At 67.2% G+C, this 110,760-nt stretch carries 116 protein-coding genes and 1 tRNA gene (2 of these 117 only partly in view); 55 read left to right on the plus strand and 62 right to left on the minus strand.

From position 1 onward, the window contains the following. The 3 genes from ASF20_RS04800 to ASF20_RS04810 all read right to left on the minus strand — a co-directional run. Positions 1 to 423, minus strand: the 5' portion of a protein-coding gene (locus ASF20_RS04800) for a hypothetical protein (protein ID WP_244476328.1). Its footprint begins 12 nt before the window's first position; 423 of the gene's 435 nt are visible here — the first part of the coding sequence; it begins with the start codon at positions 421 to 423; the stop codon falls past the left edge of the window. A gap of 38 nt (positions 424 to 461) precedes the next feature. Then, positions 462 to 992: a 3TM-type holin gene (locus ASF20_RS04805; protein WP_056271472.1), complete on the minus strand. Its 531-nt coding sequence runs from the start codon at positions 990 to 992 to the stop codon at positions 462 to 464. Between the two features lie 125 nt (positions 993 to 1,117). Beyond that, positions 1,118 to 1,840, minus strand: coding sequence for a glycoside hydrolase family 108 protein (locus ASF20_RS04810; protein WP_082501168.1), 723 nt, complete (start codon positions 1,838 to 1,840; stop codon positions 1,118 to 1,120). Between the two features lie 76 nt (positions 1,841 to 1,916). Here ASF20_RS04810 and ASF20_RS23820 point away from each other — a divergent pair, with 76 nt between their 5' ends. After that, the gene (locus ASF20_RS23820) at positions 1,917 to 2,084 is read left to right on the plus strand and encodes a hypothetical protein (protein ID WP_156647960.1); all 168 of its coding nucleotides are present in this window, start codon (positions 1,917 to 1,919) and stop codon (positions 2,082 to 2,084) included. Positions 2,085 to 2,118: 34 nt separating this feature from the next. Here the strand turns inward: ASF20_RS23820 and ASF20_RS23825 are convergent, their stop codons facing one another. The 29 genes from ASF20_RS23825 to ASF20_RS04940 form a co-directional block, all read right to left on the minus strand. Beyond that, positions 2,119 to 2,262, minus strand: coding sequence for a hypothetical protein (locus ASF20_RS23825; protein WP_156647961.1), 144 nt, complete (start codon positions 2,260 to 2,262; stop codon positions 2,119 to 2,121). Between the two features lie 24 nt (positions 2,263 to 2,286). Continuing rightward, positions 2,287 to 3,096, minus strand: coding sequence for a hypothetical protein (locus ASF20_RS04815; protein ID WP_056271474.1), 810 nt, complete (start codon positions 3,094 to 3,096; stop codon positions 2,287 to 2,289). 26 nt (positions 3,097 to 3,122) lie between these two features. Then, positions 3,123 to 5,342 carry a hypothetical protein gene (locus ASF20_RS04820; protein WP_056271477.1) on the minus strand — a complete coding sequence of 740 codons (2,220 nt, stop codon included), beginning with the start codon at positions 5,340 to 5,342 and terminating at the stop codon, positions 3,123 to 3,125. A 79-nt stretch (positions 5,343 to 5,421) separates the two neighbouring features. Next, on the minus strand, positions 5,422 to 8,361 hold the full coding sequence (locus ASF20_RS04825; protein ID WP_056271480.1) for a hypothetical protein: 2,940 nt from the start codon (positions 8,359 to 8,361) through the stop codon (positions 5,422 to 5,424). After that, a complete protein-coding gene (locus tag ASF20_RS04830) occupies positions 8,351 to 8,782 on the minus strand; it encodes an NlpC/P60 family protein (RefSeq protein WP_056271483.1) in 432 nt (143 codons plus the stop codon). Before ASF20_RS04830 ends, ASF20_RS04825 begins: the two co-directional genes overlap by 11 nt. Positions 8,783 to 8,786: 4 nt before the next feature. Next, a complete protein-coding gene (locus ASF20_RS23830) occupies positions 8,787 to 9,563 on the minus strand; it encodes a hypothetical protein (RefSeq protein WP_156647962.1) in 777 nt (258 codons plus the stop codon). Between the two features lie 128 nt (positions 9,564 to 9,691). Continuing rightward, entirely contained in the window at positions 9,692 to 10,207 is a 516-nt protein-coding gene (locus ASF20_RS04835; RefSeq protein WP_056271486.1) for a DUF1833 family protein, read from the minus strand. Beyond that, a complete protein-coding gene (locus ASF20_RS04840; protein WP_210166843.1) occupies positions 10,207 to 10,635 on the minus strand; it encodes a hypothetical protein in 429 nt (142 codons plus the stop codon). Before ASF20_RS04840 ends, ASF20_RS04835 begins: the two co-directional genes overlap by 1 nt. Continuing rightward, positions 10,632 to 14,129, minus strand: coding sequence for a phage tail length tape measure family protein (locus tag ASF20_RS04845; RefSeq protein WP_056271492.1), 3,498 nt, complete (start codon positions 14,127 to 14,129; stop codon positions 10,632 to 10,634). The genes ASF20_RS04840 and ASF20_RS04845 overlap by 4 nt, the downstream gene beginning before the upstream one ends. Continuing rightward, entirely contained in the window at positions 14,119 to 14,316 is a 198-nt protein-coding gene (locus ASF20_RS04850; protein ID WP_200927187.1) for a hypothetical protein, read from the minus strand. The genes ASF20_RS04845 and ASF20_RS04850 overlap by 11 nt, the downstream gene beginning before the upstream one ends. Before the next feature lie 29 nt (positions 14,317 to 14,345). Then, a complete protein-coding gene (locus ASF20_RS04855) occupies positions 14,346 to 14,786 on the minus strand; it encodes a hypothetical protein (RefSeq protein ID WP_056271496.1) in 441 nt (146 codons plus the stop codon). Positions 14,787 to 14,796: 10 nt separating this feature from the next. Then, positions 14,797 to 15,738: a phage tail tube protein gene (locus ASF20_RS04860; RefSeq protein ID WP_056271499.1), complete on the minus strand. Its 942-nt coding sequence runs from the start codon at positions 15,736 to 15,738 to the stop codon at positions 14,797 to 14,799. Positions 15,739 to 15,759: 21 nt separating this feature from the next. Then, a complete protein-coding gene (locus tag ASF20_RS04865) occupies positions 15,760 to 16,194 on the minus strand; it encodes a hypothetical protein (RefSeq protein WP_056271501.1) in 435 nt (144 codons plus the stop codon). 12 nt (positions 16,195 to 16,206) lie between these two features. Continuing rightward, entirely contained in the window at positions 16,207 to 16,374 is a 168-nt protein-coding gene (locus ASF20_RS23835; protein ID WP_156647963.1) for a hypothetical protein, read from the minus strand. Between the two features lie 29 nt (positions 16,375 to 16,403). After that, positions 16,404 to 17,585: a hypothetical protein gene (locus ASF20_RS04870; protein WP_056271504.1), complete on the minus strand. Its 1,182-nt coding sequence runs from the start codon at positions 17,583 to 17,585 to the stop codon at positions 16,404 to 16,406. An 11-nt stretch (positions 17,586 to 17,596) separates the two neighbouring features. After that, a complete protein-coding gene (locus ASF20_RS04875; RefSeq protein WP_056271507.1) occupies positions 17,597 to 18,532 on the minus strand; it encodes a hypothetical protein in 936 nt (311 codons plus the stop codon). Further along, positions 18,532 to 20,694 (minus strand): hypothetical protein, encoded by a 2,163-nt coding sequence (locus ASF20_RS04880; RefSeq protein WP_056271509.1) that lies wholly within the window; start codon positions 20,692 to 20,694, stop codon positions 18,532 to 18,534. Before ASF20_RS04880 ends, ASF20_RS04875 begins: the two co-directional genes overlap by 1 nt. A gap of 51 nt (positions 20,695 to 20,745) precedes the next feature. Next, positions 20,746 to 21,357, minus strand: a complete 612-nt coding sequence (locus ASF20_RS04885) for a hypothetical protein (RefSeq protein WP_056271512.1) — start codon at positions 21,355 to 21,357, stop codon at positions 20,746 to 20,748. 11 nt (positions 21,358 to 21,368) lie between these two features. After that, positions 21,369 to 22,226 (minus strand): fibronectin type III domain-containing protein, encoded by an 858-nt coding sequence (locus ASF20_RS04890; protein ID WP_056271515.1) that lies wholly within the window; start codon positions 22,224 to 22,226, stop codon positions 21,369 to 21,371. A 97-nt stretch (positions 22,227 to 22,323) separates the two neighbouring features. Beyond that, positions 22,324 to 22,989 (minus strand): DUF6441 family protein, encoded by a 666-nt coding sequence (locus tag ASF20_RS04895; protein WP_056271518.1) that lies wholly within the window; start codon positions 22,987 to 22,989, stop codon positions 22,324 to 22,326. Then, positions 22,986 to 23,342: a hypothetical protein gene (locus ASF20_RS04900; RefSeq protein ID WP_056271521.1), complete on the minus strand. Its 357-nt coding sequence runs from the start codon at positions 23,340 to 23,342 to the stop codon at positions 22,986 to 22,988. Before ASF20_RS04900 ends, ASF20_RS04895 begins: the two co-directional genes overlap by 4 nt. After that, positions 23,339 to 23,623, minus strand: a complete 285-nt coding sequence (locus ASF20_RS04905; protein WP_056271525.1) for a hypothetical protein — start codon at positions 23,621 to 23,623, stop codon at positions 23,339 to 23,341. The genes ASF20_RS04900 and ASF20_RS04905 overlap by 4 nt, the downstream gene beginning before the upstream one ends. Positions 23,624 to 23,634: 11 nt before the next feature. Then, positions 23,635 to 24,690: a major capsid protein gene (locus ASF20_RS04910; protein ID WP_082501170.1), complete on the minus strand. Its 1,056-nt coding sequence runs from the start codon at positions 24,688 to 24,690 to the stop codon at positions 23,635 to 23,637. Positions 24,691 to 24,694: 4 nt separating this feature from the next. Beyond that, positions 24,695 to 25,069 carry a head decoration protein gene (locus tag ASF20_RS04915; RefSeq protein WP_056271529.1) on the minus strand — a complete coding sequence of 125 codons (375 nt, stop codon included), beginning with the start codon at positions 25,067 to 25,069 and terminating at the stop codon, positions 24,695 to 24,697. A gap of 2 nt (positions 25,070 to 25,071) precedes the next feature. Beyond that, on the minus strand, positions 25,072 to 26,289 hold the full coding sequence (locus tag ASF20_RS04920) for a head maturation protease, ClpP-related (protein ID WP_056271531.1): 1,218 nt from the start codon (positions 26,287 to 26,289) through the stop codon (positions 25,072 to 25,074). 30 nt (positions 26,290 to 26,319) lie between these two features. Then, a complete protein-coding gene (locus ASF20_RS04925; protein WP_056271536.1) occupies positions 26,320 to 27,915 on the minus strand; it encodes a phage portal protein in 1,596 nt (531 codons plus the stop codon). Then, positions 27,915 to 28,145 carry a hypothetical protein gene (locus ASF20_RS04930; RefSeq protein ID WP_056271540.1) on the minus strand — a complete coding sequence of 77 codons (231 nt, stop codon included), beginning with the start codon at positions 28,143 to 28,145 and terminating at the stop codon, positions 27,915 to 27,917. Before ASF20_RS04930 ends, ASF20_RS04925 begins: the two co-directional genes overlap by 1 nt. Next, positions 28,145 to 30,232 carry a terminase gpA endonuclease subunit gene (locus ASF20_RS04935; RefSeq protein ID WP_056271543.1) on the minus strand — a complete coding sequence of 696 codons (2,088 nt, stop codon included), beginning with the start codon at positions 30,230 to 30,232 and terminating at the stop codon, positions 28,145 to 28,147. Before ASF20_RS04935 ends, ASF20_RS04930 begins: the two co-directional genes overlap by 1 nt. Then, positions 30,180 to 30,824 carry a hypothetical protein gene (locus ASF20_RS04940; protein WP_056271546.1) on the minus strand — a complete coding sequence of 215 codons (645 nt, stop codon included), beginning with the start codon at positions 30,822 to 30,824 and terminating at the stop codon, positions 30,180 to 30,182. The genes ASF20_RS04935 and ASF20_RS04940 overlap by 53 nt, the downstream gene beginning before the upstream one ends. 227 nt (positions 30,825 to 31,051) lie before the next feature. Here ASF20_RS04940 and ASF20_RS23090 point away from each other — a divergent pair, with 227 nt between their 5' ends. The 3 genes from ASF20_RS23090 to ASF20_RS04955 all read left to right on the plus strand — a co-directional run bounded on the left by ASF20_RS23090 (position 31,052) and on the right by ASF20_RS04955 (position 32,640). Beyond that, the gene (locus tag ASF20_RS23090; protein WP_082501172.1) at positions 31,052 to 31,366 is read left to right on the plus strand and encodes a hypothetical protein; all 315 of its coding nucleotides are present in this window, start codon (positions 31,052 to 31,054) and stop codon (positions 31,364 to 31,366) included. A gap of 435 nt (positions 31,367 to 31,801) precedes the next feature. Further along, a complete protein-coding gene (locus ASF20_RS04950; protein WP_056271551.1) occupies positions 31,802 to 32,044 on the plus strand; it encodes a DUF6522 family protein in 243 nt (80 codons plus the stop codon). Between the two features lie 323 nt (positions 32,045 to 32,367). Beyond that, on the plus strand, positions 32,368 to 32,640 hold the full coding sequence (locus tag ASF20_RS04955; protein WP_056271554.1) for a hypothetical protein: 273 nt from the start codon (positions 32,368 to 32,370) through the stop codon (positions 32,638 to 32,640). Positions 32,641 to 32,990: 350 nt separating this feature from the next. Here ASF20_RS04955 and ASF20_RS23095 read toward each other — a convergent pair whose 3' ends face one another. Beyond that, positions 32,991 to 33,200: a hypothetical protein gene (locus tag ASF20_RS23095; RefSeq protein ID WP_082501187.1), complete on the minus strand. Its 210-nt coding sequence runs from the start codon at positions 33,198 to 33,200 to the stop codon at positions 32,991 to 32,993. 796 nt (positions 33,201 to 33,996) lie between these two features. On the opposite strand from ASF20_RS23095, the gene ASF20_RS04965 reads away from it, so the two are divergent. Then, a complete protein-coding gene (locus ASF20_RS04965; RefSeq protein ID WP_056271557.1) occupies positions 33,997 to 34,224 on the plus strand; it encodes a hypothetical protein in 228 nt (75 codons plus the stop codon). Between the two features lie 84 nt (positions 34,225 to 34,308). Here the strand turns inward: ASF20_RS04965 and ASF20_RS04970 are convergent, their stop codons facing one another. From ASF20_RS04970 to ASF20_RS05005, 10 genes are all read right to left on the minus strand, one after another. Beyond that, entirely contained in the window at positions 34,309 to 35,019 is a 711-nt protein-coding gene (locus tag ASF20_RS04970; protein ID WP_156647964.1) for a transcription termination/antitermination NusG family protein, read from the minus strand. Positions 35,020 to 35,058: 39 nt separating this feature from the next. Next, on the minus strand, positions 35,059 to 35,985 hold the full coding sequence (locus tag ASF20_RS04975; protein WP_056271562.1) for a toprim domain-containing protein: 927 nt from the start codon (positions 35,983 to 35,985) through the stop codon (positions 35,059 to 35,061). After that, positions 35,966 to 37,441 carry a DEAD/DEAH box helicase gene (locus tag ASF20_RS04980; protein ID WP_082501173.1) on the minus strand — a complete coding sequence of 492 codons (1,476 nt, stop codon included), beginning with the start codon at positions 37,439 to 37,441 and terminating at the stop codon, positions 35,966 to 35,968. Before ASF20_RS04980 ends, ASF20_RS04975 begins: the two co-directional genes overlap by 20 nt. After that, the gene (locus ASF20_RS23100; RefSeq protein WP_082501174.1) at positions 37,438 to 38,028 is read right to left on the minus strand and encodes an HNH endonuclease; all 591 of its coding nucleotides are present in this window, start codon (positions 38,026 to 38,028) and stop codon (positions 37,438 to 37,440) included. Before ASF20_RS23100 ends, ASF20_RS04980 begins: the two co-directional genes overlap by 4 nt. Next, entirely contained in the window at positions 38,028 to 38,639 is a 612-nt protein-coding gene (locus tag ASF20_RS04985; protein ID WP_056271568.1) for a helix-turn-helix domain-containing protein, read from the minus strand. The genes ASF20_RS23100 and ASF20_RS04985 overlap by 1 nt, the downstream gene beginning before the upstream one ends. Further along, positions 38,636 to 38,899 carry a hypothetical protein gene (locus ASF20_RS04990; RefSeq protein ID WP_056271570.1) on the minus strand — a complete coding sequence of 88 codons (264 nt, stop codon included), beginning with the start codon at positions 38,897 to 38,899 and terminating at the stop codon, positions 38,636 to 38,638. The genes ASF20_RS04985 and ASF20_RS04990 overlap by 4 nt, the downstream gene beginning before the upstream one ends. Before the next feature lie 84 nt (positions 38,900 to 38,983). Beyond that, positions 38,984 to 39,268 (minus strand): hypothetical protein, encoded by a 285-nt coding sequence (locus ASF20_RS04995; protein WP_056271573.1) that lies wholly within the window; start codon positions 39,266 to 39,268, stop codon positions 38,984 to 38,986. Further along, positions 39,261 to 39,551, minus strand: a complete 291-nt coding sequence (locus ASF20_RS05000) for a hypothetical protein (RefSeq protein WP_056271575.1) — start codon at positions 39,549 to 39,551, stop codon at positions 39,261 to 39,263. Before ASF20_RS05000 ends, ASF20_RS04995 begins: the two co-directional genes overlap by 8 nt. Before the next feature lie 115 nt (positions 39,552 to 39,666). Then, positions 39,667 to 40,029: a hypothetical protein gene (locus tag ASF20_RS23840; RefSeq protein ID WP_156647965.1), complete on the minus strand. Its 363-nt coding sequence runs from the start codon at positions 40,027 to 40,029 to the stop codon at positions 39,667 to 39,669. Between the two features lie 186 nt (positions 40,030 to 40,215). Further along, positions 40,216 to 40,440, minus strand: a complete 225-nt coding sequence (locus tag ASF20_RS05005; RefSeq protein WP_056271578.1) for a hypothetical protein — start codon at positions 40,438 to 40,440, stop codon at positions 40,216 to 40,218. Between ASF20_RS05005 and ASF20_RS05010 the strand changes: the two genes are divergently transcribed. Next, a complete protein-coding gene (locus ASF20_RS05010) occupies positions 40,439 to 40,681 on the plus strand; it encodes a hypothetical protein (RefSeq protein WP_156647966.1) in 243 nt (80 codons plus the stop codon). The genes ASF20_RS05005 and ASF20_RS05010 overlap by 2 nt on opposite strands. Positions 40,682 to 40,735: 54 nt before the next feature. Further along, a complete protein-coding gene (locus tag ASF20_RS05015; protein WP_056271584.1) occupies positions 40,736 to 40,990 on the plus strand; it encodes a hypothetical protein in 255 nt (84 codons plus the stop codon). 23 nt (positions 40,991 to 41,013) lie between these two features. Here ASF20_RS05015 and ASF20_RS23845 read toward each other — a convergent pair whose 3' ends face one another. Then, positions 41,014 to 41,364 carry a hypothetical protein gene (locus ASF20_RS23845; RefSeq protein WP_156647967.1) on the minus strand — a complete coding sequence of 117 codons (351 nt, stop codon included), beginning with the start codon at positions 41,362 to 41,364 and terminating at the stop codon, positions 41,014 to 41,016. 83 nt (positions 41,365 to 41,447) lie between these two features. On the opposite strand from ASF20_RS23845, the gene ASF20_RS23850 reads away from it, so the two are divergent. The 9 genes from ASF20_RS23850 to ASF20_RS05055 all read left to right on the plus strand — a co-directional run bounded on the left by ASF20_RS23850 (position 41,448) and on the right by ASF20_RS05055 (position 48,020). Then, positions 41,448 to 42,212 (plus strand): helix-turn-helix transcriptional regulator, encoded by a 765-nt coding sequence (locus tag ASF20_RS23850; protein WP_156647968.1) that lies wholly within the window; start codon positions 41,448 to 41,450, stop codon positions 42,210 to 42,212. A gap of 328 nt (positions 42,213 to 42,540) precedes the next feature. Beyond that, on the plus strand, positions 42,541 to 42,744 hold the full coding sequence (locus ASF20_RS05020; RefSeq protein WP_056271587.1) for a hypothetical protein: 204 nt from the start codon (positions 42,541 to 42,543) through the stop codon (positions 42,742 to 42,744). Positions 42,745 to 42,842: 98 nt separating this feature from the next. Then, positions 42,843 to 44,084 (plus strand): hypothetical protein, encoded by a 1,242-nt coding sequence (locus ASF20_RS05025; RefSeq protein ID WP_156647970.1) that lies wholly within the window; start codon positions 42,843 to 42,845, stop codon positions 44,082 to 44,084. 4 nt (positions 44,085 to 44,088) lie between these two features. Beyond that, positions 44,089 to 44,562: a hypothetical protein gene (locus tag ASF20_RS05030; protein ID WP_056271592.1), complete on the plus strand. Its 474-nt coding sequence runs from the start codon at positions 44,089 to 44,091 to the stop codon at positions 44,560 to 44,562. Beyond that, positions 44,559 to 44,864, plus strand: a complete 306-nt coding sequence (locus ASF20_RS05035) for a hypothetical protein (protein ID WP_056271595.1) — start codon at positions 44,559 to 44,561, stop codon at positions 44,862 to 44,864. Before ASF20_RS05030 ends, ASF20_RS05035 begins: the two co-directional genes overlap by 4 nt. Beyond that, on the plus strand, positions 44,861 to 45,682 hold the full coding sequence (locus tag ASF20_RS23855; RefSeq protein ID WP_156647971.1) for a hypothetical protein: 822 nt from the start codon (positions 44,861 to 44,863) through the stop codon (positions 45,680 to 45,682). Before ASF20_RS05035 ends, ASF20_RS23855 begins: the two co-directional genes overlap by 4 nt. Positions 45,683 to 45,862: 180 nt before the next feature. After that, positions 45,863 to 47,089 carry a site-specific integrase gene (locus ASF20_RS05050; RefSeq protein ID WP_156647972.1) on the plus strand — a complete coding sequence of 409 codons (1,227 nt, stop codon included), beginning with the start codon at positions 45,863 to 45,865 and terminating at the stop codon, positions 47,087 to 47,089. Positions 47,090 to 47,425: 336 nt separating this feature from the next. Beyond that, a complete protein-coding gene (locus ASF20_RS23860; protein WP_156647973.1) occupies positions 47,426 to 47,575 on the plus strand; it encodes a hypothetical protein in 150 nt (49 codons plus the stop codon). 145 nt (positions 47,576 to 47,720) lie between these two features. After that, positions 47,721 to 48,020, plus strand: coding sequence for a hypothetical protein (locus ASF20_RS05055; protein WP_056271606.1), 300 nt, complete (start codon positions 47,721 to 47,723; stop codon positions 48,018 to 48,020). A gap of 291 nt (positions 48,021 to 48,311) precedes the next feature. Here ASF20_RS05055 and ASF20_RS05060 read toward each other — a convergent pair whose 3' ends face one another. Together ASF20_RS05060 and ASF20_RS05065 are read right to left on the minus strand one after the other, a co-directional pair. Then, positions 48,312 to 48,503 (minus strand): hypothetical protein, encoded by a 192-nt coding sequence (locus tag ASF20_RS05060; protein ID WP_056220990.1) that lies wholly within the window; start codon positions 48,501 to 48,503, stop codon positions 48,312 to 48,314. Positions 48,504 to 48,543: 40 nt separating this feature from the next. Further along, positions 48,544 to 48,777 (minus strand): hypothetical protein, encoded by a 234-nt coding sequence (locus tag ASF20_RS05065; RefSeq protein ID WP_056271609.1) that lies wholly within the window; start codon positions 48,775 to 48,777, stop codon positions 48,544 to 48,546. A 184-nt stretch (positions 48,778 to 48,961) separates the two neighbouring features. On the opposite strand from ASF20_RS05065, the gene ASF20_RS05070 reads away from it, so the two are divergent. Further along, positions 48,962 to 49,666, plus strand: a complete 705-nt coding sequence (locus ASF20_RS05070) for a glutathione binding-like protein (RefSeq protein WP_056271612.1) — start codon at positions 48,962 to 48,964, stop codon at positions 49,664 to 49,666. 77 nt (positions 49,667 to 49,743) lie between these two features. Here the strand turns inward: ASF20_RS05070 and ASF20_RS05075 are convergent, their stop codons facing one another. Next, on the minus strand, positions 49,744 to 50,613 hold the full coding sequence (locus ASF20_RS05075; RefSeq protein ID WP_056271616.1) for an MBL fold metallo-hydrolase: 870 nt from the start codon (positions 50,611 to 50,613) through the stop codon (positions 49,744 to 49,746). Positions 50,614 to 50,731: 118 nt separating this feature from the next. On the opposite strand from ASF20_RS05075, the gene ASF20_RS05080 reads away from it, so the two are divergent. The 14 genes from ASF20_RS05080 to ASF20_RS05145 all read left to right on the plus strand — a co-directional run bounded on the left by ASF20_RS05080 (position 50,732) and on the right by ASF20_RS05145 (position 70,145). After that, a complete protein-coding gene (locus tag ASF20_RS05080) occupies positions 50,732 to 52,036 on the plus strand; it encodes a glycosyltransferase family 1 protein (RefSeq protein WP_056271620.1) in 1,305 nt (434 codons plus the stop codon). 61 nt (positions 52,037 to 52,097) lie between these two features. Further along, positions 52,098 to 52,421, plus strand: a complete 324-nt coding sequence (locus tag ASF20_RS05085; RefSeq protein WP_056271623.1) for a rhodanese-like domain-containing protein — start codon at positions 52,098 to 52,100, stop codon at positions 52,419 to 52,421. Positions 52,422 to 52,507: 86 nt separating this feature from the next. Continuing rightward, a complete protein-coding gene (locus tag ASF20_RS05090; protein ID WP_056221282.1) occupies positions 52,508 to 53,659 on the plus strand; it encodes an efflux RND transporter periplasmic adaptor subunit in 1,152 nt (383 codons plus the stop codon). Positions 53,660 to 53,821: 162 nt separating this feature from the next. Further along, positions 53,822 to 57,034, plus strand: coding sequence for a multidrug efflux RND transporter permease subunit (locus ASF20_RS05095; RefSeq protein ID WP_056221009.1), 3,213 nt, complete (start codon positions 53,822 to 53,824; stop codon positions 57,032 to 57,034). Positions 57,035 to 57,137: 103 nt separating this feature from the next. Next, a tRNA-Pro gene (locus tag ASF20_RS05100) sits at positions 57,138 to 57,215 on the plus strand. A gap of 600 nt (positions 57,216 to 57,815) precedes the next feature. Then, positions 57,816 to 59,099, plus strand: a complete 1,284-nt coding sequence (locus ASF20_RS05105; protein WP_082501176.1) for an efflux RND transporter periplasmic adaptor subunit — start codon at positions 57,816 to 57,818, stop codon at positions 59,097 to 59,099. Positions 59,100 to 59,156: 57 nt separating this feature from the next. Continuing rightward, positions 59,157 to 62,318 (plus strand): CusA/CzcA family heavy metal efflux RND transporter, encoded by a 3,162-nt coding sequence (locus ASF20_RS05110; protein ID WP_056271626.1) that lies wholly within the window; start codon positions 59,157 to 59,159, stop codon positions 62,316 to 62,318. Between the two features lie 101 nt (positions 62,319 to 62,419). After that, positions 62,420 to 63,985: an efflux transporter outer membrane subunit gene (locus ASF20_RS05115; protein WP_082501177.1), complete on the plus strand. Its 1,566-nt coding sequence runs from the start codon at positions 62,420 to 62,422 to the stop codon at positions 63,983 to 63,985. A 225-nt stretch (positions 63,986 to 64,210) separates the two neighbouring features. Continuing rightward, complete coding sequence (gyrA, locus tag ASF20_RS05120) at positions 64,211 to 66,949, plus strand: DNA gyrase subunit A (RefSeq protein WP_056221014.1); 2,739 nt, start codon at positions 64,211 to 64,213, stop codon at positions 66,947 to 66,949. A gap of 127 nt (positions 66,950 to 67,076) precedes the next feature. Next, positions 67,077 to 67,577 (plus strand): pantetheine-phosphate adenylyltransferase, encoded by a 501-nt coding sequence (coaD, locus tag ASF20_RS05125; protein ID WP_056221017.1) that lies wholly within the window; start codon positions 67,077 to 67,079, stop codon positions 67,575 to 67,577. Positions 67,578 to 67,626: 49 nt separating this feature from the next. After that, positions 67,627 to 68,172: a peptidylprolyl isomerase gene (locus ASF20_RS05130; protein ID WP_056271802.1), complete on the plus strand. Its 546-nt coding sequence runs from the start codon at positions 67,627 to 67,629 to the stop codon at positions 68,170 to 68,172. Between the two features lie 103 nt (positions 68,173 to 68,275). After that, positions 68,276 to 68,662, plus strand: a complete 387-nt coding sequence (locus tag ASF20_RS05135; protein WP_244476331.1) for a hypothetical protein — start codon at positions 68,276 to 68,278, stop codon at positions 68,660 to 68,662. Positions 68,663 to 68,666: 4 nt separating this feature from the next. Next, positions 68,667 to 69,125, plus strand: coding sequence for a peptidylprolyl isomerase (locus tag ASF20_RS05140; protein WP_056221020.1), 459 nt, complete (start codon positions 68,667 to 68,669; stop codon positions 69,123 to 69,125). A 117-nt stretch (positions 69,126 to 69,242) separates the two neighbouring features. After that, positions 69,243 to 70,145 (plus strand): EamA family transporter, encoded by a 903-nt coding sequence (locus ASF20_RS05145; protein WP_056271628.1) that lies wholly within the window; start codon positions 69,243 to 69,245, stop codon positions 70,143 to 70,145. Positions 70,146 to 70,149: 4 nt separating this feature from the next. Here the strand turns inward: ASF20_RS05145 and mobA are convergent, their stop codons facing one another. Continuing rightward, entirely contained in the window at positions 70,150 to 70,770 is a 621-nt protein-coding gene (gene mobA / locus ASF20_RS05150; protein ID WP_056221026.1) for a molybdenum cofactor guanylyltransferase MobA, read from the minus strand. A 5-nt stretch (positions 70,771 to 70,775) separates the two neighbouring features. Then, positions 70,776 to 71,924: an Mrp/NBP35 family ATP-binding protein gene (locus ASF20_RS05155; RefSeq protein ID WP_056271630.1), complete on the minus strand. Its 1,149-nt coding sequence runs from the start codon at positions 71,922 to 71,924 to the stop codon at positions 70,776 to 70,778. Between the two features lie 447 nt (positions 71,925 to 72,371). Between ASF20_RS05155 and ASF20_RS05160 the strand changes: the two genes are divergently transcribed. Both ASF20_RS05160 and ASF20_RS05165 read left to right on the plus strand, forming a co-directional pair. Continuing rightward, entirely contained in the window at positions 72,372 to 73,655 is a 1,284-nt protein-coding gene (locus ASF20_RS05160) for a GGDEF domain-containing protein (RefSeq protein WP_056271634.1), read from the plus strand. Positions 73,656 to 73,720: 65 nt separating this feature from the next. Next, positions 73,721 to 74,224, plus strand: a complete 504-nt coding sequence (locus ASF20_RS05165) for a pyridoxamine 5'-phosphate oxidase family protein (RefSeq protein WP_056221034.1) — start codon at positions 73,721 to 73,723, stop codon at positions 74,222 to 74,224. A gap of 291 nt (positions 74,225 to 74,515) precedes the next feature. Here ASF20_RS05165 and ASF20_RS05170 read toward each other — a convergent pair whose 3' ends face one another. Further along, positions 74,516 to 76,678, minus strand: coding sequence for a molybdopterin oxidoreductase family protein (locus tag ASF20_RS05170; RefSeq protein WP_056271638.1), 2,163 nt, complete (start codon positions 76,676 to 76,678; stop codon positions 74,516 to 74,518). A 406-nt stretch (positions 76,679 to 77,084) separates the two neighbouring features. Here ASF20_RS05170 and ASF20_RS05175 point away from each other — a divergent pair, with 406 nt between their 5' ends. Continuing rightward, the gene (locus ASF20_RS05175) at positions 77,085 to 78,377 is read left to right on the plus strand and encodes a nicotinate phosphoribosyltransferase (protein WP_056271641.1); all 1,293 of its coding nucleotides are present in this window, start codon (positions 77,085 to 77,087) and stop codon (positions 78,375 to 78,377) included. 6 nt (positions 78,378 to 78,383) lie between these two features. Here ASF20_RS05175 and ASF20_RS05180 read toward each other — a convergent pair whose 3' ends face one another. Then, positions 78,384 to 79,424, minus strand: a complete 1,041-nt coding sequence (locus ASF20_RS05180) for a methyl-accepting chemotaxis protein (RefSeq protein WP_082501179.1) — start codon at positions 79,422 to 79,424, stop codon at positions 78,384 to 78,386. A 583-nt stretch (positions 79,425 to 80,007) separates the two neighbouring features. On the opposite strand from ASF20_RS05180, the gene ASF20_RS05185 reads away from it, so the two are divergent. Beyond that, positions 80,008 to 81,960 carry an AI-2E family transporter gene (locus ASF20_RS05185; RefSeq protein ID WP_082501188.1) on the plus strand — a complete coding sequence of 651 codons (1,953 nt, stop codon included), beginning with the start codon at positions 80,008 to 80,010 and terminating at the stop codon, positions 81,958 to 81,960. 120 nt (positions 81,961 to 82,080) lie between these two features. Then, on the plus strand, positions 82,081 to 82,869 hold the full coding sequence (gene hisN, locus ASF20_RS05190) for a histidinol-phosphatase (protein ID WP_056271812.1): 789 nt from the start codon (positions 82,081 to 82,083) through the stop codon (positions 82,867 to 82,869). Between the two features lie 171 nt (positions 82,870 to 83,040). Here hisN and ASF20_RS05195 read toward each other — a convergent pair whose 3' ends face one another. Then, positions 83,041 to 83,604, minus strand: coding sequence for a TetR/AcrR family transcriptional regulator (locus ASF20_RS05195; protein WP_056271646.1), 564 nt, complete (start codon positions 83,602 to 83,604; stop codon positions 83,041 to 83,043). A 109-nt stretch (positions 83,605 to 83,713) separates the two neighbouring features. Between ASF20_RS05195 and ASF20_RS05200 the strand changes: the two genes are divergently transcribed. Continuing rightward, complete coding sequence (locus ASF20_RS05200; RefSeq protein WP_056271649.1) at positions 83,714 to 84,424, plus strand: glutathione S-transferase N-terminal domain-containing protein; 711 nt, start codon at positions 83,714 to 83,716, stop codon at positions 84,422 to 84,424. Between the two features lie 59 nt (positions 84,425 to 84,483). On the opposite strand, the gene ASF20_RS05205 is transcribed toward ASF20_RS05200, so the two are convergent. After that, positions 84,484 to 85,467: an alpha/beta hydrolase gene (locus tag ASF20_RS05205; RefSeq protein WP_056271652.1), complete on the minus strand. Its 984-nt coding sequence runs from the start codon at positions 85,465 to 85,467 to the stop codon at positions 84,484 to 84,486. A 179-nt stretch (positions 85,468 to 85,646) separates the two neighbouring features. Between ASF20_RS05205 and ASF20_RS05210 the strand changes: the two genes are divergently transcribed. Beyond that, positions 85,647 to 86,120, plus strand: a complete 474-nt coding sequence (locus ASF20_RS05210; RefSeq protein ID WP_056271655.1) for an Hsp20 family protein — start codon at positions 85,647 to 85,649, stop codon at positions 86,118 to 86,120. Between the two features lie 73 nt (positions 86,121 to 86,193). Here the strand turns inward: ASF20_RS05210 and ASF20_RS05215 are convergent, their stop codons facing one another. Further along, positions 86,194 to 86,499 carry a hypothetical protein gene (locus tag ASF20_RS05215; protein WP_056271659.1) on the minus strand — a complete coding sequence of 102 codons (306 nt, stop codon included), beginning with the start codon at positions 86,497 to 86,499 and terminating at the stop codon, positions 86,194 to 86,196. Positions 86,500 to 86,586: 87 nt separating this feature from the next. Next, the gene (locus tag ASF20_RS05220; protein WP_056271663.1) at positions 86,587 to 87,045 is read right to left on the minus strand and encodes a hypothetical protein; all 459 of its coding nucleotides are present in this window, start codon (positions 87,043 to 87,045) and stop codon (positions 86,587 to 86,589) included. A 279-nt stretch (positions 87,046 to 87,324) separates the two neighbouring features. On the opposite strand from ASF20_RS05220, the gene ASF20_RS05225 reads away from it, so the two are divergent. Both ASF20_RS05225 and ASF20_RS05230 read left to right on the plus strand, forming a co-directional pair. After that, positions 87,325 to 88,191 (plus strand): Kdo hydroxylase family protein, encoded by an 867-nt coding sequence (locus tag ASF20_RS05225; RefSeq protein WP_056221061.1) that lies wholly within the window; start codon positions 87,325 to 87,327, stop codon positions 88,189 to 88,191. 32 nt (positions 88,192 to 88,223) lie between these two features. Beyond that, on the plus strand, positions 88,224 to 88,523 hold the full coding sequence (locus tag ASF20_RS05230; protein ID WP_056271665.1) for an antibiotic biosynthesis monooxygenase family protein: 300 nt from the start codon (positions 88,224 to 88,226) through the stop codon (positions 88,521 to 88,523). Positions 88,524 to 88,530: 7 nt separating this feature from the next. Here the strand turns inward: ASF20_RS05230 and ASF20_RS05235 are convergent, their stop codons facing one another. Both ASF20_RS05235 and ASF20_RS05240 read right to left on the minus strand, forming a co-directional pair. Further along, positions 88,531 to 88,929 (minus strand): hypothetical protein, encoded by a 399-nt coding sequence (locus ASF20_RS05235; RefSeq protein ID WP_056271669.1) that lies wholly within the window; start codon positions 88,927 to 88,929, stop codon positions 88,531 to 88,533. Between the two features lie 68 nt (positions 88,930 to 88,997). Further along, entirely contained in the window at positions 88,998 to 89,345 is a 348-nt protein-coding gene (locus ASF20_RS05240) for a hypothetical protein (RefSeq protein WP_056271672.1), read from the minus strand. 255 nt (positions 89,346 to 89,600) lie between these two features. On the opposite strand from ASF20_RS05240, the gene hemC reads away from it, so the two are divergent. After that, on the plus strand, positions 89,601 to 90,524 hold the full coding sequence (hemC, locus tag ASF20_RS05245; RefSeq protein ID WP_056271675.1) for a hydroxymethylbilane synthase: 924 nt from the start codon (positions 89,601 to 89,603) through the stop codon (positions 90,522 to 90,524). 4 nt (positions 90,525 to 90,528) lie between these two features. Here the strand turns inward: hemC and ASF20_RS05250 are convergent, their stop codons facing one another. Then, the gene (locus ASF20_RS05250; RefSeq protein WP_056271677.1) at positions 90,529 to 91,578 is read right to left on the minus strand and encodes a GSCFA domain-containing protein; all 1,050 of its coding nucleotides are present in this window, start codon (positions 91,576 to 91,578) and stop codon (positions 90,529 to 90,531) included. An 84-nt stretch (positions 91,579 to 91,662) separates the two neighbouring features. Here ASF20_RS05250 and ASF20_RS05255 point away from each other — a divergent pair, with 84 nt between their 5' ends. The 8 genes from ASF20_RS05255 (at position 91,663) to glmM (ending at position 100,249) form a co-directional block, all read left to right on the plus strand. Further along, a complete protein-coding gene (locus ASF20_RS05255; RefSeq protein WP_244476329.1) occupies positions 91,663 to 92,667 on the plus strand; it encodes a WcbI family polysaccharide biosynthesis putative acetyltransferase in 1,005 nt (334 codons plus the stop codon). A 138-nt stretch (positions 92,668 to 92,805) separates the two neighbouring features. Beyond that, positions 92,806 to 93,069 (plus strand): hypothetical protein, encoded by a 264-nt coding sequence (locus ASF20_RS23865; protein ID WP_156389570.1) that lies wholly within the window; start codon positions 92,806 to 92,808, stop codon positions 93,067 to 93,069. Positions 93,070 to 93,215: 146 nt separating this feature from the next. Beyond that, the gene (locus tag ASF20_RS05260) at positions 93,216 to 93,605 is read left to right on the plus strand and encodes an Hpt domain-containing protein (protein ID WP_082501180.1); all 390 of its coding nucleotides are present in this window, start codon (positions 93,216 to 93,218) and stop codon (positions 93,603 to 93,605) included. Positions 93,606 to 93,937: 332 nt separating this feature from the next. Beyond that, positions 93,938 to 94,456, plus strand: coding sequence for a peptidoglycan-associated lipoprotein Pal (gene pal, locus ASF20_RS05265; protein ID WP_056221079.1), 519 nt, complete (start codon positions 93,938 to 93,940; stop codon positions 94,454 to 94,456). Between the two features lie 168 nt (positions 94,457 to 94,624). Continuing rightward, positions 94,625 to 95,593 (plus strand): tol-pal system protein YbgF, encoded by a 969-nt coding sequence (gene ybgF / locus ASF20_RS05270; RefSeq protein ID WP_056271680.1) that lies wholly within the window; start codon positions 94,625 to 94,627, stop codon positions 95,591 to 95,593. Between the two features lie 41 nt (positions 95,594 to 95,634). After that, positions 95,635 to 96,591 (plus strand): tRNA lysidine(34) synthetase TilS, encoded by a 957-nt coding sequence (gene tilS / locus ASF20_RS23105; RefSeq protein WP_280136476.1) that lies wholly within the window; start codon positions 95,635 to 95,637, stop codon positions 96,589 to 96,591. A 159-nt stretch (positions 96,592 to 96,750) separates the two neighbouring features. Next, positions 96,751 to 98,667, plus strand: a complete 1,917-nt coding sequence (ftsH, locus tag ASF20_RS05280; RefSeq protein WP_056221088.1) for an ATP-dependent zinc metalloprotease FtsH — start codon at positions 96,751 to 96,753, stop codon at positions 98,665 to 98,667. A 238-nt stretch (positions 98,668 to 98,905) separates the two neighbouring features. Next, entirely contained in the window at positions 98,906 to 100,249 is a 1,344-nt protein-coding gene (glmM, locus tag ASF20_RS05285; protein ID WP_056271685.1) for a phosphoglucosamine mutase, read from the plus strand. A gap of 64 nt (positions 100,250 to 100,313) precedes the next feature. Here the strand turns inward: glmM and ASF20_RS05290 are convergent, their stop codons facing one another. Further along, positions 100,314 to 100,616 (minus strand): MmcQ/YjbR family DNA-binding protein, encoded by a 303-nt coding sequence (locus tag ASF20_RS05290; RefSeq protein ID WP_244472588.1) that lies wholly within the window; start codon positions 100,614 to 100,616, stop codon positions 100,314 to 100,316. A gap of 239 nt (positions 100,617 to 100,855) precedes the next feature. On the opposite strand from ASF20_RS05290, the gene ASF20_RS05295 reads away from it, so the two are divergent. The 3 genes from ASF20_RS05295 to ASF20_RS05305 all read left to right on the plus strand — a co-directional run bounded on the left by ASF20_RS05295 (position 100,856) and on the right by ASF20_RS05305 (position 103,896). Continuing rightward, complete coding sequence (locus ASF20_RS05295) at positions 100,856 to 101,725, plus strand: outer membrane beta-barrel protein (protein WP_056271689.1); 870 nt, start codon at positions 100,856 to 100,858, stop codon at positions 101,723 to 101,725. A 256-nt stretch (positions 101,726 to 101,981) separates the two neighbouring features. Next, a complete protein-coding gene (locus ASF20_RS05300; protein ID WP_200927188.1) occupies positions 101,982 to 102,827 on the plus strand; it encodes an outer membrane beta-barrel protein in 846 nt (281 codons plus the stop codon). A gap of 148 nt (positions 102,828 to 102,975) precedes the next feature. After that, entirely contained in the window at positions 102,976 to 103,896 is a 921-nt protein-coding gene (locus ASF20_RS05305) for an outer membrane beta-barrel protein (protein ID WP_056271691.1), read from the plus strand. Between the two features lie 347 nt (positions 103,897 to 104,243). On the opposite strand, the gene ASF20_RS05310 is transcribed toward ASF20_RS05305, so the two are convergent. After that, complete coding sequence (locus ASF20_RS05310; RefSeq protein WP_055950293.1) at positions 104,244 to 104,792, minus strand: HNH endonuclease; 549 nt, start codon at positions 104,790 to 104,792, stop codon at positions 104,244 to 104,246. A gap of 576 nt (positions 104,793 to 105,368) precedes the next feature. On the opposite strand from ASF20_RS05310, the gene ASF20_RS05315 reads away from it, so the two are divergent. Both ASF20_RS05315 and ASF20_RS05320 read left to right on the plus strand, forming a co-directional pair. Continuing rightward, positions 105,369 to 108,041 carry a DUF3772 domain-containing protein gene (locus ASF20_RS05315; RefSeq protein ID WP_082501182.1) on the plus strand — a complete coding sequence of 891 codons (2,673 nt, stop codon included), beginning with the start codon at positions 105,369 to 105,371 and terminating at the stop codon, positions 108,039 to 108,041. Between the two features lie 60 nt (positions 108,042 to 108,101). After that, entirely contained in the window at positions 108,102 to 108,572 is a 471-nt protein-coding gene (locus tag ASF20_RS05320; RefSeq protein WP_056271694.1) for a CAP domain-containing protein, read from the plus strand. 199 nt (positions 108,573 to 108,771) lie between these two features. Here ASF20_RS05320 and ASF20_RS05325 read toward each other — a convergent pair whose 3' ends face one another. Together ASF20_RS05325 and ASF20_RS05330 are read right to left on the minus strand one after the other, a co-directional pair. Continuing rightward, positions 108,772 to 109,605 (minus strand): flagellar motor protein MotB, encoded by an 834-nt coding sequence (locus ASF20_RS05325; RefSeq protein WP_056271697.1) that lies wholly within the window; start codon positions 109,603 to 109,605, stop codon positions 108,772 to 108,774. 33 nt (positions 109,606 to 109,638) lie between these two features. After that, on the minus strand, positions 109,639 to 110,412 hold the full coding sequence (locus ASF20_RS05330) for a MotA/TolQ/ExbB proton channel family protein (RefSeq protein WP_056221112.1): 774 nt from the start codon (positions 110,410 to 110,412) through the stop codon (positions 109,639 to 109,641). A gap of 248 nt (positions 110,413 to 110,660) precedes the next feature. Here ASF20_RS05330 and ASF20_RS05335 point away from each other — a divergent pair, with 248 nt between their 5' ends. After that, on the plus strand, positions 110,661 to 110,760 hold the 5' end (the start) of the coding sequence (locus ASF20_RS05335) for a glucan ABC transporter ATP-binding protein/ permease (RefSeq protein ID WP_056271699.1). 1,676 nt of this gene lie beyond the right edge of the window; only the first 100 of its 1,776 coding nucleotides appear in the window; it begins with the start codon at positions 110,661 to 110,663; the stop codon falls past the right edge of the window.

Consider the following 110,760-nt stretch of genomic DNA (forward strand, 5'->3'; position numbering starts at 1 on the left):
GCGCGGCGCAGCTCCGGCGGAGAGGGAACCGTTCTTGAACATATCGTAGCCGGTTGCGAGGACGCACCAGCCCTCGAAGCCGAAGCAGACCCAGTACCAGCCGTAGCCGGCCGGCAGCCGGACATTCAGGGCGTAGGAGCCGACCAGCATCAGGAAGCCGATGGCGAGCCAGCACAGGCCGCCAGAGAGCGCGCCGACGAAGCGGATCACCGGCGTCCTGCGCCACCATCCGTTGATCGCCAGCCCGACCATCCTGAGGATGGCCACAGAGGCCGCCATCATGCCCCACCGCGACTCCGTCATGACCTGGCCCATGATCGAGTAGACCGGCATGTCGAAGTAGGCCTCGGGCCTGAGCATGCTGGAGCCCCAGACCAGGAGCATGCAGGCGAGCATCCACTCGGTGGACCGCGTCTTGTTCATGGCGGTCGGGTTGTGGATCGGGTGCATAGTGACGCCCCCTACTTCACGACGCCAGGCAGCGCCCCCGGCACGCCCGTCGTCCGCTCGTAGGTGCGCTGGACGCCAAGACCCAGGATGCCGGTCAGCACCACCATGAGGTCGTTGATCGACAGCGTCGGTGCCGGTGGGATCGCAGCGCCGATGGCCACTCCGACGAGGTTGGTCGTCCAAGTCAGGATCGGGGCGAGCACGAACTGATAGCCGAAGCCGCCGGCGCAGATCCAACCGACCGAGGGACGCCAGCGGGCCGAGAACCGGTCGTTCCCGGTCGCCTCGGCGAGGTTGACCGTCGTCTGCGCCTTGGCCACCTCCATGGTGGCGTTGATCGCCGCCACGTCGCGCGCAGCAAAAGCTTGCTCAAGTTCTGCCCGAGCTGCGGCCTTAGCATTCGGGTCCGGCACGAGCCGGTCAACGAGGATCTTGGCGGTGTCCGCCACCGAGGGCAGCACAGCGCCGATGGCTGGTCCAATACCGCCTGTCAGCGCACCGCCGAGGATGTTGCCGATGAAGCCGCCTGCTCCGTTTGCCATGTCAGTGGCTCCAATCGTTGAAGAAGCCCGCAACAGCGAGCAGGATGAGGATGACGACGATGCCGAGGGCGCCCAGGCCGGCAAAGGCCAGCACCTCGCCCCACGTGACTGCGCTTTCCATGGGATCAGCCTTTCTTGAGCGGGAATGCCGTGCGGAAGCGATCGGCCAGCGCGCCCCAGAAGCCTGGTTCCGGCGCCGGAACGGTCGCAGGGGCGTCGGCGCGCGGCGCGGGAGCGAGGATGACGCCGCTGTTGCGCGGCGCAGGAGCCACGAGCGGGCCGGCGGGAACGGGGATCGGCGCGACGGTGACCGGCGGCACGGGCAGAGGCGCCGAGGCGGCCATATTCAGTGCCTCACGCAGCACGCCGTCGCACCGGGCCGTCCAGCCCTTGCCGAAGGTAGGCCAGGTCGACAGCTGCCGCAGAAAGGTCATGCGGTCGGCCATGATGTGTTCGATGGTCGAATCCACCGGGCGGTTGGCGACGTTGGCCAGGGTGATGGAGCCGATCACGCCGTCGTCGGCCACGCCCACGGCGCGCTGAAGCGCCATGGCGGCGCGCTTTGGACCCGAGTTCACCGCGAAGTCGAAGACGGCATAGTCGAGCCCGGCCGGAAGTTCGTCGCCGCGGATCGCGTCCCAGTAGTTCTTCCGGTAGATCGGAGCGACCGACTCGCGGGTGAGCGCCTTTACCTCGGCCTTGCTCGCCGGGCGACCGAGCCACGAGGACAGTGTGCCGATGGTGACGCCGAGATTGGTGGCACCGCCTGGATCGGCCGGATGATCGACCCAACCACCTTCATGCTTAAGGGTAAGCGGGAACGCTCGCGAGAAGTTGTCCGCAGCCATAGGTGACTCCAGGTTGTCGGAAGTGAATGTTCGACTTTGAGCACCTCGCCCGAGGCGCCGGGTGGGCGGTCACCGAATGCAGGACGATCCGGGGCCGCTTACTGAGGACGCGGCGGTGGCGCGGCGCGGACGCTTCGCCATCTGGGGCATCGTTTTTGCCCTAGCGCTCACGGTCGTTTGGGCGGGGATGCTTGGCGCCGGCCTGATCTGGCTCGCGGTGTGGCTCGCCAAGCTGCTGATCTGACCTCTCCACACTTCGATCCCGGTAGGCCGGTGGATCAGCGCCGCCGGGCCGGCCGAGCGCAGACGAGGGACGGGATCAGTTCGATCGTCACAGCCACGCAGACCGTGCGGTGCCGGGCGGCCATGGCTGGAGAGGCCAGCGCGCAGAGGAGCGCGGCGGCGAGCAGGGCGCGAGCCATGGGTGGTCTCCGGATTGTCGAGGATCAGCCGTTGAAGGCGCGCAGACGCTGCTGGTTCATGGTCCAGTCGCGCGTGACGATGGCTTGGCCCAGGCCCGAGCCCGAGACCTCGTCGTAGCGGGCTCGGTAGAACAGCCCGTTGAAGGTGGCGGTGAAGGTCTGATTGTCGCCGATGTAGCCGCGCTCAGCCGGACCGAGGATGTCGAAGGCGACCTTCGTGACCCACGGGGTGGTCAGACGCAGCTGGCCGTCGAGGTAGAACAGGAACCGGGCCTGCGAGCCGTCCGCGCTCGTCTGGTACTCGTAGGCGTGCTGGTGGACGTTGAAGCTATCGAACAGGTTGGCACCGCCTGCGGCCCAGATGCTCTGCTGCACGCCGGGGAACTGGGCCGCGGCGTCGGTGGCGACGTTGCTGGCGTTGGCCACGGCGTTGATGAGGAAGTGCCGCTGACCGGTGATGGTGTTGCTGATGTTGACGATGGCGTTGTTGATGCCCTGCGCCCCACCGCCGTAGAGCTTCGTCCAGAACGTCAGCAGGAAGTTGTTCGAGGTACGCAGGAACTCGAGGGGCAGCTCGACGCCGTAGGTGTTCTGCCCGAAGAAGTGCAGGCCCCCGCCGTCGATCTGGAAGGCACGCTTGGCCTGCGCGGGCGTCCCGCCTCGGATCAGGTTCTTCATCGGCGTCTGCGCCACGACCGGCGTCGCCGGTGCCCCGTAGGCGCTGGGCACGTCGATGATCGCGGCCGTCCGCCCCTGCCAGGCCGAGGGGTCGAAGTGCAGGATGTCGCCGGCGCCCAGGCGCGCCTGCGTCAAGACCTGGATGGGTCCGGTCATGGATCAGCCTTTCGGGAAGGAAGGTGTCAGGCGACGGGCGAGAGCGAGGCGCCCCAGGCGAGGAGGCCCTTGGTGGTATCGCCCGCGTAGGAGGTCGCCCCGGTGTCGTCGGCGAGCGTGATGACGAGGCTGTAGTCGGTGCCGCTGGTGCGTGTGGCGGTGATGAAGACCAAGAACCAGCCGTTGCCGCAGTCGATGATGCCGCTCGACACCACCGTGGTGCCGTTGGTGCCTGTGGTGCCGCCGATGGTGCCGGCCGCGAGGTTGACGCCGCCCAGGATCGCCTGACCGCTGGCCGAGGGCGTGTTGAGCGCGAGCGTGCAGCGGCTGCGGCCGGCCGCTTTCAGGAGAACGGCGAAGCGCTGCTTCGATCCGGCGGCAACCGCGGGTGCGGCACGGACGATGAAGTGATTGCCGGTCGCCGAGGTCTCGGAGATGAGAGTCGGCGTGCCGTAGCCGTCCGGCGCCCGGACGCCGGCGGCAGCCGCCAGGGTCACCAGCTGCCTGGTCCAGGCCGCGTCGGTCATGTCGCCGACGTTGGGGATCACGTTGCCGGGCGGGATGAGGTCGAGCCAGCCTTTCCGCGCGATGAAGTTGGCGTAGAACTTCGCGATGATGGCGTTGCCGGCCTCGTTCATGTGCAGCGCATCGTTGGTGATGCGCAGGGATGTCGGGGTCAGGTCCTGTGCGTGATCCGCTACATCCTGGCTGCTGTTTCCCTGGAAGCTGGCGACCACGAACTCGCGCAGGTCGACACCGTCGAGGCGCAGGTAATTGTTGGGCCACTCGGCCTCGATCGCCCGGTTGATGGCGATGATGTTGTTGTAGCCGGCCGACCCGATCGGCTCGGCCGTTGAGTTGAAGATCGGGCTGACCGTGAAGCGTTTCGAACGCGAGGTGATCGACGCCACCATGGCGCGCAGGTCCGCCAGCACCTGCGACAACACCGGGTTGTTCCGCCCGGCCCAGAAGTGGTTGATCAGGTCGGGATGGTCGGGCACCGAGGTGCCTTCGATGGTCGTCTTCGGGTCGACCACGAAGGGCGTCGCGTAGCCGACCGCCACCGCCGTGCCGGCCGCGGCCCGGGTGAAGCTCGCCCCCGTGCCGTTCCAGGTGAAGGTGCCGGGCACGCCAGCCAGGGTGCCGGTGAGGCTGAACGCCGAGTTGTCGATCTTCTCGGCCGGGCCCGCTGCCGCCGGGGTCAGCGTCACCGCCGTCGCCGCGGCCGGGATGATGCCGGTCACGGGCATGTAGCTCTTCTGCCCGCCGCCCTGGCGGGCCGCCACCGATACGCTCGTCGTGCCCGGGATCCCGAAGTTGTAGACCGGGCGCGCGAGCAGCGTGGCGAGGCCCGGTGTGTAGCCGGCCCAGGTCATGGAATCGCCCCAGGCCGAATGGCTGGGGAACGGCAGCACGGGGTGCTCGGCCGGCGCGTCGAGGCGGCTCCAGAAGCGGTTGCCGGGCGCGGCTCCCCGCAGGCCGGGGGCGCGATCCGATGTCCAGAGCACGGCCCCGTCCGTGGTGATGCGCGGGCCGGTGTTGTTCGACCCAGGCGAGGACACAGGAGTGCGCTGGCCCGTCGAGCGGCGTTCGACCCAGATCTGCGACTGCCCGGACGTGTCCGGCAGCGCCAGAGCCTCGTAGTCGCTCTCGGGCAGGATCGCCCCGGCATCGAAGGCCACAGGCCGCGCGAAGCGCTTCACCCCCGCCTGGACGCTCTCGATCAGGCGCCCCTCAGCATCAGTGATGGCCTGGGCGAGGCCCGCATTCAGGGCGTGGTCGCTCGGGTCTTCGGCGCGAGCCCCGGGCACCTGCAGGTTGACGCCGAACTCCCAGTGACGGCCGCGGCGCAGGTAGATGACGCGGTAGTCCGCATCGACCATGACCGGACCGAAGCCCTCGTGCAGCCCGTACTGAGCGGCGCGCTCGAAGCTCTGGTCCTCGGCGAAGATGGGAAGCTGACCGAGGGCCGCGTTCACTGCAGCCAAAGCGGCCACGAAACCGTCCAGGCGCGTGCCAAGTGCGCCCTCGGCTTCTATCGCCCTCTCGATTTCGTCCGTGAGGCGCTGCGACAACCCCGCAACGACGCTCGGATCCAACCCGGCGAGGCCGAGCAGGTACTGGACGAAGTCCTCTATGCTCTGTCGCTGAAGAACGCGCGCACCGCCACCGGCGTCGGCGTGCCCGATCACCTCGATGATCGGCCCGAGCGGTAGGTTTGGCGTGCGGATGCCGTTCTCGACCATGAGCGTTTCCCAGCACTGGAGAGGGCGCTCGCGCGGCCCTGTCGAATCGGATGGTTCTGGAAGGCCCGAGGGCCGAGCGTCAGAGGACGGTGACGTTCACCGGGCCGCGCGGGATGGAAGCGACGGGCGGCGCATCGTTATCCAGGGCCACGACGAAGATGCTGTAGGGGCCCGGGTCGAGTGTCAGGTCGAGGACGAGCGGGACGTTCGGGCCGCTCGCAACCGGGTCGCCATAGGGGCTGGCGGTAGAGAACGCCGCTGAAGTGCCTTCGGCCACGTAGACCTGCGAGGTCGCGTTGTTGGGGCTCGCGCTGCTGGTCCAGGTCGCCCGCGCGCCGCCGGCCTGCGCCTCGGCTGCGAGGCCTTCCGGTGCGATGGGCCCGATTGGGTCAGTCGAAGCCACCACGTGGGTCATCAGGGCCGTGAACTCGCCCTTGGTGCCGAGGCCTGAGATCCCGCGCGCCTTGAACTCGATGTCGTCGCCCTTCGCATAGCCCGGCAGGAGCACCGCGCCACTGCCGGCTTCGGCCGTCGTCGAAGTGAAGGCCGTCGTCCCGCCGATCCGGCTCTGCACCTCGTAGGTGACGATCGCGACGGTGCCGGCCGGGTTCGGCTGGAGCGACACCACCACGGGATATGGCACGGCATCCGTGGCGACGCTGGCCGCCTCGCGGCCCGAAGCGACGCCTGTGATGACCGGCGCGACAGGTGCAGCGGTGTTCGCCTGCGCCTCCGATCCTGACCGCCCACTCCAGGGCGGCGGAACCTCGGCATCGACCCGCTGCTCAATTTCCGGCGCGTGGTCGACAAGCGTCAGGCGGGCGGTGAAGTTCTCCATAGCCTCGACGCCCTTGACCGTGCAGGCGAAGGACTCTTCCGAGCCTGGGCCGAAGAACGCGAGATTGCCGACCTCGGGCATGTCACCGGCGCCCTTGAGGGTCACGACCTGCGTCTCACCATAGCCGCTGACAGCACGCACGAGGCTGGCACCATCCGAGCGCCGGAAGCGACAGGCGTAGGCCAAGCCGGGTTCGAAGGTCACCATCTCGTCGAGGTAGACGCTGGCGCCGATGACGGTCTTCACCCGAGCCGCGACCATGGTTCGGTCGAGCACGTCGTGACTCAGCTGCACCCGGTCGCCACGGGTGACCACCAGCGCCTCGAAGTCCTGATTGGCCGTGTAGGTGTCGGGCCGGTAGACGAGCTCGTACTGCCGGCGCCGGGTCTCCTTCCAGACCATATCGGGGTTGGTGTGCCCAGGCAGGTCCAGCTTCTCGACCACTTTCGGATCGCCGGAGAAGCCCGGGAACGGCACGATGCGGTCGGCCTTGGCGTAGCCGTTGGTCTCGTCGAGGAACGACACCCGGAAGGCATCGGGGAACTTGGAGAACGGCCGCTCGCCCTGGAAGCCCCAGGAGTTGCGCGGGCTGATGTGCGCGGTGACGGTGTCGAGGATCCTGTCGATGACCACGCCCCAGCGCTCGCCGCTGTCATGCGGGCTGGCCCGACCGGCGGCCGCCACGTCCGAGAGCACATCGAGCACCGAGGCCTCGTAGTCGTGGATCCGATTGTAGGTCAGGCCCTTGGCGGCACAGAACGCGTGCCAGTCCTCAAGCTCGCCGATCTCTTCCAGTGTGAAGGGGTAGCGCATCGCTGGGCCGGTGAGCACATGCCGGAATAGCGAGGCCGGGTTCTGCGTCTCGCGCGTGATCCAGGTGCTGGAAGCCACGTCCCAGTCCGGGCAGATGCAGAACAGGTCGGCGTTGAACTCGTCGAGCGTGCCGTTCAGCTGGCCCGAGGCGCGGATCCGCACCGCGGCCAGCGCCAGGGGCTGGCCGAAGTTGATCGGGTACTCGGGCCGGAACGAGCGCAGCGCCGACCAGGCCGAGCGGCCCGTGCGCTGGATGTCCTTTTTCGTCTGGTCGATGTCGTCGTAGTCGACGGTGGTCCGGGTCAGCTCAATCTCGTAGCGGCCACGGGCCGGGAAGGTCAGCGGGAAGGTGCGCGTCAGCGGCTTGCCGGACTGCTTGGCGGTGACACTGAGCTTCGACGTGAAGTCCCAGGCCGTGTTCCCGACCCGACGGAAGCGGATCGTGATGTCGACCGTGACGCTGACCTTGCTGCCGTCCTTTTTGAAGCCGCCGAGCCCACCCGGGAAGCTAAGATCGATGGAGCAGGACGCAGCGTCCGGCGCGGTGAAGCGCGATTGCGGGCCACCGGTGGGCGAGGCCGCCTTGAGCTCCACCGAGAGAGGCACCTCGACCACCTGCGTCGGGTATAGGGCCAGACGGGCATCGTCAGGCCGCCCCTCGCGCAGCTCCATCTGCACGTCGCTGAACTTCTCGATGGGCGTCTCGCCGATCCGGACGTTGCGGATGGCGAGCGGCCCGTACCCGAAGCAGAACGCGGCCGTGACGTAGCGGTCGTCACCCACGGCCTCAGTGAAGGGCAGCGCGGCATAGGGCGGCGCGTAGCGGTGGAAGCCGAGGACGGAGGGCACGACACCGTCGGGGGTTGCCTGATTCCGCAGGCCCTGGATGGCATAGGTCGGCGCGTCCTTCCCGTTCGTCCGGGTCGGGATTAGCGCATTGATGAGCAGCGTCCCGGCGATCAGGGCCGAGCCCGTGATGGCGGCCGAGAGAGCCGAGGTTAGGCCACCCGAGACCGAGCCGCCGACGCCGAGGAGCGAGCCGGCGAGCGCCGGGGCATAGAACTGGCCGAGGGCCAGGGCACCGACGGTCACCGCGATGGTGAGCACGTTGCGCAGGATGTCGTCGCCCGGCACGACGCGGATGACGACCTGGGTCCCCGCCTTCGGCCGAACGGCACGCCAGAGGCCCGGCAGGATGACGTGCTCGCCGATGGTGACGCGCAGACGCGCCCGGTCCGCGCCCGTGACCTTCGGCAGTGTTGCGGCGATCATGTCGGAGATGGTCGAGCCCGGCAGCGCCCGCGTCTCGATGCGCCCGAACGACGGATCGAGGTGGGGGAGCGCCAGGACGCCGATGTCAGAGCCCAAGCCGGCGCTCCATCAGGTCCGCGTGCCGGTAGACGCCCGCCAGCCGATGCGCCCAGCGGCCGGTGCGATAGTCGATGATGGCGCTCTCCTGATCGTGGGTGATGTGGAGCATGCGACCGCGCCCGCAGATGAGGCCCACATGCGTGTCCAGCCCGGCGCGGCGGAAGACCGCCACGTCGAGGTCGCGTTCCTGGCCGGGCACGACGAGGTTCCAGGGCCAGGCGCTCGTCGCACCGTCGATGATGGCGGCGATCTCGGCACGCTCGGCCGAGGTGGCGAAGGCCTCTGCGTAGGTCGGTAGGGCGATGCCGGCGACCTCGCGGTAGATCAGGACACCCAGCCCCCAGCACGAGACGCCCTCGCGGGTGTCGCCCTTCTCCTGCCAGGAGAGGCCGACGTAGGGGACGGACCACACGGACATGAGATTAGGGAAGCTCCTTAAGCATCCGAAACATCGCACTCCCGACAAGGCCGAATATTGCATTGAGTTCGTCAATACTTTCGACAAAATGCTCTGGATGTGCCACGGGATTTCTATACATTCTAGTGATATCCCTAAGACACGAAGTTACCTCAGGCGTGCCAATATTGTGCTTTTCCATAGCGGCAATGTAAGCGCCCATACTTGGACCGTTTGGCTGAGGAGCTTCTCCACGAAGCTCTCGGTAGTATTTACGAAGTATTGCCTCATTAGACCGATGCAAGTGGAACGCTGCGGCCGTTAGCAGACCAAAAGCCATGCACTTTGTTGCCTCTTTCAAATCTTCCGCTGCTTCAGGCACTTTGTCTTCAATGCCTACCGGGAAAATCGTGAGGCCCTCATTTATAAGCTTGCGCGGGCTGTACCCCTTACGTGCAGGAACTATATAAGTGTTGCTGCGAGCCAACTCGGCCAACAAAACTGTGATAAATCGAGATGCGGCCGTCTCTATTTGGATATAGACCGAGCTATCAACTTCTGGACCACCCTGTGCCGCATTCTCAAATATTTGATAAGTTCCGCTAATCGTATCGATGAATTTTCTGCCGGCCGCCATTGCTACATCCAAATCAAGTGGACTTAGCAGAATAGCCTCTGTCAAATCGCGTATTTTGAGCATCCTGCTAGCAATAACGGATGGATCAGCTTTCCGGTCTAGCGCTCTGAACGATGTAAGGTCGGAGCCCCAATGAAAAAAATCCGTCCCATCAAGCTCAATCATCTCTATTCCGTAGGTCAGGTTGTCTGAGGAAATACCTGCGCCCCACGTTTGAAGCGCTTCAGCAACCTACCATCGATCAGGGCCCCGCTGTTCGCTTGAGACGGATTGCGTCCTCAAATTTCCTAAGCCTAAGCGGCGAACAGCCCCGGGAATCGGCTCACCGTCATCCGCCCGGCCGGCCAGGGCTCAGCGGTCAGCGGCTCGGCCGAGATGTCGAGCGAGACCTGCGCGGCGTCGTAAGATCCGCGGACGCTGCGCAGGTTCGTGTAGCGCGCCTCGATGATGTCGGGCGTGCCGGCGAGGACCACCGTCATGTCGACGGTGGCGTAGGTGCCCGGCGTGATGGAGCGGATGGCCTTGGCCATATCGCTGTCGACGTTCTCCAGGGTGAGCGTCGTCTTGGGCGGGCTGTCCTTTTCGTCGTCGGGCAGAACGGCGCCCATCAGCACGAAGGGGTAGACGATGCCCTGGTGACGGGTGCCGTAGACGAGCGGGTCAGCCGAGATGCGCACGGTTGGGTCGCTCGACAGGTAAGCCGGCGCCGAGAGGCTCGGGTGCCTGATCGTGACGAGCACCACCGGCACCTGATCGGTCTGGTCTTCGTTCGCGGCTAGCCGGGCGTGGAGGGATACAACGTTCGGCATCAGGGCATCACCATCATGGGGAAGGTGACGGTGTAGGAGATGCCCCGGTTGCGCGTGGTGAAGGCGGGCGGGCTGTCGCCGGCCAGCACCAGCCACCAGGCGGTATTGATGAGCGGGCGGCCCTGATCGTCGAGCAGCTGCAGGCCGCCGTCGGTCAGTAGCACGACACCGTCGCGCGCCTGGTCCGGGATCAGGAACGGCAGCGACCCGCCCGCGATCTCCTCGAGCCAGAAGCGTTCCAGCCGGGCTTTCTCGTCAAGGCTGACCTTGAACCCGGCGGCGACCGGCTTTGGCGCCGAGGAGAACCGACGCCGCGACTTCGCATGTCCGGTCTCCATGGCGGTGCGGAGCCGACCGTCGGCCAGCCCCTCGCTGAAGCTGTCGGCGAGCACCCGCTGCGGTAGGTCTGAGGGCCAGTAAGGGATCACGTAGAGACGACCTTGCGCCGGTTGAGCGCCGCTTGACCCTGCGGGCTCCGAATGCCCTGCGCCGTGACCTCAGCGAACGAGATCTCGGGCTTGCGACCTCCTCGCCCATCATCGACCTCGCGCGTCTGGGCGACGTAGCCCGGCGGGGTGATGATGTTCGGTGCGAACACCGGGGGCGGTTGATTGAAGTTGGCCGCCGCGACGGGTTGGATGCGGGGCACGCGCAGCTCAACCGGGATGGCTCGGCCACGCGAAAGGGGCACCGCAGCCTCGGGCCCGGCCTCGCCGAAGATCGACGGACCAGAGCTGACGCCGCCCTCAGCGAACTTCGGCAGCGCGCCCGACCCGAACAGGCCCGCCAGGCTGGACAGGAAGCCACCGCCGCCCTTGTCTGCGCCGCCGAAGAGGCCGGAGATGACGCGATCTGACGCTGTGCTGAGCAGCTTGTCGGCGAGCCGGCCAGTGATGTTGCCGAGCAGCGTCGCCGCGCTGACACCCTGCCGCAGGTCGCCGAGCATGCCACTGAACACGGTGTTGCCGAGCTCCCGCGTCTGCCGGAGGTTGTCGTTCAAGCGGAGGGCATCGGCCTCAGCCGAGTCCATGCCGAGGCCGGTCCCACGGAGGCGCGAAGCGACGGACTGATCCTGCGGACTGCGGTCGAGTTGCGCGCGGTCGAACAGGATATCCCGGCCGATGCGGCTGTTCTCAAGGCCGGCCTGAGCCTTCCCATAGGCATCGGCGGTCTTGAGGATGACGTCCCGCTGTGCCGCCATTTCAGGGGTCAGCTGCGAGGCCGAAGCTTTGAGCAGATCCTGCGCGGTGGTGAAGCTACGGCCGAGCACCGTACCGCGCTCGATCTCGGCATTCAGCAACTCCTGGATCTTCTGCCGGCGTGACTCGGCCTCGGTGGTCTGGTCGGTGAGGGTCGTCTGCGTGCGCAGAACGGCTACTTCACGCTCGGACACGCGTATGGCGGGTGCTCCGCGGTTGATGGTGCGGTCTGCCCAGTCGATTACGCTGCCGACAGACCGGCCCCCACCGACGATTGAGGGGTTAGAGCGCGCAGCATTCGCACCAAGAACAGACTCGGCGCTCGCGCCACGGTCAGCCCGCAGGAGGTCGACTGCGCCCTGCGCGCCCGCGAAGTGTGCAAGGTAGAGGTTGCGGTCCGTGGTCGCGAGACCGGCTTTTTCCAGGAAGCGAGAGTTCTGCTCGGTCAGTACGCGGATCAGCTCAACGCTGTCTCCGCGATCAGTCCGCCGGGCTAGGATCTCCTCGCGCGACATGCCCGCCGCGCGCTCTGGGAAGCGATCCTTGAACAGCCGAAGCCAAGTGCTCTCGATGAATTGGCCAAGGCCCGTTGCCGTCGAAAGAGGGTTCCTCGCATTGGTGTCGCCGCGGCTCTCGACACCGACGACACGCTCCATGAAGGAGTTGACGTTCTGAGACCGGCTAGCCCGGGTCTCCGTCTCCCGCTTCATGGTGTCCAGTTCGGTGTTCAGGACTTTCGTCAGCCCTTCACGCTCAACGATCGTTTGAAGCGCGACTTCCCGCGCTGCCACGATCGACTGTAGCTCACGAGGGTCAAGGTTCGGGTCGTTGAGCCGGTCGTTATAGGGCTTGGCGATGCTCTCGCGCGTCGCAGATGGGTCGATGTTCCGCTTGCGAAGCTCCTCCTCGAATTGGAACCGACGTTCAGCAATCTGCCGATCTACCGGATTTGCCCGGTCCGTGGAGAGGCGGTTCTGGAGATCGGCCTGCCGGGATGCAGAGGCCACCGCCGCATCGCCGAACCGCTCCATGTCGTCCCGCATATTACGTGCTGCGACGCTCATCCGCTCGAAGACGGACTGAGTTTGAGCAAGCAGGATCGGGTCGAGGCCGAGTCGAAGCGGGTCCGAGATCGCCTTACGCAGCTTCTCGACCCGGTCCTGGATCTCCCTGAGTCCCACACCAGCAGGATCAAGCTGACGAACGAGGTCGCCGAGCTCACGCGAGCTTTGTGCAGCTGCGGCCTGGGTCGAGCGCCGGGTGCGCTCTTCCATCTGCCTCGTGAGATCGTCGACCTCTTTCTGCGTGCTGGTGGCGAGCGGACGGCTGACGAAGCTGCCGCCCGGCCCGGCCATCCGCTCGCGAATGTTGCGCAGGCGGACCGTCGCGTTCTCCAGGCGCTCCTCAAGGGAGCCTCCGTTGAATGCCTTGTCGGCCTGCTGGCCGATGAAGTCCCAGAGGTTCTTGACCGGGCCGAACGCGGTGTCGGTAGCCCGGCCCCATGCGGTCGTCAGGTCCGCGGCCTTGGTCAGGCTGCCTGCGTAGGCGTCAAACAGTACGCGCTGCGCGCCGAGGCGGTCGCCCTGCGCTTGAAGAGTGCGGATCGACTGAGCCGTGCGGTCGTCAAGGAAGCCCAAGCGCTCGTTCAGGAGGTCCGCCCCCTTGCTGGGGTCGGCGAAGGCCTTCGCAAGCTCCTGGGCCGCGTCCGGCACAGCCTGTCCGCTGGTCTTGGTGTAGTCTTCCAGGCTGCCGAGCAGCTTGGCGACCACTTCCCCGCCGATGCGCCCCGTGGCGGCAAGCTGCCCTCCGGCCTCACGCGCAGCGCGGGTGCTGATGCCGGTCGCGTCGGATGCGGCGCGGGCATAGGTGTTGATCTGGTCTGCGCTGACGCCAGAGGCGCGGCCGACACCCGACACCAGGCGCTCCGTCTCGCGCATCGAGTTCTGATAGGACAGCATCGCGGCCGCGCCAGTGACGGCTGCGGTGGTCACGATGCCGAAGGCCGCGCCAGCCACGCCGATACGGCTGACGAAGCTGCCCACAGCCTCGCTCGCCTGGATCGCAGCGCCCTTGATCGAAGCCCCTCCAGAGCCGGCGAACACCTGCGCGATCTGCGGGCCCTGCTGCAGGGCGATCATGCTCAGCGGGCTGCCGCTGCCGAGCTGAGCGACGATGTCGCCGCCCTGGTAGAGCAGGTTCTGCGCTTGATCCTGGCGCAGGCGGCCGTTCTCGTTCGCCGCAGGGGCAAGGGCCGGCATCTGTCCGATCGAGCCGAGCCGTCGGCTGGCCTCAAGGTTCGCCGCCCGCGAGTTGGCCTGCGCCTGGATCGCAGAGAGCTGCGCGCTCCCCTGAGCCTGAAGAGCCTGGAAGCCGGCTGCCATGCTGCGCTGTGCGTTGCCGACGCGGCGCGCGGCATCCTCTGCAGCGTCTGCCTGGGTCTCGAAGACGCTGGCAGAAGCGCGCGCGGCGCCTGCCGCTGCCGGGCTGACACCTAGCAGGCTGTTGATGTTCGCCTGCGCCCGCGCCTGCGCCTCAGCTTCGCGTGCGGCCTGTGCCATCTTCTGGTAGCGCGCGGTCTGGCGGTCTGCAGCGGCACCAGATGCGTCGGCGGCTGCACCCACGCCCTGAAAGGCCGCCTGGCCTGCGGCGCCCGCATCCTGCAGGACGCGCTTGACCTCGGCCCCACCCTCGACGCCGAGGCGGATCGCGATGCTAGTCGGCATTCTCGCTCTCCTCCTGGTAGGACTTGACGATCACCGCCTCAATGGACGGAAGCACGTCAGCGAGCAGGGTGGTGCTGGCACCCATGGCGTCGGCGAGCATAAGCACGGCGGTAAAGTCGAGGGCGTAGGGCGTACCCATGCCGGCGCGGACCTGTCCGCCGCAGCGCTCGATCACAGCCCAGGTCACCAGACCTTCGTCGGTCTGGGCCTCATGCGTCAGGTATGGGCACTCTGGGCACTGCTCTCCGCAGGCGTCGCAGTAGCTGGCGCCGCCTCCGTAGTGCCAGCGGGCGAGCTCGATGAGCCGTTTTTTTCCTCCCCTCGCTCCAGAGCTGGGGCGACATAGCGAACATCAATCTCGTCGTAGGCCGGCCAGTGGTCGAGGAGGGCTCCAATGGTCTCGCGATTGACCGACGCGGGGTTGCCGTCGGCGTCGCCGACCCCCTCCCACTCCAAGATGCCGCGCTGCGCGATCTCGCGGACGAGCGCGATGTTGGCGCGAACACCGACATCCTCCTGATCCTCGCCGCGGAAGACCTTGCTCACCGCGTCCCGGGCGACCAGCATGGACGCGATGGTGATGGGGCGAACCTTGATCCGCACGCCCGGCAGGAGGTCGATCCAGTAAGGTTCGGCGGCGGGAGTGAGCTTCAGCACGTGGGCGACCTCAGTACGCAGTGACGTTGTTGATGAGGGTGGCGGTGACCGTGCGACCGTTCGTCATGTCGCGTGCGGCCTGCCAAGCAAAGGTCGCCTGCACCCCGTTCGGGCCAGTGACCGGCGTCTTGGCGCGCGGCAGGTAGACGGCGTGCACGGTGAAGACGAGGGAGCGCCCGGCGTCCGTGACCCAGCCGAAGGAGAGCTCGACAGGCTCTCCGGCCGTGGCCTGGTCGAGCAGGACGGTGTCGCGGAAGCGCACCGAGATGCTGCCGGTCATCATGACCATGCCCGGGTCGGCATCCTCGATGCGCCCGTCGCCCCGGATGACCTCCACCTTGTCGAGGCTGTTCGAGTAGGTGAAGTCGGCCGAGACGACGGAGCCGAGGTCGACGCCGGCCCGCTTCACGGCACCCTGGAAGGGCGAAAAGCGCTCGACCGAGGCCTCAGCGAGCGTGCCTGCTCCAGAGGCGGGCAGCTTGTTCTCACCCTGAGCGATCAGGCCGAGGGAGGCGGTCAGCAGGCCAGAGCGCTGCATCTGCACGCGCATCGTGTTGCCGCGGACGCCGACGTTCTGGCCGTAGCTCGGCACCTCGGGCAGGCCAACCTCGACCGTCATGGACGGGAGGATGATGGCGCCTGACCTGAACACATGGGTGTTGCCGTTGACGCCTGGCGAGCTATCGGGCGCACCCATGAAGAGCTTCAGCCAATTGCCGAAGTTGCGCAGGTCGATCGGCACGACCACGTCGCCGTCGTTGTTGATGACGTCCTTCGAAGGGGGCAGCGGCTCGCGACCGTAGCCCAGGAGGTCGGACGCGATGAGCTGCTGCTCCTCGCCGAGGTTCGACGAGACGAAGGGCAGCTTCCGATAGCCGCTCGCCGGCGGAACGCCGTAGGTTGTCTCGAAGGCAGCCGCCATGATGGCGTTGGATCCACGCGCGCGCGCCATGGTGCTCTCCTGGGGTGGGGGTCAGTTCAGGGGATCAGTCGTGCCGTAGACGGCGACGATGTTGACGAGGGCGTAGCGCGACACCGGGGCGCCGTCAGTGGTCAGGCCTTCGGTCTGCGCGGCTTGCACCATGAGGTAGTCGCAGAGGCCGCCGAGAGTCCGATTGGCGGCCACGGCCGCGCCGATGGCCTGCATCATGGCGTCGAGGCGGATTTCGGCGGCGACGGTCCGAGTGGCGTTCGCGGCGACCTCGACCGGGATCTGGTGCTCGTAGATCCAGGTCGTCGGGTTCAGGGTGACCTCGGGCTCGCCTGGGTCACCGTCATCGACGTTGACGTAGCCACCGGTCGGAATGGATTCCTGCTTCTCCGCGTTCCGGTAGTGCGTCGCCTTCGGCAGCGCATCCTTTACGAGGGCGGCCACGGCCTGGATGACCTGTTCGCGCGTGCTCGGCATCAGGACATCCGGTCAGTTGCAGATCACGCGGATGGTGATGGGAGTCGACGGCGCGTTCTCAAACGGCAGACCGCCGAGCACGACGACCTTCGAACGCTTCACGAGAAGCGTGGCACCCGAAAGGGTCTGAGAGGTGACGCCGCCCGTGATCATCACGTCGCCGTTCCAGGTCGTGATCACGTCGACATCCGGCGTGGTGAACGCTGCGCCTACTGCGCGAAGACGATGGCGTAGCCGTCGCCACCCTGGCCGCCCGCGCCGGAGGCGAAGCCGTTCGTGCTGGGACCGCCGCCGCCGCCACCGCCTCCGGGGTTGCCACCCTTGCCGCCGTTGCCTGCCGCGACGGCGTTGCCTGAGCCGCCACCAGCACCGCCGCCGCCGCCGCGACCCTTACCGGTCGCAGCAGCACCGTCGCCACCGTTGCCGCCGCCTGCCGTACCAGCGGTGCCGCCCAGGGCAGCCGGGTTGGTGTCGGTGCCCGATGCGGACCCGGCGCCACCTGCAGAGTCCGTGTTGGCGACAGGAATGGTGCCACCACCGCCGCCGGAGCCCGCACCCGTTGCACCTGCTACGCCTGCCGCGCCCGGACCCGCGGCCGTGGAACCACCGCTCGTGCCAGCGAAGGCCGGCGCGCCGGCCGGAACGTTCGCGGCCCCGCTGACAGCGATTGTGTTGCCACCCGCACCTTGCTGCCCGGGGCCTGCCGCAGCCAGAGCGCCGAACTGAGTCCGGCCACCGGCGCTGCCTGCTGCGCCGTTGGTGTCATCGGTGGTGATCGAGGCGCCGCCGGGACCGCCAGCGCCGATGACGAGGGTCGTCGAGGTCGGGACATCGGCGGCAGGAAGGGTGAAGGGAATACGAGCGCCGGCCGCACCGCCCGCACCGCCCGTACGAAGTGTCCCCGCGGCCCCGCGTCGGCCCGAACCGCCGCCCGCGCCGCCGCTGATGAGCACGCCGCTGATGATCGTCGACCCGGTGGGCTTGGTGTAGGTGTAGGTCCCGGCCGTCGGAAAGATCTGCACATCGGCCGTGGTCCGCTTCCAGACCGCCGCGCCGGCCGTGTTGTCGACGCAGATGAAGGCGGTCTTGGTGGTCGTGTTGACCCAGCGCGAGTTGACGATGATGCCCGACGCGCTGTCGTTCGTGACGGTCGGATCGGCGGTCGATGTCAGGAAGCCGGTGTAGAGTTCGGTGAAGTTGCCGTTGATCTTTCCGGCAGTCGCCCGCAGCGTGTCGCCGCTGCCATCGTTGGCGGTCGTGCCGGCGCCGATGGACTGCTGGGCGGCATAGGCCTGGCCAGCGAAGGGCGCGCCAAGCAGCGATGCCGCCAGCGCACCGGCCATGAGGAAGCGGCCCGCGAAGCCGCGGGGGCGGAAGACGTTTCCGAGCATGACGATGATCCCTAGTTGGCCGAACCGGAGTTGATGAGGCGCTGCGCGGGCTGCGGCGTGTTCACGCCGGGCATCTCGGTCAGAAGCGAGCCGTCCGAGATGAGGCGATTCCCGCTTGAGCGGACGACGCCGGGGCTGGTGGGATAGGCCCAGAGTCCGTTCGCGTTCAGGTCCCAGATGTTGTCGAAGACCTGCACACCCGAGATCGTGCCGGTCGCGTCCTTCGCTTCAATCGCGTAGGTCGTGAGCGTTGAGCGACCGATGAAGATGTTCCGGTAGATCATCGCCCCGGTGACAGCGTTCCCGCCGAGGGGCTGGATCCGGATGTGGTTGTTGACGCCGTAGGTGCCGGTCTCCGGCGTGACGTCGATCAGGTTGCGGCGGATGATGATGCCGTCGCCGCGCTGGAGCGTGATCGCGTCCGAGTGGACGGTGGGTCCGCCGTAGCCGCCCACCGTGATGTTGTTCTCCTCGACGATCGCCTCGCCGTTCAGGGTGATGCTGTCCTGCTGCATCCCCTGGATGCGGTTGCGGCGGATGCGGACGCCCGTGCTCAGATCCCGCACGTTGATGGCGTTGGCCTTCGATCCAGTGGCCTTCAGCCCGTCGAAGGAGTTGAACTCGACGACGGCGCCCGCCACCGGGTTGCCGAACCCGATGTCGATGCCGCCCTGCTCGCCGCCAGCGAAGTCGAACAAGGAGTTGCGGATGGCCGAGGTGTTGCCCGAGACCGTGACGTACTTCGCGCCCCGGAAGTCCCAGCCATCCAGCGTGACGCCATCGCCTGTGATGTTCACGCGGCCATTGGCGTAGGTCACCCCGGCCGGCAGTGCGTCGACCCCAGGCACCTTGTAGCTCGGGCTCCCCTGCGGCCCGACCGCGCCGGGCGCGGCCAGGTTCCAGACGCCGAGCGCCCAGATGAGGGCCGCGATGGCGAGCCGGACCATCAGTTCGCGTCCATCGTGAGCAGGGCGCTATCCATGGTCGCGGTGGTGCTGTCCATTGTCTTGGCGGACGGCGCCGCGGCGGCCGGGATGGCGAGGCCGGCAGACGTGGCCGGCGACGAGGGGCCGACCGCGTTGCTCGCCGTCACCCGAACCGTCAGGGTGGTGCCCTGATCGGCCGAGCTGACGATGTGCATCTGGTTGGTCTCGCCCGAGATGGCGACGCCGTTCCGGAGCCACTGGTAGGCATAACTCGTCGGGTTGTTCGACCAAGTGCCAGACCCGGCCGTGAGGACCGAGTTCAGCGAGGTTGAACCGCTGATGGTCGGGATCGACGTGTTGGCCGGTGCTGCAGTCGGAGCGGGAGTCGTACCACCCGTCACGACGAATTTGTTGTCGAGCTTCGCCTGGACGACGCCCATTGCCGTCTCGGCGTGCACGAGCGGAGAGGCGTGCAGGCCGTCCACCGCACTAGAGGCCTTGACGGGGGCGCCTGCAGTCTGGGGCTGAACCGTCGAACTCGTGTTGGGCACAAGCAACTGATTAAACAACGTCACCGTGTAGGGGCCGGAGCCGCTGACAGCAGTCACCATGTTCGGACGCGCTGCCGACGCCGTGCCCGCGCCAACGACAATCGCCTCTCCGACGGTGGGAGCCGTGGTCAGCGAGACCGTGAGCCCGCTGGTGTAGTCGGCAGCGAGTGCGCCCGTATAAGCCCGAACCTTCCACTTACGAGCCGACACGTCCATCAGATAGGACGAGACGTCGATGGTCGCCGCGAGGACGGCTGGCTTGTTGTTTAGGTAGGCATCGTTGACGATCCAACGCGCGCCAGTGCCCGGGACGGTGTCCGTGGTACGCGGCGCCTGGCTTTCGAGGGTCGTCCACTGGCCAGTGTTTACGTTCGTGCTCGTGTCGCTGTAGTTCGCCGTCATCGCCGACGTCTGGACGATACCAGCGTCGGGGTACTGAGCCTTCAGGAAGGCCCAGTAGTTATCCATGATCGCCTGAAGCTGGGACGCAGTATTTCCGCCAGATGCGTCGTTGTTGATGTGCTCCGAGGCGATATTCGTGAAGGGCGGGGCGCCCTTGCCGTCTGAGCCGAGGAAGCCAAGCGAGGCGTTCACAGCGCGCATCGCGTCGAAGGCTTGGCCACGACGGTAATACTTGCCGACGTCGCGGGTCGTCATGCCGGTCGGGCGAGTGCCACCGACTGCGCCGTTGAAGTGAGGGTATCGCTGCGCGCCGTTGGCATTGCTGTCGAGGCCTCGCGCGAGGAAGCCCTGGACGCCACTGTCCGGCGTGAAGTTGCCGATGTCGTTGGCGGCTGCAGCCATGCTGTCGCCGTCTTCGTAGACGACCGGGCGGCCGTCCCAGCCATCGGTCAGGGTGGTGATGGGGCCATACGTCCGGCCGGTGTTGACGCCGGGGGCTCCGATGTTGCTCCCGTTCGGGATTGCAACCGATCCGTCGAACCAGCCACTGTTGAGGCTGGCGGCGCGGGCGACCTGCTCGCCATTGTTGTTCTGACGATCAAGGCCACCGGGCTGGTTCTGACCGGCCGAGACGACGTCGCCAACGATCCAGCACGCCTTAGTACGGCCAGCAACCTGGGTCTGCAGGTTGTAGGCCGGAACGACGACCGTTCCGCCGTCAGGGATCGTGCCGCCGGCATTCGTCCCGTCGAACGGCACCTGATAGTAGGTGCTGCCGATCTGAAGGGCGAGCCGCTGGACGGTGATCGGATTGCCGATGTCGCCGGCGGGCTGCGAGACGTTCGAGCCGTCGAGGTCGCCCTCGGGGTAGACGCGACCGTCAGCGGTCAGCTTGAAGTTCGAGAATACCGGCGAGACCTTCGTGATCGGATAGTCGGGCGTGAAGAAGCACGTCTTGGAGACGCGAGCTTCCTGCCCCGCTGACGGAGTTGCGACCGACAGCGGCCAGCCCGAGCGCGTCGAGCCGAACATCATCCGGTTAGTATTGCCCCCCGCGACAGGTGGAATGACGCTGCCGCGGCCGAGGGTTAGGCCACGCTGCCCGCCGATCTTCAGCGCCACACCCGGCACGGACAGATCGGTGCGTGCAGCCGCCGGCACGACGCCGCCACCGATGGCGACGTTGACGACGAGAAGCCATGCAAGCGCTCTGTGGATGAAGCTTCGCATCGTCAAATCCTGAGGCTGGCGGGCAGAGCAGCGCGGACGGAAAACGAGACCTCAGTAGGTCTCGACGTAGCTGATGGTCTGGGTGCCAGAGCCGGTGACGCAGAAGACGGCCGCGCTGCCGTCGATCGTCATCGACGAGTAGGCCGTCCCGGGCAGCGGCGCCCCGGTCGAGGGCGTGACGCCAGATGCGCCGATGCGGACGAGCGTGGTGCCTTCCTGGATCAGCAGGACATTCCGGCGGCCAGTGCGAGCGGCGACAGCCTGCGCGGCAGTCGTGCCGCATGAGAACTGGCCGGTCGCGATGTTACTCGGCTGCGAGCCCACCGTCGGAATGGGCGTTCCGTTGGCCACGCCCTGGATGCTGGTCACGTCGGGGGACGGTGCGCCGGCCGTGCCGAAGGCTGGCTGCTTTGCCGCCGTCGCGGCCCCCGTGGGCAGCGGCACCGCGCCGGTGATGCTGAAGAACCCCGGGTTGCCCGAGGTCAGCACTGGGTTGCCGGCGTTGTCGTACAGGATGAAATGGGTGCGGGACTTGCCGCCCACCACCGTCGCGCCCTGTGTGTACGTCTGGCCGCCCGCTGTGAACTGGAAGTCGGCGAGAGCCGGGGCGGCGCCGGACAGGAAGAGCGCAGCCGCCAGGGCCGCGTGAAAACGCTTCATCATGGTGGTGGCTCCTAGACGCCGAGGGAGGACTTGAGGGCGAGGTTCGACTCGTCGTCGAAATTCGTGGTCGCATCCGGCGAACCGGGGTTCTGCGCGGCCGCCGTCGAGCCGGTCACCGTTGCAGATGCGGGGCCCGGGCCGGTGTCGTTCGTGGCCGTGACCCGGTATTGGTAGGCCGTCGACGCTGTGAGGCCGGTCACCGTCGCTGACGTGCCCGTGCCGTTGGTAGGGAAAGTGGTCCAGGCCGACTGGCCCACAGCGCGGTACTCGCCAAGGTAGCCGGTCGGAGCACCCCCTCCAGAGGGTGCATCCCAGGTCAGAGCCTGGGTCGTATCGGTCGCTGCGCCAAGCACCAGGTTCGCGACTTGACCTGGCGCCCCAACGATAGTGCCGACGACTGCAGCGGGCCCGACGATGGTGGGATCGTACCCGATGCGGTCACCCGAGCTCAGCGCGGCGTTCAGCGTCAGGCTCCAGCTACCGTCGGCGAGCGCTGTCACCTGCCCGAGCTGCACGCCCGTGTCGACGTTGTAGACCAGCACGTTCGTGGTCGGCTTCACGCCCACGCCCGAGATCGTCTTGCCATCGGCCGAGATGGTGGCCGGGGCGAGAGACGGCAGCGCAGAGACGGAGGCCGCAACCTGATAGGTGAACGTGCCGGCCTGGGGGTAGATGCGCACTAGGCGCGTCGCTTCGAACGGCCCGTAAGTCTTCGTGCCGTTGGCCCCGATCTGGTCCTTGATTTCAACGGCCTTGCCGCTGATGACCGCGATTGATCCGTTCGCGCCAGCACCCGCCTTAACAGTCAGAGCCTTACCGGACTCCAGTGTCAGTGTAATCGCGCCGCTCGGGGTTACGGGATCGGCCATAGGCGTGTCTCCAGGCGAGGGCGGCGGGCGCCCCTGACGAGGTCAGGTGATGAGAGGGAGGCTCGGACCCGTCAGGAGCGTAGGAGAGCGGGCAACGCTAAGCCTGCCAGTTGGCAGCGATGGCGCCCGGCACGCGCTCGGCCCACTGTTTGGCGGTGGCCTCGATATCGAGGCGCTTACGCAGCTTGGCCTGGCGCACGAGTACGAAGATGACGACGAAGGAGCGGCCGGCGCTGGGGCCGGCCTCCTTGATGGCTCGAAACGACTTCCGGCCCTGGTATCGAGCCGCTTGCCGCCGGTAGAACGCGTCCGCGACGAGGACACCGCCGGTTTTGGTCGGCACGAAGCGCAGTTTGATCCCGGTTTCGCGCTCCCAGGCCGCCGGGGTCAGTCCGTTCCCGGTCGAGCCCTTGGCTCGACGACGTGAGGTCTGCCGAACGCCCGCGTCAGGGGTTGGAATCGCGAGGAATTTGCCGTTTTTCGCGGTGATCGTGACGCCGCGATCAAAGGCATCGATCAGTTTAGCCGCCTTCGAGTACAGATAGGCCGACGCCTCGGTGCTTTCGCCCGTTTTCGGGAAAGTCAGGCCTCGCCAAGTGTTCGAGAGCCGTTTTCCGAGCCCGGCAGCCACCACATCGTCGCGCAGATCCTGCTTCAGGCCGTCCGTGACCTCGCGCATGCCGGAGGTGACCGATTTTGCGATCTGCACCTCGGTTCCGGAGAGCAGAGCACGCACATCCGGGACCTGCGCGGAGAATTTCACGGCTCGTCCAGGTCGTCTGAAGCGAGCGCGGCCACCTCGCAGGTGCGCACGAGCTTGCGCGCATCGATCCGTGATAGGCCCGTGACCTGCACCGTCTCCCTGATCGCACCTTCCTCGTCCAGGATGTCGACGATGTCGCCCTTAGCAGGCTCGGCGACCTCCGACAGGCGGATCTCAATCAGGGTCGCGTTAAGGTCGAACTGGTTGCCCTGCAGGCCGACGATGGCCTCAGGGGACCGATACCGGATACGCACGGGCAGGCCCTCACTGAACCCGCCCGCGCGCCAGATCGCGTCTTGCGCCATGTTCGGATCGTTGAACATGGCATCGACCGCCAGCGCGAAGGTGCTCATTTCGGCGCGCGAAGCGCCTCGATGATGTCGGCCTTCGTCTTGGCCTGCGAGATGTCGACGTTCCGGTCCTTGGCCAGAGCTTCGAGCTCGGCCTTGGTCTTGATGTCGAAATCGTCAGAGCCAGAATCTTCGGGTTCTGGGCCTTTTTCGCCGGAAATGGCGCCGCCGTCGCTCGCGTCGTTGACCACCTCGTGGGTGCCGGCCTGGAGCGCGGTCTGCGCCTCGTCCCAGCCCAGGGTGACGATCTCGCCGTCCTTGCTGCCCTTTTCGCGCAACCGCATGGTCGCCTCCGTCAGTTCGAGGTGGTGCCGCGCACGAGGAGCGCAGGGCGCTTCACGAGCGGGAGCGGGTTGGACTCGGTGTGGATGTCCATGCCTTTGCCGAACTTCTTCGGCTCGAGCGGGGCCACGAACACCTCGGAGTCGGCGCCGTTCGGGGCCTGGTTGACGCTTCCCCAGAAATCCGGGGGCGCCCAGAAGTTGGTGAAGGTGTCGGTAGTGCCCAGCGGGATGAAGCGCACGTCGCCGGCCGGGATGAAGCGCTGCGGCACGCTGGTGGTGCCGTCCTCCTGCATGAAGGAAGCGCTGCCGCGGTACTCCTCGAAGGTGATTCCGCCGAAGGTGAAGCCCTTGCGGACGTCCTCGCGCAGGATCTGCGGCCCCGACTGATAGTACTTGAAGGCCTCCTTCACGCTGGCGTGGGTGGTGAACTTCCGGAACCACTCGGGCGAGCACAGGGCGTGCACGCCGGTCATGGTCTCGCCCAGGAGGTTGTCCTCCATGTACCCGGTGACGTCCTGACACTTGCCGAGGACGTCGGTCGACGACGTACCAAGGAGGAAGTCGACGACCTGCTCGGTGACGCCGAACGCGGTGAAGAGGTTCAGCAGCACGCTGCCGTCCGAGTCTCGGATGATGCCCTTCACGGCGCCCATCCGCAGGTTCTCCAGCGTGATGGCGTGCTTACGCCGCATCGTGATCAGCTTCCGATTCAGGAAGCCAAGCACGGTCTCCAGGCCCGCGTCGCCGCCGGCCGTGAGCGCCAGCATGTTCTGCACGTCCGTGGCGAGGACGCTGTCCTCGTGCGGGATGTGCGGGACCACGAAGGAGGCAGGCTTCTGCTTGCCGCGGGTGCCGAGGCTGGCCGGGCCGCCACGCGGGCGGGTCGGCAGCAGGTTGAGCACGCCGTTCTCGATCATCACGATGACGGAGGTCGTCGCGATCGGCTCGGCGGTGAACAGGCCGAGCTCGTTGATGCGGCCGTAGGCGTTCGGCACCAGCGAGATGTTGCCGGTCAGCGAGGCGGCCGAGAATGCGTCCTGGTTGAAGATGTCGAGGATGGTGGGCATCGGCTTACGCTCCTTCGCGCACGATGATGCCCGCCGCTTTCAGCTGGCCGTTGGCCGCTGCGCGCTTCGTCGCATCGTTGATGGTGGGGCCGTAGATCAGGCCGTTGTGGCTCACGACGGCGTGTCGGGAGACGACGACGGCCTTCTGGTCGGCGCTCGTGGCGTCGACAGGGGTGAACAGCACCGCCACGGCGGTCTGCGAGCCGTCGGCACCGGTGGCCGCGGCCACGACGTACTTGCCGGACACGAGCGCGAGCACCGTGCCAGTCTTCAGCTTGCCGGCGCCGGCCGCGATGATGGCGGTGTCGCGGCTGCGGTAGCTCGCATCCTCGACCTTGAGCCAGTCGGAGCCGACCTGTGCGGTTTCGAGAAATGCCATGATCAGGCTCCCTTGGTCAGGCCAGCCCGCTTCAGCTCACGCTGCATGCTGGTGGCGGATGCGGTGGGCCCGGCGTTGCCCTGGGCGGCCGGTGGGTGGGACGAAATCGAGGTCTGCTCCTCGCTCGCCACGAGCTTGTCGAAGAGCGCGGCGCGGGCCTGCTCGACCGTCTTGCCCTCGGCGAGCATGGTGGCGTCGAGGTCGGCCGGCAGGGTCGGGTCCTTGCGCCGAGCGAGCGCGACGAGGTTCTTGACCTCACCAGCCGCGCCGATGCGCTCCTTGGCCTGGGCCACGGTTGCGCCCTCGGCGAGGAGGCTGGCAGCCATGGCCGGCACGCCGCCCGCGACGCAGAGGGTGACGATCTCGGAGGCGTCGGCGCGCGACACCGTGGAGGCGGTCGCCGTGGGCTTGGCGCCGTCAACGACCGCGGCCAGAGCAGCGGTCGGGTTCTCGGGAATGACGGGTTCGTTGCCCGCCGGTGCGTTCGCCATGGGTTTTTCCTTCAGGCGTGGGGGGACGGCCGGCGAGGCCGCGGTGGGGCGAGCGCGGTTCGTCCACGCACGCCGGTCAGCCAGGGCGACGAGGCGCTCCGGCGGATGCTGGTAGAGGCGGAAGTCGAAGGCGGTGGGCTCGGGACACATCCCGTCGTGCCCGTCGTCCGCATCGATCTTGATGGTGGTGCCGGATGCCGCCGAGGCGCCGCGGGTCAGGACCCGATCGGCGTAGCCAGCCTCGACGGCTTCCTCGGGCGACATCCAGAGTTCGTCGCGCATGTCGGCGCGGGCCCCGTCCGGCGTGCGTCCGGACCGATCGGCGTAGATCCCGGCCATCGCGGCCGAGAGTGCGGAAAGCGCCTTGATCTGAAGCTGGTGCTCGGCGACCGTACCGAAGGTGAACCCCGACGGATCGTGGATCATCATGATGGAGCCCATAGCCATGACAATCTCGTCGCCGGCCATGGCAATCACCGATGCCGCCGACGCGGCGATCCCCTCGACGATGATGGTCTTCCGCCCGGTGTGAGCACTCAGCGCTGCATGGATGGCGGCCCCTTCGGTGGCGATGCCGCCACCGCTGTTCAGGCGGATCGTGACGTCCTGGCCGCGCCCGACTTGAGCAAGAGCCAGGATCACTTCGGTGTGGTCGAAGCTGTCATCCCAATAGAGGTCGCCGACCGTGCCCGAGAGCACGATCTCGTTCCCCGTGACCAGTACGGCCATGGTGCCTCCGTCGAATGGTGAAACGGCCGCTCAGCCGGCGGTCGGGGTCGGCTCGGCCGCCGGATCGTCGGTCGGCAGTGGCTGCGTATCGGTGGCCTTTTGCCGGCCGTCGCTCGTGTAGGAGAGGCCGAGCGCATCGGCCCGCTCGTTGTCGCTCGCCTGCTCGGCGTCGACCGTCTCGGAGTCGTAGCCGCCCTCGGCGACCTTCCGCGTTCGGGTGGAGAGACCCGCCTGGATCTCGATGGTCTTACCCTGCACGTCCTGGACCGGGTGGATGTACGGCCAGGCCTGCGGGATCCAGTTCACCGCGTAGGCGTCCTGCCGGGTCATCCCTGCCGGCAGCCGCAACGCGCCCGAGAGCAGGGCGAGGTCCATCCACCGGATCCAGATCGGCCGGCAGAACTGGAACACGACGAGGTGGTGCTGCCACTGCTCGACGGCGCGGCGGAAATCGTTGAGCGCCGCGCGCAGCGTGCGGTCGTTCAGCTGGCTGTAGTCGCCGCTCAGGATCTCGTAGAGGAGCCCGCAGGCCGCTGCGATGCCGCGCTTGGACTCGCGTACAAAGGCCTCGAAGTTCGGCCCCACGTCCGCAGGATTGAACGGGACGATGTCTTCATTGTCCGCGAGCACCTGCACGGTGCCGGGCTCTAGCTCCAGTGACGCAACACCGTCATCGTCAGCTGGGTCGGTGCCAAGCACGCCGCTGCCTGGCGGTCCCGAGCCGTCATCTTCAACGACCCGCTTCACGAATGCGACCAGACGAGCTGCGTTCTTCTTCCGGATCAGCTCGGCGTCGAGGTAGCCGTCGAGATCGTAGAGCGTGCGCAGAGCGCGGGCCAGCCAGGGTTCACCGCGGTCCTGGCCTGGGCGCATCGCGCGGTAGAGGTGGCAGACATCCGTGGCCGGCACCAGCGCGAGATCGATGTTGGAGACCAGCAGGCCGTCGCCTGGGTGCTCCCGATAGAGGTGGTACCCAGTGCGCTTTCCAATGGCGTCGTACTGGATGCCCTGACGGATCCGGTTGGCTGCATCCGTCTTCAGGTGCGGGCAGTGATCGCCCTCAAGGAGCTGCAGCTGCAGCGGCACCGTCAGCCCGTCCTCGGGTCGCCGGGTCCGCAGGCGAGTGAAGGTCTCGCCGCCCTCGACCATGCCGCGCACAGCCAGGGCGGTGAGGCCGTAGAAGTCGTGGGCGCCGATGCTATCGGACTCGTCCGTCCAGGCCAGGAACAGCTTCTGGATCTGTGCCCGGAAGGCGGCGTCCTCGGCCTTGCGCTTTTTTGCCTGCGGCTTGGTCAGACCCTCGTAGGACCGCGCCGCCATGGAGCGCGGCACGATGCCGATCCCAACGATGTTCGTGACGAGCCGGTCAACGGCTGCGCCCGCATAGGGGTTCTTCCGAGCTTGGTCACGCGACTTCCGGCGCAACTCGTCGAGCGAATACGTGATGGCTGTATTCGGCCCATAGCTGCCCACGCGCCACGCACGGGAACGGCGGCCGGTACCATTGGCCACATCGTAGGGCTGGCTCTCCGGCGCAACGCCCACGACCTCACCAGAGAGATCCATAGCCAGAGGCTTGATCTGACCGCCGCCCTTAAGGCTGATGCGCACATCACCGTACCGCATCACCACCCGCTGCGGCCCGTCGTGACGATCTGACGGGTGCGGCGCCTGACCAACCCACCCGACGCAGCATCTGCCGCGGCCTTTCTCCCCTGCAAGTCAGACAGGGCCTGACGCATCTCGTCGTAGCTGCGGTACGTGATCGTGGCCGCGTCAGGCGCCTCGACGCGCAGGGCGCCGGAAGCCATGGCGTTCTCAAGGGCCGCGATCTGCTTGTCGATGTTCGCAGCCATCACCACCTCGCGGGCCCGCGGCGGGCCTTGCTGCGCCGGACGCCGGCACGCTGGAGATTGCGGGCCGCCAGCGAACCAGCGGCGACCGTCGTTTCGGACACCGCCTCCTCAATGGAGATGGCTGGCCGGGTGCGCTCGATGCCCAGCGAGCCCTCAAGGTCGCGCCAGTGCACCTCGCGCCAGCGGTCCCAACCGCGCATTGCGGCGAGCCCGCGGGCGTAGTTCGCGCAGTCCAGCACCTCATTGCGTCGCCCGCCGATCGGCACCCACTCGCGCCTGGTTCGGCCCCGCTTCACGGCGGTGACCAGTTCCTCGGCGGTCAGCTGCTTGACCTGATCCTCGGTGACGTCGTCCGGGAGGTGGACGAAGCCGGCCGGGAAGGGCTTGCCCTCGGGCGGGCGGTGGAGTGCCAGGCACCCCATGAGCTCCTGCTTGGCGAACGAGGCGCCGATCCGGATCGTCTTCAGGCCGCGGCGCAGCTTCTTGCCTGCCGGGGTCGCGTCCTTCGCGCCCACGCCAAGGAACGCCGCCGCGTAGCTGTCCTGGCCGTCGACCGCGTGGACCGGCCGGCCCGCTTGGGTCCGGACGAAGGCGTAGACCTCGGCGGTGAAGCCGCTCGAATCCACGCCCCAGTCTCGCACCCGCATGTCGGCGCCGCTCTCGTGCTCCCACGTCTCATCGAACATGGCCTCAAGGTCTTTCCAGACCTGGGCCCGGACCGTGTCGCCGGGCAGCACCCGGTGCTCGATCAGCCAGCGCTCTCGGTTGCGCCCAAAGGCCCAGACGCTCGCCTCAAGGCGGTCTTTCTGGACGTCGACACCACCGAAGAGGATGAGCCCGCCCGCCGGCACGGTGCCGCTGCGGTATCGGTCCTTCCGGGCGTATACGTCCTGCCACTCCGGCGCGTCCGCGCCCTCTTTCCATGTCCGGGCCAGCTGGGTGTTGAAGAACGTCCTCAACGCCTCCGGGCCTCGTCTCAGCGCGCGGGCGAACTTCGCCACCGTCTCGCGGATCGTCTGCTTCGGCGCGTAGAGCTTCGACGCCTGAAAGCCCGCGTGGTCGTTCGGCACCGCCTCGGCACCGCAGTGGATGCAAAGCGCCCGGGCGACGCCATGCGCCTCCGGCGCCCACCGTTCCGGCTTCTGGTTCTCGCCGCAGCAGGTGAACGGCCGGGTCTGCCGCCACTCCACCTTGCGCAGCGCGACGAGCCGCTGAGGCTCAGTCATCGGGTGTTCGCAGGCCACACACTCGTAGCGCGCCGTCTCGGACCGGATCTTGCCGGCATCATCCTTGTCGAAGCGCACCTGCTCCCATTCGAGGGGATGCCAGCCGTGGCACCCGGGGCACTCGACGTAGGCCTTGCGCTGGTCGCTCTCCTCGTAGGACGCCTCGATGGCGCTGCGGCCGGCAATCGTCGGCGAGCAGGCCCGTACCGAAAGGCTGTTCGCCTTGAACTCAGCCTGCCGCTCCTCGGCGAGGTCGATCGGCGAGCCCTCACCACCGGCCGAGAGCGGATACTTGTCGATCTCGTCGCATGTGAGCAGCCGGATCGGCCGCATCGCGAGGTTGGTCGGGCTGTTTGAGCCCACCAGGGTGATGTGCCCACCCGGAAACTGCTTGTGCGTCAGGGTGGCGCCGGCATCCCGGGACTTCAGGTCCCCGAAGATCTCCTTCAGGACCGCCGTGTCGCGGATCATCGGGGCCAGCCGATCCTTCGAGAACGTCTCGGCCGCGTCGTCCTTCGGCTGCACCACCAGGATGGGGCACGGGTCGATGTGAATGAACCGGCCGAGGATGTTCTCGATGACCGTGGTCTTCAGGAGCTGCGTGCAGGCCATCAGGGTGATGGTGCTGACGCCCGGCTCGGTCGCCGCCAGCATCGGGCCGCGGGCCACCTCGACCCGGGAGACGATGAACCGGCCGCCGTTAGAGGATTCCTTGCTCAGGCGCCGGTAGCGCTCGGCCCACTCCACCACGTTGAGGTTCGGCGTTGGGGTGACGCCCTTCCGCCAGGACCGGGCCAGGCTCTCCGTATCAGCTGAAGTCGGCCGGGGGATCGCCGAGCTCGGAGAGGTGCTGTTTGACATGCGCGTTCAGGATCGTCGTCAGCGCGCGGGGGTCGACCTTGAGCTCATCGGCCATCACGACGGCGACCCGGGCGGGCCAAGACAGCCAGGCATCTCGTAAGTCGCGGGCGGTGTCGAAGAACAGCTTCTCGGCCGCCTCGCGGTCGACCAGCTTGCCCTCGTTCTTCTCGACCTCTTGCTTGCGCTGCAGGCCGAGGAAGTTCTCCTTCCGCCGGATGGCCAGCGGGAGGGGCAAGTTCGTCGGGTCGAGGCCGGCCTCGTCGTCGTCACCCTCGGCCGGCACCGCGCCGGGTCTCGGCATCACCTCGCCGATCGTCTGCCAGGTGTCCGGCTTCGGCTTGGCTGGCGCCTTCGGCTCGGGCGCCGATCTGTTACCTGTTACCACCCGCACCGGGCGGTGGGTAACGCCACCCCGGTAGCTCGCCGGCCGCTGGTCGAGCGCCCATTCGGTCGCCTCGACGTCGATCAGCCCGGCCTCGTTCAGGACGAGAATACTCTTTTGCTTCCAGCCCGTTACCGTCTTCCGAGACACGCCGCGTCGGCGGGCGAAGTCGGCTTGGCTTAGGAATTTCGCCCCGGTCGTTTCGGCCATAGGCGCTGTTACCTGTTACCCTGTTACTGGGTTTTGGGACCCTGGCGCTGCGAACTCTGGGGACCCCGACCACCCATATCGGTTTTGGGGTCCAAGGGTCCCTGACAGGTATTGGCCTGCCCCATCTGGAGATGCGGCACCTAGTGCGGGTGAACGCCGTTCAGATTGGAGCTGTTACGAGGGACGTGCAGCCTATCTGAACGGATAGGACCGCAGGGAGATACCCAATGTTCAAGACACTTACGCTCGGTGCTGGCCTGATGGCTGCCAGTTTGTTCCTGGCAGCGACACCGTCCTCGGCAGCACCGCTCGGCGTCGTGACGGCGACTGAGTCTGCGGCCGCTGTGGAGACCATTCAGTACGGCTACGGAGGCTATGGCGGGGGCGGTTACGGTCGCCGCGGTTATGGTGATGGATACGGTCGCCGTAGCTACGGCGGTGGTCGCCACTTCGGGCATCGCTTCGGTGGTCGAGAGTTCGGCTTCGGTCGAGGCCGCGGGCACGGCTACGGTCGAGGTTACGGCCGGCGCGACTACTACTAGGTCTTACCGGCGCCCCTTATGAGCAGGGGGCGCCGCTCTCCGATCTGGTGGCATGCTCAGCCCAGACCTCTTGGTCTTCGCTGTCTGCGATTCGTACCAATGTGGCCTTATGCAGAATGAGGCCTTCCCGAGCATGAGCCTTTGCAGCTACCAAATCTCCCGGCTCCACTCTTGAACCAATCTCGTTCTCGCCGTCGTAAAATTCGATGCGGTATGTCATGAGGCGTTGACGCGCTTAGCTCGTGACGGGTTGGCCCTCCCAAATAATCAATCTGGGTCGGTGACACGCCGACGATGAATTTAAGCAAGCAGCGAAACGCCTGTAATTCATCCAGGCAAATTATTTCCGAAAATCGCCACTTACCTAGGATGGAAAATACGTGTTATCTTTGCTTCCATCTCAGCATCTGCCGCCAAGCTGGTCGAAGGCTTATTATGCGACTGGAACGAAATGAAAGCGGCGACTGGATACTGGATCCGAGTCAGCTTCATTCCCGGCTTATGATCAATCCGAGCTTGATGCGCCAGAAGATGCGGCTTGGGCAAGTTACCAGCCGCATCGAGAAAGGGATCGAGGAGCACGTCGGCACCTGGCGAGTAACGCTTTGTGTTGCAACATCAGTATGGGAAGGCATCTTCGATGATGCCGGAATGCTGATGAGCGAACGAATGATCTAGGGCTGCGCAATCGGCGTGGCTTAAAGTCATCAAACCAAACCCACAGGTTGATTGTGAATAGTGCCCTGATAGGGTCAGACCTTACCAACCAGCCTACACGGTGGAGAAGCGGGACAACCCGTCTCCGTAGAGGCCTAACATCGATCCCATCGCGGGAGAGTACAGCGCCTACACGGTTTTTAACGATCTACAATAGTTCGCCGCGCAGCGCAACGTTCCACTCCTCTAATCAAGCGCTTTGTGCTGCAAGAAATCTGCCGTTGCGCAGAGTACCCCATCAGGGCACGTTCTCCTTCCACATCGCCGCAAAGGAAGGGACATTTATGACCCGTGATAGCACCCCCGAGCAGGATCAGTTCTTCGCGTTGGAGGCAGCCCAGCAAGTCGAGTTCGACGGCGAAGGCCCATTCATGTTCCCGCTCTGCGAAGCGAAGGCTGGCATCCTGATGGGCGAGGATGTCGGGATCCTCATCCTGAAGACCGTAGATGGAGACCGTTTCGGGATTCCCATGGGTCACGAGGCCCTGTCGACCCTCTACCAAGTCATTGGCGAGTCACTCCGCGGATTGAAGCCGGAAGCCGAGGTGATGCAGTGAACGATCTACCCAGGAGGTCACCGCATCTAAGAGCGCGCTGATTAGTGCAGCGTTTCACCCGGCTCTAGGAACTGGCCCATTCCGTCTACCTCGACAGCGTGGAGGAACGCTTTGTGAGCGGCTTGATCGGTGAAGAAATTTTCCGTCCAGACGGTTGAGCCGCCCTCCTGATCGACAACCTCTAAGGTCCAAGCCTCTGCAGTGCCCGCAAAGCGGTAGATCTGAACCTCGACGGTGATCCCTTCGCGTGTGAAGAGACCCGATAGGTGTGAGTGCTCAAGCTCGCGATCAGGTATCGACAAGGGCCACCTCTTCACATGCTTGAGAACCGGCCCTAACCCAATTCATCACTAGGCTGGCGGGCCGGAAGGCGGATGCTTCAGCACTTCCGTAATCTCCTCCCGCGATTTACCGCGAACACGATATCCCATTGCCTCAAAGCGTTCGATGAGCGCGGGGCTTTCGTCCGCCGAGGCCGCGGCCCACTCCGCAAGCATGTTGTTGATTGAGGCGAGGCGTTCACTAGGCGCCGCATCGGCGTTCGGATCTTCATCGGTCATCAGGTTCGTCTCCATCGTTCGGGATGAACGGCCGAGCGAGCTATGACAAAGCGACGTTCATGCCGCGATCAGTTCAGGAGCGCCCAAGGGTGTGCCTTCGATCAATCCGTCAGTTTTGATGAAGCTTCCTACGTGTCGTGTGACCCGCCGTTAGATAGGAACGATGCCCAGAGCGGTTGGCATTCGGCGGTAGCCGACGAACCCGAATGCCCCCACCCGTCAGGGCGGACGGCGAACGCTTGTCCGCTCCTGATCGCCTCGGCTGTGTTCTCTGGCCCAGCAACGCCCTGCGTACCACCCGGTGCCGTGGCGGGCGAAAGGCCGGCGGGTGGGCTGGCGCCTATGCCTCTCGCAGATGCGCTGTGGCTCCAGATTACTGATCCCAGCAAAGCCAGGGAGATCAGGCCTATCGATCTCAACATGGGGGGGGCCTTTTCAGCCTAGCCGCTGGTCGGGAGCATCATCGCGCGGCGTTCCATTGTAGCCCTCCATCCAAGATGCACGCTCCTCGCTGTCACTTGAATAGGGCAGGCGTCCTTGGGGCGACCATGAATGCGGGCTTGTGCGCCTTCCTCGATCGGATCAATGTGTGAATGACGGGTCTGGGCCATGACGGTGACTCCGCTCTCGGGTGACCATGAATAACTGCACCGAAATGGAACATGATCCTGCGGCATAGCATGCAGCGCTACCCCTAGCCGATGACGATACCACTCGGCTCTTCGCTTCCCGCAGGGGCGTGGAATCGCGTGGAAGCGCGTTGCCGTGAGACATCATCGGATCGGGATCGCACTTCATGAAGCTCACTCTCTACATCGCCGGAGCGCTGCACATCGCGTTCGGCATCTTCTTCCTGCTCGCGTCTTCTGGAGCGCCCGCATCGGAGGGCGGACTATACCTTGGCCCAGCCCTTGGAGGCACGATCGGCGGCTTCGTCATGCTCGCGCTCGGTCGAGCGATCCAGCTGCTGAAGCGTATCGAGCGGAGCGTCAGACGCCCGGTCGAGGACTCGATCCAGCCCTGACCCGTCACTGCATCTTTTGAAATGGAAAGGTGTCCCCAACGCCTGGCGGCACCGTTCCGTAAACCGCGAGCGTGACGGGCTCGGTTACAGAGGCTGGACCTCGGCGATCCCAAGCTCGACCGGCGAAGGCCTGCCGAACAGGCTAACCGCCACGCCAAGGCGATCGTTGGCGAGGATCGCGTTCACTACGGCAGGGAAACTCGCAAAGGGACCCTCCCGAACGATCACGCTTTGGCCGACCTTTATGCCAACCGGCTCGACAATCTCGCCTTGTGCGATCCTCCCAACGAAGCGCTGCAGCACATCAGCGTCGAGCCGAGCCGGCTTCAGGACCATGCCTCCGATGTTGCCCTCCGTGGAAGCGTCCGCGACGGGATAGCAGACGAGTTCAGCGACCCCGTGGGCAGCCTTGGCCTCGTCGAGGTGGTTGGCATCAGCAACCCCAATGAAGACGGTCCTCAGAAGCATCGGCTTGCGGCGGACCACGCGCCGGCCGCGACGGACAACGACCTCAGAGGTACGCGGCTGGTAGGTCACCACGTCTGCGGCCTGGAGAGCCTGCAGTGCTCGCTCGCCCATGCGCGGCTTCGTGCGGGCGATGTACCAGAGCAAGGTCGGATCGATGGTGGGTGACGCTACCCCGCAAATCGGATCTGCAGCGCTCCTGGCGTTGGCCATGGCCGGCTGGCCAGGCGCGGCACGACCGATCCCCTCCCTCAGTTCGATCCGACGCAGTTCTCGACGCTGGCGACGCTCACGTTCACGCTGGCGCTTGCCCTTGGCTCGGCTGCTCATGGGTACTCCTTGGAATGGGACAGGGAGGAAGGGTGAAGCTCAGGCGGCGCGGCCCGCTTCGAGCAGGACGTCGTTCCAGTCGGCGCCGGATCCGGCAGGGATCTCGACCCGGACCTTCAGGCCCCGCTGCGCCAGACGGTGCGCTAGGGCGTAGGCGGCTGCCTGGCCGCCGAATTTCGGATCGCGATCCCCGAAGATGAGGATCTCCCGAGCCGTAACGGGGGGCATCCACTTCGCCATCATGCTGCTGCTGACGGCAGCCCAGGTTGGGACCCCGAACAGAGAGGCGGCTGCGAAGGCGGTCTCGATGCCCTCCGCAATGCCGAGGACGGGTCCCTCCTCGAACAGCCTGATCGCTGCTCCTTCGGGGATGGTGCCCGGCATCAGGCGACGCGGGACCTCGACCGGTGCCTTATGGCCGTCCGGGGTCAGGTATGTTCGGTGTAGCGTGGCAGGCTTGCCGTCGGGTCCAGAGACCATGGCGATCATCGCCGGGTGCCAGGAGGGCTGGTCATCCTGATAGCGCAGCCGTTCCACCGTCCGGAGGCATCGCGGTGCTTCGTTGAGGCCGACGCGGGTCACTAGGTAGAGGGCCACCGGATCGCCGGGCACGACAACCTTGGATTCGCGCCAGAGACGGCGGAGCGATGCACGACAAGCGTCAGGCGACGAGCGGCGTCGGCCTCTCTGCTCGGGCACGCTGCCCAGTAGTAAGTCGACCCGCTGGGCGAGATCGCGGAACCCGCAGCCCGTCGCCTTCATCGCGAGGTCGGCCCCGTCGCCGGCACCGCAGTGATTGCAAATCCACGTCCCACGACCCTCGCGGTCGTCGAACCGGAACCGGGTCTTGCCACCGCAGATGGGGCACGGGCCCTGTTTGCCCGACAGGTAGCGGGCGTCCACCCCGACGAGCGGCAGGAGACCGGCCCAGCGCCCCCTGGCCCGATCACTGAGCGGCGTGCGCATGCGTGCTGCCCTTCGCTTTGATGTAGGCGATCTGGCGGGATTTGATCCACGACAGGATGAAGGGCGTCGGCTCGACCAGCGGCGCGTTGTGGTAGCGATCAGGCCAGACGCCGGTCAGCTCACGGAACTTGTGGGCGGCCCAACCCTCGGAATAGTTGCGGCGCCGAGCGAAGTGCTTGAGCTGGCCGAAGAGCGATTCTTTCTCGATCGTGCTGGCCTGCGCCCGCTTGGGCGTCATCTCGACAAGCTCGCCGTCGTCGCACTGGACCTCGCTCTGCTTCTCCGGCTTGAAGCCGCAGGCGGGGCACTTCGGGACCTTGGGCGGCTTCAGGAAGGCGCATGAGGGGCACTTCGTCGGCAGGGCCTCGGGCCGGACCTTGGCCTCACGCTTCTGGCGCTGGCGACCATCGTCGAGGGCATCGTGGTGAATGTCCGTGACCAAGCCGAGCCGAAGGTGGGTGTCGGAGTGGTCGAGGATCAGGCAGTCCGACTTGCCCTCGGCGGTCCGCAGGCCGCGCCCGATGATCTGGACGAACAGCATCTCGGATTTCGTCGGCCGGGCGAGGACGATGCAGCGGACGTCGAGATCCACGCCCGTTGTCAGGCACCCGACACTCGCGATGGCGCGAAGCTCGCCCGCGGTGAAGCGCCGGAACAGCGCCTCGCGTTCGGCGGACTTGGTGTAGGCGTCGATGTAGCCGGTTGGGACCCCTGCCGCCTCGAACTGGGCCTGCAGGTTCTTCGCATGGGCCCGGTCGACGCCGAAGATGAACGTCGGGCGGTTCTCGCTCCGCTGCAGCCATGTCTGGACGATGTCCGCGACCAGGGCAGGCTTGTTCATGGCCTTGCCGAGATCGCCCTCGTGGTAGTCGCCGGCGACCGTGCGGACCCCGGACAGATCGGGGTGCGACGGCGCGTAGACCCGGAACGGCGACAGGTAGCCGGCCTCGATCAGTTCGGCCGTGGTCGTGACCTGCACGAGGTCGTCGTAGAACTTGCCGAGGCCCTTGGTCCACGGCGTTGCCGACAGCCCTACGAACGGCACCGAGGCCCAGTCCTCGGCCTGCATCCAGACGCCCAGCATCTCGAACCAGCGGTGAGCTTCGTCGATCACCACGATGTCGAACCGCGGGATCGCTCGCCGCTGCAGGGTCTGGATCGATGCGATCTGGATCGGCCGCGTCGGGTCCGTCATCGGGTGATTGCCCTGGATCACCCCGACGTCGCGGATGCCCTCGGCCCAGAACGAGCGCACGGTCTGGTCGATGAGCGACAGGGCCGGAACCACGAACAGCACCCGCTTGCCCTTCGACAGGGCGCCCTGGACGATCGCCGCCGCGACGACGGTCTTGCCTGCACCAGTCGGAGCTTGAATCATCGGGCGCCCATGTCCCGCAGAAAGCGAACTGCGAAGTCGATTGATCATCTCGTGCTGGTGCGGCCTGAGCGTTCTCATCGAACACCTCCGACACGGACTTGGCCGTTGACGATCTTCGTGATGTGCTGTCGCCGCACGCCGAACCGAACGGCAATCTCTCGGTGAAAAAGACCTGTTCCGCCGAGCCTTCGGATTTCTGCTACCGCGGCATCGCTGAGCTTTGCGGCGTAATGCGTCTCGCCGACGGCAGAAGAGAGGTTCGTTGCGCGAGCGTGATCATTGTTCTCAGAGTAAGTGGTCCACTCCAAGTTCTCGACGCATGGGTCCGTCTTGACGCCGTTGCGATGATTGACGATGGGCAGCCGTCGTGGGTTTGCGATAAACGCGATTGCTACCAGCCGATGGATTAGCATCTTCCGTGGACGCCCATCGGCGTCCATCAGCGACACATAGGGGTAGCCTTGCGGACTGACGGTGTGCCGCAACATCCGGCAAGCGCGGATTGCGGAGAACACTTCGCCAGCGTCGCCGACCATGTAGCGGGGAAAGCCGAGGATGGCGCGGAAGCGCTGTCCATCAACAACCACTTCGGAATGGCCCGCTGCGAGGGATTCTCGCAGCCGCTCGACGATCCGGACCTGATGGGGGCGGAGGACCCGGCTCATCAGGCGTCCTCCTCGACGACGTCGAGTTGGTCCCAGTCGTCGTGGTCCTCGCCGTGTTGGAGGACGGGCCCGAAGGCGTCGTCACCGAACGGATCGGGGGGTGCAGCCCCGGGGGCTCCCCCGTACAGAGCCTTTTCCTGAAACGTCTCTTCGCGGCTAGGTAATAGGTTCCTTTGAGTTCCTGTTAGGTTCTTTCCCCGGCACGTCGTGCCGCTTACCCGTCCTTCATATGCCGCTAACCCGTCCTTAATCTGCCGGTAACCCTCCCCACCCTTGGCGGCATCCTCTGCCGCAAAGGGTGGTTCCTCGGAGGCGGCGTCGACAATCGCCAGGAGGTCGAAATCATGGCCGAGGTTGAGGGTGATCAGGTCCGCCGCCCGGCCCCCGAGCCGGTTGCCACGGGGCATGCGCTGGATCACCTGGGCGGCGGTGAGTTCGGCGAGCACCAACCGAACCGTTCGGACAGCGAGCCCGGTGTCGGCCGCGATGGTGGCCTGCGAGGGCCAGCACTGCCCCTGCTTGTCGGCGCGGTCTGCGAGGGCAGTAAGGACGACCCGGCAGGTGGTCCGCACCTGCTGACGCTTCACCCATTTGGCTGCGATCACGCTCATCGGCCGGCTCCCTTCAAGGAAGCGGCGACGAGATCATCGGCGGCACGGTAGGCGTGCTCTGCAGCCTTCGGCAGGCTCGATGCCTTGGCGATGGAGGTGCAGCCGTAGCGCAGCAACCGCTCGCCGAAGTCGACGACCATCCGGTTGTCGCCGGACACCTGAGCCCGCTGGATCAAGTCCAGACAGAGGTTCCGCAGGGCCGCGTCGGCCGCGTCATAGAGGCTTCTGTCCGCAGACAGCCGTGGCTTGAGATCAGACATGACGCTTCCGTTCCGAAAACCGGGCTGCGGTCGGTGAAAGGTTTCAGGCTGTTAGGTCGTCAGGTGCCGCGCGGGCGGCTTGGATCAGGGAGGGGCGCGGATCTGCACGCGGAGGCGCACCTCAGGCTTCAGGTGGCCCCGGAACTCGGCCGGGGTTTCGCAGCACCGCTCGCGGAAAGCCTCGAGGCACGCCGCCGTCTCGCGATGCGCAGCCGCGCGCTGCCGGTTCGTCTCCGCGGCGATGGGCAGGTCTTCCGCCTCAAGGCTGAGCGCGAGGCGGCCATCCTGAGCGGCCCGCTTCTCGTGCCACCGGATCAGGCGGTCGATCGAGGCGGTCGGCGGCACGTCATAGACGAACGGCTCAGCCATGGTGCTCACGGCTTCCCCGCAGCCGCGCTCGCAACTGGGTGACCTCCCCACTCAGCCGGGCGATCTCGTCCTCGAGATCGAGGTGGGTGCGCTCGTCCGAGGCCAGGTGCGCCCGCATGAAGGCCGTGTAGGCGTCCGCCGCGGCCTGATGGTCGGCGAGGTCGTCGCTGGTCTGAGCGAAGCGCTTGGCTTCCACCCACCGGTCGAACAGGCAGGACCGGTACGCCTTCACCCGCTCGACGATGGGCGGGGACGTCGAGGAATTGGAGACAGCAAGGGGCATCGGCCAAAGCTCCGGGGTTCGGGAGCGCCGTGTTCGGGCGGGAAGACAGGGGTGGCGGTGGAGCGCTAAAGCCGGCTCACGGAGGCGGCTGCGCGTGGGTGAGCGGGATCACTCGTCACTCTCCCTGAGCCAGACGCCGAGAGCGGTAAGCGAGAGCCCGAAGCGCATCAGCGTCCGGCCCACCGGGTCGCGCAGCCAGACGGGACACGCGTTCCGCAAGCGCTTCGAAATCTGCCGCGAGGCACGCCAATTCATCTGATCTCTCCCGGCTGCGTGCTGCGCGTGCCGCTCGGATAGCGTCGATCTCGACGGCCTCGACACGCCGGGCCTTGCGGTACCAGAGGTCGAAGGCACGCCAGTAGGATAGGCCCGCCCGTCGCGCGGCTCGCCCGATCTGGGTCTTCACCCGGTCGTCCGCCGCGAACGGCCGGGCCAGTTCCCGCAACCCCTCGGCCGCTTCAAGAACCAGGGCGGTCAACGACCCCTCCCAAGACTTTTGGGACATCTCCCAACGCTCCTTCGCCACAGTGATGGGCGTGACGAGGAGGTTGAGTTTGGAGTCCCTGAACGGTGGAACGGACAAGGTCGGACCTGACGTGCGCGGTGCTCTGGCGGGCGAGCGCGTGCGGCAGGGCCGAACCCTGGAAACAGAGATGGGAGGCGGTCACGAAGCCGCCTCCGCGAAGGCGCGAGCCGGCTTGATCGGCTCCAAGTCGGCGGCGCGGACCATGCCGCCGGAGATCTCTTCGATGCGGGCGGCAACCCTGATCGAAGGCCCCCTCTGGCGGAACCTGAGCTTGCGGACCCCGAAGATGGAGATGTCGCCGATGCGCTCGGCCAACACGGCATCGTCGATCTCGGCCGTGCGCATCCAGTCCTTGAGCAGCATGGCGGGCTTACCTCCGGCCGGTGGGGGTGGACGCAGCGAGCCGCCGGCACTGCCCACGTTGGGCGATGCCCTGGCCGTGCTCTGCGTTGACTTGATCGCGGTGCTGCCGGCGCAGGATCGACGGGCTGCGCAGGAGCGGCTGGCGAACCGCCTTTACGAGCAGGCCTGCACGCCGCGGAGTGGACAGGCGGCCGCGCTGCTGGGCGCCATCGCCAACGCGCTGATGCGCCTGGAACGCTGAAGGGTCTCGGCCATGCTGACCCGAGGATTTGGACATCCCGACCAGGAGACGACCATGGCCGACGACACGGATGAGGAGATGTTCGAGATCGAGTTGGACTCGATTGAACGGACGCTGTGTGCTCCGACGGCGATCTACGACATTCAGTTCGACTGCACCCGAGGCGACTGCATCGTGAACATCACGGTGACGATCGACGCCGAGAACGTGACGACGCTGGAGATCGTCCCGATGGGCATGAGCGAGTTGAACCGATCTTTCGCTGCCCTGGCCGAACAGACGAAGGCGTGGCGGATCGTTCCGGGATAGCCTGAACGCGAGAATGGTAGCGTTCATGCCTGAACGCTCCTTGGATTTATGGTATTGACGCCGCGGTACGGATCGATTTCAGCGACATGAGCATTGCCTTGCTCCGCTGTTAATTGAAATAGACTGTATTGATCCACAGATTTTGGGTCTGGAACGTTTTCAGGCCAGGCAGCATCTGCCGGCCAATTTGCCCTGAACCACAACATGACTTCTTCGTACTTGCGTATGGTGAAAGTTACCGAAGGATCTGCTAAGCGCCGAAAAAAACGCCAGTCCCCGGCCGCCCTCTGCCCGATCGTCGACTCACGCCCGCCGACTGCTGAGATGTATACAGCGAGGCAGGTCACCAAATTTTCGCGCAAGAAGCTATCCATAGCCCGACGATAGTCGGACGTTTCCGAATAGTCAACGGAAACGTCCGAGTGGCGCTCTTGAGCGCATTTTCGGATAAGACCGAATGACAAAGCGGAACCTCAGCCTCTTGAAGCAGCGAGTTAGCACCCGGCTATCTCAGCTCGACATGTCTCCCGCCGAGGCAGCTCGACGGGGAGGGCTAGCTAAGGATTTCATATATGACATCCTGAATGAACGAAAAAAAACAGTTCGCGCTGACAGTATTGAGAAATTAGCCCGGGCTCTAGATTGCGATTGGCAGTATCTAGATGGCTCTCAGCATGAAATTAGCATTGTAGATAATATTGTAGATTTTGACAGACCGCCTGTTTACATTGTTGGAGAGGTCTCTCCCGGAGTTTGGCTGGACAAAGATTTCATATACAGCCATCGATCCCAGGCCTCCGACATGCCTACCTTGCCGCCAGATACTAGATTTCCATCAGAAGGTCAGGTCGACCTGTATATCCGTGGAAATAGTATAAACAGATTTGCGCCGAGCGGCTTCATCTTACGATGCGTGCTAATGGATTTCTGGCCCGAGCTAATCCGCGATGGCGATTTGCTTATTATTGATAGATTTCGAAATGGCCTACGAGAAAGAGCGGCTTGGAGAATTCGACCTACGCCGCAGTACATAGACTTTTCCTCGGATACTTCTGATCGCAAGGAACAAATTACATGGAGAGCTCCCGTAAGCACTCCAGAGAATCCATTAAGGGATGCTGCAACCTTCAAGGAGTTTGCAGGCTACGAACCAGATGAATACAAACCGGTTGCGGTGGCGATTTTCGCCTACGCCGAATCGCGCATACGAAGAATGTTCTGACCGATTTCCGAAATTTCGTTGACATTCGGAAACTTCCGAATGATGATCTGCTCTATCGCCCCAGCGGTGGAGCCCTTCCGTGCTGCTCAACCTCCTCCCCTTCGCCCCCATCCTTGGTCTTTCAGTCATTTGGTTCGCCGGCCATCTCGCCTTCCAGATGGAGGGCTGATCGATGGCTTCCGAACCCCCGGCTACGAGGAGGGCAAAGGAGATCTGCCAGCCCGAGTGGCGCTCTGCGCTACTGGCTGAAGCCGTCCGACACACAGCTCATCTCGCCGGGCCGATCAGCCCCTTCGCGTTGTTCCGACACCTACAGGACTGGCTCGGCTTGGCCGAGGAGGAATGCGGCGGCGAGATCCACACCATCCTGTTCCTGATGGTCCGCAGCGGCCTCTACACATCGAATACGCACGACGTGGAGACCGGCACCATCACCCTGGCTGCGGAGACGCGCCTGACCGCCTCACGCGTCTTGACGCTGTGCCTGCACAGCGACGTCGAGGCCGAGACCGAGGGCGAACACGAGATCTGAGAGGTTTCGGGTGAGCGCGGCGCGCCACCCGACACAAACGGCCCCCGCCAGTGCAGCAACACCAGCGAGGGCCTTCCCCAAACCCAGGAGATGAAACCATGGAACAGGGCAATTGCCTTGATAGCACCCTCATGTCCGCACGCCATGAGGTCGACGTTCGATTTTCGGGTGAGCCTACGCTGGAGACGGCAATCACCGGCCTGCTGCAGGACCCGTCACGGGACGGCTCGGCAGGCAACGGCACGCAGATCCTCGAAATCGGAGCAGGGCAGCCGGACCTGCCGCCTGCCATGCCCGGCGAGTGGCACGCGAACTCGCCGACGCCTGAGCTGTTCGCCCTGGTCAGCGAATGGATCACCCTCGACGCGGAAATGAACACCCGGCCGATGAGCGACGCCGAGCTCTCCCTGAAGGGCAACCGCTCGTACGAGCTCCACGGCCTGATCTGCGCGTTCGAGGCTCGGTGCTTCGAAGATATGCGGATGAAGACGGCCATCTATCGATACGAAGGCCGCGACGCGCGCAGTCTGGCAGGTGAGCCGCCCTCGATGGCAGAGGCCGCTTGGCTCAGCGTCGTACGCGATATCGAGGCGCTCGGTGACAAGCAGCCCATCCGCGGGCTGGGCATCTATGATCCAGCATACCCTGTCATCGAGGAAGGCCGCCGCCTGCTACGGGCCTACCTCGACGCCCACCACATTTACGAGCAGGACCCAACGACGATCGACCCGCGCCCCGAATGGAGCGCGGCGGGCCGTGCCTTGGACGATTACCTCAAGGGAACGATCCTCGAGACGGTGCCACTCACGACCGGCGCCTGCCGCGAACTGGCGCGTTTCGCCGTCGAGTACTCCGACGCGATGGAGTGCCAGATCTCGGACGGCGACGAGAAGGTGATCTCGCGCCTCATCGCGCAAAGCCCGATGCTGGACGAAGGGATCAAGAGCACGAAAGCCGGGCCGGTCTTTGCCCTTGCCAAGGCTGATGCCGATGCGCTCGGCCTGTCGGCGCTCGGCATCCACGAACTCAGCGGTCTCTACGACAAACTCGGCGCCGCTCGCGCGCTGTGGGGCGCGGCGATGTGCGAGCCCCTGGCTGTGGCTAGCCGCTCAGCCCAAGGCTTCGTCGTTCGATCGCACTTCGGCAGCCGAGCGGAATACGAAGACAGCCGCGCCGCCTTCCTCATGGATCGGATCGCGACCGAGATCGGCAACCGTCCCGCGATCAACGACCAGGAGCGCGACAACCAACTGGCTCTGCGCATCCAGCAGGAGATCGCGTGCGAAGGGCGCATTCAGAACCCGGCCCTGCTGGCAGACATCGCCCAGGCCTGGGGCTGAACCGATGTCACATCTGACTGGCACCGCCGCGCTCGCCCGCTGCGTCTCCACCATCCTCCGCCGGGACGGCAGCGAGATCCAACTCGATGCCATCCAGAGCAGCGCCGAGGGCCAGGCGATCCTTGCCGAGATCGACGAGGCCATCCTCGCGATCGAGGGCCAAGTCGCCTTCGGCCGGGAGACCGACGATCCGTCCTGGCGAACCCGGGCGGAGATCGCGCTCAAGCGTAAGCGGAGGAGCCGTCCCCTGCTGCAGGAACGGATCGGTGCGCTCCGGCGCGCCGAGCGGGCGGCAGCGCTCGGCGCCAGTCAGGCGCAGGTCTCATCGAAGGTCGACGCCAAGCGGCATGCCTTCGTCCAGGCCGCCTACGAACTCCTGGGTCACGAGGCCTGCACGGAAGTATGGGCACGGGCCCAGGAGAAGCAGCCGGCGCTGTTCGCAGGAAGCTCCACCGACCCAACAGGGGATGCCGCATGAAACCCTCACGCGACATCACCGCGGATCGCTTCCTCGCGGCTGCTTACACCGACGCCGTCGGACGTAGATGGGATGTCACCCTGCTCGACCGGCTCCTAAGCGAACCACCAATCCGCGAAAGGGTCAGCAACCTCTATCGCGATGCCTTTGACGATGAGCGCGAGGAGGGGTTCGACTTCCACCCCATAACTGTCTGGAAACTGCTCAAGCAAGGCATCAAACGGGAAGAGGTCGTCGCTCTCTATCTGCTACTTGTCGTGCGCTACCGCGATCGGCTCGAACTCAGCGGCGGTACGCGATGAAGAGGTCTATCGATCTTAGGTTTGAGCCGCCGGACCCGATCCTGGCAGCGCTCGAACTCGTCGAGGCGGCCGAGCAGGCTCACAGCGCAGCTTGCATCTCACTCGATGAAAACGACGATGCCTCCGTCCGCCGCTGTAATGCGGCTTGCGATCATGCGGCCGCAGCACGGCAGGATCTGATGGGGATCATGCCAACGACGCTCGGCGGTCTCCGGGCCCTCGCTGAGCATCATAGGCGCTGGTGCAAGCAGGGCGCGGAGGATGGCTTCGCCCAAATCGTCCGGGCATTGGCGGCTTGCGAGTCGGAATGGCCTTTGAGCACACCCAGCAGGGCGGAAACTGAGCGAAATCAGGCACATATCTGCCTGATTCCGCATGAGGTTTCGACACCACACCCACTGGGATGCTCCAGCGGAATTCCCGGCCCTGCCGAACTCAGATTGGCATGGTCGAGGCTCGCTCCCGCCGCCCGCGATCAGATCGGCCTCGTCGTGCTGGATATGGTGCTGCAGGAGTTCATCCACGGCGACGCCTGCGTCGTGGGTGGCCAGCCCGAGGACCGACCCTTCCCGGACGATTCGGACGAGCATGACCAGATCCGGGGGATGGCTGCCGAAGCATCGAACCGACGGCTGAACGAGCTCACCCCGCTACTCTACGGGCTCCTCCCGGACCTCTTCGGGCAGCCCGGCGAGAATCCGATGTGGTGTGCCAATCCTGGTGGTCGACCCGGTGATGCCAGCAGTACCGATCGTGGTCCGACCGCCTTCCGCGACCGATCGGGGGAGGGGCATGTGAACGGAGGTCGCGGTGGCTGACCTCCTCACGCTTCACGAGGCCGCTGCCCGCATCCCGATGAGCCCGAAAACGCTTCGGGGCTACATGGCGACCGGCGCCGTGAAGCACATCGCATTCGGGCATGGCTTGAAGCGGAAGCGGCGCATGTTCCACCCTGACGACATCCAGGCCTTCATCGACGGGCTGCGGAGGAGCGAGTCGTGTCCACCTATCGACCGAAAAACAAAGCGGGCGCGCACACCTCTCCTTTCTACCTCTACGACTTCTGGCTTGAAGGTCGTCGGTTTCATGGCTCGACGGGCTGCCGCCTTAAGCGAGAAGCGGACCGCGAAGAGCAAAAGCAACGGCTGATCGCGAAGGCGCAGATCGCCGCTGCACCGACGCAAGACGAAGCGGCTCCACTCACGATGGACATAGCTGCGGACCGATACTGGGAGGAGCGAGGTAAGTTCTTCCGCGGAAACGCCCGGGCCACATTCGAAAGTTCGCTCGCCTGGCTCGTCACTGCCGCCGGTCCCGACACCCCGATCCGATCCATAACGAATTCGACGGTCGCCTCCCTGGTGGCGCGGCGCCGAGGCGAAACCGCGAAGCGCAGCGGGAAGCCTCGCCCGGACACACCGCCACCGAAGCTCGTCACCAACTCCACGGTGAACAGGACCGTTCTCGAACCGCTGCGCATGTTGCTGAACCGCGCCCGGGACGCCTGGGATGAACCCGTGGCCAAGATCGCCTGGGGCACCCACCGGCTCGACGAGCCGAAGGAGCGGACACGCGAACTCACGGATGACGAAGAGGCCAGTCTCTTTGCAGCGCTCCCACCGGACTACCAGGTGGTCGTCGACTTCGCCCTGATGACGGGCTGCCGCCTCGCCGAATGCGTGGGGCTACGCTGGTCCGACATCGACTGGGGAGGGCGGCAGATCACCATCCGAGGCAAGGGCGACAAGACGGTGCAGATCCCGTTGTCGGCCGGTGTTCGTGAGTTGCTGTTCCCGTTGCCAGGCATCGACGGCGAGGGCGCAACACGATCCGGCCCGGTCTTCACCTACGTCTGCCGGAAGGCGAGGGGAGACCGCAAAGCCGGGGACAGGCTACCGATCACCTACGAGGGGCTGAAGACGCAGTGGCGCCGGTCCCGGGAGGCTTCCGGGGTCACGAACTTCCGCTACCACGACAACCGGCACACCGCGGCGACGCGAATCCTACGGGCTGGCGGCAACCTCAAGACAGTGCAGGTCCTCCTCAGGCACGAGGACATCACCACCACGGCGAAGTACGCGCACGTCAACGACCACGACGTGCGGTCCGCGATGGAAGCCGCGGAGTCCCGGAAAACCCGATCCATTACGCCGAGTCCCGAAATAAGTCCCGAAATCGAGTCTGAGGTCGCAAAACGGCTGACAGCCAGCCCGAAGAAACAGTAATGATCTTATGGACTTGCAGGTGAGGGGAGGGGATCTAATGCGGCTTTGGCCCGCTTGTCCCAAACCAGATGCGCTACCAGACTGCGCTACACCCCGACACGCTTGCGCGTAGACGGGACGTACGGTTTCGAGGGGCAAATGGCAACCGGGCGAGGCGGGGATCAGGGCAACGAATACCGCCCGACGCCCTGATCGGGCCCCCCAGGGACCGGGAAGAGTCCCGCACCGCGTGCGGGGGACCTGCCCGTCCGCCCTCGCCGGCTCCCCCCCATTGCTGGACAGCGACGGTCGCGCGCTTCCACATCGCCCATGCGAACCGAATCGACGGAGCCGGGCATGAGCGACGCGAGATACCGCGCCCTGGAGGCGCGCATCGACGCCTTCGAGGGCGAGGTGAAACGCGCGCGGAACGAGATCCAGTGGGCGATCGCCCTGATGTTCGTCGTCCCGGTCGGGTTGCTGATCATCCTGCGCGTCTGGTCCTGAGAAGCCTCATCGGCAGGACCGCCGACGAGACGTCGGGAACAGTTCGCATTCGACGCCGATCGTTAACGTGGCGGTCACGATGACGGCAACCGACGCGATCCTCGCAGTCGAACCATGGTATTGAAGGTCGAACGAGGGTCGATCGATGGTCTTGATTCTACTGGCCGCCATGGGCGGAGGCATGCTCTCGACGGCGCTGCTGCTGCCGTACGGCATCCTGACCGCTTTGTTGGGTGCGCCGCTGACCGCGAGCCTCTGCGCCGCCGCCGCCGGTGCCGTGATCCTGCTGCGCCGGGGCGACGATGGGAGCACGGATGTGGCCTTCGACGAAGCCATGGACGACCGGACGGACGCCATGGTCAAGATGCTGCGCGACATCGCCGCCAAGGGTCGCGAGACCGGCGCGGATGCCGAGCGGCCGGCGCGCAACGCCAAGGCCGCCTGAGGCAAGCCGCACCCGGGGCGCAGCCCTCGCCCCTGGGGAAGCGTCGAACAACGATCTGCGCCACCCCCAGCAACGACGGTCGCGCTGACCGGGCGCTCACCCCCAGAAGCGGGACTGGATCCGGAGCACCAGGATGGCGATCGGGACGCCGGCGTCCCACGATCAAGACGGCCCGTCCCGATCGCGTCACTCACGGAAAACGAGCGGTCCGTCACGTTGCGCGGGAGGGCGTCCGCCCCGCGGGCGAAGGTGTGCCTGCGAGCCCTGGCGTCTCTCGTGGACGGGGTCGATCTACACCCGCACGTCGACGATGCGGCGTTGGCGGCCCACCACGTCCCCCTCGGCATCCCGTGCCCGATCCACCTCGACGGAAACGGTGCGCGGCTCGGCCTCGTGGCGTCGCGCCGCATCGTTCCGGGCGCCATGCACGATCTCGGTGGCGCGGATGATCCCGACCTGCATGAGGGGAACGGTGATCGTCATGGGCGTCGATCCTCCGAAAACGTGCGAGGGGGGCCGCGGCTCAGGCGAGGATGTCGAGGACCCGGCGCTCGGAATCGAGCGTGGATTTCAGGATGGCGGTGTTCATCCCGATATTGGCCTTCTCCTGCATGAGCTGGACGGCGGTGGTCGAGAGATCGACCTGGGTCGCGCTCGGCAGGCTGGTGCCGAGCGTCGCGATCCCCTCGGCGGCCGTGGCGTAGCGCTGAGTCGCCGCCAGAAGCCCGCCGCTGCTCGCCGAAATTGCGCTGACCATGCCGTCGCTCCCTCATTTCCCGCGATGCAACCACGGTCCCCTGAATTCCCCGTTGTGAAACTACGGCGCATTTGAACGACCGACCGCGGCCCTCCTCCGTCCCGGCTTGACCCCCGTTCCTCCGAGGCCCACCTCGGGCCCGACGCGACCGGACCGAGCCCCGGCGCGCAGCACGGAGACCGCGATGATCGATCTGTACTATTGGCCGACCCCGAACGGCCACAAGGTCACGATGTTCCTCGAAGAGGCGGGGCTCGACTACACCCTCAAGCCGGTGAACATCGGCAAGGGTGACCAGTTCAAGCCGGATTTCCTGGCCATCGCCCCGAACAACCGCATGCCGGCGCTCGTCGACCACGCGCCGGCAGGCGGAGGCGCCCCCGTCTCACTGTTCGAATCCGGCGCGATCCTGCTCTACCTCGCCGAGAAGACCGGGCGCTTCATCGCCGGGGACGTGCCCGGCCGCGCCGAGGTGCTGCAATGGCTGTTCTGGCAGATGGGCGGCCTCGGGCCCATGCTCGGCCAGAATCATCACTTCACCCAGTACGCGCCGGAAAAGGTGCCCTACGCCATCGACCGCTACGTCAAGGAGACCAACCGCCTCTACGGCGTCCTCGACCGTCGCCTCGCCGACCGCCCCTTCGTCGCCGGCGCGGACTACTCGATCGCCGACATGGCCTGCTATCCCTGGATCGTGCCCTACGAGAAGCAGGGCCAGCGCCTGGAAGATTTCCCGAACCTCCAGCGCTGGTTCCGGGCGATCGCCGAGCGCCCGGGGACGAAGGCCGCCTATGCCCGCGCTCCGGAGATCAACCCGGATTTCGGGAAGACCCTGAGCGAGGAGGCCAAGAAGGTGATGTTCGGCCAGACCGCCGCGACGCGCGGCTGACCCGGACCGGGGGGCGCCCTGGCGCGCTCCGATCCGCTCTCCCGGCGGGATCGATCGGATCGGGCCTGCCCGGGTCCTCAGCGCCTCAGGGTGTCGAGCGGCACCGGGGCGGCGTGCGGGCGGGTCGCCAGCATGCCGTCGATCAGCGCCAGCACTTCGGCCCGGCCGCAATTGGCGGCTGGCTCGAAGGGCGTCCAGGTCTGGGTGAAGTCGAGCTGGGCGAAGACGTCGCGGTAGCGCCGCAATTCGTTCGTGGTCAGGGGCACCCCGCGCACGAAGGCCTTGTGGGCCGAGATGGTCAGCGCCCGCCGGAAGTCCTGCGGGTCGAGCTCGAACTTCAGGGCGTCGCCGCAGAACAGGATCTTTCGCCTGCGATCGAACAACACCGCGTGGCCGTCGAAGTGGCCGGCCGTGCGATGGAGTTCGAGGCCGGGGAGGGGCTCGAGGAAATCGTCGTAGGGCCAGGACACCTGCAGCGCCGCGCTCCAGACGAAGTCCGCCGCAGCTAAGCAGAGTTCCGGATCGAAGCGGTCCTGAAGCTGCACCAGCGCGCCGTAGGCATGCGGGTGCGAGGAGGACAGCACCTGCATCCCTCCGAGGCGCGCGATGTGCTGGAGAGCGGCCTCGCTGAAGACCGGGCAGGCCTCGAATCCCATGTTTCCGGCCGGAGTCTGGACGAGATAGGCGCTGGGCCCGATGCCCGAGACGGGATCGTTCCAGAACCGCCACACGCCGGGCTCCAATTCCTCCCAATGGCAGGGAAACCGGTCCTGCGCTTCCCGCTCGGTCCAGAACTGCCAACCCTTCTGCGGTACCACGTGGCGGGCGTCGAGGCACATCGGACAGGTCGGCGGGCGATCGAAATGGCGCTGCCAGAACCCGCAATTGTCACAGGTGTAGGCGGGAAGGTCGAGGGCGCCGGCGAAGGGCAGGTATCCGGGAGACACGAAGCGTTGCTCTCGTTGGCGGCGTCGGCCGCGGGTAGCCTCGGGCTGAGGCGTGCGCATATAGGCGCGAGGCGGAGACCGGCCATACGGCACCGCACCTGAACGCCACCGGAGGATCATGCCCGTCCCGAGCCTCGCCTTCGACCTGACCCGTCTCATCACCCGCCTGCGGCATCCGAGCCCGAGCGGGATCGACCGGGTCGACCTCGCCTATGCCCGGCACGTCCTGGCCCAGGCCGGAGACCGCTTCGGCCTGGTGTCGACGGCGTTCGGCCCGCGCGTGCTGGCCCGGGCGGAGGCGCTCGGCATCGTCGAGGCCGTGGCGGCGGCCTGGGTCGAGGACCGCGACGCGACGCAGGATCCGGTCTACCGCCGGCTGGTCTCGACCCTCGGATCGCCGGGCGAGGCCGGTCCGCCGACCCCCGCGCCCGCGCGCGGCGGCACCGGGGACAGGCGGCGGATCCAGGCCCGGACGGCGGCCACGACCCTTCGCGCGCGTGGCCCCGAGATCCTGCCGGCCGGGACCGTCTACCTGCATAGCTCGCACCTGCGCCTCGACAAGCCCGGCCGATTCGACTGGCTCTACGACCGGCGCGACGTCCGGCCCATCTTCTTCGTCCACGACCTCATCCCCATCGACTATCCGGAATACGGGCGGCCCGGGGAGGCGGAGCGGCACCGGGTCCGGATGGAGACCGTCGCCCGCCACGCCGCGCACGTGCTGGTCAATTCCCGCGACGTCGGCGAGCGCTTCGCCGTATACTGCGCGGCGCTGGGGCGGCCGACGCCGCCCGTGACGGCGGCACTCCTCGGGGTCGAGCCGGTGTTCCGGCCGGTGGGGGAGGGACCGTCCTTCACGCCCGCGCGGCCGACCTTCGTCGCCTGCGGCACCATCGAGCCGCGCAAGAACCACCTGGCGCTGCTGCATCTCTGGCGCGACCTCGCCGAGCGGCACGGGCCCGAAACGCCCCGCCTCGTCCTGGTCGGCCGACGGGGCTGGGAGGCGGAGAACATCATCGACATGCTGGAGCGGTGCCCCGCCATCCGCACGCACGTGACCGAAGTCAGCGGCCTGTCGAGCCACGGCCTCGCGGCGCTGCTGCGATCAGCTACCGCCCTGCTGATGCCCTCGTTCGCGGAAGGGTACGGCCTGCCCGTGGTCGAGGCCGCGGCCTCGGGCCTGCCGGTCGTCGCCTCGGACCTTGCCGTCCACAGGGAGATCGGTGCCGGATTCGCGTGGTTCCTCGATCCCCTCGACGGGCTCGGCTGGCGCCAGGCGGTGGAAGACCTCTCGGTGCCGGGCTCCACGCTTCGCGAAGCGCTCGCATGCCGGACGGCCGACACCAACCCGCCGAGCTGGACCGCGCATTTCGAGACCGTCGAGGCGGTTCTGGCACGCACCATTTGCCGTCCTGACGACTGACGCCTAAGAACATCCGTCAGTGACCGACCGTGCACGGGACGGTGCGAGAGAGGACAGACGGATGAAGGTTGTCGACCTGGACCGGGATGCGATCAAGGCCGGCCTCGCCGACCAGTCCATGCTGGTGATCGATGTGCGCGAGCCGCATGAATTCGAACAAGGACACATCCCCGGCGCAATTACCCATCCGCTCTCGACCTTCGACCCGGGGACCCTCGCGGCGCTGATTGCCGAGGACGCCCGGACACCGGTCTTCTCGTGCATGTCGGGCGTACGCTCGGTTCAAGCGCTGGCAGCCGCCCAGAACGCCGGCTTGCCGATCGAGGCGCATTACCGGGGCGGATTCAAGGATTGGGCAGGCTCCGGCGAACCGGTCGAGGTCTGAGGCATGCGCGGAGCATGTGTGGCAGCGCACGACATAGGTCGCGGCGGACCTCTAGCTGGCGCATCGTAGGGAATAACCATATGCGCATGCGCTCGATCTTCAGTTTTCTTCCGATCGTCGGACTGGTCGCTTCGGCGCTCGTCGCGCCGGTCCTCGTATCCCCCGCCCAGGCCCAGGCCCCGGGCGGACCGCCGCCGAAGGTCACCACGGCCAAGCCGGTGGTCCGCGAGATCGTCGAGACCGACACCTATACGGGCCGCTTCGACCCCGTCGACATCGTCGACGTCCGGGCCCGCGTCACCGGCTACCTCGAGAAGCTGAACTTCACCGACGGCGCCACGGTGAAGAAGGGCGACCTGCTCTTCGTCATCGACCGGCGACCCTACAAGGCGGCCCTCGACCAGGCCCAGGCGGCCCTGGTCTCGGCCAAGGCCCGGCTGAACTTCTCGCAGACCGACCTCGACCGCGCCCAGACGCTGAGCAAGTCCGGCAACATCTCCGAGCAGGTCACCGACCAGCGCCGGCAGGCCTCCCAGACCGCGCAGGCCGATGTCGACAGCGCTGACGCGCAGCTGCGCCAGGCGCAGCTGAACTACGACTTCACCGAGGTGAAGGCCCCGATCTCGGGCCGCATCAGCCGGCGCCTGGTCACCGAGGGCAACATCGTCATCACCGACCAGACCCTGTTGACGACGATCGTCTCCCTCGACCCGATCTATTTCGGCTTCACCGTCGATGAGCGCTCGTTCCTGAAGTACCAGGGCAGCCTCGGAATCGGCATGGGCGAGACCCAGAAGGGCAAGGGCGTCCCGATCCTGATCGCGCTTACCGGCGAGGCGAAGCCGACCCGCAAGGGCACCCTCGACTTCGTGGACAACCGGGTCGACAACGCCACCGGCACGGTGCTGCTGCGCGCCACCGTGGAGAACCCCGACGGGTTCATCAAGCCCGGCCTGTTCGGCGTCGTCTCGCTGCCCGCCACCAAGCCCTATCAGGGCATCCTGCTGCCCGACGAGGCGGTCTCGGCCAACCAGGACAAGCGCATCGTCTACATCGTCGCCGACGACGGCACGGTGTCCCTGCGCGAGGTCAAGCTCGGTCCCAAGGTCGACGGCTACCGGGTGATCCGCGAGGGGCTGAAGGGCGACGAGAACGTCGTCGTCAACGGCGTCACACGCGTCCGTCCGGGCGCCAAGGTGGCGGCCGAATCCTCTACCCTGCCGCCCAGCAAGACCTGACGCCCAGCATGACCTGACGGGTGAGCCCCGAGGCAGGCGCAGCCCCTACGAGGATCATCCCCGACCGGTCACGGCCGGGGAGCGGCCACCAGACCGCGGACGAAGAAACGGTGCCGACTCGAACCCGCGCGTGCGGGCCGCATGCGGCGAGAGGTTCAAGCGATGCGTTTTGCCCACTTCTTCGTCGATCGGCCGATCTTCGCGTCGGTCACGTCGATCGTCTTCCTGATCCTCGGCTACGTCGCCTACCTGTCGCTGCCGGTGGCGCAGTACCCCGAGATCGTGCCGCCGACCGTGACCGTGCGTGCGAGCTTCCCCGGCGCCAACGCCGAGACGGTGGCGGCGACGATCGCGACCCCGATCGAGCAGGAGGTCAACGGCGTCGACAACATGCTCTACATGACGTCGTTGTCGACCAACGACGGCAACATGCTGCTGACGGTCACCTTCAAGGTCGGCACCAACCTCGATATCGCGAACGTTCTCGTCCAGAACCGCCTCTCGGTCGCCCAGCCGCGCCTGCCGCCGGACGTGCGCAACCTCGGCGTCACCGTCCGCAAGGCCTCGCCGGACCTGATGCTGGTGGTGCACCTGCTGTCGCCGAAGAAAACCTACGACCAGAACTACCTCGCCAACTACATCTACCTGAACATCCGCGACGAGCTGCTGCGCCTCGACGGCGTCGGCGACATCACCATCTTCGGCGGCAACGAGTACGCCGAGCGCGTCTGGCTCGATCCGAACAAGCTCGCGGCCTACGGCCTGACCACCTCCGACGTCATCACGGCCCTGTCCGAGCAGAACGTGCAGGTGGCCGCCGGCGCCCTGAACTCGCCGCCGGCCGCGACGGGCCAGGCCTTCCAGCTCATCGTGCAGTCGCAGGGGCGCTTCCAGAGCCCCGAGGAATTCGCCGACGTCATCGTCAAGGCCTCCGACGGCCGCCTCGTCCGGGTGAAGGACATCGCCCGCGTCGAGATGGGCCAGAAGGACTACACCACCAACTCGTTCCTGAACGACACGCCCGCCATCGGCATTGGCGCCTTCCAGCGCCCGGGCACCAACGCCCTCGACGCCGCCGCGTCGGTGCGCAAGGTGATGGACAACCTCAAGAAGAACTTCCCGCCGGACATCGAGTACCGCATCGCCTACAACCCGACGGAGTTCATCGAGGAGTCGATCCACGAGGTCTACAAGACGCTCTTCGAAGCCGTCGGCCTCGTCGTCATCGTGGTGCTGGTCTTCCTCCAGAGCTGGCGCACCGCGCTCATCCCGGTGATCGCGATCCCGGTCTCGCTGGTCGGCACCTTCGCGGCCATGTCGGCCTTCGGGTTCTCCCTGAACAACCTCACCCTGTTCGGGCTCGTGCTCGCCATCGGCATCGTGGTCGACGACGCCATCGTGGTGGTGGAGAACGTCGAGCGCAACATGGCCGAGGGCCTGTCGCCGGGCGACGCTGCGCACAAGACCATGGACGAGGTCGGCGGCGCCGTCATCGCCATCGCCCTGGTGCTCTCGGCGGTGTTCATTCCGACCGCCTTCATTCCCGGCATCACCGGCCAGTTCTACAAGCAGTTCGCGCTGACCATCGCGGCCTCGACCATCATCTCGATGTTCAACTCGCTGACGCTGTCGCCGGCGCTCTGCAAGCTGCTCCTGAAGCCTCACCACGCGCACGCTAAGCCGAAGTTCTTTCTCTTCCGCTTCGTCGCCTGGCTGGCGGACATGTTCAACAAGGGCTTCGACTGGCTCTCGAACACCTATGGGCGGATCATCTACGGCCTGACGAACTACGCGGTCGGGCTGATCGCGATGCTGCTCGTCTACGCGGCCGTCATCGCCGCCACCCTCCACCTGGTCCAGACGACCCCCACCGGCTTCATCCCGGACCAGGACCAGGGCTACCTCATCGGCGTGGTGCAGCTGCCCTCGGGCGCCTCCCTCGACCGCACCACCGAGGTGGTGAACCGGGCGGCGGCGGCGGCCCGCAAGATCGAGGGCGTGACCAACACCGTCATCATCGCAGGCTTCGACGGCGCGACCTTCACCAACACCACCAATTCGGGCGTGATGTTCATCACCCTGGCGGGCGCCAAGGAGCGGGCGGGCCAGGGGCGGAGCGCGGCGGTGATCACCAACGAGGTGATCAAAGCGACCGCCGACATCCAGGAAGCCCGCGTCATCGTCATCCCACCGCCGCCGGTGCGCGGCCTCGGCCAGGGTGGCGGCTTCAAGATGCAGATCGAGAGCCGGCAGAGTTCGGCCATCGGCCCGCTCCTCGGCGCGGTCGGCGAGGTGCTGGGCAAGGCGAACCAGAGCAACGACGTGCAGCGGGTGTTCACCACCTTCGGCAACGACACGCCGCAGCTCTATCTGGACATCGACCGCACGGTGGCGCGCATGCTCAACGTGCCGCTCGGCAACGTGTTCTCGACGGTGCAGACGGCGCTCGGTGGCGCCTACGTCAACGACTTCAACACCCTGGGCCGCATCTATCAGGTCCGCGTGCAGGGCGACGCCCCGTTCCGCGTCTCGAAGCAGGACATCGAGCAGTTGAAGGTCCGCTCCTCCACCGGCGCCCTGGTGCCGATGGGGACGCTGGCCACGATCCGCGAGATCACCGGCCCGCAGATCGTCCAGCGCTTCAACCTCTACTACTCGGTGCCGGTCCAGGGCACGGCCAAGCCCGGCATCTCCACCGGCCAGGCCCTCGACGCCATGGAGGCCATCGCCAAGGACAACCTGCCGGACGGATACGCCTACGACTGGACCGAGATCGCCTACCAGCAGAAGGCCGCGGGCAACACGGCGATCTACGTGTTCGCGCTGGGCGTGCTCCTCGTCTTCCTCGTGCTCGCCGCGCAGTACGAATCCTGGGCCTTGCCGCTGGCGATCCTGCTCGTGGTGCCCACCGGCGTGCTCGCGGCCCTGTTCGGGGTGCAGCTGCGGGGCCAGGACAACAACATCCTGACTCAGATCGGCCTGATCGTGCTGATCGGTCTGGCGGCCAAGAACGCCATCCTGATCGTGGAGTTCGCGCACCAGTTGGAGGAGACCGAGCGGAAGGGCCCCGTGGCCGCCGCCGTCGAGGCCTGCCGCTTGCGCCTGCGCCCGATCCTGATGACGGCCTTCGCCTTCATCCTCGGCACGGTGCCGCTGGTGATCGCCACCGGCCCCGGTGCCGAGATGCGCCAGGCGCTCGGCACCGCCGTCTGCTTCGGCATGATCGGCGCCACGGTGTTCGGCCTCTTCCTGACCCCGGTCTTCTACGTGGTGATCCGGAACTTCCTGATCTGGCTCGCCAAGAAGCGCGGCAAGGACCCGCACAACACCACGCCGGACAAGCACGATCCGCACCCGGCGCCCTCCCACGCCTGAGACCGACCCGAGCCCGGATGCGAACCTCGCATCCGGGCTTCGTGTTTTGGGGTTGCGCCTCGCAAACCGGAAAGCTAAAGACCCCTCACCCCGCGAGGGGCGTCGGAGCGTAGCGCAGCCCGGTTAGCGCACTAGTCTGGGGGACTAGGGGTCGGAGGTTCGAATCCTCTCGCTCCGACCATTCGAGCTCATTGCCCCCACAATGAGATGTCCAGAATCCTGACCATCGATGACCGGCCCCGTGAGCGCCCGGATACCGGCCTCGGCGCGCGGCCCGCGCGGTGATCGCGCGACGTGCCCTGCGCACTCCCGGTCTCGGCAGCCCCCCGCAAACACGAAATCGTCAGCCGCCCCGCGTCTCGCGAGAGGACGGCCGCCGCCGCCCGTCGCGAGGCGCGACCGGCGGATTGACTCGTGCGCAAGCTTGGCTTTCTCACTCCTCCCGGCGCACCGCCCGCGGGCGTCACCGCCCGTCCGTGGCCGTCCCCGGCCCCGGGGAGAACGACGGGCCGGTCGTCGGTGCGCAGGCGGGACTCCAATCGGAAATTTGCCACGAATGGCGTCACACAAACACGACGCGACTTGGCTAAAACAGTCGCAGCGGTCGCCCTCGACCTGTCCGACCTTCGGATGGGGAGGTCGTTGCTTTGGTGAGATACGTATTCCCCGCCACATTTGACCCCGATCTCCAGCATCCGGATCGCCCGATCAGGTCGTCCGAGCCACGCACACGCCTCCGACCTGACCACCGGCCACCAACCTGAAAGCACTTTTGCGGCACATGACTGGGACAAAGCGCACGATCGCGACCCTTCTCGCGCCCCTCGGGTTGCTGATCTGCGTGGTGGTGGCCGTTACCCTCTGGCCGGCCCCGGTCATGAGCGTCTTTACGGGGCTGAGCACGGCGATTCGCGAGCGCTTCGGAACGAGTGAGGCCGAGACCGCCGCGGGCGGCGAGCCCCGCGAGGGCGGGCCGGCCCGGCTCTTCCGGCCGAGCCCGGCCCAGCGCGCCGCCCTGAACATCGCCCCCATCGCGACGGTCGGCTTTCGGCCGGAAGGGACGGCCGAGGGCCGCATCGCCCTGAACGAAGACGACAACGTGCCGGTGACCTCGCCCTATGCCGGCCGGGTGACCAAGGTGCTGGTCCGCGCCGGCGATGCGGTGAAGGCCGGCGACGTGCTCCTCACCCTCGAGGCCACGGACATGGTCCAGGCCCAGAACGACTACCAGGCCGCTCTCAACACCCTCGCCAAGGCGACCGCGCTGCTGAAGCTCGACCAGACCATCGCGGCGCGCCAGCAGGAGCTGTTCCAGGCCAAGGCGGTGGCGCTGAAGGATTATCAGTCGGCCCAGAACGACGTCATCGGGGCGCAGAGCGACATGAAGACCGCCGAGGCCGGGCTCGAAGCGGTGAAGAACCGCCTGCGCCTCCTCGGAAAGACCGACGCGGAAATCGCGGCCTTCGAGAAGAAGGGCACCCTCAGCCCTGAGACACAGATCCGGGCGCCCATCGCCGGGACCATCGTCCAGCGCAAGGTCGGCCTCGGCCAGTACCTCTCCACCGCCAGCGACCCGGTCTTCGTCATCGGCGACCTCTCCACCGTCTGGCTGGTGGCCAACGTGCGCGAGAGCGAGATCCCGCGCATCCGGATCGGCCAGGAGGTGGAGGCGACGGTGGCGGGCTTCGGCGACCGCGTCTTCAAGGCGCGGGTCGACTACATGTCCGCCAGCCTCGACCCGGCGACGCGGCGCCTGGCGGTGCGCAGCGAGGTGGAGAACCCGGACCAGGTCCTGAAGCCCGAGATGTTCGCCACCTTCACGATCTTCACCGGGCCGGGGCAGACGGCGCCCGCCGTGCCCGCCGCCGCCATCGTGTACGAGGGCGCGCGGGCGCATGTCTGGATCGCGCGGCCCGACGGGGCCATCGAGGCCCGCGACGTCACCCTGGGCCTGACCGCCCGCGGGATGGTGCAGGTCACCGCCGGGGTCGCGGCGGGGGAGGCGATCGTCACGCGCGGCGCCGTGTTCATGGATCGGGCGACGAGCGGTGACAAGGCCTCCTGACCCGTCGGGCCTGGGGCCCCTTCCTCGTCCTCGGGCCTCGGCCGGAAGAACTCTGCCATGAACAGCCTGATCGTCTTCGCCTTGCGCCAGCGCGTGCTGGTCTGCCTGCTGTTCCTGGTGATGCTGGCGCTCGGCTATGCCAGCTACACGCAGCTCAACATCGAGGCCTATCCCGATCCGGTGCCGCCGCTCGTCGACGTCATCACGCAGAATCCCGGGCAATCGGCCGACGAGATCGAGCGCTACATCACGATTCCCCTGGAGGTGCAGCTCGCCGGCATCCCCAACGCCACGGTGGTGCGCACCATCTCGCTGTTCGGCCTCTCGGACGTGAAGGTGCAGTTCAGCTACGCCTTCACCTACCAGGAGGCCCTGCAGCGGGTGCTCAACCGCCTGTCGCAGCTGCCCCCCCTGCCCAACGGCGCCCAGCCGCAGATCTCGCCGACCAGCCCCGTGGGCGAGATCATGCGCTACAAGGTGACGGGACCGCCGGGCTATTCCTCCACCGACCTGAAGACCCTGCAGGATTGGGTGCTGCAGCGCCGCTTTAAGGCGATTCCCGGCGTGGTCGATGTCACGGCCTTCGGTGGCCGGACCAAGGAATACGAGATCGCCGTCGACCTGAACCGGCTCCAGGCCCAGGGCATGACCCTGGTGCAGCTCGTCACCGCGCTCAACAATTCGAGCATCAACGTCGGCGGCCAGACCCTGAACGTGGGCGAGCAGTCGGCGGTGGTGCGCGGCATCGGCCTCATCCGCGACATGGACGACATCCGCGACACGATGCTGACCCAGGTCAACGGCGTGCCGGTGCTGGTGCGCGATGTGGCCGAGGTGCGGGTCTCGCACGCGCCGCGCCTCGGCATCGTCGGCCATGACGGCGACGACGACATCGTCGAGGGCATCGTGCTGATGAGCCGGGACGGCGAGAGCCTGCCGACCCTGGGCCTGGTCAATGCCGAGATCGACAAGATCAACGCCAGCGGCATCCTGCCCCCGAACGTGCGGGTGGAGCGCATCTACGACCGCAGCGGGCTTATCCACACCACCACCCACACGGTGATGCACAACCTCGTCTTCGGGGTGACGCTGGTCTTCGTGGTGCAGTGGCTGTTCCTGGGGAGCCTGCGCAGCGCGATCATCGTGGCGGCGACGATTCCCTTCGCGCTCGGATTCGCCATCCTGATCCTGGTCCTGCGCGGCGATTCGGCAAACCTCCTCTCCCTCGGCGCCATCGATTTCGGCCTCATCGTCGACGCCACCGTGATCATGGTCGAGAACGTGTTCCGGCACCTCGCCGAACCGGAACACGGCGAGGGCCAGACGCCGCCGGGGGGCCTGACCGGGCGCCTCGGCACGATCGCCCTCGCGGGTGCCGAGGTGAACCGGGCGATCTTCTTCTCGGCCACGATCATCATCGTGGGCTTCCTGCCGCTCTTCACCCTGACGGGCGTCGAGGGACACATCTTCGGCCCGATGGCCAAGACCTACGCTTATGCGCTGCTCGGCGGCCTCATCGCCACCTTCACGGTCTCGCCCGCCCTCTCGGCCCTGATCCTCCCCAAACACGTGGAGGAGCGCGACACCCTGGTGGTGCGGCTCCTGCGCTTCGGCCACGTGCTGATCCTGCGCTTCGGCCTGCGCAACAAGGTACTGTCGCTCCTCGTGGTCGCCGCGGTGCTCGGCGTCTCGGGCATCGCCGCCCGTACGCTCGGCCTCGAATTCCTGCCCAAGCTGGAGGAGGGCAATCTCTACATCCGCGGCACCATGCCGGCCTCGATCTCCCTGGAGGCCGGCAACGCCTACGTGGAGCGCCTGCGCAAGATCATCGCCGAGGTACCGGAGGTGGTCACCGTGCTCTCGCACCAGGGCCGCCCGGACGACGGGACCGACGCCACCGGCTTCTTCAACGTGGAGATCCTCGCCCCCCTCAAGCCCTTCGACACCTGGCGCAAGGGGCTCGACAAGGAGGGGCTGGTCCGCGACCTCTCGGCCAAGCTCGACGAGGCTTTCCCGGGAATCGAGTTCAACTTCTCCCAGTACATCGAGGACAACGTCCAGGAGGCCGCCTCCGGCGTGAAGGGCGAGAACTCGGTCAAGATCTACGGCAACGACCTCAACGACCTGACCAGGACCGCGGAAGCGATCAAGGCCACCCTGGCGAAGGTGCCGGGCATTGCCGACCTCGCGGTCTTCGCCTCCCTCGGCCAGCCCACGGTGCGGATCGACATCGACCGGCGCAAGGCCGCCCGCTACGGCCTGTCGCCGGGCGACGTGAACACCACCGTCCAGGCGGCGATCGGCGGCCAGACCGCGGGCGATCTCTACGAGTACGGCTCCGACCGGCACTTCCCCATGCGGGTGCGCCTCGCGCCGCAGTACCGCCGCAGCCTGGAGACCATCCGCAACATCACCGTCGGGGCGGCCAACCCCGCCGGCGGCGTGATCCAGGTCCCGCTCTCGGAGATCGCCACCGTGGAGCTGGTCTCCGGCGCGGCCTTCATCTACCGCGAGAATCAGGAGCGCTACATTCCGGTGAAGTTCTCGGTGCGCGGGCGCGACCTCGGCGGCGCGGTACTGGAGGCGCAGGGCCGCATCGCCGAGGAGGTGACCCTGCCGCCCGGGTTCCACCTCGAATGGGTCGGCCAATTCACCAACCTGCAGGATGCCGTGCAGCGCCTGACCGTCGTGGTCCCGGTGACGATCGCGCTGATCGCCCTGCTGCTCTACGTCAACTTCAGCTCCGTCACCGACATGGTGCTGACGCTGAGCGTGATCCCAATGGCGATGATCGGCGGCATCTTCGCGCTGTTCCTGACGATGACGCCGTTCTCGATCTCGGCGGCGATCGGCTTCATCGCCCTGTTCGGCATCTCGACCATGGAGGGCGTGATCCTGCTCTCCTACTACAATCAGCTCATTGACGAGGGCTGGGCCCGGACCGAGGCGGTGTGGCACGCCGCCAACGTGCGCATGCGCCCGGTGATGATGACCTGCGTCGCCGCCTGCGTCGGGCTGCTGCCGGCGGCGATCTCCACCGGCATCGGCTCGCAGGTGCAGAAGCCGCTCGCCCTGGTGGTGGTCGGCGGCATCCTGCTCGCACCGAACCTCATCCTCGTGGTGGTTCCGATCCTGATCGCGCTGTTCTCCCGGCGGGTCCCGGCCGCGATCCCGTCGGAGGGGGCCGCCCGGGCGGCGGCCCGCGCGGAGCACGCGTGATGGGCCGGTCACAGCCTCGCGCGCGCGCCGCCGGCCGCGTTGACTTCGATCCTGGCCCGGCGCCTCTACGGCCCAGGACGGCGACAGGATTCCTTGGCACCATGGTGGCATCCCCCCAGAACGCGGCGCCGGACGGCCGGGGCCGGAGGTTGCGCCGTCTCCGGGACGGCCTGCTCGTCCTGGCGGTCACGGGCCTCGGGGGGTGCGTCGTCGGCCCGGATTACGTGCCGCCGGCCGATCCGCCGGTCACCCGCTACACCCGCGAGCCCCTGCGCAACCCCACCGCCGCCGACACCATCCGCACCGCCCATGGCGGCTCCGCCGACCAGACCTTCGTCTCCGGGGCCGACGTGCCGGGCCAGTGGTGGACCCTCTTCCGCTCCCCCGCCCTCGACCGCCTCGTGGCCGAGGCGCTCGCCAACAACCCGAACCTCGACGCCGCGCAGGCTTCGCTCCGGATCGCGCAGGAGAACGTCGAGGCGCAGCGCGGCACCCTGTTCCCGGTGGTCGGCGCCAACGGCCTCGGCTCGCGCCAGAAGGCCCCCGGCGGTGCCCTGCAGGGGCCGCTCAACGACACCCGGCAGCTGTTCTACAGTCTCTACACGCCGCAGGTGACGGTCTCGTTCACCCCCGACGTGTTCGGCGGCAACCAGCGCCAGATCGAATCCCTGGAGGCGCAGGCCGAGAACCAGCGCTTCCAGCTCGAGGCGACCTACCTCACCCTGACCACGAACGTCGTGCTGGCGGCGATCCAGGAGGCGTCGCTGCGCGCCCAGATCGACGCCACCCGCAAGGTGATCCAGGCCCAGACCGAGGTCCTCAACCTCTACAACAAGCAGCTTTCGCTCGGGCAGATCGCCGGGGCCGACGTGGTGGTGCAGCAGGCCGCCCTCTCGGTCTCGATGCAGCTGCTGCCGCCCCTGGAGAAGCAGCTCGCCCAGCAGCGCAACCTGCTCACGGCCCTGGTCGGGCGCCTGCCGAGCGAGGAGATCGCGCCGACCTTCACCCTGGCCTCCCTGCGCCTGCCCACCAACCTGCCGGTGAGCCTGCCGTCGCGCCTCGTGCAGCAACGCCCGGACGTGAAGGCGGCGGAGGCCAACGTCCAGCAGGCCAGCGCGGCGGTGGGGGTCGCGGTGGCCAATCGCCTGCCGCAGTTCACCATCACCGCCAATGGCGGCGCCAGCGCGGTGCGGATCGCGCAGCTCGCGACCTCGGCCGCCTCGTTCTACGGCATCGTCGGCACCGTGGCGCAGCCGGTCTTCGATGCCGGGACCCTGTTCCGGCGCCAGCGCGCCGCGGAGGAGACGCTGAACGAGGCCCAGGCCCAGTACCGGGCGGTGGTGATCGGCGCCTTCCAGAACGTCGCCGACGCCCTGCGGGCGCTCCAGTCCGACGCCAGGGCGGTGGCGGCGGCCTCGGCCGCCGAGCGGGCCACCAACGAGAGCCTCGGCCTCATCCGCAAGCAATACGCGGCCGGTGCACTGAACAGCGCGCAGGTGCTGATCGCCCAGCAATCCTACCTCTCGGCCCTCGTCACCTCGGCGGGCGCGCGCGCCAACCAGTATGCTGACACCGCCGCCCTGTTCCAGGCGCTCGGCGGCGGTTGGTGGAACCGGGCCGACGTGAAGCCGGCCCCGCCGAGCGCGGACCCGGCGAAGTTCCTCTAGGAAGCCGGGCGCGCAGGGAGTTCCGGCCGCGCGGGCAAACCGTTCGTTACCAGGGGGTTAAGCCGCGATTTGTTGGCCTGGGCCGGCGAGATGCGCTATAGGTTTGGGCAGGACATCGCACGGTCCGGCTGAGCGGCCGGAGACGCGCGCGACAACGCCGTGAGCGAGCGGAGCCGACACGGGCCGCCCTTGCTCCGGACCCCGGACAGGTAGAGACCGAAGACCTTGGCAGAGAACGACATTCCGGGCGCCGGCACGCCGCCGCCCGCCTCCGACATCAAGCCCGTCTCCATCACCGACGAGATGAAGCGCTCCTACCTCGATTACGCCATGAGCGTGATCGTGAGCCGGGCGCTGCCGGACGCGCGCGACGGCCTCAAGCCCGTGCACCGGCGCATCCTCTACGCGGCCTACGAGAGCGGGCACCTGCCCGAGCGCAAATACGTCAAGTCCGCCCGCATCGTCGGCGACGTGATTGGTCTCTACCACCCGCACGGCGACCAATCGATCTACGACGCCTTGGTCCGCATGGCGCAGGACTTCTCGATGCGCCTGATGCTCATCGACGGGCAGGGCAATTTCGGCTCCGTGGACGGCGATCCGGCGGCGGCCATGCGCTACACCGAATCGCGCCTGGCAAAGCCGGCCAACGCGCTCCTGGCCGACATCGACAAGAACACCGTCGACTTCCAGCCGAACTACGACGAGTCGCGCGAGGAGCCGACCGTCCTGCCGGCGCGCTTCCCCAACCTCCTCGTCAACGGCGCCGGCGGCATCGCGGTGGGCATGGCCACCAACATCCCGCCGCACAATCTCGGCGAGCTGATCGACGCCTGCGTCGCGCTCATCGACGATCCCGGCCTGTCGATCGAGCAGCTCACCGAGTACGTGCCCGGTCCCGACTTCCCCACCGGCGGCTCGATCCTCGGCCGGGCCGGCACCCGCCAGGCCTACGCCACGGGTCGCGGCTCGATCATCATGCGGGCGAAGTCCCACGTCGAGGAGCTGCGCAAGGAGCGCGAGGCGCTGATCTTCACCGAGATCCCGTATCAGGTGAACAAGGCGACGCTGATGGAGAAGATCGCCGAGCTGGTGAAGGAGAAGCGCGTCGAGGGCATCTCCGACCTGCGCGACGAGTCCGACCGCGACGGCATGCGCATCGTCGTCGAGATCAAGCGCGACGCCATGGCGGACGTGGTGCTGAACCAGCTCTACCGCTTCACGCCCCTGCAGTCGTCCTTTGGCTGCAACATGGTGGCGCTGAACGGCGGCCGCCCCGAGCTGATGAACCTCAAGGACCTGCTCCAGGCCTTCGTGGATTTCCGCGAAGAGGTGGTGTCCCGGCGGACCAAGTTCCTCCTCAACAAGGCTCGCGAGCGCGCCCACGTCCTGTGCGGCCTCGCCATCGCGGTGGCCAACATCGACGAGGTGATCCGCCTGATCCGGACCTCGCCCGATCCCAACACCGCCCGCGACGCGCTGATGGCGCGCGACTGGCCGGCCCACGACATCGCGCCGCTGATCGCCCTCGTGGACGATCCGCGCCACCGGGTCTCGGACGACGGCACCTACCGCCTCTCCGAGGTGCAGGCCCGCGCCATCCTGGATCTCCGCCTGCAGCGCCTCACCGCTCTCGGCCGCGACGAGATCGGCGACGAACTGAAGAAGCTCGCCGACGAGATCGCCGACTACCTCGACATCCTGCGTTCGCGCCTGCGCATCATGGGCATCGTCAAGGAGGAGTTCGCGGAGGTCCGCGAGGCCTACGCCACCCCGCGCCGCACCGTCATCCTCGACTGGGATTCGAACGTCGAGGACGAGGACCTGATCCAGCGCGAGGACATGGTCGTCACCGTGTCCCACGCGGGCTACGTCAAGCGCGTGCCGCTCTCGACCTACCGGGCCCAGCGCCGCGGAGGCAAGGGCCGCTCCGGTATGGCGACCCGCGACGAGGATTTCGTCACCCGCCTGTTCGTGGCCAACACCCATACGCCGGTGCTGTTCTTCTCGAACCAGGGCCAGGTCTACAAGGAGAAGGTCTGGCGCCTGCCGATGGCGGCGCCGAACGCCCGCGGCAAGGCGCTGGTCAACATCCTGTCGATGGATGCCGGCACCGAGCGCATCACCACCATCATGCCGTTGCCCGAGGACGAGGCCTCCTGGGAGACCCTCGACGTCATGTTCGCCACGGCGAGCGGCAGCGTGCGCCGGAACAAGCTCTCGGATTTCGTCCAGGTGAACCGCGCCGGCAAGATCGCCATGAAGCTCGATGCGGGCGACCACATCGTCCACGTGGAGATCTGCCGTGCCGACCAGAACGTGCTGCTCACCACGCAGGCCGGCCAGTGTATCCGCTTCCCCGTCGAGGACGTCCGAGTCTTCAAGGGCCGCGATTCCACCGGCGTGCGCGGCATCAGCCTGGGCAAGGACGACCGCGTCATCTCGATGACGATCCTCAACGCCTTCGACGCCTCGCCCGAGGAGCGGGCGGGCTACCTCAAGATGCGCCGCGCCGTGATCGGCGACGGGGTCGAGGGCGAGGAGACGGCGAGTCCGGAGGCGGAGGAGGGGGTGGCCGAGGCCACCGCCATCTCCCTCGAGCGCTACAACGAGATGGGCGCCAACGAGCAGTTCGTCCTCACCCTCTCCGAGCGCGGCTTCGGCAAGCGGACCTCGTCCTACGAGTACCGGACCTCGGGCCGCGGCGGCAAAGGCATCACGGCGATGCGGGTCAATGCCCGCAACGGCCACCTCGTGGCCTCCTTCCCGGTCCAACCCTCCGACCAGATCATGCTGGTCACCGATGGCGGCCAGCTCATCCGCGTGCCGGTGGACGACATCCGCATCGTCGGCCGCGCCTCGCAGGGGGTGACGGTGTTCAACACGGAGAAGACCGAGAAGGTCGTGTCCGTCGAGCACATCGAGGGCGAGGACGAGAGCGAGGGCGGCGACGAGGCCGCGTAAGGCCGATCGCACCCCGTCAAGCGGACGGCCCCGCGGCCGTCCGCATCCCAGGGCGCGGGGGTTAGCCCGTTTTCGTGCCGGGGCCGGAGGTTCCGTTTCGGGTCGAAATGCTCTACCCCGGGCCGCGATGATCCGCACCGCCCTCTATGCCGGCTCGTTCGACCCGGTCACGAACGGACACCTCGACGTCATCCGTCAGGCGTGCCGGCTCGTGCAGACTCTCGTCATCGCGATCGGCGTGCATCCCGGCAAGGCGCCGATGTTCTCGCCCGAGGAGCGGGCGGAGCTCCTGCGCGCCACCTGCGAGCCCCTGGCCGAGGCCGAGGGCACGGCGCTGACGATCGTGACCTTCGACGACCTCGCAGTGACCGCGGCCCGGCGGGTCGGCGCCAGCGTCTTCATCCGCGGCCTGCGCGACGGCACCGACCTCGACTACGAGATGCAGCTCGCCGGCATGAACGGTGCCATGGCGCCGGAGGTGCAGACCGTGTTCCTGCCCGCCTCCACCGGCGTCCGGCCGATCACCGCCACCCTCGTCCGCCAGATCGCCGCCATGGGCGGCGACGTCTCCCCCTTCGTGCCGCCGCTGGTGGCGACGCGCCTCGCGCAGCGCTTCCGGGCGGCCTGATCTCTCCATCCACGACCAACGAAAGCATGCTGACCCCATGGCCTTTGGACTGAATCGCCGTATCGCCCTCCTCAGCCTCGCCGGTCTCCTCGCGACGGCGCCTGCAGCCTGGGCGGCGGACGACAACACGGTGTACCTCGACACCAAGGACGGCCGCGTCACCATCGAGCTGCGCCCGGAGATCGCGCCGAAGCACGTCGCCCAGCTCAAGACCCTGATCAAGCAGGGCTTCTACAACGGCCTCAAGTTCCACCGGGTGATGGACGGCTTCATGGCCCAGACCGGAGATCCGAAGGGCAACGGCACCGGCGGCTCCAGCCTGCCGAACATCCCGGCCGAGTTTTCGCCGGCGCCGTTCAAGCGCGGCACCGTCGGCATGGCCCGCTCGTCCGACCCGAACTCCGCCAACTCGCAGTTCTTCATCTGCCTCGGCGACGCCCCCTTCCTCAACGGGCAGTACACCGTGGTCGGCCTCGTCTCCTCGGGCATGGAAGCCGTCGACGCGATCAAGAAGGCGTCCCCCGGCGCGCCGGGCGGGGCGGTGCAGAACCCCGACAAGATCGTGAAGATGCAGATGGCGCAGGGAGCCAAGTAGTTTGCGGGGCGGCGTCCAGCTCGGAGCTCTCGCGGCGCTCGTCGCCGTAGGGCTCCCCGCGTGGGCGGCGCCCTCCACGGGCCCGCTGACCTTTCCGGAAACCCTGCGCGGCACGGTCCGGGTTCCCATGGAGCAAGGCCCGCTGGGCGGCCTGGCCGAGAGCGCGAAACCGGCCGACACCCTGCGAGACCTCTATCCCACCCTCGCGGCCTGCTGGGAGGCCCCCCGGGGATTGTCCCGCTCGGCCCAGGCCGAGATCACCACCCGCTTCGCACTTCGGCGGGACGGCAGCGTCCTCGGGACGCCGCGCGTGACCTTCTCGGCCCCGAATTCAGACCCCCGCGCCCATCGCATCCTCGCGGATGCGACCCTGGCGGCGATCCGGCGCTGCACGCCAGCCCAGATCACCCCCGACCTCGGCGCGGCCATCGCGGGGCGCCCCATCGCGCTCCGCTTCATCTACCAAGGACCTAAGGGAAAAGGAGTCTAAACCCATGGCAGAGACCGAGACCATCATCCTGGAGACCACCAAGGGCCGCGTCGTGATCGGACTTCGCGCCGACCTCGCCCCCAACCATGTCGAGCGCCTGAAGACGCTCGCCGCCCAGGGCTTCTACGACGGCGTGCCGTTCCACCGCGTGATCGACGGCTTCATGGCCCAGACCGGCGACCCGACCGGCACGGGATCGGGCGGCTCCGATCTCCCCGACCTCAATGCCGAGTTCAACGCCGAGCCGCACGTGCGCGGCACCTGCTCAATGGCGCGCACCAACTTCCCGCACTCGGCCAATTCGCAGTTCTTCATCTGCTTCGGCGATGCCCGCTTCCTCGACAAGCAGTATACCGTCTGGGGCAAGGTCGTGGAGGGCATGGACGTGGTCGACACCCTGAACAAGGGCGAGCCGCCGCGCTCGCCCGACAAGATCGTCAAGGCGACAGTCGGCGCCGCCTGATCCGACTCGCTCGATCCGCGTTCGAGGGAAGTGTCCGCGCGAAGGTGCGGACACTTCTTTCGTTTCGAGGCCCGCCACGCCTAGGCAGGGCCCTCGCCAATTGGGACATGGCGGCCCATGACCGGCACGCTTCCGCTTCGCGACATCCTCCTCGCCCTGGCGGTGGTGGCGGTCTGGGGCACGAACTTCGTGGTGATCCGGATCGGGCTCGACCACCTGCCGCCGCTGCTGTTCGCCGCCCTGCGCTTCGTGCTCGCCGCCCTGCCGGGCGTGTTCCTGCTGCCTCGCCCGACAGTCCCCTGGCGCAACCTCGCCGCCTACGGCCTGCTGATCGGGGCCGGACAGTTCGGCCTGCTCTTCATCGCCCTGCGCGGCCACATCGCCCCCGGCCTCGCCTCCCTGGTGATCCAGATCCAGGTCTTCGTCACCATCGGCCTGTCGATGCGACTGACCGGGGAGCGGGTGTCCGGCCCGCAATGGGCGGCCCTCGGCCTCGCCGCGGCCGGGCTCGCCGTCATCGCCGCGCATACCGACGCCGCGACGACGCCCTTCGGCCTCGGGCTCGTGGTCTGCGCCGCCCTGAGCTGGGCGGGCGGAAACATGGCGGCCAAGCGCAGCGGGGCGCGGGCGATGCTGCCCTACGTCGTCTGGGCGAGCCTGTTCTCGGCGCCCCCGCTTCTCGCCGCCTCGGTCCTCCTCGAAGGCTGGGACGCCATCCGCAACGGCCTCCTGCGGGCCGACCTGACGACCTGGGCCGCGGTGGTGTGGCAGTCCGTCGGCAATACGATGTTCGGCTACGCGATCTGGGGCTGGCTGCTCGCGCGCCACCCCGCCGCCCAGATCACCCCGATGGCCCTGCTGGTGCCGGTCTTCGGCATGGGGGCCTCGGCCGTCTGGCTCGGGGAGCCGCTGCCGGCCTGGAAGCTCGCCGCCGCCGGCCTGGTCCTCGGCGGCCTCGCCCTCGGGCTGCTCTCTCCGCGCTGGCGGGCGCGCGCCGCGGTCGAGAGCGCCCCGCCCTGAGGCGTCAGGCGTCGTCGTTCCCGCCAAGCCGGGCCTCGGCCGCCGCCAGATCCTCCGGCGCGTTGATGTTGGCGAAGGGGTCCGCGGGCTCCGATGGCCAGGACACCGCCACCGCGCCGTGGCGCCTCAGGAAGCCGCCGACCCGGCGCTCGCCGCGGGCCACCAGGGCCTCGCGCAGGTCCGCCCGCAGGGCCACCGGCCAGAGCGCCACGGTGAAGTGCTCGCGCCCGCCCGACGCCGCCATGGCGATGACGCCCTCCCGCCCGGCCGCTTCGGCGAGGCGGACGACGAGGTCGCGGGGCAGGAACGGCGCGTCGCCGGAGACGCTGGCCACGTGGCGCGTGGTCGGATGATGGATGGCCGCGTGGTCCAGCCCCGCGAGGATGCCGGCGAGCGGCCCCGGATTGTCCGGCACGCCGTCGGGCACGATCGCGCCCGGGAAATCCGGGAAGCGGCCCGGATCGCCGTTGGCGTTGAGGATCACGCCGGCGGCGCACTGGGGGGCGAAGCGGGCGAGCACCCGGTCGAGCAGGGTGCGGCCGCCGAGGGTGCGCAGGGGCTTGTCGCCTCCGCCCATGCGGCGCGCCAGCCCGCCGGCGAGGATCACGCCCAGCACCGGCGCCATCGCGGCTACTCGATGACGATGCGGGGAGCCGCCCGCGGCGCGGGACCGCCGGTCAGGTTGCCCCAGAGCTTGGCGGCGATGCCGCGATAAATCTGCGCGTGCGGCCCGTCCGGGTCCACCGCCACCACGGGGCGGCCGGCATCGGAGGTCTCGCGGATCGTCATGTTCAGCGGCACCTCGCCGAGGAACGGCACCTCCAGCCGCTCGGCCTCGGCGCGGGCGCCGCCATGCCCGAAGATGTGCGAGGCCGTGCCGCAATGGGGGCAGATGAAGGTCGCCATGTTCTCGATGACGCCGAGGATCGGCACCGCGACCTTGCGGAACATCGTCACGCCGCGGCGCGCGTCGATGAGGGCGAGATCCTGCGGGGTCGAGACGATGACCGCCCCGGAGAGCGGCGTCGCCTGCGCCATGGTGAGCTGGGCGTCGCCGGTGCCGGGGGGCATGTCGACCACGAGCACGTCGAGTTCGCCCCAGGCGACCTCGCGCAGCATCTGGGTGATGGCCGACTGGACCATGGGCCCGCGCCAGATCATCGCCGTCTCGGGCTCGATCAGGAAGCCGATCGACATGACCTTGATGCCGAACCCTTCCATCGGGGCCAGCAGCCGCTCCTCGATGACGCGGGGCTTCCCCGACAGGCCGAACAGCTTGGGCACCGAGGGGCCGTAGATGTCGGCATCGAGCAGGCCGACCTTGAGGCCCTGGGCCGAGAGGGCGAGCGCAAGGTTGCAGGCCGTGGTGGACTTGCCGACGCCGCCCTTGCCGGAGGCGACGGCCACGATGTGGCGCACGCCCGGAAGGGCCGGGCCGGTCCGCGGCGGCGGCGGCGCGGCGGGACGGCCGGGGGCGGGCGGCTGTGGAGGGGCGGCTTGCGGGGCGTTCTGGGCCGGCTGGTTCGGGCCACGCTCGGAGGTCAGGCTGGCGAACACGCCCGAGACCCCCGGCGTCGCCAGGATCGCGCCCTCGGCCCGGCGCCGGATCGGCTCGAAGCGCTCGGCCTCGCTGGGGTCGATCAGGATGGAGAACATCACACGGTTGGTCGGATCCACCACCACCTGGGACAGGCGCCCGGAGGCGGGCAGGGTGGTGCCCGCGGCATCGACGGTCACCATCGAGAGCACCTTCAGCACGTCGTCACGGGTGATCGCCAAGGTTCGGGCTCCTGGCCGCGTCCGGCCGGAGAGCCGAGGCGCGGCGACAAACGGGGGATCGCGGACGCTGCGGCCTCGGCCGGCCCACCCGCGACGAACCCATGCGACAGCACAGGCGGTGCCGGAGTGCAAGCGCTTCCCTGATCTGCCGGGGGCGAGACCCCTGGTCGCGGCGGGGGCCGGAACATGCCGGGACGGGGCGCCGCGCCCGGGGTTTCCACGGAGGCGTTCAGGTTTCGCTAGGCATGAGTCGACGGGACGGCCGCGGTTTTGGGTCCGCGCGGCCCGCCGCAACGTTCGATGCAACACAAAGAGACCGCCCGGCGGCGGTCTCGCCCGTTGCAGGAACGCTCATTCGTGTACGCCTGGATCCGATACAGGTTTTCCGACCCCGCGCGGCCGTCGAGACGGCACCCGCGCGGCGACGTCGCTCAAGGCGACCTGACCATGAGCCCGTATCTCCTGCGGTTCTCCCGGCCCGTCTCGGCCCGCTACGAAATCGATACCGGCCGGGAACGGGCGCTCCATCTGCGCCGGACGATCCTCATCGGCCTCGTCTTCCACAACGCCTACAACCTCACCACCGCCCTGCTGATGCCGGGCATGCTGCCCCTGGCGATCGGCCTGCGGCTGTTCCTGGTCACGCCCCTCGGCCTGCTGCTCGCCTGGTCCGTCACCCGGATGCCGGGGCCGCGGCGCGAGCGCATGGTCACCGCCACGATGCTGCTGGTGACGGCGGTGCCGATCCTGCTATTCAGCCTGGAGCGGGAGGCGATGAGCGCCATCTGCTACATCGAGTACCCGCTCATGATGGTGTTCGCCACCATGATGCTGGTGCTGCGCTTCCCCCATGCGCTCCTGCTCACCGGCCTCAGCGCGGCGGCCTCGTTCGCGAGCATCGCCCTGCGCACGGATCTCGCCCCGGAGCTCGCCCTCTGCCTCGCGTTCCAGACCCTGGCGGGCGCCTTCTTCGTCCTCTACGGAAACCACCAGATCGAGGGCGTGCGCCGCCGGGCCTACCTCGTCTCCCTGCGCGAGATCCTGCGCTCGGCCGGCCTCGAGCAGGATCGCCGGGTCCTGACCGTGCTGTCGGAGACGGATGCCCTGACGGGCCTCGCCAACCGCCGCGCCCTCGATGCCGCCCTGGCCAGGACGGCCCGCCAGGCGCGGGGTACCGCCCTGCTGATGATCGACGTCGATCATTTCAAGCGCTTCAACGACGCCTACGGCCATCCGGCCGGCGATGCCTGCCTGCGCCGGATCGCGGAAGCCATCGCGGGGGAGACGCGCGGCGGACGCGACTGCGTCGCCCGCTACGGCGGTGAGGAGTTCTCCGTGCTCATGCGCGGATGCGACGCCCGGTCCGTCGCCCGGGTGGTCCGACGCCTGCGTGCCGGCATCGCCGGCCTGCAGATCCCGCACCTGGCCCGGGGCGACGGCCATCCCTTCGTCACCGTGAGCATCGGCGTCGCCGTGGTGCCAGCCGGACGGACGACCTCCCCGGCCGAACTCCTGGCCGAGGCGGATGCCGCCCTCTACGAGGCCAAGGGCCTGGGCCGGAACTGCCACGTGGTCCGGGTCATCGGCGACGCGGCCGTGATCCTCGATGACCGCCGCCTCGGCCGGCTCGGCGCGATGCGTCGCAAGCCCGCCCGGACGTCGCCCCCGGCCGCCCTCGCGCCGCCGGCGCCGGCCCGCCTCTCCGAAACCAATGCGGTCCTGGCTCGTTGAGCCCACGATCCGGTTGCCGATGATCGCGCCGGAAACCCTTTCGACGAGTTGGAGACTGCGATCCCATGCACCAGGGCAACCACCGCGACCACGAGGGCGCCAAGAAGCTGTTCGCCCTCATCAAGGACGTCAAGGTCGCGATGATGACCACCGCCGACCAGGACGGAAAGCTCTACAGCCGCCCGATGTGGTGCCAGGAGGCGGACGAGAACGGCGACCTGTGGTTCTTCACCAAGCTGCACTCCCCGAAGACCGCCGAGATCAGCAAGGACAACCAGATCAACCTCGCCTACTCGGATCCGTCGAGCCAGACCTACGTCTCGATCGCCGGCAAGGCCGAGATCGTCACCGACCAGGCGGTCATCAACGACAAGTGGAGCGAGAGCCTGAAGACCTGGTTCCCCAACGGGAAGGAGGATCCCGAGGTCGCCCTGCTGCGCGTCCATCCCGAGAAGGGCGAATACTGGGACAGCCCGAACGCCACGATGCTGCACATCTACGGCTACGTGAAGGCCGCGCTGACCGGCGAGTCGCCGAAGACCGAGACCAAGAAGGTCGACCTCGCCTGAATCGGACGCCCGTGTCGTGCCGGAGGGCGGCGTGCCGAAGGGCGCACCGCCCTCTTGGTTCGTAGGGTGCCGTCTGCGGACAGGCATCGCGCCGGAACGACCGCGTGGCCCGGCCTCATCCCGGGGGCGGGCAGGGGAGCCGCGCCGGGCCCACCGGCGACAGGCACGCGGGCTGCGTCCCTGCCGATTGCCGGGAAATCCGGCACGCGGGCTGCGGCGCGAAAGACAAGCGTCCCGTGGGACGCTTGCGCGCCTCGGTTCGAGGGGTCGCCCCGCTCGCCGGCGACGCCCTCAATTCGCCCGCGCGACCTCGACGAGATTGTCCGAGAAGGACGGTGCGTGGCCCATGTCGGTGAAGGCCCCCGACGAGATGCTGTTGACGGTCCCCTCGTTGAGTTGGCGCCAGTAGCCCAGCGTCGCGACCACGATGCCGGCCTTCACGTCGTCGGTGATGCGCGCCACGCCCTTGAAGGCGCCGCGATCGTTGGCGACCTGGACCCGGTCGCCGTCCCGGATGCCGCGGGCATCGGCGTCATGCTGGCTGATCATGACGAACTGCTCGCCCTGGCCCTTCTGCTTGTCCTCCATGTTCGCGTAGCAGGAGTTCAGGAAGTAGTGGCTCTTGGGCGAGACGATGTTGAGCGGGAAGCGCTTGGCCAGCTCCGGATCGTTGGTGTGGGACTCGCGCGGGCCCAGGTAGTCGGGCAGCGGGTCGAGGGCCTCGCCGGGCTGGAAGCCCTCGTACATCTGACGGAACGGCGGGGCGACGAAGTTCGTGGCACCCTCGACCATCAACATGCACTTGCCGGTCGGCGTCGGGAAGTTGCCCTCCTTATGCGGCGCCCGGTCGTCCGGCGTACCGACCTTGAGTCGGGCGAAGCCGTGTGCGCGCATGTACTGGAGGTCGATGCCCTCGCAGGCCGGGGCGTTCCAGTCGACGTAGTGCTCCAGGCACTCCGTGTCGGTCCACTTGAAGTTCTCTTCCTCGAAGCCGAGCCGCGCGGCGAGCTGACGGAAGATCTCGTTGTTCGGGATCGCCTCGCCGGGCGCGTCCGCACACTTGGTGTTATAGGTCAGGTAGAGGTGGCCCCAGGACAGGATCATGTCCTCCATCTCCGCCCCCATCGTGGCCGGGAGCAGGATGTCGGCGTAGGAGGCGGTATCCGAGATGAAGTGCTCGGCGGAGACCATGAACAGGTCCTCGCGCATCAGCCCTTCGACGATCTTGTCGGTCTCGGGCGCCTGCGTGACCGGGTTCGAATTCCAGCACATCATCGACATGATCGGCGGGTCGAGCTTCATCTCGCCGGTGAGCGCGCGTCCGATCTGCAGGTTGCTGACGACGCGGGTCCCCTCCGGGATCAGGTCGGGCCGGCACATCACGTCGAACTTGTAGGGGTGCTCCCAGACGCCGAACTGCGTGACGCCGCCGCCGACGTGGCGCCAGGCGCCCGTGAGCGCCGGAATGCAGGTGACGGCACGGATCGTCTGGCCACCGCCGTAGTGGCGCTCCAGCGCCACGCCCATGCGGATGCCCACGGGCTGCTCGGTCGCCATCTCGCGGGCGAGCTTACGGATCTCCGCGGCCGGGACGCCGGTGATTGCGGCGGCCCATTCCGGCGTGCGGGTGCTGGCCCGCTCCTTCAGCTCCTCGAAGCCGACGGTGTGGTTGTCGACGTAGTCCTGGTCGACGAGGCCCTGCTCGATGATGGAATTGATCAGCGCCATGGCCAGCGCCCCGTCCGTGCCGGGCTTCGGCGCGATGTGCCAGTCGGCCGCCTTCGCCGTGCGCGAGGCGTAGGTGTCGATGACGACGACCTTGGCTCCCTTCTTTTGGGCGTCCTTGACGATAGCCCAGTGGTGCAGGTTCGTGCTGACCGAGTTGCAGGCCCAGATCACGATGTACTTGGAGTGGATGTAGCTGTCCGGGTCGAGGCCGGCGGTCGGGCCGACGGTGAGCAGCCACGCCGTGCAGGACCCCTCGCCGCAGAAGGTCCGCTCCATCACCGTGGCGCCCATCCGGTTGAAGAAGGCGTCGCCGCCGTTCAGCCCGTGCACGAGGCCCTGGTTGCCGAGATAGCTGTAGGGCGCGATGGCCTGCGGCCCGTGCTGATCGATGATCGCCTTCCAGCGCGTCACGATGGTGTCGAGGGCCTCGTCCCAGGTGATGCGCTCGAACTGCTTGGAGCCCTTCGGCCCGACCCGCTTCATCGGATAGAGTAGCCGGTCCGGGTGGTAGTGGCGCTTCTCGTAGTCCTTCAGCTTCACGCAGAGACCGCCGCGGGTCATCGGGTGATCCGGGTTGCCCCGAACCCCGATGAGTTCGCCGTCCTTCACCTCGAACAGCATCGAGCAGGTGTCGGGGCAATCGTGCGGGCAGCCGCCGAAGAAGGTTTCGGTCAGGCTCTCGGCCTCGGCGACGATCAGGGAGTCGGGCTTGACGATCTCGTTCATGTGTCCTCCACGGCCGAGCGTCCCGTCTTATTGTTCCTGACAAGCCGGCCCGATGCCCGGGCAGGATGCACTCAAGTGCGAACAATGCCAAATTCCGTTTCGGCCAAGAATCCCGTTTCGGTGAAGACGAGATCGCGCTCGGACCGAGATTCGCGTCCGCGCCGCGCTGCGAGGCGGCGAGGCCGGGTCGTGGGCAGTCGTTGAGAACATGCCCTCAGCGTGGGGCACCGGTGACGTGGATGCCGCCGCGGCACCCGCCATCGCCCGAACCGGCCGGGTCGCCGCCTCGCCCACAGCCGCACCCCCAACCGCTTCGTGTCACCGATTGACTCGGCCCGCGGTGCCGTGCGCCTCTGCGGCCGCGCGGACGCCCGGGGGCGCCGCCTGAGGGGCCGTGATCCGAACCATGCTCGATCTTGCCACGCGGGTGTACAACCACAGCTTCAAGATCGACCCGATCGTCCGGTCCCTGCTCGACACGGACTTCTACAAGCTCCTGATGGCGCAGACGATCTTCCGCCGCCATCGCGACGCCCGCGTCACCTTCGGCATCCAGAACCGCTCGCGGCAGGTGCGGCTGGCCGCGTTCGTCGATGCCGGCGAGCTGCGCGAGCAGCTCGACCATGCCCGCTCGGTGCGCCTGAGCCGGGGCGAATCCACCTGGCTGCGCGGCAACACCTTCTACGGCCAGCGCCAGATGTTCTCGGCCGACTTCATGGACTGGCTGGAGGGCTTCCGCCTGCCGGACTACGAGCTGGAGGCGCGGGACGGGCAGTACGTCCTGACCTTCCACGGCCCCTGGCTCGAGACCACCATGTGGGAGGTGCCGGCCCTCGCCATCCTCAACGAGCTGCGAACGCGCGGCGTCGTGCGCCACCTCGGCAAGCTCGACCTGCAGGTGCTCTATGCCCGGGCCATGACCCGGGTCTGGGAGAAGATCGAGCGGCTGCAGCGCCTGCCCGGCCTGTCCATCGCGGATTTCGGGACCCGGCGCCGCCACGGCTTCCTGTGGCAGGACTGGTGCGTCGAGGCGATGCACGAGGCCCTGGGCGACCGCTTCCTCGGCACCTCGAACTGCCTCATCGCCCTGCGCCGCGAGGTCGAGGCGGTCGGCACCAACGCCCACGAGTTGCCGATGGTCTACGCGGCGCTGGCCGACGACGATGCGGGCCTCGCCCGCGCGCCCTACGCGGTACTGGCCGACTGGCAGCAGGACTACGCCGGCAACCTCCTGGTGATGCTGCCCGACACCTACGGCACAACGGGCTTCCTGGCGAATGCCCCCGACTGGATGAACGCCTGGACGGGCATCCGCATCGACTCGAAGGAGCCGATCGCGGGCGGCGAGGAGGCCATCGCCTGGTGGCGCTCCCGGGGCTCCGACCCGCGCGAAAAGCTCGCGATCTTCTCCGACGGGCTCGACATCGACACCATCGAGGCGATCCACGCCCATTTCCACGGCCGGATGCGGATCGGCTACGGCTGGGGCACGCTGCTCACCAACGACTTCCGCGGCCTGGTGCCGGACGGCCGCCTCGACCCGATCTCCATCGTCTGCAAGGTGATCGCCGCCGACGGCCGGCCCACCGTGAAGATCTCCGACAATCCGTCGAAGGCGATCGGCCCGGCCGAGGAGATCAAGCGCTACACCCGCGTCTTCGGCGCCGCGGGGCAGGCCGCGATGCCGGTCCTGGTCTGAGCGCGCTCACTCCGGCGTCTGGACGATGACACCGTACCAGCCGAGGCCCGCATAGGTCTCGTAGCCCGGCGTGCGGTGGAAGGCGACGATCCGGCCAGTCCGGGGATCCTGGTCGGCGCCGCTCAGCCGCCCGCCGGCGGCCAGGGGCAGGGTTTCCTCCAGGACGCCGCACCCGTCTGAGGCGGCGATCACCCGGTTGCGCGCGTCGACGAGGAGCACGCGGGTTCGGGCCCGGTCCTCCTGCGCCACCCGCACGCCGTCGACGATGGCCCGGGCCTGGGCTTGCCAGTCGAAGTGGATCGCCAGGACGCCGATCGGCCCGGCCCGGCTGTCGCCGTCCGCGCGGACGCTCGCGCAGTAGGTCGCCACCTGCGCCCCGCCGAGACCGGGCTGCCCCATGACGTCGGCGGCGACGTAGGCCTCCCCGTCGGGGAGGGCGGCGGCGCGCCGGAACCAGTCCTGGTCGGCGACGTTGCGGCCGATGAGGCCGGGATAGCGGTTGGGGCGTCCGTGGGCGATCACGTTGCCCTTCAGGTTGCAGAGCCAGAGGTCCAGGTAGACCGTGTAGGCGTCGAGGATGATGCCCAGCCGCCGGGTCGCGTGGGTGGCGGCTTCCGGGCTTGGTTCCGCCGCGCAGGCGACCAGGGCCGCGTCGGTGGCCCACCAGCGCACGTCGCAAGTGCGCTCGTAGAGGTTGCGGTCGATGAGTTCGACGGCGTTGAGCGCGAGGTCGATCAGCCGTTGGGTCTGGGACTCGTCGGCGAAGCTCCGGACCCGGACCTGGAGCCCGGCGATGCGGTTCGAGAGCTCGACCTCGAGGGCGCGGGCGACGGTCTCGACCTCGGCGCCGATCGCACGCACCTCCTGCGCCACCACCGAGAAGCCGCGGCCCATCTCGCCGGCCCGGGAGGCCTCGATCAGGGCGTTGAGGGCGAGCATCTTCACCTGGCCGGTGATCGACTGGATGCGCCGGCTCTTGTCGAAGGCGATGCGCTGGAGCGCCGCGATCTCGGTGGCAATGCCCCGCAGGTTGGTGGCATCGGCCACGCCGGGTCCCGTGCCAGCATCACTCGCCGTGTCGTGCACACCTGCCTCCAGCCATCGTCGGACGGGCCCCGTCCCCTCGCTGTCGAACACCGTACGCAACCAAGCTTAGAGTTCCATTAAAACCAATCGCTGCGCCTGCACATCCGAAAATAGACTCCGAAATTATCTTATGTTCGCGCAGGCGTCCTAATACAGACATAGAATTCGCGCAGTCCAAGCACGTCTCCATGCGGCGTCGAACACGATCGGCCCATCCTCTCCGGGCGCGATCAGGTCGAACCGCCCTCGGCGCAAGACACGCCCGAGAATCGACGAAGCGCTCGTCCTCCCGCTGGCACCCGAACGTTCAGGATGACGGCGTCCAGGCGGACGGATACGCGGCAACCCCGGGCGGACGGCCCGAAGACCGGTGCGGCGCCGCCGCTCAGCTATGCATCGGAGGCAGGCTCAACCCGCCTCGATCACGGTTTCGCGACGAGATGAACCCTTGGGAGGGATCGATTCGCGCGCGCGGGTCGTTCTCACCGCGTCGGTGCCGGCCACGTCGGCGGCCCGCGCGTCGCGTCTCGAACACGGAATCGGAATGGCCCTGCGATCCCCCCCGAAGCCGTCCCTCGTCCCCCCGCGACCCACGCGCATCGCGGCCGCCGGCACGCCGACCCAGGCCGTGACGTCGCCGATCATCGTCGCCGCCCTGATCATGGTGGGACTGTATGTCGGCCGCGACGTCCTCATCCCGATCGCCATCGCGATCCTGCTCTCCTTCGTCCTCGGCCCCCTGGTGAACCTGCTGCGGCGCTGGCATTTCGGCCGCTTCCTCTCGGTGGCGGCCTCGGTCCTCCTGGCGCTGGGCACCGCCGCCGCCCTGGCGACGCTGATCGGCGTGCAGCTCGCCGACATCGCCAAGGACGTGCCGCGCTACCGCAGCACGATCGAGCGCAAGATCGAGGGCCTCAACGACACGCCCGCCGGGCGCCTGGCCGGCTACGTCGCCAGCATCGGCCGGACGATGCACGAGAGCCACGAGGAACCGAAGCCCGAAACCAAGCCGGAATCCCAGGCCAATCCGGCCCCGCCCGAGAAGGCGATCCTGGTGGAGGTCAAGGAGCGCGTGCCGGGACCGGTGACCATGGCGGGCACGCTGATCTCGCCCATCCTGCACCCCCTCGCCACCATCGGCATCGTCTTCGTGGTGCTGCTCTTCCTGCTGATGCAGCGGGAGGACCTGCGCGACCGGATGATCCGGCTCGCCGGCTCCAGCGACCTCCACCGCACCACCGTGGCGATGGACGACGCCGCCAAGCGCCTCAGCCGCTACTTCCTGGTCCAGCTCGGCCTCAACGCCTCTTTCGGCCTCGTGGTCGGGATCGGGCTGTACCTCCTCGGCGTGCCGAATCCCGTCCTGTGGGGCATCTTCTCGGCGCTGATGCGCTTCGTGCCCTATGTGGGCGCCTTCGTGTCGGCCCTGTTCCCCCTGGCGCTGGCCGCCGCGGTCGATCCCGGCTGGTCGATGGTGATCGGGACGCTGATCCTGTTCCTCATCCTCGAACCCCTGGTCGGGCACTTCATCGAGCCGATGCTCTACGGCCAGTCCACTGGCATGTCGCCCTTCGCGGTCCTGGTCTCGGCGCTGTTCTGGACCTGGCTCTGGGGACCCGTCGGCCTGCTCCTGTCCACGCCGCTGACGGTCTGCCTGGTGGTGCTCGGGCGCCACGTGGACAAGCTCGAATTCCTCGATGTCCTGTTCGGCGACCGGCCGGCCCTGACTCCGGTGGAGAACTTCTACCAGCGCATCCTGGCCGACGATCCGGAGGAGGCGCAGGAGCATGCCGACCTCATCCTGAAGACCTGCTCGCTCACCGCCTATTACGACGAGGTGGTGGTGAGGGGCCTCGAGCTCGCCGCCCGGGACGCCGCCCGCGGCGTGCTCACCACCGAGCAGAAGAACGACATCCGGGCCAGTGTCGGCGGACTGATCGAGGAGATGGCCGACCGCGACGACCTGCGCGGCGACACCGAGGCGAAGGCCGACCCCGACGCCCCGCGCCCGGACCCGGTGCCGGAAGCCTGGCGGCCCGACGGCACGGTGCTGTGCGTCGCCGGGCGCAGCTTCGTCGACGAGGCCGCCTGCGCGATCCTGGCCCAGCTCCTCGCCAAGCGCGGGATCGGCACCCGGGTGGTGCCGTTCGCCGACGTGGCACGGGCGCGGATCGACGCCTTCGATCCCGGCCCGGCGAAGCTCGTCTGCATCGTGTCGATGGCGATCAGCGGCGAGCCCACGCACCTGCGCCGGCTGGCCGACCGCCTGCACCGCAAGCTCCCGGGCGCCTGCTTCGTCCTCGGCTTGTGGCAGGCGGACGATGCCAGCCTCGACGAGGCGACCCGGCGCCGGGCGGTGGAGGCCGACATCCATGTGTCGTCCCTGAAGGCCGCCGTGGAGGCCGTCGTGGCCGCCGCGCACGGGACCCGTCGTCCGGCCGACGAACCGCCCGCGATCGAGACAAAATTCGCCCCGGTCCAACCGATGCCGGTCTGACGGCACGGTTTTGGGCTTGACCGCCGCCCCCTCCCTCCGCTTCGCTCCCCGACCATCCCGATGGAACTCTGCCGGATGGGGCTTTGTCCGGCGGGCACCGACCGGAAGAGGGGTATGCCGATGAGCGTCGTCGATCTCGCGCGGTTCATGGACGATCTCGCCGCGGCCTCGGGACAGGCGATCCTGCCCTTCTTCCGCGCCGCCTTCGGCATGGACGACAAGGCGCGGGGCGGGGCGGCCTTCGATCCGGTGACGGAGGCGGACCGGGCCGCCGAGGTGGCCATGCGGGGCATGATCCGGCGCGACCTGCCGACCCACGGCATCCTCGGCGAAGAGTTCGGGTCCGAAAACCTCGAGGCCGAATGCGTCTGGGTCCTGGACCCCATCGACGGCACCCGCGCCTTCGTCGCCGGCCTGCCCACCTGGGGCACCCTGATCGGCCTGACCCATCACGGGGCGGCGGTGCGCGGCCTGATGCACCAGCCCTATCTCGGCGAACTGTTCTCGGGCGACGGCGCCCAGGCCCGCCTGCGGTCGCCCCGCGGCGAACGCAGGCTGCTGACCCGCCGCGGCACCGCCCTCGACCAGGCGGTCCTCGCCACCACAGACCCGCGCCTGTTCGCGGACGGGGCGGAGCGGGAGCGCTTCCTCGCCCTGGAGGGCGCAGTGCGCCTCTCCCGCTACGGCACCGACTGCTACGCCTACTGCATGCTGGCGGCCGGGCAGATCGACCTGGTGGTGGAGGCCGGGCTCAAACCCTACGACATCGTCGCGCTGATCCCGATCATCGAGGGCGCCGGCGGCATCGTGACGACCTGGGACGGCGGACCGGCGACGGGGGGCGGGCGCATTGTCGCCGCCGGGGACCGGCGCCTGCACGAGGCGGCCCTGCGCCACCTCAATCCGTGAGGCGCACGGCTTTCTGACGCTCCTCGGGGCTCACCCGCCCGGCGGTCCAGCTCTGGCCCTTGGTCCTCCCTCGGGAAACCTACAAAGAACAGTCAGCGGCAACCCGATGGAGTCGCTCCGGACGACCGCCGTCGGATCGGGAGCGGACCTTCTTCCAAAATGGGCGGATCCCTACGCGGGGAGAAGGCCGGTCGCGCGATAGTGGTCGATGAGGGTGTCGAAGAGCGAGAGATCTGCTCGACCTCTCGCCATGAGTTGGGCGCCCGCAACGGCCGCGTAGATGGCGCCCGCCCGCCCGTCGCTGTCGACCGCCTCCACCACCCCTGCTGCAGTCAAAGCCTTGCTCAACCAAGCGACGTTCACCTCGGCAAAGGCCCTCACCTCGTGCTTCACGACGTCCGGCAGATCGTCGTATTCGGCCGTCATGAAGCTCGACAGGCACATGCGGTTGTCGTTCTGCAAGGACGTGCGAAAAATCTCGGGATATCTGTGCAGACTGGCGAGCGGGTCAGACGCTTCGTTCGAGATGGCGTCGAGATCGGCGGCGATGTCTTCCCAATATCGCTTCGCAACCGCCACACCGAGTTCGGCCTTGCCCGGGAAATGGTAGTAGACACTCGCTGCCTTTATGCCGACCTCGGCCGCAAGATCGCGGAAGTTCAAGCCAGCGTAGCCATGCGCCATCGCCGTCCGCTTCGCTGCCGCGAGGATCGCCTCCTTGTTGTCTGCCTTCATTGCGCCGCCTCGCGTTCCTTTAGTACCTGCCAGTTGGCAGATAGGTGTTGACCGATCGAAAGGACAGCCCTAGCTCTCCGCCTGCCTACTGACAGACAGGGAGATTTGAATGACCACCGAGACCGCGTCCCGCCTTCAGCTTTTCACCTCGCCCTCGGCATTCCCGAATCCGCAACGTCTGCGCATCTTCCTGCACGAGAAAGGCATCGCGGATCACTTCGCCGAACGGGTCTACGACATGTCACCGGGCGGCGAGCAACGGCAGTGGCCGCACCTGAAGATGAACCCCTGGGGCGAAACGCCGACCCTCAAGCTGAAGGATGGGAGCGTCCTCTCGGAGACGGCCGCGATCGTTCGATATCTCGATCAGGCGTTCCCCGGTCGGCGCATCATGGGTGAAGACCCCTTGCAGCAAGGGCTCGACACGATGTGGGACAACCGCATCTGGGTGCACATCCTCTACCGGATCGTCACCGCGTTCCACGTTCTGCATCAGGGCCTGGGGCCGAAGCTCGAACTCACCAGCAACCCGGCCTGGGGCGAACACTGCCGCAAGGAAGCCCTGGCGCATGCGAGCCTGGTGAACCAGCATCTGTCGGACGGTCGCGAATGGCTTCTCGGCGGCGCGGCACCCACCTTCTCGGACATCACCATGGCGACCGCCATTGCCTTCTCGAAGTTCCCGGTCAACGCCACGCCGCTGGATGAGCGCTTCGAGCACATCGACGCATTCTGGAAGCGCTGGCAGCAGCGCCCGGCCTTCAAAGCGGCCTATGCGGACCGTCAGAGCGGCGTCGCGGAGTTGGACGACCGCACCTGATCCTGAAGCGCACACCCCTCCTTGCTCCCGAGTCCTGCGCCGCTTCCCGCTCCTGAACTTCACGCCTCCTGCCGCACGCGCGTGTCGGTCGGTTCCGTCGCGTCGGAGCCGGGCATGAAGGCGTCGAAGGCCGCCCAGAAGTCCTGCCGGATGCTGTCGCGCTCCGACAGGATCTCGTGCCGGGCATCGGGCAGCACCAGGATGTGCCCGGCGCGCAGGCGGCGGGCGAACCGCTCGGTGGTGGAGGTGCCGCAGACGGGGTCGGCGCCTGCCGCAACGATGAGGGTCGGCACCGAGATCCGGCCCGGCACGCGCGGGTCGGCGAGGCGCTTCATCGCCCGGAAGGCGCTCGCGAGCCAGGCAATGCTCGGATCGCCCACGGCACCGGCCCCGACATCCCGGGCGGCCGCCGCGTTGCGGGCGTAGCGCTTCGGATCGCGGCACAGGCGATTGTCCGGATAGGGCTTCGTCGCGATCGAAACCGCCGAGCCGAAGGGGATGTAGCGCCGGCCCCACCCGATCGCGTGCAGGGTGCCGGCCAGGAGGGCCGCCCCGGCCGGCCATCGCACCATCCGGATCGACAGCATCGGCGCCACCATGACGACGCGCCGGAACGGCAACCAGCCGTCATGGGCACCGGTCAGGGCGACGGCCCCGCCCATCGAGTGCGCGAGGCAGAGATGCGGATGCGGCATCAGGGGATGCAGGATCGCATCCGTGATCGCCTTCAGGTCGAGGCGGTAATCGTCGAAATGGGCGACGTGGCCCCGATGCGGATCGTCGACCTGCCGCTGCGACTCGCCCTGTCCGCGCCAGTCGAAGGCCACGACGGCGAAGCCCCGCCCGCGCAGGTCCGCGATCGTCTCGTAGTACTTCTCGATGAACTCGGCCCGGCCCTGGAGGAGGCAGACGGTGCCCTTCACCAGGCGGGTGGTCGGACGCCAATGGGCGGCCCGCAGCTCGAGTCCGTCATCGGTGCGCACCGCCTTCAGGGCACCGCCCGGTGGAACGGGATTGTCCGGGGTGGAACGCAGGGTCAGCATCGACGCAGTCTCGCGGCAAGAAAGGAACCGAATTTTTTGGCCGAGGCGCCGGCTGAGGCTCTTGCGAGGCTGAAACCCGGCTCCGATATCAGGTGAGCACCGGCCAATACGGCGGTGCGACTGGTCCGGCCCTCGGGCGGACCCAGAACCAGCATGTTGCTTCTTACGGAGAATATGTGATGCGTCAGTTCGACCTTGCTCCCCTTTATCGCTCCACCGTCGGTTTCGACCGCCTGTTCTCGGCCCTCGACCAGTTCGTGAGCGCCGACGCGGCCCCGACCTATCCGCCCTACAACATCGAGCGCACCGGCGAGAACGCCTACCGGATCACGGTGGCGGTGGCCGGCTTCACGGAGTCCGATCTCGCGATCGAGGTGAAGGAGAATGCGCTGACGCTGAAGGGCGAGCGTCAGTCCGATCCCGCCAAGCCGGCGGAATTCCTGCACCAGGGCATCGCGGCCCGCGCCTTCGAGCGTCGGTTCCAGTTGGCGGACTACGTCCAGGTGACGGGGGCCGCCCTCGAGAACGGCCTTCTTCACATCGATCTCGTCCGCGAGATTCCGGAGGCGAAGAAGCCGCGTCAGATCCAGATCGCCACCGGCCGCACCCCGCGCGCCCCGGTGATCGAGGGCTCGACGCAGCACGCCGCCTGATCGGCCCAGACGGACGTTCGGAGCGCCCCGGTCCCATGGCCGGGGCGCTTTCCCATGGGGCGACGCGATCGCGTCAGAAACCGCCGTCGAACCAGTCGCTGCGGCTCGGCTCCTTGCAGCGGTAGCCGATGAAGCAGCGCGGCGTATCCTGTGCCGGCACGAAGGCCGGGACCGTGATCTCGGTGACCTCGCAGAAGCTGCGATCGCGCACGAAGCGGTCATAGGTCTGCCCGCCGGTTCCGAGCACGAGGCCGCCCCGCCGGTCCACCAGCCCCTTGGCCTGACCGCAGGACATGGCAACCGTTGAGGCCCGCTGCGCGAGCGCCGGGACGCTGCAGAGGGCAAGAACGAGGGCGGCGAGGGCGACGCGGTTCGGCATGGCGGGCCAACGCGCAGCCCGCCCGGTCGATCCCGCGAGAGAGACGCGGAACGCCCCACGCCTAGGCTCCTCGACCGCCGAGTGCGATCACAGGTCGCCGAAGATCAGCTGTCCTTGCGGGCTCGGACGCCGCGCAGGCGGCGTTCCCTTCGCCCGCTTGGCCGCGGGCTTGCCCACGGACCGGCGGGCGGCCGGTCGCTCGGCCGGCGGATCGGCGCGCAGGCGGGCCTTCGCCCTGTCGCGGGCGACCGCCTCCGGGGCGTGGGGATCGTCGTCCAGCCACTTGCCGCGCTTGATCACTTCGTTGACCCGGCCCTGGTTCACGCCGACCTTGAAGGCGATCTCCTGCTGGGTCATGCCGGTGGAGGCGTGGAGGTCGAGGATCGCGCGGGCGAGTTCCGGGGTCATCTTCTGGCCAGTCAGGCGCCGGGCCGGCTTGATCGTCCGCGTCGCCCGGTCCCGCTCACGCAGGCGCTCCAGCAGGGCGAGGGCCATGTGCATGCCGTGCTCGCGCAGGGACTCCTCGAATTCCTTCAACGTCGCCATGGTCGGCATCCTCATCGCCGCAGGGTTCCGTGAGGTCGGAACCGCGACTGTTCCATCAACGCGACCGAAACGCCAGGGTTGCTCCGGACAGGCCGTCAGGGTTGGGCCGGTTCGGGCGGTGTGACAACAGGCAAGCGCCGTCATCCACCGCTATCCGTCGGGACCGATCCGGGCCGGGACGGGCAGGGGGATCGACGGCGGGCCGCCACGCCCGTGGTCAGGCGCGTGCGCTTCGGCTAAACCGCCGGTCCCGCCGCGGTTTTCGAGGATCCCCGCCCGATGATCAGCCCGATCGTATCCGTCTCACGCGCGGGGCCGCCCCCCGGCACGCCGTCTCTGGTGGATGCCCTCGAGGGCGGCGCGGTCCTGATGTTCCCCGACCTCGATTTTCCCCTCAGCCCCTTCGAGGAGCGCTTCGTCGAGCGCCCCTTCGCCGACGGCAAGGCCAAGAACGTCAACATCCGCGGGCCGCAAGCCACCCTGCGGGGCGCGGCCGGCACGCCGGAGGAGCAGGAGGCCCTGCGCCAGGTCCTCATCCGCTACCGCGCCTTCGCCGAGGCTTTGGTCGCCGCGCACCTGCCGGCCTATGCCGGCAAGGTCTCCTTCGCGGGCACCTCCTATCGCCCCTTCGAGGTGGACCAGCGCAAGCTGAGCTGGCGGCGCGACGACACCCGCCTGCACGTGGACGCCTTCCCGTCGAACCCGATCGGCGAGAAGCGCATCCTGCGCATCTTCCGGAACATCAACCCCAACGGACAGCCGCGCCACTGGCGGGTCGGCGAGGACTTTCCGTCCATGGCGCGGAAATTCCTGCCGCGCCTGCCCGGCTACTCGCCGCTCTCGGCCCGGATGCTGGCGCTCCTCAAGATCACCAAGGCTCGGCGCAGCGAGTACGACCACCTCATGCTGCACCTGCACGACGCCCTGAAGCAGGACATGACCTACCAGGAGACGGCGCCCCAGGCCGATGTCCACTTCTCCCCCGGCCAGACCTGGGTGACCTTCTCGGACCTTGTGATGCACGGCGCCATGGGCGGCCAGTACATGCTGGAGCAGACCGCCTACCTCGCGGTGGCCGACCAGGCCCGCCCCGAGCGCAGCCCGCAGCGCCTGCTCGCCCAGGCCCTCGGCCGCCCCCTTCGCTGATCCCCCCTCGAACCTTACGGCCGGAGAGATTCATGATCCTCGAAATCGCGCAGATCGACATCAAGCCAGGCCTGGAGGGCGAGTTCGAGGCCGGCATCGCCAAGGCGGCGGCGATCTTCAAATCCGCCAAGGGCTGCCGCAGCTTCGCCGTCCGGCGTTCCATCGAGAAGCCGCAGCGCTACCGCCTGCTCATCGAATGGGAGACTCTCGAGAACCACACCGTGGACTTCACCGGCTCGCAGGCCTGGAAGGACTACCGGGCCATAGTCTCGCCCTGCTTCGAGGCGCCGCCCAGCGTCGAGCACACCGAACTGGCGCTCCAGGCCTTCTGAGGCCGCGTCACGAGCCGGAGCCCCGCACCAGCATCTTGATGCGGTCGTCAAGCCGGCCGATCCGCGCGCGGATGCCGCGCGCGGCACAACCCGACAGGGTCTCGCCGGCGAAGAAGCCGAACTGCTCGGCGCGCTCGCGACAGGCCAGGACCGGCGGCAGCCCGATCACCAGAGCGAAGGGCGCGGTGAGCAGGAGGAGGTTGAGGAGGAGGGACGGCGCCCAGCCCAGGGTGAAGGACCGGACCTCCGCGTCCGCTTCGCCTTCGAACTCCCCGAACCGGCGCACCGTCCGGGGCGTGCGCAGGCCGTCGCGGATGATCGCCTCACGGATCCGGGCGTGCGCGGGCGTGGCCGCGTCGGCCGCAGGGTCGTCCCGCACCGGCGCGGCGAGCGTCTCCAGAGGCATGGTCCGAGCTCCGAGCTTCACCGCGGCCTCCCGCCACGATCGCGATGGTCCGTCCCGATCACGCCGCGCTACCGCAGGCCGTTCGCGACCGTTCGAAGGTCGCTGTCGAGATGGAGAACCCGGCCGGCCAGGTCGCGGCGGGCGCAGGCAGTGCTGCGCAGGATGTCGGGGACCCAGGATCCCCGGACGCCCCCCTGGCAATCCATCAGCAGGCTCGCGGCCAGCAGGATCGTCATGGGTCCGAGCATCAGCGTGACCTTGAGCAGACGGACGATGCCGAACCCGCCGCGCCGCCGCCGGGGCCTGGCCGGCGCCCGATCCCGACCGGACGAACGCCGAAGCGGGCGGTCGTCCGGCTCGTCGTCGCGCGGACCGAACTCCTGCTCGTAATAGGCTTCAAGCTTGCTGCGCTTCATCGGTGAGCGTCCGCCGACCTGGCTCGTGACATCCTCGTCGCACGAGATACACGCCGAGAGCGATAAGCTTGGCCTAAGATCGCGGGGCGCGGGAGGCGCGACCTGTACGCGTGGTTTCGGAATACTTAGCGGCCGGCGGCGGATCGAACGCGGTCCCGGTGACATCCGCGCGCGGACTGCGTACCTAGGTTTCAGCAGACCGGACCGGCCCGATCCCCCGGGTTCCGGCCCCCCACCACCGAGCGATCCTCGCCCATGATCCAACGTCCCCTCCGCATCGGAACGCGCGGAAGTCCGATGGCCCTGGCCCAGACCGGAATGGTCCGGGACAAGATCGTCGCGGCCAATCCGGGCCTCGAGACCGAGATCGTGGTGGTCAACACCGTCGCGGATCGCATCCTCGACCGCCCGCTCTCCGAGATTGGCGGCAAGGGGTTGTTCACCAAGGAACTCGAGCAGGCGCTTTATGCCGACGTGGTCGACGTTGCCGTCCACTCGATGAAGGACGTGGAGACCTGGCTGCCCGACGGGCTCGTCATCGCCTGCATCCTGGAGCGAGATGACCCCCGCGACGCCTTCCTGTCGCCGCGCGCGTCCGGCTTCGCCGAGCTTCCGTCGGGGGCCCGGGTCGGCACCTCGTCCCTGCGCCGCGCGGCGCAGGTGTTGATGCGCCGTCCGGACCTGCGGATCGTACCCCTGCGCGGGAACGCCAACACGCGCATGCGCAAGCTGGAGGAGGGGACTTGCGACGCCACGCTCCTGGCGCTCTGCGGCCTGGAGCGCCTCGGCATGGCCGACATGGCCCGGAGCGTGCTCGATTTCGGCGAGATGCTCCCGGCCGTTGCGCAGGGCGCCCTCGGCATCGAGTGCCGCGCGGCTGACGCCGCCGTGCGCGCCCTCCTGGCCCCCCTGGTCTCGGCCACCGCCACCGCCGAGCTCGAGGCCGAACGCGGACTGCTGGCCGAGCTCGACGGCTCCTGCCGGACGCCGATCGCCGCCCTGGCACGGATCAGCGGCGACACGCTTAACCTCGACGGCCTGCTGTTCCTGCCCGACGGCAGCGCCCACTGGGCCGTCCAGCGCTCCGGCGCCGTGTCGGACGCCGCCCGCATCGGGCGCGAAGCTGGCGCCGAATTGAAGCGCGCGGCGGGCGACACCTACACACGGCACCTCCAGTAGGCGCTCACGTCAGGCTTCGCTCGATGGCCTCCTCGTCGCAGATCACGCTGGCCGCGCGGCGATACTCGATTCCGAGGGGCTGAGTCAGGATCGGGGCCTTCGCCCGTGTGGTGAAGGCGTCGAGGAACACCCGCATCACGTGGGCGACCGCTGTGGGCGTAACCGAACGCAGATCGTCCTCGTAGTAGCGCACGGCATTGGCGGTACTCGTGACGATCTCGTAGGCGGGAAAGTAGACGGCGCGCGGCTCGGCCGCGACGATCTCCTCGGCCGCGGCTCGCAGAGCAGCTTTGCTGTAGGTGTTGGAGACCAGAACGTGCCGGTCCGCGTAGGTCGCGATCAGGGGCACCGGCGAGACCGTGAGGATGACCCGGGCGGCTGGATTGACCGCGAACAGCCGCTCGAGGAAGGTCAGCATGTCGTCGCGGACGTCACCCACCCGCGCATTCACGAAGGCGTAGGCATCCGGGTCGAAGCTGCCGCCGATGACCCCGGGGGCCACCGGGAGCATCGCGCCATCCGCGCGATGCATCCAGCCCTCCGTCAGTCCCAAGGTGAAGACGAAGACGTCGAGGCTTTCGAACATCGCCCGGACCGCCGTGAGATGCCGCCGGCGATCGGCATCCACCTCGGCCGCGTCAGCGAAGCCCGCCGGCTCGATCCCGGGGCGGAACGGATCGACCAGGCGACCGTCCGGACGCGTCCAGATCGAGAGGGCAGGGGCGTAGGTGCCGTAAGCCCGGTCGAAGAGCTGCAGAAGCTGGCGGGCGGTGTAGAGGTTGCCGTAGCGGGCCGAGTAGATCCCGTATTGACGGTCGGCGGCGGTTTCGGGCGCCATGCCGTCGGGCGCGGCCTCGGCGAGATAATGCCCGAACCCTGCCCGGGTCAGGGCGCGGGCGACATGCTGGGCGAAACACGAACCAGCGGTCGCCACCCGGGACTCGGGGGCGATGGTAAAGCGGCCGCTCGGGGCGGGTGCCAGGGCGAAGGGCGCCACGCCTGCCACGGCCTTGCGCCAAAATCGCTCGGCCGGTAGATCGGCGTAAGGGTTCATCACCACGGCGGCATCTCCATCCGATCGCTCAGGCCATTGCCGCGCACGTCCACCAAGACACTGGTCCCGGACTCTGTCGCGGCCTTGGCTGCCTCCCTCGCACGCCCGGGTTCATCGTGGCGATCCTGGGCGGGAGCATGGCGCAAGCCCCGCATCGACTCGCTTGACCCGGTTCGGGACGGATCGCGGATAGCGGTCTTAGGCAACTGCCAGGCCGAGGGCGTCGCCCAATCTCTGAGACTGCTGCTTCCGAGCGCGCAGGTCCACCTCGTACCCTTCGACGGCCTCGGACGACGGTATGGCAGCCTCGAGCGCCTGAAGGCCGATCTCGCCCCCTTCGACCACGTCTTCACACAGTTCTTCCCCGAAGGGTTCGTCGAGGGCGGCAACGTCCATGCCCTCGGCGACGGCGATCCGCGCCTCCGCCTGTACCCGACCATCCTGTTCCCGGGCTATCAGCCCGACATGGTCCTCGTGGGTGATGTCGGTGCGCTCTCCGCCTCGCGCCTCATCGCCTCGCCGACAGGTCCTTATCACTCCGCTATCGTCCTGTGCGCCTATCTGGAAGGGCTGGGACTGGAGGACACCGTGAAGCTGTTCCGCGAGTCGGTCTACACACGACTCGGCTTCTACGAAGCTTGGAACGTCGCCGCAGCGGAGCTTCTCGGCAGCGCACGCGACATCATGTTTCCGCTGGAGGCGGAGCTCGCCCGATGGTCCCGACGCGGCTGCTTCATGCACGTCCTGAACCATCCCAAATTGTTCGTGCTGGCTGATATTGCCCGGCGGCTCGCCACTGAAGCGGGCCTTGAACCGCTTCCGGCCCAGGTCGAGGACTATCTCCCGGATGATCTGGGCGCCGACGTGGTCTGGCCCCTCTACCCTGACCTCGCCGTGCACTATGGCCTAACCGGCACGATGCTGTTCAAGGACCGGGCCCGCCGGGGCGACCCGAAGCTCTACGACTTACGGGCCTTCATTGCGGCGAGCTTCGCGATCTATCGGCGCCATGCGCCGGAGGCTCTCGGATGCATCCGGGTCGCGGGCTGGCGGGCGAACCCCGCCGTGCGGGCATTGTTCAGGGCCTGACTGCGCCCCGACATCAGCCTGTCGCCGGCAGACTCAGCGGCTCCCATCCGGCGGCGGGTTCAGGCTTTAGCGAGCCGGCGAAAACAAGCACATCCCGGGTCCGGAAGGGCTTGCCAGGAAGACGCTGTCTGGCACGGCATGGCGATCTTTGCAGACGCGGGTCGACGAACAGACGACCAGTCCATCGGGATCGAGCGCGCGAAAAGCCTGCACAACGGACCAGCCGTCGATGAGGCCTGGAAGGTTGATGGCGGTGAACAGGAGTACGAAGTATTGCCCACTCCGTTCTCTGTCGCGCTGGCCTGCCGGAGGACGGCCACAGCCGCCTCGCCGCCGGAAACCGAGACCACGGCAATGCCGTTCCGCTGGCACAGGGCGGTCGGCATTTCAGGAAGCCGGTGATTGTCCCCGACGACGAGGACCTGACGCCGGTGCATGGATCGCACCAACTCTTTGCACAGTGGGCTTTGTCCGGTAGAGGTTAACCACCGATCAACAGAGGCGGTGGTTGGGCCAAGTCCCGCCCTCGACCTAGTCTGGACGACCTCATGCCGGACCATTCGACCCGCGAGGCCGAGACGTCCGCAGCCCCTGATGCGCCCGCCCCGCGGGTAGGGCCGATCTACGAGCCCCGCACACTCAAGGAGTTGGAAGACATCTTCGGCCGGGCCCGCCTAATGGATCTTCTCGACCGTTTGAGAACCGAGATCGGCCGACGGCTTCAGGCGCCGGCCTCGGAACGCATCGTCCTCGGGCAGGATGCCCACATCCTGCTTTCCGCGAGTGGGTCCCTTGGCTTCTTCGATCTCTCCCAGCGCTGTTCGGAGATGGAGCGGGCTTGCCTGGATGGAACCGATCTTGCGGCGCCCTTGGCAGCCGTCCGGCGATCCGCTGAAGCCGCGGTGACGGCGATCCGTGCGATCCGAAACCAATCCTAAAGCCCGCGGGGCTTCGTATGTTGCCATGCCGCCACGGATTGGACGCGCGTACAAACATCGACTTCAGCGTCGCGCCGATGCCGCAATCGGGGCCGATCTCCGGGGTTCGTCTCACCTCGCCCACAATGGAGCGATCCGGAGCGGGCGTGCATGGAGACTGGGTTTCACGAGACTTTGGCCGATTTCGGCAAGATCCGTTTAAGGTTGACGGAACCTTCGCTTAACCGAGACCGCATAAGAACCGCCGCTGTGTCCCCGAGGGGGTCACATGAGGCGACGTCGTCAGCCTGATCATCAGGGATCCGGCGGCTGTGCCCGAGGAGAACAGGATCATGTCCATGATTGCGCGCTTCCGCGTGTTTCCGCTGGCGGCCGCCCTCTGCGCCGCCCTCAGCGTCGCAGCCTGCACCAACGACAAGGATCTGGCCGACGCCTCCGGGTTCGGCGCCGGCGGTGGCATGAACGGCGGCGCCAACACCCCCGGCAGTGCCCAGGACTTCGTGGTGAATATCGGCGACCGGGTGTTCTTCGAATCGGACTCCACCGATCTGACCTCGACCGCCACCGCCACCCTGGATAAGCAGGCCAACTGGCTGCAGCGCTATCCGCGCTACACCTTCCTGATCGAGGGGCACGCCGACGAGCGCGGCACCCGAGAGTACAACTTCTCCCTCGGCGAGCGCCGCGCCCAGTCTGTGAAGGACTACCTGGCCTCGCGCGGCATCGCGAATGGGCGGATCCGTACCGTCTCCTACGGCAAGGAGCGTCCGGTGGCCGTGTGCAACGACATCTCGTGCTGGTCCCAGAATCGCCGCGCCGTCACCGTGCTCGATCGCGGCGCTGGTTCCTGACGCAAGGATGCCGCGGGATCTCGGAGCCGAACCCTCTTCAGGATCCCGCGCCCGAAACGATGTGCCGCGGCATGGCCGCATTTTTGCCGCGTGGGACAGCATTTGCTATCGGCGGGCTGCGGTCTTCGCGAACGCACCTCCGCTCCTCGACCACCGGTAACGCCCGTCATGCTTGCCCGCCTCCTCCTCGCGACCCGCCTCGCCACCGCAGCCGGATCCGTCACGGGATCGATCCTCTGGGGGATGTCGGCTCCCGCGATGGCGCAGGACGCGTCCGACTTCGTCGTCCGGCTCAATCGGCTGGAGAACCAGTCGCGTCAGACCGCGGGGCAGATCGAAACGCTGCAGTATGAAAATCGCCAGTTGAAGGAGCAGCTCCGCAAGTTTCAAGAGGACGTGGAGTTCCGCCTGCAGGAGGCGAAGGGGGGCCGCAGCGGCGCTCCATCGGGGACCAATCCGGCTCCGGCCAAGCCCCAGAAGCGCAGCGACGCCTTCGATCCCGAGCACAATCTTGGCAAACCGGGCGCGCCGATGCAGCTGGGTACCACCACGCCGAGCGGGGCGGGGGCCGAAGCGCCCCGGGCTCGCAACGTGCCTCCGGCGGTCGTCGAGGCGGATGACGAGGAGCCCGGCCTGACGCCGCCTGGTCTCGGCGGCCCAGTCGACCTGTCACCGCCCGCCCGCGTTCCGACCACCGGTGCACTTCCGAATCCGCCCCGGGCCGGCAGCGTCGCCGCCACGGGGACGGGGGATGCGCGCGCCGATTACGAGATGGCCTACGCCTACATCCTTCAGCGCCAGTACGAGCAGGCCGAGATGGGCCTGCGCCAATTCATCCAATCCCACCCGCGCGACGCACTGGTGCCATCAGCAACCTACTGGCTCGGCGAGAGCTACTTACAGCGCAATCGCAACCGCGAGGCGGCCGAGCAATTCCTGAAAGTCTCCACGGACTATGCACGCTCGGCGCAAGCGCCGGATGCCATGCTGAAGCTCGGAGCCTCGCTCAATGCACTCGGAGCCCGCGAGCAGGCCTGTGCGACCCTCGCGGAATTGGAGCGTAAATTTCCTTCTGCCAGCGCCAGCGTCCGCCAGGGCGTGACCCGCGAACAGAAGCGCGCGCGCTGCGCCGCCTAAGCAAACCGGTCGACGCGGTCGAGGACGCGCTCCGCCCCTATCTGACTGGCGGAACGGTCCTCCTCGCGGTCTCCGGCGGACCCGACTCGACCGCGTTAATGGCTGCAGCGGCGGCCGTCGATCCTGCGGCGACCGTCCACGTCGCCACGGTCGATCACAACCTTCGGCCTGAAGCGGGCGTGGAAGCCGCGGCGGTCGCCAGCCTCGCCGAAGCTGTCGGTCTCCCCCACCGAACCTTGGCCTGGACCGGACCAAAGCCGTCGCGGGGGCTTCAGGAGGCCGCCCGCATCGCGCGTTACGCTCTCCTTGCCACCCATGCCGAAACCATCGGTGCCGGCCTCGTGCTCACCGGGCACACCCGGGACGATCAGGCCGAGACCGTTCTGATGCGTCTCCTGGCGGGGAGCGGGCCGGCAGGCCTCGCGGGTATGCGCACCGAGCGATCCCTGACACCTTCCATCAGACTGGCACGGCCCTTCCTGAAAATAGCAAAGGCTCAACTCGTGGACTATTGCGAGCGCCGGCAATTCGCCTTCGTGCGCGACCCATCCAACGACGACGAACGCTTCGCCCGAGCACGCCTGCGCCGGCTCATACCGGACCTCACCCGCGAAGGTCTGAGTCCGGATCGGCTCTGCCGTCTCGCGGCGCGCTGCGCTCGTGACGACGCGGCCTTGACGGAAGCGGCGCGGATCGCTTTCGTGACGGCACTCCGGCCGGAGTGCCGCCCCGGCATCCACCTGGACGGTCCCCATCTCCGCTTCCTGCCGGACGCCGTACTTCTTCGTGTTGCGAGCCTCGCGGCAGAGCAGATGAAGCCCGATAGCCCGGAGCGGCTAAAACGGCTCGAGGCCCTCGTTCTGGATGACCTTCGACCCGCGCTGCATGAGGGGATTCCGGTACGCCGCACTCTGCGTGGGATATTGTTCGAAGTGACGCGGGCAGGGGATCTGGTGCTGACCTCGGCGCCACTGCGCCGGGGAAGGAAATCTTCGTAACCCTCCCATCCGATGCGGCCTTGCCGCGGCGGCATGGCCATGGCACGGCCTCCCCTTCGACTTGGCAAGGGGGGACTCGCTGCCTACATTGGCGGGGAGCGTCAGGAGCGACCCGCCCCAATTCGCGCGGCGGGCCCCGATGCCTCCAGGGATTGATCGATGAACCCGAATTTCCGCAACTTCGCCTTGTGGGTCGTCATCTTCCTGCTCGTGCTCGCCCTTGTGACCCTGTTTCAGAACCCGGGTCATCGTGGTGGCGGTTCCGAGATCGCCTACAGCCAGCTCCTGAATGATGCCGATTCCGGTAAAATTCAGACGGTTGTGATCTCCGGGCAGGATGTCAGCGGCACCTATGTCGGCGGCGGCAACTTTACGTCCTATGCCCCCAACGACCCGAGCCTCGTGTCCAAGCTGCAAAGCAAGGGCGTGCAGATCACCGCTCGTCCCCCATCCGACAACACGCCGTGGTTCATTCAGCTGCTCGTGAGCTGGCTGCCGATCCTCGTGTTCATCGGCGCCTGGATCTTTCTCTCCCGGCAGATGCAGTCCGGGGCAGGGCGCGCAATGGGCTTCGGCAAGTCGAAGGCCAAGCTCCTTACCGAGGCCTCCGGTCGTGTAAGCTTCGACGACGTCGCCGGCGTTGAGGAAGCCAAGGAGGACCTGCAGGAGATCGTCGAGTTCCTGCGTGACCCGCAGAAGTTCCAGCGCCTGGGCGGCCGCATCCCGCGCGGCGTGCTCCTCGTTGGCCCCCCCGGCACGGGTAAGACCCTGATCGCCCGGGCGGTCGCGGGCGAAGCCAACGTGCCTTTCTTCACCATCTCCGGCTCTGACTTCGTCGAGATGTTCGTCGGTGTCGGTGCCTCGCGCGTGCGCGACATGTTCGAGCAGGCCAAGAAGAACGCCCCCTGCATCATCTTCATCGACGAGATCGACGCGGTCGGCCGCCATCGTGGCGCCGGCCTCGGCGGTGGCAACGACGAGCGCGAGCAGACCCTGAACCAGCTCCTCGTGGAGATGGACGGCTTCGAGGCCAACGAGGGCGTGATTATCATCGCGGCGACCAACCGTCCCGACGTGCTCGACCCCGCCCTGCTGCGTCCGGGCCGCTTCGACCGCCAGATCATGGTGCCGAATCCCGACGTCGTCGGCCGTGAGCGCATCCTGCGCGTCCACGTCCGCAAGGTGCCTCTGGCGCCGGACGTCGACCTCAAGGTCATCGCGCGCGGCACCCCCGGCTTCTCGGGCGCCGACCTGATGAACCTCGTCAACGAGTCGGCCCTGCTCGCCGCGCGGCGCGGCAAGCGCATCGTCACGATGCATGAGTTCGAGGATGCCAAGGACAAGGTGATGATGGGTGCCGAGAGGCGCACCTTGGTTATGACCGAGGACGAGAAGCGGCTGACCGCCTATCACGAGGGCGGCCACGCCATCGTGGCCTTCAACGTCCCGGCGACGGACCCTGTCCACAAGGCTACGATCATCCCGCGCGGCCGGGCACTGGGCATGGTCATGCAGCTGCCCGAGCGCGACAAGCTCTCGATGTCCTTCGAACAGATGACCTCGCGCCTCGCCATCATGATGGGCGGACGCATCGCCGAGGAGATGACCTTCGGCGCCGACAAGGTGACCTCGGGTGCACAGTCCGACATCGAGCAGGCGACCCGTCTTGCCCGCATGATGGTGACTCGCTGGGGCTTCTCGCCCGAGCTTGGTACCGTGGCCTACGGAGAGAACAACGACGAGGTCTTCCTGGGCATGTCGATGGGTCGTCAGCAGACGGTCTCGGAGGCGACCGCTCAGAAGATCGACGCGGAGGTTCGCCGCCTCGTGGAAACCGGCCTCGAAGAGGCGCGCCGCATCCTCGGTGAGCACAAGGACGATCTGGAGGCATTGGCTCAGGGTCTCCTCGAATACGAAACCCTGTCCGGTGACGAGATCAAGAACCTCATCGCGGGCAAACCTCCGATACGGGACGCGGGCGATGGACCGACCACGCTGCGCGGCTCATCCGTTCCGTCTGCCGGCCGTGGCCGTCCACGCGGCAGTGATGGACTGGAGCCTCAGCCACAGGCTTAAAACCTGAGATAAGCCACATCTGACATCACGAGCCCGCCACCGGCGGGCTCGTTCGTATCAAGGCCGTCCTAACGATATGATGGATTTGGTCTTCAAGGGCGGGATCCGGCAACCGGATTTTCATCCCATGGGTGAACCTAATGCCGAAGCATCATCACCGGCGGTCAGTCGGAGGATTGCGTCTTAAGGCGGACTCAGTTCCCCTACACACGAGAACAGCAGACGGGACGCGAAAAGCATGTCGCGCAAGTATTTCGGCACGGATGGTATCCGGGGACGGGCCAACGGCGTCATCACGCCGGAACTTGCCCTGAAGGTCGGTCAAGCGGCAGGCTTAATCTTCCAGCGCGGCGATTACCGCCATCGAGTCGTGATCGGCAAGGATACGCGTCTCTCGGGCTACATGATTGAAACCGCCCTGATTGCCGGCTTCACATCGATGGGCATGGACGTACTCCAACTCGGGCCGATGCCAACCCCGGCCGTGGCGATGCTCACCCGATCCATGCGCGCCGATATCGGCGTGATGATCTCAGCCTCGCACAATCCTTTCGAGGACAACGGCATCAAGCTGTTCGGGCCCGACGGCTTCAAGCTCAGTGACGATGTCGAGCGGGAGATCGAGGCACTGATCGACGGCGAACTGCATAAGCGTCTGGCTGGTTCGCGGGACCTTGGACGTGCTAAGCGCATCGAGAGCGTGCACGCCCGCTACATCGAATTCGCCAAGCGCTCCCTGCCGCGCAACGTCACCCTTGACGGCCTGCGCATCGTCGTGGATTGCGCGAACGGCGCCGCCTACCGAGTGGCACCCGAAACCCTCTGGGAGTTGGGTGCCGAAGTGATCGCCATCGGTGTGGAGCCAGATGGCTTCAATATCAACCGTGACGTCGGTTCAACCGCGCCGGCTGCACTTGCGGCCAAGGTTCGGGAGCTGCGCGCTGATATCGGCATCGCCTTGGATGGCGACGCAGACCGGGTCCTTATCATCGATGAGAAGGGCCAGTCCGTCGACGGCGATCAGCTGATGGCCGTGGTCGCCCGGTCATGGAAGGAGGATGACCGCCTAACGCAGCCGGGGCTGGTCGCCACGATCATGTCGAACCTGGGCCTGGAGCGCTTCCTGGGTGGCATCGGTCTGAATCTGGCGCGCACCGCAGTGGGGGACCGCTACGTGCTCGAACACATGCGGGAGCACGGCTACAATCTCGGCGGCGAGCAGTCCGGACACATCATCATGTCGGATTACGCCACCACCGGCGATGGCCTCGTGGCGGCTTTGCAGTTGCTCAGCGTCGTGAAGCGTCAGGAGCGTCCGGTCAGCGAAGTCTGCCACTGCTTCGAGCCGCTGCCCCAAATCCTCAAGAACGTACGCTACCGGTCCGGCCAGCCGCTGAGTGCGGATTCGGTCGTCACGGCAATTGCTCAGGCGCGTGAGCGCCTCGGCAATTCCGGCCGCTTGGTGATCCGCCCGTCGGGCACCGAGACGGTGATCCGTGTGATGGCCGAAGGGGACGACCGGGGTCTCGTCACGGAGGTGGTGAATGATGTAGTCGAGGCTGTTGCCAGAGCTGCGGCGTGAATTCGCTCGGGTTTGACTAAAACGGCTCGGCACAGATGCTTTGGCCCGTTCGAGATGCGAGACCTTAGATCTGATCGTAAGCCGCAGGTGCGACCTCTCGCCAAGCGGCCAGGAGAGCTGCGGCCAGCATGTCCTCATCCGCCTCCCAAAGGGTGAGACAAGTCCAACCGCGCCGACCCCAAGCGCCGTCCACCGCTTCGAAGAGATCGGGCTCGGCCTCGATCCACTCGGCCTGCAGCGTTCGCGAGAGGCGCAGAACCAACCGTTCCTCTTCCACCCACAGCGTCGCGAAGATCCGCCCAAGAACCCGAAAGTCCGGGTGTCCGTTGTGCGCCCCCTCGGTTACTTCAGGAAGTGCCCCGGCCAAGCGGCGAACATCCTCTGGTCTGCTGGGCACGGGCAGTGTTTCCCTGTCGCTTAAATTTCTACTCAAAACGAGCGTGCATTCCGCCGTAATCACGGACCAAGCGTTGTGTGACAGCCGTCAACGCATCCGCAAGGATAAGATTTAACGTTAAATCTGATTTAACTCTTGGATCCCATGATGTCCCCGTCATCCCGCCGGCATTTCAGGCTTCCGGCACACGGTCGATTGAAGGACATCCGATGCGCCGCACCAAGCTGTCTGCCTTGGCGCGCTCGATCACGCTCTTTGCGAGCGTGGCAGCGCCCTGCCTCGCCCAAGCGGCGGATCTGCTTCCGCCCCTGCCGCCCGAGCCGCTGCCCCCGCCCGTTGAGATCGGCGGCGGCTGGTACCTGCGCGGCGACGTCGGCGTTGGCGCAGCCAGCGTGGGCGCCATCTCGACCACGGTCCTGAAGGGATCGCTTCCGGACGGGTACCGATACGACCAGAAGGCCATCGAAAGCCAATTCTTCGCCGGCGGCGGTGTCGGCTATCAGTTCGGCGCTTACTTCCACGGCGATATCACGGCCGAGTACCGCGGCGGCGGCAAGCTGACCTTCCAGGACAGCTATGGAGCGGATTGCCGCTCGGATGGGTGCCGCGGGGTCAACGCGTATCAGGCCAACTTGGCGTCCGTCGTCGTAATGGCGAACGGCTACATCGATCTCGGCACCTGGTATGGCGTGACGCCCTTCGTCGGCGGCGGCGTCGGCACTGCGTTCCACGACTTTTCCGGATTCAACGATCGCGGCTTCGGCAACGCGACCGGCGGGTATGGATTCGCGAAGGACAAACATTCGAACACGCTGGCCTGGGCGGCCATGGCCGGTCTCGCCTACAGCGTGACGCCCAATTTGAAGCTGGAACTCGGCTATCGCTACCTCAATCTGGGTGACGCGCGCTCGGGTGTCGTGAACTGCATCAACCAGGATTGCGGTGGCGCGGTCTACAAGGTGAAGGAGGTCACCTCCCACGACGTCCGGATAGGCATGCGCTGGCTGCTCGGTGGCATCGTCGCCCCTGCAGTCGCCGAGTATCAGCCCGAGCCGGCCCCGTTGGTTCGCAAATACTGACGGAGGCGTGCCCTGCCGGGTGGCTCCCCCCAGCAGGGACAGAGACCGGATGGATCCGAAGGCCGAAGACGCGGGGTGCCGCGTCCTCGGCCTTCGTCCGTTTCCGGGCGTCGGCGATCATCAAAAACCCCGTTGCGACAAAGCGTTAGGGTTAAGTCCTCTCTAACGGTTCCGCTCTAAAGTGCGGCGTTGCGTGATCCGAGGCGTGCCGCGCGCCCCTTCGATCGCTTCAAATCGTTCAGCGTTCGAGAGTGTCATGGCCGCATCCACGTTCCGGTTCGTCACGGCCTTCGGGCTGATGCTCGCTGCTCAAGGGCTGGCGCCCACCGCCTCGGCGGCGGATCTTCGCCCCCTGCCACCACCGCCACCGGCCCCGGTCGCCATCGGGGAGGGGTGGTACCTCCGGGTCGACGCGACGGTCAGCGATTATGCCCGTCCCCATGATGCGACCCCAGCGCCGGCCGACGGACGCCCCCTCAATCCCCTCACGCGCCTGAATCTCGAGACGGTTCCCGGCTATGGCGGCGGCGTCGGCTACCGCATCAACAACTGGCTGCGCGTGGACGCCACGATCGATCAGCGGATGCCCGCCCGCTACAGCGCCTATTCGTCGGGCTCGGGCTTCGTGACGGGCTACAACATCGAATCCGCTCAGCTCGACGTCCTCACCGGATTGGTGAACATCTATGCCGACCTCGGGACCTGGTGGGGCCTGACGCCCTATATTGGCGGGGGCATCGGCTTCGCCGATAAGCATCTCGGCAAGGCCTACACCCAGACGACCTGCATCCTGGAAGCCTGCGACGGCAATGCGGGCACCGGCTTGCGCGACGTTGTGCGGCGCCCGAGCCGCTCGGTCGCTTCCTTGGCCTGGGCCCTCACAGGCGGCGTGTCCTACGAGATCGGCGCCGGCCTGAGCCTCGACACCAGCTATCGCTACGTCGATCTCGGCCGCGCCAAGACAGGGCTCGACACCTACGGCTTCGATTCGCGCCTGAAGGACCTCGCCTCGCATGAGGTCCGCGTCGGCCTGCGCTACCGCTTCGCTGGCGGTCCGGCGAGCCTCCCCGGTGCGAGCTGGAACCGAAATCCCTACGAATAAGGGACCCGGCCCGGCGAGCGCCTCGCCGCCGGGCTCCTTACCGTTCCCGCGAAGGACAGGGCAACGGAACGTTAAGGTTACTCAAGTAAAACCGAACCATAGGCTCAGCCATCTGACCCATCGGGCTCACGCCCTAAGGACGATATCGATGCGTACCGTTTCCCTCGCGCTCCTGACCGGTTTCACTGTCGGAATCGTCGTGCCGGCGTGGGGCGCGGACCTCGATTACGGCATCCTGCGCGGCTCCGACTACGAACCCGAAGTCCAGATCATCGACTGGAACGGCGTCTATTTCGGTGGACACGGCGGGTACTCGTCAGCGACCGCCGGCTTCAAGAACGCCTACACGCCGCTGGTGTCGAACGCCTTGCGCTACTCCACCGCAGAAACGACCTTCAACGCCTCCAGCCTGCTTGCGTCCCGGGGTGGCAATATGGAAGGGGCCAGCTACGGCGCCTTCGCGGGCTTCAACTACCAGTTCGACGAGACCGTGATCGGCCTTGAGGCCGACTATACGCGGTTCGACCGGACAGCCTCGACGCGGGACAGCCTCAGCCGGTTCAAGGTCGGATCCGACGGTTACCTGGAGACGGTCTCGTTGACCGGTGCCGCGACCGCGCGGATCGAGGATTACGGCACGATTCGCGCCCGCGGCGGCTACGCGATCGGAAACTTCCTGCCCTACGTTACGGGCGGCCTCGCCATCGGCCGGGTCCATACCGAGCAATCCGTCGCGATTCAGGATTACGGCTACGACACGATCGCCTACAAGGCCAACCAAGCTCTGACGACGGGCAATCCCGTGGCGGTCAAGAACTTCGGCTACACAGCGAACGGCTTCGACCCGAACAACCCGGAATCCGGAACTCCGGCCACCCAGGTGGTCCGCACTGCCAAGACCAAGACCATGGGCGGCTTCGTCCTTGGTGGCGGCCTGGAGTTCGCCCTGACGAGCAACATCCTCCTGCGTGGCGAATATCAGTACGTCATGCTCAACGACTTCCAGCAGAGTGCCGCGAACCGGATCGCCATCAGCACCGTGCGGGCCGGCGCCGCCGTGAAATTCTGAAGGCCCTTAAGCGATCGCTCGCTCTTTTCTTTTACGGTCGTCCGCGCGGCGACCACGCCGCCGCCGGGAGTTCGTTCATGCGTCGCCACATCTTACTCGGCAGCGCCGCGGCCTTGTTCGCGAGCGCTGCGGCCTCGTTCGTAGGAGTAGCGCCCGCTCACGCAGGCGGCGAACCCGGCCGGGGCGACCGGCGTCCTCTCCTCCCGCCGCACATCGCCTACCGGGATCCGGTCTACGTTGCCCCGCGACGCCCGGTCGTCCTGATTCCCGTCCGTCGCGTGCCGCGCTCTCTCGCACTACCGCTCTACAATGAGCCTCCGCCGCGCTTCCAGGCGCTCTGACCGCACTCAGGTCTCCAACTCGGTGTCCCAGTAGAGATAATCGAGCCAAGTGTGGTGATACTCCCGGTGATCGAACTCCGGCTGGCGGCGGTGCAGCTCGTGCCGTGTCGGCCGGTGCGGCTCGTGGAGCAGCGGCATGTCCGCCTCTGCCGGGGTGCGATTGGCCTTGCGCAGGTTGCAGGGGGAACAGGCCGCGACGACGTTCTCCCAGCTCGACAGGCCGCCGCGGGACCGGGGCACGACATGGTCGAAGGTTAGGCCACCCGCCGGAAGGCGCAGGCCGCAATACTGACAGGAAAAAGTGTCTCGCAGGTAGATGTTGTAGCGGGTGAAGGCCGGGCTACGTGCCAGCGTCACATAGCTCTTCAGGGCAACGACGCTGGGCACGCGCAGCGAGCGAGACGGGGACCGAGCCTCGACGTCGTAGCTGGCCACCAGCGTGACTCGATCGAGGAACAACGCGGTGAAGGCATCCTTCCAACACCACAAGGAGAGCGGATTATAAGAGAGCGGCCGATAATCCGCATTTAGTACGAGCGTTTGAAGATCCAGCATCGGCGCTACCCTCTCGACGGGTCAACAGAGGGACAACGCGCGGAGGTCGGTGGGCGCATCGTCCCAGGTTGGTGAAAGATCAAACATCTCCGCGTCCCGGAGCGTCGTGGCACAGGCGGAAATGGGGGTAGGGCCCGGCCGCTCGACAAGCGCCGAGGAGGGGCGGGGGAGCCAGGCATTGGCCAAAAGCCGTCGCATCGGGCGGGAACGCCCGGTTCGTGGCGACGCACATCGGCGCGGATGGTCGTCGCCACCTCCTCGCACGGGAACGAAAAGGCCAAGTCCATCGGGATTTAGTCTAATATCAGCGTGACACGCTTGTGAAGGTCACCCCCGCTCTCCACGAGGTCGCGCCCACAGACCGGCGATCCGTACCGATCAGCTGCCTGTATCTGCCGCACCGTCAGCCTTTCGCCCCATTGCTCGGCGATGGGGCGGTTTCCGGTCGCTCCCCGTGCTTCCGAGTCGTGCAGGTTCTACCCGTCCGGTTCGGGCATGCGGGTTGCCAGTGGCCCGACGAGGCGAGGCGCGACAGCGCGCCAGAACCGCGCGACGGCGCAGCGCGAAAGGATCATCATGGGTGGTATCCCGAGAGGCCAGACGACCCGAGGCACCCGAGGTGCGGCACTGATCGCCGCTTGGCTGGGTGTCCTCGTCCTGGCTCCTGCGGGCGCAGTCGGGCAGGGCACGCCCACGGCGCCGCCCGCCGCGGCCCCGACGAAGGCTGCCCCGGCCCCTGCGCCAGCAGCCCCCGCAGATAGCAAGCCGGCCCCCAAAGCGGCGGCCCCGAAGCCGGCCGTTTCGGAGCAGATCCAAAACGTCCGCGACCAGCTCGACAGCGCCAAGGCGGATTTGGAGCAGCGCGAAAAAATCCTCACCGGACCGAATATCGGGAGCGGCGACCTGACCCGCGCCCGCGAAGGCATCGAGGTGATCGCGGACAAGATCCGTCACGTCATCGACATCACCACCCCGCGCCTCGATGCGGCCCGCGAGCGGCTGACACAGCTCGGTCCGAAGCCGAAGGACGGTGAGGAGGGCGAGGACGTGGCGCGCGAGCGGACGGAGCGCGAGCACGCCGTTGCGGAGATCGACGAGACCCAGCGACTTGCCCGCTCCCTCCTGGTCCAGAGTGACCAGATCGTCGATCAGGTCTCGAACCGCCGTCGCGCGGCCTTCACTCGCGGCCTGTTCGAGCGATCGACCGCCCTCGTGAATCCCGACCTGTGGATGAGGATCGCGGCCGACATCCCACGCGACGGACGCGCCTTGCAAGGCGCTGTGGAGGATACGGCGACTCTGTTCGCCCGCAACGGCACCATCGGAAACCTGCTGCTGCTCGGGATCGCCTTCGGTATCTCGATCGCCCTGTATTTCGGGCGTCGCAACATCGCCCCACGCCTCGGCCGGCGAGATGCCAAGGCCGTCGACCCCTCGCAGCGCCGGAAGCTCCTCGCGGCCTGGCGCGTGTTCCTCCTCGGCACCATCCCGGCGTTCATCGGCAGCTACGCGGTCTATTACGCCCTCGATGCCACCGATCTCCTGCCCCTGCGCCTGTTGCCGGTGGCGGGCGCCATCCTGGGTGGCCTCGCCTTCATCGCCTTCGTGGAGGCCCTGGCCGACGCGCTGCTCTCACCCGACAAGCCGTCCTGGCGCGTCGCGACCATGAGCGACGCCGCCGCTGCGCGGGTGACCCGTCTGGCCGTCGGCATCGCCATCGTCATCACAGTGGTCAAGTCGATCGAGGCCCTGAACTCGGGGATCTCGGCGGCGCTGCCCATCTCCATCGCCACGCGCGGCATCGGCGCGCTTGCCACAGCGCTGATCCTCGCCATCGGACTGCATCGCTTCGCCGATTCGGCCGAGCAGGAGGAGGCGTGTTTCGGCCCCTACGTGGCGCCGGAGGCGACCACCGGGATCGGCGGCCCGGCGCGGCTTCTCGGCTGGGCGGCGGTGGTGGTCATCGCCATCGCCCCCCTCGTCGGCTACGTGGCCTTCGCGGCCTTCGTCATCGACCAGCTCGTCTGGACGGCGGGGCTCTTCGTCCTGCTGTTCCTGCTGATCTCCAGCGCCGACACCTTCATCGGGGGGACGCTCTGCGATGACACCAAGATCGCCACCGCGCTCCAGGCCAATACCGGCTTGCGCAAGCGCTCGATCAATCAGATCGCCGTGCTGGCGACCGGCCTCGCGCGAGTGGTACTGGTCCTCGTGGCCGCGCTGCTTGCCCTGGCGCCCTGGGGCCTCGACTCGACCGACGTGTTCAGCTCGGTTCGCAGCGCTTTCTTCGGCTTCAAGGTCGGCGACGTCACGATCTCGCTCTCCACGATCGCGCTCGCCATCGGTCTCCTGCTCCTCGGCATGGCGGTGACGCGGGCGATCCAGCGCTGGCTCGAACAGACCTACCTGCCGGCCACCGACCTCGACGCAGGCCTGCGCAATTCGATCTCGACGATCGCGGGCTATATCGGCTTCCTACTAACCCTGGCGCTGGCCTTCTCCTACCTGGGCCTGAGCCTGGAGAAACTCACCATCGTGGCCGGTGCCCTCTCGGTCGGTATCGGCTTCGGTCTCCAATCTATCGTCAACAATTTCGTCTCAGGCCTGCTTCTTCTCTGGGAGCGCCCGATCCGCGTCGGCGATCAGGTCCTGATCGGAGACAGCGAAGGCATCGTGAAACGCATCTCGGTGCGTTCCACCGAGATTCAGACCTTCGACCGCTCGGCTGTGATAGTGCCGAACTCGAACCTGATCTCCGGTATTGTGAAGAACCGGGTCCGTGGCGATCGGACCGGCCGCGTCAGCATCACGGTCAGCGTTTTGCGCAACCAGGACCCCGTTCACGCGGCCGAACTCCTGATGGGCTGCGCTCAAGCCCAACCGGACGTGCTCAAGGAACCGCCGCCCCGCGTCGTCTTCCGCAAGATCGGCGATCCCTTCCTGGAATTCGAGCTGATCGTCATGATCGTCGACGTCAGTCTTGGCCTGAAAGTGCAGAACGATTTGAACCTTACGGTCTTTCAGACCTTGTCGCAGGCTGGAATGATCCCTGCCCTCGGGCCGGGGTCCAGCGTGGTCACGGTGCAAGGCTTGGATTCTTTCCAGAGCGCCGTAGGGCAGATCGCCAGCGCGTTCGCCCAACCGCAACGCTCCGGAGACCAAACCGCGCCGCAGCGCGTTGAGGACCGGCTCGACGAGGCCGAGCCGATGCGCTCCGCGGAGGCGGGGAGGCGGCGCGCGGGGAGCTGACACGGTGCGTAGGGAGAACGAGGCGTGGGGCGGAGGACGGTACTAATTTTCGGAGCCGGCATGATGGCCGGCGGTCTGGCTCTGCTCACCGGCTGCGCTACCCCGGAGCCTGTAAATTCTACGCTTCCCAGCCTCTACTGGCCGATGACGACGCAGTCGGCGCAGGTCGATACGGCGACTGCACGTGACATGATCTCGGCCTACCGCGCGCGAAACGGCGCAGGGCCCCTGCGCCTTGATCTTGAATTGCAGAAGCTGGCGGAGGCGGAGGCGGCATCCATGGCCGCCGCCGATCGACCGAGCCGGGCTCAGACCGTCAAGAATGCCGTCGAGCGGCTCGGCTTCGAGTCAGCAGAGGCCAACCTGTCGGCCGGGTATCACACCTTGGCCGAGGCGTTCTCCGGGTGGCGCGATAGTCCGGCACACAATGCAGCGATGCTTGCGCCCGGTGTGCAGCGTATGGGCATCGCCACCGCCTACGCACCAGGATCGAAGTACAAGGTCTATTGGGCCCTCCTATTGGCACAGTAGGCTTTATCCAGGGATAGCCTGTCCCGGCCGGAAGCTGGCACAGCCACCGGACGTCAGACTGCGAGCGCGTTTTCCGGGGGGTGGGGGGAGGGAGGCCTCCCCGGATGGCTGGGCGAGAAAAACTTTTCCGTTGCCGATGACGCCTCTCGATCGAGCCAGCCGTCAGGCCGGACGGTGCACGAGGCGCAGGCTCGGCGGCTCAGGGAAAGTTCTTCATGCGAGGCGTCGGTGACGTTTCGCTGAGGAGCGTCACCGTCACCCGGCGATTGGCCGGGAGGTAGGGATTGTCCGGAAACAGCGGCTCCGTATCGGCTTTCCCGGTCACGGATGCGAAACGGTCATCGGGTACGCCGCTGCCGGCCAGTATCTCGCGCACGCTGATCGCGCGATTGGCCGAAAGCTCCCAAGGCGGAGCGAGAAGTCGCGTTCCGGGTCTCTCCGTCGCAGTGTAGCCCGTGATGGCGATGCGATTAGGCATCTTGCGCAAGGTCCCGGCGATCCGCTCCAAGAGGCGTCGGGTACGGGCATTGGGCCGACTCGATCCATCGGGAAACATCGAGGCGCCATCCTGGTCGACGATCGACACGTCGATCCCGCGTTGCGAGGGGGCGACGATGATGTTCTTCGATAGCTCGGCGACCTCGGGCATGTCCTGCAACGCCTGACGCAGGCTCGCTGCCGCGAGACCGGCGCCGTCCGGGTAGCCCTTGTCCGGCATACCCTCGTCAACGTTGCCGTCGACCGCGGGCGGGGTGGTGTGATCGGAGGCAAGGTCAGGGGGAATGTCGCGCTTGTACTTGACCTTGTCGGCGTGGGCGAGGCCGTCCTTCTCGATGATGCCAGCAAAGCGCGACTCCTTGTTGACGCCGAACGCGTCGCGCATGGAGCCGGCCACCGCCTGCATCTTCTTCTGGTCCTGGGTCGAATAGGCGGCGATCATCACGAAGAAGCTCATGAGAAGCGCCATCAGGTCGGCGAAGGTCACGAACCAGCCGTGGCCGCCATGCGCGCCGCCGCGCTTCTTTTTAGCCATCGGCGCCGTCGCGCGTGATGCGGGTGCGCGCCATCACGCCGGCTCGGCCACGAGTTCGTCGCGGTGGTTGTGCGGGAGGTAGGCGATGAGCATCTCGCGCACCAGGGAGGAGCTCTTGGCGTCGCGGATGAGCAGGATGCCGTCGATGATAAGCGAGCGCGACACATCTTCCTCCTCCAGCTTCACGTGGAGTTTGTCGGCGAGCGGCAGGGTGATCATGTTGGCGATCAGGGCGCCGTAGAGGGTGGCGAGGAGGGCAGTCGCCATAGCCGGGCCCAGCTTCGAGGGGTCCGACATGTTGGCGAACATCGTCACCATGCCGAGGATGGTTCCGATCATGCCCCAGGCCGGGGCGCAGTCGCCGAAGGCGCGGTAGATCTTCGAGCCTTCGTCGAGGTGCATGAGGAAGTTGTCGCGGTCGCGCTCCATGGTGTCCCGGATGAACTCGCGGTCATAACCATCAGCGATGTAGCGTGCCCCTTGGGCCAGGAAGGGATCGGAGATCTCCATGTTTTCCAAGGCCATCGGGCCGGACTTCCGCACCACGTCGGCTATCTTGGTGATCTCCTCGATGAGGTCGCGTGGCTTGATGGCGCGCATCGAGAAGGCGTAGCGCAGGCCCATCGGGAGCCCGTGCATCATCGTCGAGAAGGGGAAGCGCATCATCGTCGCGGCGGTGGCGCCGCCAAAGATGACGATGACGGCGTGCTTGTCGAAATAGGCGGCAAAGTTGCCGCCGTCGATCATGATCAGGACGAAGACGACGGCGAAGCCGCCGACGAGGCCGATACCGGTTGCGAGATCCATGATCACTCGAGCCTGAGCGGCTGCCCGCATGCCGCGTTGGCGCCGCACGACGAGGCGCCGTCCCCACCGTTACGGATTCAGGTTGAACGAACCGTAAAAAACACCGCCGGACTCTGGCCAAACCCGAGGGGTTCGCGTCATGCACCGTTCAGGGAGCGCTCCGCATAAGGCACGCAACGCCAAGGATTTGGCGGCCTCCGCCGGGACGCGTTCGCGCAACCCGGTCAGGGATCGGAGCACACGGTATCATGTCGTTGGTTCGTCTTTACGTACGGGTCATGGGTCTTCTGGGCTCCGACCGCCGTCTGGCGGCGGTCCTGGCCTGCGCCAATGTGGCCCTGGCGGTGG

It is taken from the genome of Methylobacterium sp. Leaf88 (assembly GCF_001422795.1).
Lineage (GTDB): Bacteria > Pseudomonadota > Alphaproteobacteria > Rhizobiales > Beijerinckiaceae > Methylobacterium.

Excerpts from the sequence above, each read along its gene's own strand:
- ASF20_RS23860 (WP_156647973.1), top strand. The coding sequence starts at position 47,426 with ATGAGCGACGCGAGATACCGCGCCCTGGAGGCGCGCATCGACGCCTTC.
- ASF20_RS04950 (WP_056271551.1), top strand. The coding sequence starts at position 31,802 with ATGCGACTGGAACGAAATGAAAGCGGCGACTGGATACTGGATCCGAGT.
- ASF20_RS05015 (WP_056271584.1), top strand. The coding sequence starts at position 40,736 with ATGGCCGACGACACGGATGAGGAGATGTTCGAGATCGAGTTGGACTCG.
- ASF20_RS05145 (WP_056271628.1), top strand. The coding sequence starts at position 69,243 with ATGACCGGCACGCTTCCGCTTCGCGACATCCTCCTCGCCCTGGCGGTG.
- mobA (WP_056221026.1), bottom strand. The coding sequence starts at position 70,770 with ATGGCGCCGGTGCTGGGCGTGATCCTCGCCGGCGGGCTGGCGCGCCGC.
- ASF20_RS05055 (WP_056271606.1), top strand. The coding sequence starts at position 47,721 with ATGGTCTTGATTCTACTGGCCGCCATGGGCGGAGGCATGCTCTCGACG.
- ASF20_RS05205 (WP_056271652.1), bottom strand. The coding sequence starts at position 85,467 with ATGCTGACCCTGCGTTCCACCCCGGACAATCCCGTTCCACCGGGCGGT.
- ASF20_RS05005 (WP_056271578.1), bottom strand. The coding sequence starts at position 40,440 with ATGCTGCTCAAGGACTGGATGCGCACGGCCGAGATCGACGATGCCGTG.
- ASF20_RS04955 (WP_056271554.1), top strand. The coding sequence starts at position 32,368 with ATGACCCGTGATAGCACCCCCGAGCAGGATCAGTTCTTCGCGTTGGAG.
- ASF20_RS05170 (WP_056271638.1), bottom strand. The coding sequence starts at position 76,678 with ATGAACGAGATCGTCAAGCCCGACTCCCTGATCGTCGCCGAGGCCGAG.
- ASF20_RS23095 (WP_082501187.1), bottom strand. The coding sequence starts at position 33,200 with ATGACCGATGAAGATCCGAACGCCGATGCGGCGCCTAGTGAACGCCTC.
- ASF20_RS05230 (WP_056271665.1), top strand. The coding sequence starts at position 88,224 with ATGATCCTCGAAATCGCGCAGATCGACATCAAGCCAGGCCTGGAGGGC.
- ASF20_RS04930 (WP_056271540.1), bottom strand. The coding sequence starts at position 28,145 with ATGGCTGCGAACATCGACAAGCAGATCGCGGCCCTTGAGAACGCCATG.
- ASF20_RS05330 (WP_056221112.1), bottom strand. The coding sequence starts at position 110,412 with ATGGATCTCGCAACCGGTATCGGCCTCGTCGGCGGCTTCGCCGTCGTC.
- ASF20_RS05240 (WP_056271672.1), bottom strand. The coding sequence starts at position 89,345 with ATGAAGCGCAGCAAGCTTGAAGCCTATTACGAGCAGGAGTTCGGTCCG.
- ASF20_RS23100 (WP_082501174.1), bottom strand. The coding sequence starts at position 38,028 with ATGAGCCGGGTCCTCCGCCCCCATCAGGTCCGGATCGTCGAGCGGCTG.
- ASF20_RS23825 (WP_156647961.1), bottom strand. The coding sequence starts at position 2,262 with ATGGCTCGCGCCCTGCTCGCCGCCGCGCTCCTCTGCGCGCTGGCCTCT.
- ASF20_RS05140 (WP_056221020.1), top strand. The coding sequence starts at position 68,667 with ATGGCAGAGACCGAGACCATCATCCTGGAGACCACCAAGGGCCGCGTC.
- ASF20_RS04845 (WP_056271492.1), bottom strand. The coding sequence starts at position 14,129 with ATGCCGACTAGCATCGCGATCCGCCTCGGCGTCGAGGGTGGGGCCGAG.
- ASF20_RS05080 (WP_056271620.1), top strand. The coding sequence starts at position 50,732 with ATGCCCGTCCCGAGCCTCGCCTTCGACCTGACCCGTCTCATCACCCGC.
- ASF20_RS04995 (WP_056271573.1), bottom strand. The coding sequence starts at position 39,268 with ATGGCTGAGCCGTTCGTCTATGACGTGCCGCCGACCGCCTCGATCGAC.
- ASF20_RS04820 (WP_056271477.1), bottom strand. The coding sequence starts at position 5,342 with ATGGTCGAGAACGGCATCCGCACGCCAAACCTACCGCTCGGGCCGATC.
- ASF20_RS23845 (WP_156647967.1), bottom strand. The coding sequence starts at position 41,364 with ATGGATAGCTTCTTGCGCGAAAATTTGGTGACCTGCCTCGCTGTATAC.
- ASF20_RS04925 (WP_056271536.1), bottom strand. The coding sequence starts at position 27,915 with ATGCGGTACGGTGATGTGCGCATCAGCCTTAAGGGCGGCGGTCAGATC.
- ASF20_RS05235 (WP_056271669.1), bottom strand. The coding sequence starts at position 88,929 with ATGCCTCTGGAGACGCTCGCCGCGCCGGTGCGGGACGACCCTGCGGCC.
- ASF20_RS05175 (WP_056271641.1), top strand. The coding sequence starts at position 77,085 with ATGCTCGATCTTGCCACGCGGGTGTACAACCACAGCTTCAAGATCGAC.
- pal (WP_056221079.1), top strand. The coding sequence starts at position 93,938 with ATGTCCATGATTGCGCGCTTCCGCGTGTTTCCGCTGGCGGCCGCCCTC.
- ASF20_RS04880 (WP_056271509.1), bottom strand. The coding sequence starts at position 20,694 with ATGCGAAGCTTCATCCACAGAGCGCTTGCATGGCTTCTCGTCGTCAAC.
- hemC (WP_056271675.1), top strand. The coding sequence starts at position 89,601 with ATGATCCAACGTCCCCTCCGCATCGGAACGCGCGGAAGTCCGATGGCC.
- ASF20_RS05250 (WP_056271677.1), bottom strand. The coding sequence starts at position 91,578 with ATGAACCCTTACGCCGATCTACCGGCCGAGCGATTTTGGCGCAAGGCC.
- ASF20_RS05260 (WP_082501180.1), top strand. The coding sequence starts at position 93,216 with ATGCCGGACCATTCGACCCGCGAGGCCGAGACGTCCGCAGCCCCTGAT.
- ASF20_RS04985 (WP_056271568.1), bottom strand. The coding sequence starts at position 38,639 with ATGAGCGTGATCGCAGCCAAATGGGTGAAGCGTCAGCAGGTGCGGACC.
- ASF20_RS23090 (WP_082501172.1), top strand. The coding sequence starts at position 31,052 with ATGTTCAAGACACTTACGCTCGGTGCTGGCCTGATGGCTGCCAGTTTG.
- ASF20_RS05010 (WP_156647966.1), top strand. The coding sequence starts at position 40,439 with ATGGCGGGCTTACCTCCGGCCGGTGGGGGTGGACGCAGCGAGCCGCCG.
- ASF20_RS04865 (WP_056271501.1), bottom strand. The coding sequence starts at position 16,194 with ATGCCGAGCACGCGCGAACAGGTCATCCAGGCCGTGGCCGCCCTCGTA.
- ASF20_RS23830 (WP_156647962.1), bottom strand. The coding sequence starts at position 9,563 with ATGATTGAGCTTGATGGGACGGATTTTTTTCATTGGGGCTCCGACCTT.
- ASF20_RS05165 (WP_056221034.1), top strand. The coding sequence starts at position 73,721 with ATGCACCAGGGCAACCACCGCGACCACGAGGGCGCCAAGAAGCTGTTC.
- ASF20_RS04980 (WP_082501173.1), bottom strand. The coding sequence starts at position 37,441 with ATGAGAACGCTCAGGCCGCACCAGCACGAGATGATCAATCGACTTCGC.
- ASF20_RS04935 (WP_056271543.1), bottom strand. The coding sequence starts at position 30,232 with ATGTCAAACAGCACCTCTCCGAGCTCGGCGATCCCCCGGCCGACTTCA.
- ASF20_RS23855 (WP_156647971.1), top strand. The coding sequence starts at position 44,861 with ATGAAGAGGTCTATCGATCTTAGGTTTGAGCCGCCGGACCCGATCCTG.
- ASF20_RS05105 (WP_082501176.1), top strand. The coding sequence starts at position 57,816 with ATGACTGGGACAAAGCGCACGATCGCGACCCTTCTCGCGCCCCTCGGG.
- ASF20_RS05000 (WP_056271575.1), bottom strand. The coding sequence starts at position 39,551 with ATGCCCCTTGCTGTCTCCAATTCCTCGACGTCCCCGCCCATCGTCGAG.
- ASF20_RS04875 (WP_056271507.1), bottom strand. The coding sequence starts at position 18,532 with ATGGTCCGGCTCGCCATCGCGGCCCTCATCTGGGCGCTCGGCGTCTGG.
- ASF20_RS05090 (WP_056221282.1), top strand. The coding sequence starts at position 52,508 with ATGCGCTCGATCTTCAGTTTTCTTCCGATCGTCGGACTGGTCGCTTCG.
- ASF20_RS04965 (WP_056271557.1), top strand. The coding sequence starts at position 33,997 with ATGAAGCTCACTCTCTACATCGCCGGAGCGCTGCACATCGCGTTCGGC.
- ASF20_RS05315 (WP_082501182.1), top strand. The coding sequence starts at position 105,369 with ATGGGTGGTATCCCGAGAGGCCAGACGACCCGAGGCACCCGAGGTGCG.
- ASF20_RS05305 (WP_056271691.1), top strand. The coding sequence starts at position 102,976 with ATGCGTACCGTTTCCCTCGCGCTCCTGACCGGTTTCACTGTCGGAATC.
- ASF20_RS05220 (WP_056271663.1), bottom strand. The coding sequence starts at position 87,045 with ATGGCGACGTTGAAGGAATTCGAGGAGTCCCTGCGCGAGCACGGCATG.
- ASF20_RS04860 (WP_056271499.1), bottom strand. The coding sequence starts at position 15,738 with ATGGCGCGCGCGCGTGGATCCAACGCCATCATGGCGGCTGCCTTCGAG.
- ASF20_RS04975 (WP_056271562.1), bottom strand. The coding sequence starts at position 35,985 with ATGCGCACGCCGCTCAGTGATCGGGCCAGGGGGCGCTGGGCCGGTCTC.
- ASF20_RS05035 (WP_056271595.1), top strand. The coding sequence starts at position 44,559 with ATGAAACCCTCACGCGACATCACCGCGGATCGCTTCCTCGCGGCTGCT.
- ASF20_RS05215 (WP_056271659.1), bottom strand. The coding sequence starts at position 86,499 with ATGCCGAACCGCGTCGCCCTCGCCGCCCTCGTTCTTGCCCTCTGCAGC.
- ASF20_RS04815 (WP_056271474.1), bottom strand. The coding sequence starts at position 3,096 with ATGACCGGACCCATCCAGGTCTTGACGCAGGCGCGCCTGGGCGCCGGC.
- ASF20_RS04810 (WP_082501168.1), bottom strand. The coding sequence starts at position 1,840 with ATGGCTGCGGACAACTTCTCGCGAGCGTTCCCGCTTACCCTTAAGCAT.
- ASF20_RS04920 (WP_056271531.1), bottom strand. The coding sequence starts at position 26,289 with ATGGCCGTACTGGTCACGGGGAACGAGATCGTGCTCTCGGGCACGGTC.
- ASF20_RS05310 (WP_055950293.1), bottom strand. The coding sequence starts at position 104,792 with ATGCTGGATCTTCAAACGCTCGTACTAAATGCGGATTATCGGCCGCTC.
- ASF20_RS04970 (WP_156647964.1), bottom strand. The coding sequence starts at position 35,019 with ATGAGCAGCCGAGCCAAGGGCAAGCGCCAGCGTGAACGTGAGCGTCGC.
- ASF20_RS04835 (WP_056271486.1), bottom strand. The coding sequence starts at position 10,207 with ATGCCGAACGTTGTATCCCTCCACGCCCGGCTAGCCGCGAACGAAGAC.
- ASF20_RS05085 (WP_056271623.1), top strand. The coding sequence starts at position 52,098 with ATGAAGGTTGTCGACCTGGACCGGGATGCGATCAAGGCCGGCCTCGCC.
- ASF20_RS04910 (WP_082501170.1), bottom strand. The coding sequence starts at position 24,690 with ATGCCCACCATCCTCGACATCTTCAACCAGGACGCATTCTCGGCCGCC.
- coaD (WP_056221017.1), top strand. The coding sequence starts at position 67,077 with ATGATCCGCACCGCCCTCTATGCCGGCTCGTTCGACCCGGTCACGAAC.
- ASF20_RS04940 (WP_056271546.1), bottom strand. The coding sequence starts at position 30,824 with ATGGCCGAAACGACCGGGGCGAAATTCCTAAGCCAAGCCGACTTCGCC.
- ASF20_RS04915 (WP_056271529.1), bottom strand. The coding sequence starts at position 25,069 with ATGGCATTTCTCGAAACCGCACAGGTCGGCTCCGACTGGCTCAAGGTC.
- hisN (WP_056271812.1), top strand. The coding sequence starts at position 82,081 with ATGAGCGTCGTCGATCTCGCGCGGTTCATGGACGATCTCGCCGCGGCC.
- ASF20_RS04905 (WP_056271525.1), bottom strand. The coding sequence starts at position 23,623 with ATGCGGTTGCGCGAAAAGGGCAGCAAGGACGGCGAGATCGTCACCCTG.
- ASF20_RS05025 (WP_156647970.1), top strand. The coding sequence starts at position 42,843 with ATGGAACAGGGCAATTGCCTTGATAGCACCCTCATGTCCGCACGCCAT.
- ASF20_RS05070 (WP_056271612.1), top strand. The coding sequence starts at position 48,962 with ATGATCGATCTGTACTATTGGCCGACCCCGAACGGCCACAAGGTCACG.
- ASF20_RS05030 (WP_056271592.1), top strand. The coding sequence starts at position 44,089 with ATGTCACATCTGACTGGCACCGCCGCGCTCGCCCGCTGCGTCTCCACC.
- ASF20_RS05195 (WP_056271646.1), bottom strand. The coding sequence starts at position 83,604 with ATGAAGGCAGACAACAAGGAGGCGATCCTCGCGGCAGCGAAGCGGACG.
- ASF20_RS04900 (WP_056271521.1), bottom strand. The coding sequence starts at position 23,342 with ATGAGCACCTTCGCGCTGGCGGTCGATGCCATGTTCAACGATCCGAAC.
- ASF20_RS23850 (WP_156647968.1), top strand. The coding sequence starts at position 41,448 with ATGACAAAGCGGAACCTCAGCCTCTTGAAGCAGCGAGTTAGCACCCGG.
- ASF20_RS05300 (WP_200927188.1), top strand. The coding sequence starts at position 101,982 with ATGGCCGCATCCACGTTCCGGTTCGTCACGGCCTTCGGGCTGATGCTC.
- ASF20_RS05060 (WP_056220990.1), bottom strand. The coding sequence starts at position 48,503 with ATGACGATCACCGTTCCCCTCATGCAGGTCGGGATCATCCGCGCCACC.
- ASF20_RS04805 (WP_056271472.1), bottom strand. The coding sequence starts at position 992 with ATGGCAAACGGAGCAGGCGGCTTCATCGGCAACATCCTCGGCGGTGCG.
- ybgF (WP_056271680.1), top strand. The coding sequence starts at position 94,625 with ATGCTTGCCCGCCTCCTCCTCGCGACCCGCCTCGCCACCGCAGCCGGA.
- ASF20_RS05325 (WP_056271697.1), bottom strand. The coding sequence starts at position 109,605 with ATGGCTAAAAAGAAGCGCGGCGGCGCGCATGGCGGCCACGGCTGGTTC.
- ASF20_RS23865 (WP_156389570.1), top strand. The coding sequence starts at position 92,806 with ATGGCGATCTTTGCAGACGCGGGTCGACGAACAGACGACCAGTCCATC.
- ftsH (WP_056221088.1), top strand. The coding sequence starts at position 96,751 with ATGAACCCGAATTTCCGCAACTTCGCCTTGTGGGTCGTCATCTTCCTG.
- ASF20_RS04890 (WP_056271515.1), bottom strand. The coding sequence starts at position 22,226 with ATGGCCGATCCCGTAACCCCGAGCGGCGCGATTACACTGACACTGGAG.
- ASF20_RS05295 (WP_056271689.1), top strand. The coding sequence starts at position 100,856 with ATGCGCCGCACCAAGCTGTCTGCCTTGGCGCGCTCGATCACGCTCTTT.
- ASF20_RS05225 (WP_056221061.1), top strand. The coding sequence starts at position 87,325 with ATGATCAGCCCGATCGTATCCGTCTCACGCGCGGGGCCGCCCCCCGGC.
- ASF20_RS05115 (WP_082501177.1), top strand. The coding sequence starts at position 62,420 with ATGGTGGCATCCCCCCAGAACGCGGCGCCGGACGGCCGGGGCCGGAGG.
- ASF20_RS05110 (WP_056271626.1), top strand. The coding sequence starts at position 59,157 with ATGAACAGCCTGATCGTCTTCGCCTTGCGCCAGCGCGTGCTGGTCTGC.
- ASF20_RS05185 (WP_082501188.1), top strand. The coding sequence starts at position 80,008 with ATGGCCCTGCGATCCCCCCCGAAGCCGTCCCTCGTCCCCCCGCGACCC.
- ASF20_RS23820 (WP_156647960.1), top strand. The coding sequence starts at position 1,917 with ATGCAGGACGATCCGGGGCCGCTTACTGAGGACGCGGCGGTGGCGCGG.
- ASF20_RS05210 (WP_056271655.1), top strand. The coding sequence starts at position 85,647 with ATGCGTCAGTTCGACCTTGCTCCCCTTTATCGCTCCACCGTCGGTTTC.
- ASF20_RS05160 (WP_056271634.1), top strand. The coding sequence starts at position 72,372 with ATGAGCCCGTATCTCCTGCGGTTCTCCCGGCCCGTCTCGGCCCGCTAC.
- ASF20_RS05320 (WP_056271694.1), top strand. The coding sequence starts at position 108,102 with ATGATGGCCGGCGGTCTGGCTCTGCTCACCGGCTGCGCTACCCCGGAG.
- glmM (WP_056271685.1), top strand. The coding sequence starts at position 98,906 with ATGTCGCGCAAGTATTTCGGCACGGATGGTATCCGGGGACGGGCCAAC.
- ASF20_RS04870 (WP_056271504.1), bottom strand. The coding sequence starts at position 17,585 with ATGCTCGGAAACGTCTTCCGCCCCCGCGGCTTCGCGGGCCGCTTCCTC.
- ASF20_RS05065 (WP_056271609.1), bottom strand. The coding sequence starts at position 48,777 with ATGGTCAGCGCAATTTCGGCGAGCAGCGGCGGGCTTCTGGCGGCGACT.
- ASF20_RS04830 (WP_056271483.1), bottom strand. The coding sequence starts at position 8,782 with ATGTCCGTGTGGTCCGTCCCCTACGTCGGCCTCTCCTGGCAGGAGAAG.
- ASF20_RS04885 (WP_056271512.1), bottom strand. The coding sequence starts at position 21,357 with ATGATGAAGCGTTTTCACGCGGCCCTGGCGGCTGCGCTCTTCCTGTCC.
- ASF20_RS05200 (WP_056271649.1), top strand. The coding sequence starts at position 83,714 with ATGACCACCGAGACCGCGTCCCGCCTTCAGCTTTTCACCTCGCCCTCG.
- ASF20_RS05095 (WP_056221009.1), top strand. The coding sequence starts at position 53,822 with ATGCGTTTTGCCCACTTCTTCGTCGATCGGCCGATCTTCGCGTCGGTC.
- ASF20_RS04990 (WP_056271570.1), bottom strand. The coding sequence starts at position 38,899 with ATGTCTGATCTCAAGCCACGGCTGTCTGCGGACAGAAGCCTCTATGAC.